Below are 115,343 nucleotides of genomic sequence, written 5' to 3'. Positions count from 1 at the left end.
ATTTCTAGCGTGAAGTACCATTCAAGCCACCAACGTTCCACACATTCAAGTGCTGACTTTTCTAAATGCTCAGTGCAAGAAATTGAACGTTTAATTAAGCTAAACACCTCATTTATAGGGTGTGGTTCTTGGCAAAAAGAAGGGTTTTTAAACTTAATCAGTTCGTAAAAAAGACGATAAGCCGATTGCTTAAATTCACTTGAGGGGTTATTTAGTAACTCACTAATAGGCTGATTAAATTGACAAGTGTAATATTCAACTAACGATTTAATTTTATTTATTTGTTCAACGTAGTTCATATATTCATTCCATTGATTATATTGGCCAGCTCACTAAATCGATATAACGAGGTTATATCCTAGGGCGTGTTGACCTTTGTAGATTGAAACTTGTTCAATCTAGGGGCGATTTAATCGCGGCGCGAGGTTTGTAACCTAGTGGGCTAAGTAAAAACCGAGCAACAAAGAGTTAATCGTCCCTAAAAAGAACTCAAAGGGCAGCGCATGTTTGGCATTTATGCTGCGTTATCGCCTATTTATGGGGGATAACCACACTACATAGGCTCTGCCTTGCCCAGATACCAAACAGTCTGCTGCAAAATCAATCACGAAAGGTCAACACGCCCTCGTGCGGGCGCAGTTTATATTTACTGCCGAATATTTGAAAGAAAATAATACTAAATCACTGAAAAAATATAACAAAATTTACTCATACTCATAACATAGTTAGCAATATAAAAACCTAATTAAAACAAAAGGATTGTTTTTTATACTTTCTAAGTTTCTTTTTCTATTTGTTATATAAATAAAATAGTGACTAATTCCTTCCTTTGCCCCTTTACTCTCTTTAAGGACAAACAAAATACATGCTATAATCGCGGCCTTTCCAAGTTAACAGCAATCTGTATAAGCGAAATTATTCATGAGCGAAAATAGTCACATTAAAGTCATTGTTGGCATGTCCGGCGGTGTTGATTCTTCTGTATCTGCATATTTATTACAACAACAGGGCTACCAAGTAGAAGGCCTGTTTATGAAGAACTGGGAAGAAGACGACAATGATGAATATTGTGCTGCCGCTGATGATTTAAAAGATGCACAAGCTGTGTGCGACAAATTAGGCATTGAGCTTCACACTGTTAACTTTGCAGCAGAGTATTGGGATAATGTATTTGAATACTTTTTAGCAGAGTACAAAGCCGGTCGTACTCCAAACCCAGATATAATGTGTAATAAAGAAATTAAATTTAAAGCCTTTTTAGAATTTGCGGCTCAAGCACTCGGTGCTGACTTTATTGCAACGGGTCACTATGTTCGCCGTGAGCTTCGCGATGACAAATACGTTATGTGTCGCGGACTTGATAACAATAAAGATCAAAGCTACTTCTTATATACCCTAAGCCATGAACATATCGGCCAAACCTTATTCCCGGTAGGCGATATCGAAAAACCAGAAGTACGCCGCATAGCAGAAGAGCAAGACCTAATCACGCACGATAAAAAAGACAGCACAGGTATCTGCTTTATTGGTGAGCGTAAATTTAAAGACTTTTTACAAAAGTTCTTACCAGCACAACCTGGCGTTATTGAAGACACTGACGGTAATAACGTAGGCGAGCACGAAGGCTTAATGTACCACACACTTGGACAACGCAAAGGCTTGTTAATTGGTGGTATGAAAGAAGGTTCTGGCGAACCATGGTACGTAGTTGATAAAGACTTAGAACGTAACGTACTTATTGTGGGCCAAGGTAAAGATAACCCTCGCCTATACAGTAATGGTCTTAATGCAAACCAATTGCATTGGGTTGATCGCATTGGTCCTAAAGGTACCACTCGCTGCACAGTAAAAACACGTTACCGCCAAGAAGACTTAAGCTGTACCCTACTTGTAGGTGAAGACGGCATGGCCCGCGTATTGTTCGACGAGCCACAAAAAGCAGTGACACCTGGTCAATCTGCCGTATTTTACGCAGAAGATGTGTGTTTAGGCGGTGGTATTATTGATTCGGTGATCAAGTAATGAATGAACACCAAGTCATGGCGCTTGCCGCCATGTGCCAAGTGGCTAAGCAAGTTCAAAAAATTGCCCAGTACGGCAGTAATAATGAGCACGACTTAGAAGTATTACTTTCAAGCATTATTCAAACATCACCGGCTTCGCCAGAAGATGTTTACCAAGGTACTGACAACTTACGTGATGGCTATAAAACATTAATGGCGCAGCTAACCGCAGGCGCTCAAAAAGATGTTGAAATAGTAAAATACGTAGGTGGTTTAATGCAGCTTGAGCGTGCGCTAAGTGCAAACGATAAAAGCTTAAACGAATTAGGCAAACGAATTGATGATATTCATCGTCGTTTAGATCATTTTGCTATTACCGACGAGAGCGTTGTTGCCGGTTTAGCAGATATATACTCGTCGGTGCTGAGCCCCCTAGGGCACCGAATACAGGTTTATGGTAAACCCGAGTTATTAAAACAGCAGCTCACTCAAAATAAAATCCGTGCGTTATTATTAGCCGGCATTAGAAGTGCAGTATTATGGCGACAAATGGGCGGTAAACGCCGTCACTTTTTCTTTGCAAAAAGAAAAATACTCGCCATTGCTAAAACAAAAATTTAACTATCGTTCAAACTAAAATTTAGGAGTTATTATGGAGCTTTCAGCGTTAACGGCTATCTCTCCAGTGGATGGTCGCTACGGCAGCAAAACCACTGAACTGCGCAGTATTTTCAGCGAATTTGGCTTAATCAAATACCGCGTAATTGTTGAAGTGCGTTGGTTGCAAGCGTTAGCTGCAGCAAGCGATATTAAAGAAGTGCCTGCATTTAGCGAAGAAGCTAATGCACTTCTAAACGCCATTGTAGATAACTTCAGTGAAGCTGATGCACAGCGCGTTAAAGACATTGAACGCACAACAAATCACGATGTTAAAGCGGTTGAATACCTACTAAAAGAAAAAGTCGCCGATAACAGTGAGCTTCACGCAATCAATGAATTTATTCACTTTGCTTGTACTTCAGAAGATATTAATAATCTATCTCATGGTTTAATGCTAAGCGAAGCGCGTAAAAACGTTTTACTTCCTTATTGCGATGAACTTTTAAGCGCAATTAAAGAAAAAGCAATCGAATACAAAACAATCCCAATGATGACTCGTACACACGGGCAACCTGCTACACCATCGACTATGGGTAAAGAGTTTGCTAACGTATACATGCGTTTAAAACGTCAACGCGGGCAAATTGCTCAAGTAGAAATGTTAGGTAAAGTTAACGGTGCTGTTGGTAACTACAACGCTCACCTTAGCGCATACCCAGATTACGACTGGCATACACACGCAGATAAGTTTGTATCAAGCTTAGGTTTAACACTAAATCCATTTACGACACAAATTGAACCGCATGACTATATTGCAGAGTTGTTTGACGCAATTGCACGTTTTAACACTATATTGCTCGATTTTGATCGTGACATGTGGGGCTACATTGCCCTTAATCACTTTAAGCAAAAAACAATTGCTGGCGAAATTGGCTCATCAACAATGCCGCATAAAGTTAACCCAATTGATTTTGAAAACTCAGAAGGTAACTTAGGCTTAGCAAACGCTATTTTTGCTCATCTTGCACAAAAATTACCAGTTTCTCGCTGGCAGCGTGACCTTACCGATTCAACGGTATTACGTAACTTAGGTGTAGGTATGGGTTATGCGATTATTGCATACCAATCAACACTTAAAGGTGTAAGCAAGCTTGAAGTAAACGAGCAACGTTTAGCTGACGAGCTTGATCAAAACTGGGAATTGCTAGCCGAGCCGATTCAAACCGTTATGCGTAAATATGGCATTGAAAAGCCATACGAAAAACTTAAAGATTTAACACGCGGTAAACGTGTAAATCAAGAAATAATGGCTGACTTTATCGATGGTCTTGACCTTCCAGAGCACGCTAAAGTAGAAATGAAAAAACTAACACCTGCTAATTACATTGGTCGTGCTGTTGAGTTTATTGATGATTTAGTTTAAAAACTAAATTGCTCTTTTAAAAAGCGAAAGGATCATCCTTTCGCTTTTTTTGTTTTACCCCATTGCACTAACTAGTAGGCATAATGTATGTATCAATTAAAAATAAATAATTTGTCTGAGCAAGAGTTTTTAAGCCATTTTTGGCAAAAAAAACCGCTTTTAATCAAACAAGGTTTTACTGATTTTCAAGACCCACTTGATGCTAATGAGCTTGCTGGTCTCGCAATGGAAGAAAGCATAGAGTCACGCATTATCACCAATCATAAAAATGATTGGCAAACGCACCAAGGTCCATTTGAAGACTTTGATCAGTTAACAGACGATCACTCTACATTGCTCGTGCAAGCAGTTGATCACTGGCATAGCGATGCTGCACAACTACTAGAACCATTTAGGTTTATTCCAAACTGGCGCATAGATGATTTAATGATCAGCTATTCAACGCCTAATGGTGGTGTTGGCCCACACTTAGATCAGTACGATGTATTTATTATTCAAGGCGAAGGCAAACGTCATTGGCGTGTAGGTCTGCCTGATCCGACACTTAAGCAGTTTGCTCAAAACAAAAAATTACTGCAAGTAGAAGCATTTGAAGCCGTAATAGATTGCATATTAGAGCCCGGCGATATTTTATATATTCCACCTGGGTGTCCTCACGAAGGTTACGCTGTAGAAAATGCACTCAATTACTCAGTTGGTTTTAGAGCCCCTAATCAACAAGATTTATTGTCGAGCTTCGCCGATCATATTATTGATACCGAAAGCGGTCAAAAACGCTACACCGATGGTAATCTCACACTCAGAGAATCTAAAGGTGAGCTTAATAATATTGAAGTCACTAAAGTTAAAACATTAATGCAAGGACTGCTTGAAAACGACACGTTATTCAAACAATGGCTAGGAACAACCTTAAGCCAACCTAAACATGAAATGGACTTAGCGCCTGCTGAAGAGCCATTTTCAGCTGAGCAAATAACGAATGCATTAACTAATAACACCATTGTGTTTGAACGCTTAGGTGGCACACGCGCTATTTATCAATTGCTTGAAGAAAACATTTTGTTAAGTGTAAACGGCGAAAATTACACTGTGTTATTAACTGACTTAGCTGCTGTGAAACTACTAACTGACGATATCGAGTTTGAAGCCTCGCAGTTAAAATTTTTAAAACCTAGCCTAGTATTTATTCAAACCTTTACTACACTCGTTAATGAGGGAATTTGGTTTAACTAGGAGTTTGCCATGGGCTATCAAGTTGATAAAGTAGAATGGGCTATACGTAAGGATATGCTTCAACTAATTCGTGAGCGTGTTTTTGTTTATGAATTACGCATACCTAAACGTATAGAATTTGATAGCCTAGATAAATTTGCGTTGCATGTACTTGTTACAGACGACACTCACTGCCCCGTTGCTACAGGCCGATTATGTACTGATGGCTTAATTGGTCGAATAGCTGTACTACCCGCACACCGAAACCGCAATGTATATAAATCGCTTCTCAATTTCATTATTGATTTAGCATCAAATCAGGGGATAGAAGCCGTCAGTATTAATTGTATTCTAGATGAAGTAGAACGTTTTAAGCGAAATGGCTTTATTCAGCAAGGAAATGTGTTTATGGAGGCGGGAATTCCTAGGCAACGTATGCAATGCTCTGTTTCGGCGTTTAATACAACGCCTTTCACACTTGTCCATTAGATAAAGAAAAGGGCAATAAATAAACCATCACCCTCTACTTTTTTACTTAACCCAAACTGTAGTTACTTTGGTTCATTTGCCCACAGAGGTTCATTTTCATACATTTCGTACAAGCCATGTGCTCTATTTATAAGTAAGTTAGCAAAATCTACCTGCGTTTTGTCACGGGCGCCTGTACTCGTAATTTGATCCGCTTTTAATTGCCACTGCAAAGAAAAGTAACGCATTGCATCGCGGGCATCTGTAGCCGCACTAACCTCAGCATGATCTGTAGGTAACCGCCCTGTTACCACCCAATATGTTTTACCATTTTGTGCTTTAAATTTCCACATTGCGCAAAGGGGCGCTAAAAATCGGCTATCTTTATCAACTACTGATTTTGGCATAATGCCCTTTTCAGCTAAGTGCTTTTGCGCTGCCTGAAAACATTCACGCTGCCATGCAACACCTTGTTGCTCTGCTAAAGCTTGCTCTTGTGCTGTTAACGGTTTTTTTTCTTGTTGCTGCATTTTTAATAACCTTTTACTTCTTTTTTTACACTCTAAGGGCTTAGTAAATAAGGTGCAAGTATAAAATGGCCGTTTACACCTTCAAGCGCTCTGTTTGCTGAATTTTCAGCCAAACTACTATTTTATATTGTGATCAAACGAACCGACATCACCCGGAAACACTACTGGCGACTCAACACCGTCTCTACTAACAGAGGCTACACCAAAGTAATAATTATCAATCACTACATTTTTAAGTGTGTACTGTGAAACCCTGCCAACGTACTTGCTAAACTGCCATTGCGGCTCGCTTGTATAGCGCCAATAAATTTTGTAACCCGCAATATTTTCATAACTGCTTTGTTGCCATGAAAACGACGTATCAGCTGTAACTGCTCCTGTTATTTTAACTTCTTTTGGCGGTGCAGGTGCCCAGGCCATTGATGCCATCGTTACCGCATTAAGTGAAGTTAACTTGGCCGTATAGTCAAAATCAACGCCTTCAATAGTATCGCCATACTCAACCCCATTTTCGGTGCGTAAATCTTGATGCTGGCGATCGTAATGCTCGTTAGTTTCCATAATACGCACTGCGGCAAAACCTGCATCGTTAAATGGACGATGATGTCCACCACGGCCAAACCTATCTAATCGATATACAAGCATTGTATCTAAATTAGGAATGTATCTATCCGCAATAGTATCTATGTAGCGCGCTAAATTACGACTAGCAGAATCAACTTCACCACCTGTAAAGCGCCGAGTATTAGCGTGCTCTTTTGTTTCTACAACACGGGTACCTTCTGAAAATATACGTGCAGTTGTATTATCGGTTACCCCATTAATACCGGTAATATTGCCAATCATATCGTTGTTTAAAACGCCATGAACTTGCCAGTCATGCTTTTGCGCGTAAGCCGTTAATATTTTCCCACCAAACAAACCTTGCTCTTCGCCCGAAAGCGCCGCGTAAACTACCGAGCCATTAAATTTGTATTTACTTAAAACACGAGCAGCTTCTATTACACCTGCCACGCCTGATGCGTTATCATTTGCCCCAGGTGAATCACTCGTAAAGTCCATAACATCACTTACACGAGAATCTATGTCACCCGACATCATCACCATGCGATTAGGCTCGCTCGACCCGCGTTGAATGGCCACTATATTAACCACTTCAACAGGATTAGGAATGCGTTTCTCGCCCGATATAGTGTCCTTTACTTCAATAATTTCTAGGCAACCGCCACACTGTGCGGATATTTTTTCAAATTCTTTTTTTATCCAGCGCCTAGCCGCACCAATGCCTCGAGTATCCGATTTAGTTTCTGAAAGCGTATGGCGAGTCAGGGCAAGATCACGAACTTTACCTTGACTTAAAAGTATGATCTTATACTCCTTTTTTAAGGAGCATCCCCATGTCTAACATTCAGCTATTTAAATATTTCGAATCAATCGACGACCCTCGCCAACAAGGTAAAGTTGTTCATAAACTATTTGATATCATATTCTTAGCTGTTAGCGCTGTTGTTTCAGGCTGTCAGGGCTGGGAAGAGATTGAAGATTTTGGTCATGATAGACTAGATTGGCTCAGAAAATATGTTCTTCTTGAACAAGGGATCCCTCGCCATGACACAATTGCTCGTGTAATGAGCCGTATTGACATGACGCAATTCCAAGATTCCTTTTCTTCTTGGATGAAAGCCTGCTCCAAATTAACTCAAGGCGGTGTAGTTGCTATTGACGGTAAACGATTGAAAGGTTCATTTAATCAGTCAGATAGACGCGATGCGCTTTATATGATCAGTGCATTTGCATGCGAAAATGGTGTTGTTTTGGCACAATGCCCTGTTGATAAAAAGTCGAATGAAATAAAAGCGTTGCCAGAGCTGCTTGAATTATTAGAGATAAAAGGCTGCTTAGTAACGATTGACGCTATGGGGTGTCAAAAATCAATTGCAAAAAAAATAGTTGGTAAAGAAGCCGATTACTTACTTGCGGTAAAAGCAAACCATAAAAGGCTACTGTCACAAATAGAAGATGTGTTATTACCTGAGGTAGCACGACAAGCATCTGATGGGCTCTTGTTTAACGAAGCCGATTATCAAAAAAATAGAGAAGAATTTAGGTGCTGTGCAGTGAGCCATAACGTGAGCGGTTTATCAGAAACGATACACTGGGAAGGTGTAAAAACAGTGGGTGTTATTGTTTCTTATAGAAAAGAAAAAGGTAAATTAAGCAATGAGTTATGCTATAGATACTATATTAGTTCAGCGAATTTAACAGCGGAAGAACTCGCGAGAGGAGCACGACAACATTGGCAAATAGAAAATGGATTACATTGGCGTTTAGATGTAGGATTTAAAGAAGATGAGTGTCGAATTAGGCGCGAAGGTGCAGCACCTGTATTTGCGGGGCTGAGACACATCGCATTTAATCAGCTAAAAGCAGAAAAAAGTTTTAGTAAAGGCATGCCCGCAAAACAGAAAAAAGCTATGCGCAGTACAGCCTACCTTGAAAAGGTACTGAACGCATAGACTTTTTTCATGCTCTTGCCCTGTATGGCGAGTACCGAAATCCACCAGCGTTTGAATGTCACTACCAATACGTTCGGCTGATACTTTAGCTGCTATATCATGTAACTTTTGTTGGTCGGTATATTGAAGTTGTGTTTTCCCATGTGCTGATAGTGCAAGTGTGCAGGCGCCTGCAATTGCAGTAAATTTAAGTAACGTTGTTGTGATTTTCAAAGGTGTTTTAAGCATTTATTAGCTCCTAATTATTATAGTGTAACCATTACTTAACTAAGATTTTATGGCAATACATTTGAGGTAGATGTAGAAAGGAGCACGCTAAAGCGCATTTACAAGAGGTTACGCGGATAGTAAAAGCTATTTAATTCCAATAGATACTGGGCCAAAACTGATTATGTATACTTTAATGAGTGGTTTTAATACCAAATTCTTTTAAAAACGCCTTATGTCCTCCTAAGCTTGCAAGCACACCAGCAGAAAACATAAATATTAATACAAATGCTAAACAGCTCAAAAAATCAGAATTATTTGCAGGATTAATATAGTAGTTAAGTAAAAAACCACTTAATACACCTATAAAAGCAATTTTGTTAAATAAAAAGTAACTTGGGATCTCAAATGCCCAAACAGAGGTATTATTTACAAACTGCCTATATCCATACGTAATAAAAGCCAGCATACCAATAATACTAATTACAAAAGTAGATACTGTCGTTAATACACTCATATTTTTATAAATAAACGCATGTCCTAATTGTAAAGAATAAATAAATACTGCAAACCATACTAAAACAGCTGGCCCTAAAATTAATCCCATTTTCAATCCTTGAATAATACTTAAGCAGTTAATTGCCAATACACTATTATAGTAATAAGTAAAATTACATATGTTCTGCACAATAATCTATTTAAAAATTTATTTTTCGTGGCACACTATGAACGTGTTTATAAAAAAGTTTAAGTTATGCGTCAGCTAAAAAACGATACCATTGAAGCAAACCAAATCAAATCAGAACAAACTGATTTTGGCCCTATAACTGTATTTCAAAATCAACAGTATCGTTGGCTAACACTTGCACAAAAAAAAGATGAAGATATTACTATTCAAGGTGTTATGTGCCTTGTGCATCCAGAACAAGTAATCGTCCCTGTAAATCAATGCATGTTGCTCTTTTTACTTAAACCTGTAAATACACTAAACATATTAAATTTAGGCTTAGGAACCGCAGGGTTTGAGCGAATCATGTATCACCTGCAAAACCATACGCCTTACATAAATATCATTAATACATTTAGTACAATCGAAATAAACCCAAATATAGCCTCTATTGCAACGCAATTATTTAACCTACCAAGTAACCACAATATCCACTTACAATGCGCTGAGCAGTATATTTCAAAATGCACAGCTAACTTTAACGTAATTACTATTGATCTTTTTAGTGGTGAACATCATCAGCCTTTTTTAACCAGTGACAGCTTTTGGCAAAACATAAATCGCTGTAGTGAGCCAAATACTCAAGTAATCGTTAATTTAAACCCGCAAACAGGTCAAGAATTACAAGCCCTTTTGGTACTGATAAGGCAACATTTTAAATGCTTGGCGCTAATAGAGTTTAATGAATATAAAAATATAGTATTGATATTGTGCCAACATACGTTGATGCATATTAACGTTGATGAAATACAAAACTCACCTGTGTTTAAAAATTTTGCGCCAAACCTTTATAAAAGTATTAACAGCATTTACCACATTGAATAAAACGTCTTACCGCCCAGGTTCATGTTTTTCATAGCACGGTAAGCTTGTTTCTAACAGCTCCCAGTTAGCCTTAGATGTAACAAAGTTATGCGACAATACTTGTTCAGTAATATCGCTATCAAATATACCTAGACGAATTCGTATTCTGCTTTTGTCATCTGCATTACTACTATAAACAGGAGAGCCACAACATTTACAAAAATAGCGCGTACGCCCTGCTTTAAAACTATATTCACTGAGTCGTTCTTGCCCTTTCGTTATTGTAAAGTCATCTGTATTTACAAAGCCATTAGTTGCAAATGCAGTCCCGCTATTTTTTCTACATAGTGAACAATGGCAATGAATAATGCTGGTTATACTACCCAATACTTCAACACTTACTTCACCGCACAAACACGAACCCGTATACATAAAACGTCCTAATAATTTAATTAATTTCAACTCAGCTAAAATTCGCTGAGCTGATTGAATACAATGACAATATTACATTTTTCAAGCTCTATCAAACCATAACTAATGTTTTAATGATTGACATAAAAAAGTTAAATTGGTTATATGACTTTCAATAAAAACTATAGCCAAAATTTAAATTGGTTAACCAAATATCAATAATATTACGAGAGCCAATTATGTCTTCTAAACACATTTTATTTCTTTGCTTATTCAGCACGCTATCAGCATGTTCAAACATTCAAGAAAACACATCGAGCGATTGGCTGCTTATTGATGACTTTGAACATTCACTTAGCAAGTGGCAAAGTGTTGATACTCAAAATGAAACCAAACCACAAGTTAAAAATCCACAAATAACAGTTATACAACCAGAACAAGCAAACTCATCAATAAATCATTATTTACTAAAAAAGCCTGCGGCAGAAGGCATTGTAGGAAATCGTAAAGCGCTTTCTTATACAAAGCTTCCACAAGCGGTTGAAGTTGGTCAAACCTACACATTTTATATACGTATAAACGTCGCTGCGTTTCCCAATAATCAGGCTTTTGGGCTGAGTAATCTTACTCCGGAGTTAATTAATAAACATGCGTACGATGCGTTTGAGCCAACACTTCGCGTAACCGATAAAACAGAATCAAACGGGTTTGTAAACGATGGTGCATTAATTGTTAAAACCGACAGCGGGTATAGCAATATTCAAAACTACACTAGTAAGCAATCAGCCAAGCCTCTGCAAACAAATACCTGATACGACGTATGGTACGTTGTTAATAATTCAGCAGTCTCAGAGCAAGGTCAACAATACGATGTTTATGTAAAAGGCGGTGAATTTAACAATCAAACACTGGTATATAAAAATGCACAATTTAGAATGAAGCGCGAACAACCGCTTATATACTTTTTAGCAAACTGTAATACAGGCCCAATTAAAAAGCCTTACGGAAATGGTGATCTCAGATATGACGATTTATACATGAGCGAAGGAATAAATCTAAGTAACCCAACGCAATAAATAAGAATAATACTCATAATTAATGACCTACAAACCTGCATTTAAAAATACTTAAATGGTATGATACTCGCCATTATTTGCCATTTAAGTTTTTAAAATGTATCGATTATTTGAAAAAATGACAAAAGCATTTCCTGAGGACCAATCCACTCAGCCGCCTTCTACTTTATTTGCTTTTTGTCGCCACTACACCAAAGGAATGGAGCTGTCGCTACTACTTATGTCAATCAGTGCGGCCATGCTTGCTATTTTAGAGGTTTCTTTATTTAGCTACATGGGCCAACTTGTCGATTGGTTAACGGCCTATACACCCGAGACTTTGTTTGTAGAGCAAAAGTCAGAACTTATAAAAATGGCCGTAATGCTGTTAGTTGTGCTGCCCGTTGTTGTATTTTTTCACTCTGCTATTTTGCACCAAGCCCTATTGGGTAATTATCCTATGTCAATTCGCTGGTTAGCACATCGTTATTTACTGCGCCAAAGTGTTAGCTTTTATCAAAATGAATTTGCAGGAAGAATAGCCACTAAAGTACTGCAAACTTCTTTAGCCATTCGCGAAACAGTGACTAAACTACTCGATGTATTAATGTATATCGTCGTTTATTTTGGCTCTATGGTATTTTTAGTTGCCGAAGCCGATTGGCGCTTAATGATCCCGTTACTGGTTTGGTTAGCTTTATACATCTGCGTGCAGCTTTATTTTGTACCGCGCCTTAAAAAAATTGCCAGCTCACAAGCCGATGCGCGCTCAGAAATGACTGGTCGTATTGTTGATAGCTACACTAATATTTCTACCATTAAATTGTTTTCGTATACCCAACGTGAAGAGCAATACGCAAAACAAAGCATGGATGTATTTTTACAGCCCGTGTACAAGCAAATGCGCTTAGTAACCAGCTTAAACTTTGTTATTCAAAGCTTAAATTACCTATTAGTATTTTCGGTTGCCGCTGTATCACTTTATTTATGGTCGCTTAGCGCAATTAGCGCCGGAGCTATTGCAGTTGCTGTTAGCTTAGCGCTTAGATTAAACGGTATGGCGCAGTGGATCATGTGGGAAATAAGCAGCTTATTTGAAAACATTGGCACCGTAGCCGATGGTATGAAAACACTGTCAAACCCTATCGAAGTTGCCGATAAAGCAAACGCCGATACACTTCACGTAAGCCAAGGCGCCATTGAGTTTAACAACGTACACTTTAACTACGGTAAAGCTGCAAACGAAACTAATCGAAGCCCAGTAATGGACGGTTTAAACTTAAACATTAAACCTGGCGAAAAAATTGGTTTAGTCGGTCGCTCTGGCGCAGGTAAATCAACGCTTGTTAACTTGTTGCTGCGCTTTTACGATACTGACTCAGGAACAATAAAAATTGATGGGCAAAACATCACAGACGTAAGCCAAGAAAGCCTACGCCGATATATAGCCATGGTAACGCAAGATACCTCCTTGCTACATCGCTCAGTAAAAGACAATATTTTGTACGGTCGCCCCGATGCAACCCACGATGAAATGCTCAACGCGACCAAACAAGCTAAGGCACTTGAGTTTATAAACGACTTAGTTGACAGCAAAGGCAATAAAGGCTTTGATGCACAAGTGGGCGAACGCGGTGTTACTCTTTCGGGCGGTCAGCGCCAGCGAATTGCTATTGCACGAGTGCTACTTAAAAATGCACCAATACTTATACTAGACGAAGCCACAAGCGCACTCGACTCAGAAGTAGAAGCCGCAATTCAGGCAAGTCTTGATGATTTAATGACAGGCAAAACAGTTATTGCCATAGCGCACAGGCTATCAACCATTGCACAAATGGATAGATTAATTGTACTCGATGATGGCGGCGTGGTTGAACAAGGCACTCACGAGGAACTAATCGCTAAAGGCGGAATTTACGCTGCACTTTGGACTCACCAAACTGGCGGATTTATAGGAGTAGATTGATCATATAAGACCCTAGATATTAGCCTTTATTTTGATGCAACTAAAAACATAAAAGCGAAGCTGCTTACAAGGCTCTTCGCTTTAAATGTAAATTTTTTGTTTCATGAAACATTTGTCTAAATATTAGTGTCGTTCACTGCTTTGTAAAACGTTCATTCACTTCATACTTCTAATTGTTAAAATATTAATAACTCAACGTCCCTAGCATAGCTCTTTACTATAGATTTAAATAAAAATTGTAAAAATAAAAACAAATTATTTTTCAATTTATACATCAAGTTATAAAAAAAATCCAACCTTGCTTCATTTAAAATATTTCTCTAGTTCCAATATTAGGTATTTATTAGCAGTAGTAATATCTCTATTTTGATAAAAGTTAAACTGATTGATACAGAGAAAAAACATCTCGCCCAAGCAAAAACACAATGTTAACAGGTGCGATTAAATTACTAACAAAATAAATATTTAATTATCTATTGTTAACAATGTGTAATTATGTAAACATTAAACAGTTGCTTTGGTGTTACTTTAAAATCAGTACAACAAAGTTACATTACACACTATTTCACTTTTATTAAAACGTATCCATGTCGGTGTGCTTATGCTGGTATTTTCATAAGCTTGAGTTTGAATATGGATACAAATAATAGAAGGTACACACAAAAGAGATTGTTTCATCTAGGGCCTGTTTATCTTTCGATGATTAAATTCACTAAAGTTACTCGCACTAGTTAAAGAAGCATATCTACATTAATTTGCATGGAGATTTTATATGAATATATTAAAACTACTATCCTGTTCTACTTGCGCAATACTCTGCACAGCAACACATTCTGCAGATTGGGACGCATATAGTATTCCGGCTTCTGCTGGATCAGGTAAAACATGGCAATTACAAACTGTTTCCGACCAATTTAACTACCAAGCCGGTACTTCAAATAAACCGGCAGCATTTACCAATCGTTGGAATGCTTCGTATATTAATGCTTGGCTTGGGCCTGGTGATACTGAATTCAGTTCAGGTCATTCCTACACTACTGGTGGTGCGTTAGGCCTTCAGGCAACTGAAAAAGCAGGAACAAATAAAGTGCTTTCGGGAATTGTTTCTTCAAAAGCAACTTTTACATACCCACTTTATCTTGAGGCAATGGTAAAACCGAGTAATAACACTATGGCTAATGCCGTATGGATGCTGAGCTCTGATTCAACTCAAGAAATTGATGCAATGGAGTCCTACGGCAGTGATCGTGTAGGGCAAGAGTGGTTTGACCAACGTATGCACGTAAGTCACCATGTTTTTATACGTGAGCCATTTCAAGATTACCAACCAAAAGACGCAGGCGCATGGGTATACAATAGCGGTGAAACATACCGAAATAAATTTCGTCGCTACGGTGTACATTGGAAGGACGCATGGAACCTAGATTACTATATTGATGGTGTATTAGTTCGCAGCGTTTCGGGTCCGAATATAATTGATCCTGAAGGCTATACAGGCGGCACAGGGCTAAATAAACCAATGCACATCATTTTAGATATGGAACATCAGCCTTGGCGTGATGTAAAACCGAATTCAACCGAGCTAGCTGATTCAAACAAAAGTATATTTTGGATTGATTGGGTACGTGTTTACAAAGCAAACTAAGTCATTCTAAAATATTTGTAATACTAGGTTTTATTACTTCTCGTTATACGACACGGAGTAATAAAATTTAAGCTCCCCAAAACTACTTAATGCGGCTATTAAAGCCGCATTGAGTATAATTAATCTGAACTCTGGATAGTAAATCTATCTCGAGCAGCTATTGACGCGTGAATTCGCCTTATTTTCACTGAAAACCTCAGGCTAGAGAAAATAAATTTAAATATCTTTATAATTCAATATATTAGTAAGTATCTTGACCAAAGTTCAGATTAATTAATCTCAAAAAATAAATACATCACCACCCCTCTATTTAATTAAAAATAAAAATCGGCATCTACTATTATCTTCATAAAAATAAATTTGTTCATAAATACTTTGTCGGCTTAATAATTAAGCTAACAAGCTTTATGTTGCTAGCAGCGCTTGCTGATCTTTGAGGATTAAATTTGTTCAACTCAGGGGGAATTTAATTGCAGCGCGAGATTTGTAATCTAGTGGGCTCGGTAACTGCTGCTGCGTCCTACTCACTCCTTACCTCCTACCTATAACAGGCAACGATGAAAGAAACCGTGGGCAGCGCGTGTGTTCTTTATGTATAGTAGTCACCTATTGGGGAATAGCCACACTACATAGGCTCTGCCTTGCCTAAATACCAAACGCACTGCTGTAAATTTAACCTCAAAAGATAAGCAGGCGCTAGGGCGTGTTGATCTTTGCGGTATAAAAAACAAACAGCATAAGGATAAGGTATAATTGAATTCGCTAAAAAACATTACACGAACCCTCATGCCAAGATTAATGTTAACAGACGCGACATGGAATGTCTTATCAAAAGTAATGCACTTAAGTGGTCGAATTTATAATAAGCCTGAGCATAGAAAAACGCTCGAAGGCATACTCTATAGGATGCGTACCGGTATTCCTTGGCGAGATTTACCGTCTTATTTCGGCTCGTGGAGTGCTATTTATAGACGATTTAATTTATGGTCCAAAAAAGATATTTTGAATGAATTATTTCGAGTGTTATCCCACTATGCTGATATGGATTGGATCTTTATTGATGGCAGTATTGTCAGGGCTCACCAGCATAGTTGCGGTGCAAGAACCGCTGACAATGAATCAATCGGTAAGAGTCGAGGTGGTAATTCGACTAAAATTCATCTTGCAGTAGATAGCGGAGGATTGCCTGTTTATTATGAATTATCCTGTGGAAATACGCATGATATCGTCCATGCAGAGTCACTTGTAGCCAATTGCCCAACGAGTAATGTTGTTGTCGCAGATAAAGGCTACGATAGTGAAAAACTAAGAGAGTTTATTCGTGACAATAGCGCTACACCCGTTATTCCACGCAAGGATAACAGTTTAGTGGGTAATGAAGATATTGACTGGTGCATGTACAAATATAGGCACTTAGTTGAGAATGCCTTTGGTCGGATCAAACAATATAGAGGGATAGCCACACGGTATGAAAAGCTTGAGCGGAATTATCATTCCATGCTCGCTTTAGCATTCACTATGATGTGGCTACCAATATGGGCTGATTAATATATATACTACAAAGATCAACAGCCCCTAGTGTTTATCAGCGTTATAAAATTTTATTTTCGCTTGATCTATTTCACTCGATGACAATCTTAATGTTTCGTATAATAATTCAAAATCAAAATCATCTTGTCCGTAAACAAATTTTAATATTGATTCTATTAATAACATTCGCTCATCTTGATCCGATATATCATTAGCAAGCTCTGTAGCAAAAGGTAAATCACGTTCAATAGATTTTTCGCCAACAATACGTTTTGCGTAACTAGCTTCATTACTCGGCATTAATGACTTCAGCCAATCACGTGCCATATCAGGATCATTTTCAATTAAACGAGAGCCAATATTGCTCATTACCCATTTTTTAGCAGAAACTGGCAGTGTGGGCGCTAAATCAATCAACATACCTAATTTATTAGTAACTATTCAGCCACATTTTCAATAAATATATCAGGTAACTGATTTTTGAAGAGTAATTCAAGGGCTAGGCTTGCTGATACACGCTGTTTTCTGCAAGTCGAGAGGTAGCTTCTGATTAAACAAAACATCTCTGCACCTTGCATGCTTCTGAAGCACCCAGATATCTTTTGATGAACCTTGGTCATCCTAATATCATTCTCACCTTGGTTGTTGCTAAAAGGCACCGCTGTTTCCGTCATGAACCGTAAGACATCATCTTGATAATCTCTTAACCGCTCTAACAACGCTCTAGACTTTGTTCGTTTCAATCTGCCTCGCTGGCCTTTTACTCGGCTGTTTCTATCCGGTGGAGGGCATTTAATGTCACCTTGAGCCAATATTTGTTGATATTTCTCTATATAGTGAGCTTTTGTGTCTGCATCTAGCTCGGGGTTATCTATTTGATGTTTATTGATTTCAGTCAGTAGGGTTTGCAAATCCTTTGCCCATTGCATACCGTCTTGCTCCCATGCCCTTTCTAACTCTCGGATATGATGTGCATTACACAAGGCATGTTGGCACTGTGTATATTGATAATACGGTTTCCAGTGGTCGTGGCATAGTACCCCAGTAAAGTGAGGTAAAATATCGGCGTCATCCATCGCTATTTTCCCTCTTTTCTCATGCGGGTAAAAATACGTCCACCACGTCGTTGATGCACCATGAAGCCATCGTCGTTTACCACCTATATTAATCCCCGTTTCATCAACGTGTAAGGCTTGATAAGTCGTTTTCAGGGCTTTCTTGAGCGCGGCTTCTGCGCCGGAGGACTTTACCAAGGCCGCTGCTTGTTCATTAAAGTTAAATAAACTACCCGCACTGATTGGAATACCGAGTTGATCACAAAAATATTCTTCAATGCGGTTGTAAGGGAGTAATTGATATTGGGATAGGTAAACTGCATGGGCTTTTACACCAACCCCATATTGAATAGGACTGTTAACGTCTTCTGGAAATTCACCAATAAAACGCTTACCTTGCTCATTTTCCAGAATTTGTGCTTGGTATTCAGTGACCACTTTCCTGATATCTATATCGACAACCTGTCGTTTTTGAAAGCCAATTTCACGGTAGTGACCTTTCGGTAAAAAATCACGTTCAACTAGGATGATTTTGATCTCATCAGGCGTCTGTGTTTGGGTTAGTGTTTTACCTGCACGGCCTTTTTGACCACCCGCTGACTTGGCTGATTTCTCTTTGTTTTGTTTTTTTCGGTTGATGTCTTTTGATGGCGGGATACTGCTATTGTTACTGTTAAGTCCTAATTTACTTGCTAACATAACAACGACAACCAGAATGAGTTCAATAGACATCTTCAGCGCAGGCGTGAGAGTTTTACCTTCTTGTAATTGAGCTTTGGTTTTCTCAACGATTTCGTCGATGTTGATGCTGTTTAAATTCATTGAAGCTAGGGCTATTAGGTCATAGCCCTAGCTTGGCATACTGGCGGGATCGGTCAATAGTTAAAAAAGATCCTTTGAAAATAATTTACCATGGTGAATAGTTACATTTATTATAAGGTATATCAATACTAAGGTTATTTAATAGCTTATCACGGAAAAAAGGATCTTCTTGCGCTAATGCCACGTCAAACGAACGACCTATATATTCCTCGTTAGTCGCCATATATTTCAGTAGTTGCACTATTCCTACATGCCTACATGCCTACTTGCTTCATCTTCAATACTATTAACCCAGTTCAAAGACTGTTCTAAATTTTCTGAAGCGAGTTTTTTTGTGTAAAATTTAATGGTCTCAAATTTTAATTGAGAGTTAGGCAATTCTGAAATTATATTTTCAGCATCATTTGGTTGCTGCTGTATTAATTGCATCAAAACAAAACCCATTAAATGCGCATACATATCTGGGCGTGGCTGTTGGCTAAACCACTCCATCACTGCGCCAGCATTTTTTCTACTCCATTGATTTAACAGTTTATCAATCACACCAGATTTAACGGCAGGGCTCAAAGAAAATCTTACGTCTTCAATGGCTGTAATGGGGCTCTCATCCATAAGCGAAGAGTATGCAACAGTGATTAAATCAACTTGAGTGCTATTATCAAATCCTTTATTTTGAATCCACTCAGACAAATTTTGTAGATCATATTGACCAATGACAGGAACAACACTATTTAGTAAGCGATTTCGCATTATGGTATCCAGCCCAAGCATATGCTCTAAGGCTGATGGCCAATTTACCTTAATCCATGCCAAATAAAGAGGTTGCGTTGTTGCAAGTTTAATCTCTACCGTTTCATCACGTAATTCAATAAGAAGTAGTTCAATACAAATAGAAAACTCATCATTGACTTTCATATCGCTTAATTTCGTATCACAGCTATCAAACACAACTCCCAAGTGCTGTTCCGCCTTAGTTGAAACAAAGCGTGTTGTCTCTAAAGTAACTTCACTTTCGGGTGAGTCATCAGTATCAGAGGCATCTGGACTTAGCAAAAAAAACTCGGCACGTAGATAAAAAACAAATAGTGCGGCAATCGACAAAGCTAAAACTATTTTAATTTTAATAAGTGCCTCCTTATACCAATTTTAATACCGTAAATAATACGTTTTATGCAGGCCCTGTTCAGCTCTTTGGATTAAATTTGCTCTATCTGAGACGATTTAACCACGTCGTAAGATTTGTAACCTCGCGGGCTAAGTAAAAACCAAACAGCAAAGAGTAAATTGCCTGGATAATACTTAAAGGTAGTGTAAATAATTTACTAAGATAGTTAGATATTGCCTCAGGGCAAGAGCATGAAAAAAGTCTATGCGTTCAGTACCTTTTCAAGGTAGGCTGTACTGCGCATAGCTTTTTTCTGTTTTGCGGGCATGCCTTTACTAAAGCTTTTTTCTGCTTTTAGCTGATTAAATGCGATGTGTCTCAGCCCCGCAAATACAGGTGCTGCACCTTCGCGCCTAATTCGACACTCATCTTCTTTAAATCCTACATCTAAACGCCAATGTAATCCATTTTCTATTTGCCAATGTTGTCGTGCTCCTCTCGCGAGTTCTTCCGCTGTTAAATTCGCTGAACTAATATAGTATCTATAGCATAACTCATTGCTTAATTTACCTTTTTCTTTCCTATAAGAAACAATAACACCCACTGTTTTTACACCCTCCCAGTGTATCGTTTCTGATAAACCGCTCACGTTATGGCTCACTGCACAGCACCTAAATTCTTCTCTATTTTTTTGATAATCGGCTTCGTTAAACAAGAGCCCATCAGATGCTTGTCGTGCTACCTCAGGTAATAACACATCTTCTATTTGTGACAGTAGCTTTTTATGGTTTGCTTTTACCGCAAGTAAGTAATCGGCTTCTTTACCAACTATTTTTTTTGCAATTGATTTTTGACACCCCATAGCGTCAATCGTTACTAAGCAGCCTTTTATCTCTAATAATTCAAGCAGCTCTGGCAACGCTTTTATTTCATTCGACTTTTTATCAACAGGGCATTGTGCCAAAACAACACCATTTTCGCATGCAAATGCACTGATCATATAAAGCGCATCGCGTCTATCTGACTGATTAAATGAACCTTTCAATCGTTTACCGTCAATAGCAACTACACCGCCTTGAGTTAATTTGGAGCAGGCTTTCATCCAAGAAGAAAAGGAATCTTGGAATTGCGTCATGTCAATACGGCTCATTACACGAGCAATTGTGTCATGGCGAGGGATCCCTTGTTCAAGAAGAACATATTTTCTGAGCCAATCTAGTCTATCATGACCAAAATCTTCAATCTCTTCCCAGCCCTGACAGCCTGAAACAACAGCGCTAACAGCTAAGAATATGATATCAAATAGTTTATGAACAACTTTACCTTGTTGGCGAGGGTCGTCGATTGATTCGAAATATTTAAATAGCTGAATGTTAGACATGGGGATGCTCCTTAAAAAAGGAGTATAAGATCATACTTTTAAGTCAAGGTAAAGTTCGTGATCTTGCCCTGGGTATAAACCACCAGCGCGTTATTAATATCAAGTTAAGTCCACAAAAATCACATTTAATGGGGGCTAATTATACTTTTAAATACTTAACCTTCCTCTTCAATAAGTGACTCTAGTAAGTCATGTATTTCAGCTTTAAGCTCTTTGTCTTCAATTTTATTAGCACTAACTTTAGCGTTTTGTAAGTTTTTAATCGCTTCGTCTTTTTGACCTATTTCTAACTGTAACGTAGCCATTGAAAAAGCAACCGATGACATATGATCTTTGTTATTAATTGCAATTGATTTCTCTAACGCTTTTTCATAAGTGGTGATCGCTTCTTCTAGCTCTTCGGTAAAATCAGCTAGGGTTTCCCATTGCACTGGGTGATCTTTAGACGTATTTTCGTTTTCCATACAAATAGCTTTTAATTGAGCAAATAAAGACTCAAACTTTTCACGATCATTTTTATTAGCAGCCGTCATTAGCTCTTCTGCTAAGTCGTGTACCGCTTTGTATACTTTTGTGTTCATCATTACGTGTTACCTTTTAATGCAGCTAAACTCAATTACTCACTCAATTTAGCCAAAATATAGCATTCAGCCATTACAAAACATGTTTTAACAACTGATTTATTTAATTTGGTCTATAGCGTAATAATACATTAATAATAAACATCGGGTAGGCGTTAAACACTTTGTGATTAAAATTTTACCGAAATTATTGCTTGTAACCTTAAATGCGAAATAAACTCGCAAGCCAATCGAAGGTAAAGATGGTTGTAAATACCTTAAGCGCAATAACAGCTATAAACAATAAGAGAATTAGCGCTTTAGCTTTGTTACTTTTAAGATTGTTCCAATACAATAACTTTGCATTAAATTCTGTTTTTAACTTTGTAACAGCTTCTTTCATGATAATTCCTGATCAAATATTTTTGTACAGTAATTGTAACAACTACAAGTTACTCAAACTGATTTCATAACATTTTTAACTACCTTTAGAGTAAACCATTAAATAATGTCTGCACTATATAAAATGTAACAAGGGATTTTGCATCTAGATTAATGCCGTAACTATTGTGTGCATACAAATTAAAGGGATGGTTTTTTAATTAAGCAAACAGCGAATAATAAATTCAGTGCTACACTCACAGCTAACTTAAACTCGTTGACAACCAATTCAATTAGCAAATTATGAAACAATGTAATCAATGCGGTAAGTGCTGTATTAAATACGGTGGTGGCGATTTAAGCGCATCAAAAGAAGAAATTGATTTATGGGAGCTTTTTAACCCCGAAATCTACGAATACGTGAAAAACGACGAAATTTGGTTTGACCCAAAAACAGGATTGAGACTAGACGCTTGCCCTTTTTTAGAAATTGCGCCTAAAAAAGATCCCTTGGCTAAAAACATGTACACCTGCAGTATTTATCTCGACCGCCCAGAGGACTGTCGCCACTACCCTAGCCTCATTCCTGAAATGATCAGAGACGAATGCGAGATGATTGAACCTATCGACATAAAGAATCAAACCAGAGCTCAACATAAACTCGATATACTTATGATTGATAGTCGATAATTCTCTTTTAAACTGCAACAGGTTATTGGTTAGTTTTTATTTTTAAAAAAGAGTAAATCTGTATACCAACAACCTATAGCAACAACGATAGAGCCAAAGCAAATTAAAAAAAGGGCCCTACCGACTCAACCCAACCTATTGAAATAATTACAATAAATGGGGTTACACTCGCTAAAAGAACCATAGGTAAATTAAAAACATTAAATTTTTTTAATAAAATTGATATTGGTACCTTATAAACAAGTAGTGCGGGATAGACATAACATAAGCTTCCGCCGACCATTAAAGCATCTGTTTTCTTTTCGGCCAATAGCACAAGTAAATATAATACACATAAAGATCAATCACTAATGCATACGAATTATGCCATCTATTTTTAAAATTGAATAAGACTTCTGTGACAACTAAGGCCACTAATAATTAGTGACCTTGCTTTTTATAACATAACAAATAGTTAGTTTTTTAAATTAAATATCATCACTGTACTCAAACGCTTGAAGCGTCACGCTACTAACAAATCCGCCATCATCTGGGTATGTAACTAATATCGTATTATTGGTTTTTAACAGCTCGTTTGGAACTTTGATTTCTAGCATGCTAAATACTTGTGGGCGAAATACTTGCTCATCATCGGCATAATCGGTTGGTACAGTAACTAAAGTGCCATTTACTTTAACGATAGATTGTTGAGCTAAATCATGCTCTCTACCAAAACTTAAACGCAATATACCTTTACCATATTCACTTGTTTTTACATCGTTAATGTTAAATTTAAGCGCTGTATTGGCTTTAATTGGCTGTTTGTAGGTTGTTGCATAGTATTTATGCTCGTCAGACTCAGCAGTAATTTTTATATTGTTGCTGAACGTATATTCAATAATTACTGTGGCTTCTGCGCCTATGTTAATGCTTTTTGGTAACTCATTTTTTACACCAATATTTTGTGATGTTGCTATAAGTGTTGGCTCACCATTAGCAAAGTGCAAGTGCTTAATTTTAATGTTATTAATCGTTGCGCGACTAAATTGCATGATGCAGTACATGCAAATGCAATTAAAAGTGAGCTAATGACTTTCATGTGTTATCTCCTTATTTTAATTGTGTGTGCGTTTTACTTTCTAATTGAGCAAAAAAGATCATAGTTTTAGCTACATGTTCGTGCTAATACTCCCAGCAATGGGTGCCTGCAAAAATATCGAACGTATGAGGAACATTTTCATCAACTAGCTTTTTTGCAAGCGCAGTATTAGCACTAAAAAGTACATCGTCTTTTCCGCAATCAAATCGCAGTGGCGGTAATGTCTTTTTATTCGCGATCAATGTTTTAAACACGTCGCCTTTGTACTTATCAGTGGTTTTTTTTAGTGGCTTTAAAGTATGTTCATCAACAAAGTGATTAAAGTCGTCAAGCTTAGTAATTGATGAATGCGCTGATATACCGCTAAAAATAGTTGGATGCTTTGCACCTAAACATAATGCTCCATACCCTCCCATTGAAAGGCCCGTAATATAAATATTTGATGAGCTAGAGCACATTGGTTGAGTTTGAATAACAGCGCTAATCACATCATCAACTATCCATGCTTCATAATCTGCATTTTTAAGTGGCAAATACCCGCAGCCCTCGGCGTGTGCGCCATCTGATGGCATCACTAATACAAACTTCGTTAAGGCCACTGCTACGAAGCTGCTGATACACTTTATGTACGCCCCCTAGCTGGCTCCACACCCAGTGGCTACCATACACACCATGCAGTAATACAATTATAGGTACATTTTTATTACTGGTTGCTTCTTGGTAAATGCTTATATCACCTCGCCCTTTTAAGTGACTGCTATACGCGGTTAGCGTTACAAAGTTATCAGCGGTGTAACAGTTATTTGATACCTCTAAACGATGAATTGCCATTTTATGCTCCTTTAATCATCAAACACGACGACACCTTTAGCGATACGCCCTGCTAGCATGTCGTCAAAGCCTGTTTGTAACTCATCTAACGAGTAAGTTTTTGTGACTAGCTCATCGAGCTTGAGCTTTTTTGCGTCATAAAGGTCTAGTATTTGAGCAAAGTCGCGCTTAGGATTACATTGCCCGTAGAGCGGATTTATATAAATTTTATCCCACTCAAATAGTTCGCAATCAAAATCTATTTTTTGCTCAATGCCACTCACTTGCACCGCAACGCCCGCGCTGCGTATTAATGCTAATGGCGCTGAACCAAGTGCCGGCACTGCTGTACACTCAAAGGCATAATCGGCTCCGCGACTATTTGTTAGCGCTTTAACTTCGTTTATCATATGAACTAAATCAGGGTCATACTTTTTAGCAAGTACAGTATGTGTAGCACCAAATGCTTTAGCTTGTGTTAATCGCTCCGGTGACAAATCAATTGCTATTATTTTAGCGGCGCCTGAAATTGCAGCCCCTTGTATTGCATTTAGTCCTACGCCTCCACAGCCTAATACGGCCACTGACGAACCTGCTTTTACTTTAGCGGCATTAACCACTGATCCGTAACCGGTCATTACACCGCAACCAACAATACTTGGAAAAGGAATGTCACTGTGTATTTTTATAACTGCAGCAGCCTTAACAACGGTGTATTCGCTCATCGTACCTAAATGAAATGAGCGCTCTAAGCTATTGCCATTATGCTCACATGCTTGTTTACCTGCGTGTCCGCATAAACCATTGCCAGTTACGGGGCTATTTACTTCACAAATGTGTAAATTACCCTCTTGGCACTGGAAACACTCACCACACGGAATTGCCCAATTTAGTATTACTTTATCGCCAATAGTAAATTCCGTTACACCTTCGCCCAACTCAACAACGGTTCCTGCGCCTTCATGACCAATGATAAATTTTTTATTCCACGTTTTAATTGAATCCCAATCGGTATGACAAATACCTGAGGCTTTTATTTTAATTTTTACTTCGCCAGTACTTGGTTTTCCGACATTAACGGTATCGAAGAAAAAACCGCCTTTTTCATCTGCAATTGCAGCTTTTGCCTTGTACATGTAGACTCCTAAGTCTCTAAATATAAGTATTATGTTATGAAGCAACCGACAATTTACTGTGAACCGTTTTGTATAAAAGACGGTTACGATTTCGAAATTCATCATGTAAGTTATCTTCAGCACGATAGCTATTCATGTTTTATGCACTTTCATCAGGTGCACGAATTTATATTTTTTGAACAAATTGATGGCACGTATTTTTACCATCAGGGTGAATCAACTCTGTCTGATTTTGAGGCCGTTTTTACGCCTGCAATGGAAACGCATCATTTTGCTTTAAACCCACGTCCTAAATCTTGGTATATTGTGCAGTTTATGCCTGAGCGCCTTAACGACCCAGCCCTACAAGAGTTTTTAGATCTATTGAAAACCGGTTTACATCTAACATTTAGCGTTGAACTACAAAAAAGAATCCATAAACTACTCGCATGGATGTTGAGCGAGTTTAACGAAAACCCAAAAAGTAAAACCTGCAAACAACTGTTTAATAGTTTAATAACCATGGTGTGCGAATACGGTAAAAGTAGTTTATCTAACCAGCAAAAACCGTTGAGTGGTTCAGCTAGCTTTAAAAAGTTAACACCCGTTGTTAATGAGCTAAAAACAAAAAATGGCCTCAATCTTTCGCTAGAGCAAGCCGCAGCACTTTGTTATTTATCACCTTCGTATTTTTCACGAGTATTTAAAAAGCATTTTAGAGTGCCATACTCCGACTACCTTATTCAGCACAAGCTATATAATGCCGCACGACTACTTGGGCAAAGTGATGCCTCGGTAACTGATATTTCTTACGACTTGAGTTTCTCCAGCCCGTCGTATTTTATTAAGCAGTTTAAGCACCATTTTAAAGTTACCCCTCACCAGTATCGCCAGCAGCTACATCTCAAGTAGGTGTTGCTTTGCAAGCGGTGTTGCTAAATCACTTAATATCCGCTTATTAACCTTTATATTTTGTTTTATAGCCTGTGTACCAAGTACGTAGGCTTTAGCATGATTAACCGCTTCTACACACAACAATGTGTCGTTAATAAAATACCAAAGCGAAAATTGATCCGGTGACTCTTCGCGTACGACAATTTCGTTATACCCTTGTGATAAACCCACTATCTGTAGTTTGTACTCGTATTGATCTGACCAAAACCAAGGTAATGCAGGAACAGATTCACTATTTTTTGATAAAAACTGTGCAGCTGTTTTGGCTTCTTCTACTGCATTTTGAACCGATTCAAGTCTTATCCATCTCTGATAAATTTTATTAAAATGTGAGGTACAGTCGCCGATAGAAAAAATATCAGGGTGTGATGTTTGGCACACTTCATTTACTTTGATACCTTGTTCGAGCGCTAACTCAGCAGTCACTGCAAGCTCGGTATTAAGCCTTACCCCAACGCCCACTAAAATAAAATCGGCGGGATATTGAGTGCCATCACTGCATACAACATAATGTTTATTAGCTGTGTGCTTTATTTGTACAACATCTTTTGCTGTTTGCAAATCTACCCCTTTGCTTATGTGCAATTGAGTTAAAAAGTCAGACATAACAGCTGATATAACACGCGAGAGTATGCTTTGTTGTTTTTCAATTACCGTTACTTTTACACCTAACGCTATAAACGATGACGCCGACTCAAGGCCAATGTAGCCGCCACCAATAATGACAACCTGTTTATCATTACTTTTATTGAGTGCTGTTTTTATTGCCACTGCATCTGCGTGTGTTCGCATCGCAAAATATTGTGCATTCCCTTTATCGTCAACGGTATCAATAAGCCCTTTAATAGGCGGAATAAAGGGCGAACATCCCGTCGCTATCACTAATTTATGAAAGGCTATTTGCTTTCCACATTTCAGCGTAATTGTTTTACTTTGTTTATTAATTGCAGTAACACGCTGGCCCAAGCATAAGTCTATATTGCTATCGGTATAAGCTTTTTCTACTTTTAATGGAGTCGATTTTACATCATCCGATTGCAACGTTTTTTTAGACAAAGGTGGCCGATGATATGGCAGCTCTGGATCGCTGTCGAGTAACGTAATTTTACCCAACCAACCTTGCTGGCGAAGGGGAAAAGCAAAGTTAACCCCGCCATGGCTTGCGCCAATAACCACCACGCTTTGCTCAAGTAGATTTGGTTCTGTATGTGTGTTTTGCATAATGCTGTACCCGCTTTTAATTGGCTACTCTGAAGGTCATGCCATCAATATTGTCAGACACCTCAATTTGGCAACATAAACGGCTGTATTGCGTTACGTTATCGTCCAGCTCTAGCATGTCGCTTTCTATCTCATCGGGTGTACCTACTTTTTTAAAGTCATCCGGTGTTAAGTAAATATGACACGTTGCACACGAACATACACCGCCACAATCACCATCAATACCAGCAACACCATTTGCTGATGCTAGTTCCATTAGCGAGCCACTGTCGCCCTCAACTTTAACTGCATCGTTTGTTTTGGTTATAAATATTACTTTCGCCATCGTATTAATCCTCTACTTTTACTTGTTACTGTATTTATTTAACTATTTTGTACGGTGTTTTTATTTTGATTTAAAGCTAACGTGCAGACTGTTAAAGCCTACCTTTCTTGAAAACTCACCTAGTTTTTCAATATTTTCATCTGCTTTTATTGTCTCTATTCGAGCAACTTTATTAGCAAGTGATAACACTAGTTGACGTAGAATTTGGCGAGCATGCGTTGCGCCCAAACAATTGTGATGACTAAAACCAAAACTAATATGCGGGTTAACTTTTCGGTCGAAGTTGACATTGTTGGGATCTTTGAATACCTTTTCATCGCGATTAGCCGACGCCCAACATAACGAAACTCGTGTGTCGGCTTTTATAGCGTGCTCACATACGCTTGTGTCTTGCGTAGCGACGCGGCCCATTTGCGTAAGCGGCGAAAAATAGCGAATGAGTTCTTCTACGGCCCTGTTTAATATTTCAGGCTCATCATCAATACGCTTTAACTCACTGATGTTTTCGCTAAAGTAGGCAATAGAGTTTGTGATCGCGTTTATAACGGTATCGCGCCCCCCTGCAAAGGTGAGGATCATCACACCTTTTACTTCTTCTTTACTCAGCTTTTTACCGTTCGCCTCTGAATTTAAAAGCACTGAATATAAATCATCACCCGGGATTGCAATGGCGTTTTCTATTTGCTCATCAATGTAATCGTATAGAATATTGGCTTTATCGCTATCAAGGTCACTATCTTCACTTCTAAATACGTGCGTACCCCAATCTATCCATGTTTGTGCTTTATCCATTGAGGTATTAAGTAACAGCGTTAACGCTTTAGATTGCAGCGGAAGTGAAAATTGTGACACCACATCTAACGACTCGGCTTTGAAGGCGTTGTCTATTGTTTCATCAATAATAGCTTGTAAGCGCGCTTGGTAACCCTCATCTAATGGACGCTTAAACCATGGATTTAATAGTTCACGAAAACCGCCGTGCTCAGGTGGGTCTACTTCAAATGGGATTTGACGTGTTTTACGTATTGCGACTTCTGATGGAATTACAATACGCCCTGGTTTAGCTCCTGATTGAAAAACAGCACAATTATGCGCCGCTTTACGTACATCTTTTAGACCTAATATCATATTGACGGGATCGTTTTGATCGTCCATTTGTCCCATGCTACTTGCTGTGCGTTTTGTTAAAAATGCATCAGGGAAATCGCTCACACCTATTATTTTTGACGTCATAATAAAACCTAACACTGTAATAAATGAATTTAGATACAACATATTAAGGGCAACTTTATGATCGAAATACACGCATTTTGCTTAAAAATGGTAGTTTCATGCTTTTTAATACAATTTAAAAGCATAAAAAAGCCAACAGTTTATGTTGGCTTTTAGTGGGGATGTGAGAGTTACTAACTAATTTAATTTGTATTGCTTATTCAGCAAAGAGTGCATTCCTTTATAGCAATCTAAAGCTTTACCACTTACTTTGCAATTTGGGTTGTGGTAAATGCCAATTCAGATAAATCTCTGAATAATTAAATATAAAATATTGCCTCTTTAGAAAACAATTTTTTAACGTTAAATACTCCTATTATAGTGGATTTAATATCAACAGCTTGCACTGTAAGTAATGTAACTATTTTTATAAAGGCGCCCACAAGAGCAATACACATAAGATTTAATTTATGGTGGATTATTCATCACTCCTTGTTAAATAATCACTTCACTGCTCTTGTGGCCGCACAACGACTCGTTTATTTTTTACTAGGAGTGCTTAACTAAATGTGGTTTAACGAGTTGTGGGTCAAACTCGACACCTGTACCTATTATATCTGGCGCGCACGCTTTGCCTTTTTCAAGTTTTAAAGGACGCGTTGTGTATTCATCAATAGGAAAAGAATGAACCTCTAAAAAACCAGCATGTGGCTGAGATGCCAGTAGTGATACATGCAGTTCATGCATACCATGACTGCAAATAGGTAAGTTATGGGTATATGCCATACTGGCTACATGTAACCACCCTGTTATACCACCAATATTTGATGCATCTGGTTGTAAAAACCCCAATTTAGCTTGGTCAATTGCATAGCCAAACTCATGCAGTGTGTGTAAATTTTCGCCCATGGCAAGCGGTATTGAGGTTGCTTGTGCTATGCGAGCAAAACCTTTGTAGTCATCTGGTATGGTGGGCTCTTCAAACCATGTAATATCATATTTTTCAATCGATTTTGCAAAGCGAATTGCTTGCTCCACACTCATCGAGTAATTAGCATCGACCATGAGTATTTTGTCATTACCAATTAAATTGCGTACTGCAGCTACACGTTCTATGTCTTCTTTAAAATCTGGTTTACCCACTTTAATTTTTACGGCGTTAAAACCACGATTTAAATAACCACCAATATTATCAAGTAGTTTTTGCTCACTAAAGTTTAAATCTATTCCACCTGCATAACATTTTGTGTTATCACTACTGCCCCCAGTAACTTGCCATAAGGGTGCATTTAAACGTTTACATTTAATGTCCCACAGCGCTATATCAACTGCTGAAATAGCAAAACTAAGTAAACCACCACGGCCTACATAATGTAGATCCCACTGTAACTTATCCCAGATTGCCATAATTGACGTTGAATCTTGGTTAATTAACCCCGGTTTAATTTCGTCATTAAGGAGTGAATAAATTGCACGTCCACCTTTTCCACCAGTATAGGTGTAACCCATACCTTCAAAGCCGTCATGGGTCATTATATGTAATGCAATAATTTCAAAGTGAGTGTGATCGCCATGTTTAGCATCACTTAATACTTCAGCTAGCGGAATTTGGTAATACTCTACTTTTACACTTTTTATTGTTTGTGATGATACTTTCATTAAACCACCGAATTAGTTCACATAACACCGCTTATTGTTAACAATTTACAACGCGATTGAATTATTGTAAAGGTCATGTCATTAATAAAATGAAATTAACTTGTGAGACTTTTTAAAGATAATTGTTTTAAACTGCAAAATGTCAAAAATAAATTTGCAGTTTACTGAAGGTATATTTACTTGAGCCGGATCTGTTTAACAGATATAAAAGTATCACCTTGTTGCCCCATATAAACAACCCAACAAACACTCATAGCTTAGTTCTTAAGGAACACAGACCGTGTGACTTCCTATCTTAAAACGGCAAATATCATTGTTTTTCTCAATGCTTTGCCGCTTACAATTTACCGCTAGTAGCTCAAATACACGATGTATCTTATGGCTGCACCGTGTTTGTTCTATGCAATCCAGAATATCATCCAACCAAAGATAACTGCACTTACTCGCTCTAAATGTCGAGATCGCACACTTAAACATACCCGCTGCACTATGGCAGATAAAACGCTTGATAAGTGTTTGCAGTATGCTCAGCCAAACCAATGATTCGGCAATATGAGGATCTCGTGTGATGAACCCTTTAAGGTTATTCCATGACTTTAGTTCTTTGAAAAACAACTCAATTTGCCAACGAGTTGCATATATATCGAGTAGTTCGTCAAAGCTAAACTGTGCCTCTTTTAAATTAGTAACAAGGAAAACGGGGCGCTTTTCATTCGGTAAATAGATAAGCCTGTACTCGGGCCCATTTTTCTTCCAACGTACTGTTAATTCAAGTGGTTGGCTTGCGAATTTATCGAGTAACGTTTTGATTTTAATGTTCTTTTCTTTAAGTTCTATACCCGCGCAATAAGCTGATGTAACGATTGGGTTAATGTTTTTATTTGCTCTGATCAAAAAATATCCGCCATCTTGAGCTACTTGCTCAAAGTAATCTAAGTCAAAATACCCAGCATCAGCAAGTAATAACGTATCTTCAAGTGTGTGGCTACCTGGTAAAAAGGCGCGCTCAGTTTCAACATCAGGACGAATATCTATTTCGCAGGGTTGTTCATTAAATAGGTCATAGGTAACGTGCAACTCAATTGCGGCAGGACTTACAGCAGTAAAACGACCAGCAAAAACCTGCGCTAATTCATCATGTAGAGCAAATGAAGAACCATCTTGCAATAACACTCGCTGTATTCCTCGCTGGGTAAAAAAGGTTTTATCCAGCGTGTTTACAGTCAATTTGCATATTCTCCCCAGCTTTGATCACCCAATGGCACTAACTTTGATCACTTATTCTCATTAAGCTTTGATCACGAAAATCACTCTATAATGATCACTTTTGTGTTCTTAATGATTTTGCCGATCAAAGCTTAATGCCACTCGTAACCGAGTTCACGTTTTATCATTTTTGTAGGTATGTTAAACCGTTATCTAAATCATTTGATGAGGATAACAATAATGTCAACAAGACCTATATCTATGAGTAAATTACATGCTATTTTACGGCTGAAATATTCAGCAAAATTATCCCATCGAGAGATTGCTAGAAGCTTAAATATCTCCCCTGGCACTGTGGCTAATTACGTTAAAAAGGCCAATGAGTTAGGGTTAAACCAATGGCCGTTACCTGAAGATAAACAACACGGTACTTTTCTTAATACAAAAATCAGGGACTTCTCAACCCGTCAAAAAAGATACCCAACACCTGACTGGCTCACCATCAATAAGGATTTAAAGCAGCACAAACATTTGACGTTGCAGTTAGTCTTCGATGAATTGTGTGAGAAAGTCGGTGAGCCTTATTACAGCTATAGCCACTTCTGCCGCGCCTACCGGCAATGGTTAGGAAAACAACGGTTGTCGATGCGTCAGCATCATAAAGGCGGTGAAAAGCTGTTTGTGGATTATTGTGGCCCTACGCTGACCATCACGTGCCCTACAACACAGGAAACACGACCTGCTCAAGTGTTTGTTGCCGTGCTCGGCGCATCAAATTATACCTATGCTGAGGCAACGTATAGTCAACAACTTGAAGATTGGGTGATGAGTCATGCCCGTTGCTTTGCATTTTTAGGCGGTGTTCCAGAGCTTGTTATTCCCGACAACTTAAAAAGCGCCGTTAGTAAACCCTGTCGCTACGAGCCTGATTTAAACCCCACGTATCATCAATTAGCCGAGTATTTTAATGTCGCTGTCATACCGGCTAGACCTTATAAACCCAAAGATAAATCGAAGGCTGAAGTCGGTGTACAAATTGTTGAGCGTTGGATCATGGCACGTCTACGCAAGCAAACCTTCTACAGCTTAGCGCATCTAAATCAAGAAATAGCAAAGCTACTTGATGTAATGAACAATAAGGTCATGAAGCAATATCAACAGTCACGTAAACAGCTATTTGAGATGGTGGATAAAAGCGCATTAAAGCCATTGCCTGAAAAGCCCTATCACTATACACAAATCAAAACGGTGCGAGTACACATTGATTATCATGTTGAAATAGAAAAACATTATTACAGTGTGCCGTATCAGTGGGTTAAGAAACAATTACGCGCACACATAACCAATCAGCTAGTACAGCTTTATCATGACGATACCTTAATCGCACAGCATCCGCGCTCACATCGTTTAGGAGGGCATACAACACAGTCTCATCATATGCCTCTGGCGCATCAAAAACAGCATGAGCAGTCACCGATAAATTTACGCTCATGGGCATTAAGTATCGGGGAGTATACTCACCAAGTTATTGAGTTACAGCTCAGTGGACGGCGTCACCCCGAGCACGCTTATCGCGCCTGTTTAGGGGTGTTAAGTTTAGCTAAAACTTATTCAAAAGAACGGCTTGATCAAGCGTGTTATCGCGCAATCATAATGAATACGACAACACTCAAATCAATAAAGCAGATGCTGAAGAAAGGGTTGGATCAACAACCGTTACCCACACAGCAAACAGAGCCAGAAAAGCCAATAAAGCATGACAACATACGCGGCACACAGTATTACCATTAAGGAAATGAATCATGATAGACACCATTAACCAACAACTTCAACTACTCAAGTTATCCGGTATAAAACACGCATTAAAGCAGCAGCTTGAGCAGCCTAACTTATACCAAGAGCAAAGCTTTATAGAGCGCATCAGTTTATTGCTAACACATGAAATTGACACGCGTGAGCAAAGAAAAATCGACCGGCTCGTGCGACACGCTAAATTCCGCTTACCGGCTCAGTTAAATCAGCTGATTTACTCACCGGCACGTAATATAGAAAAAGCACAGATACGTAACTTAAGCCAAAATAGCTGGCTGAACTTACATCAAAATATCTTAATCACCGGGGCAACAGGCTGTGGAAAAACATACCTCGCATGTGCCTTAGGGCATGAGCACTGCCTACAAGGAAAAAGCGTTTACTATATTCGATTAAAAGAACTACTTGAAAGCCTGTTTCTAGCACAAGCAGATGGTAGTTACCGGAAATTACTGGCGAAGTTAATAAAGTATGATCTACTGATCTTAGACGACTGGGGGCTTGAACCACTGAGTGCACAGCAACGAGGTGACTTACTCGAATTAATCGATGCGCGGTATGGGTATAAATCACACATAATTATAAGTCAGCTCCCGCAGGAAAACTGGCATGAGATGATTGGAGAATCAACCCATGCTGACGCCATTTTAGATAGGCTAATTCATGGTTCGATTAAGTTGAATTTAAAAGGAGAATCGATACGAAAACAGTTAAATAAATTGACTGATGATGATCAGTTAAGCTAATTTAAAAATGGCTCTACAAAATGATAAATCAGGTGATCAAAGCTGATGAGAATCGGTGATCAAAGTCATGAGAATACGCACAATTTAGACATCGCTTGAATAACGAGCTCACGGACAAGCTCAGTCAAGGCTGGTTTTCGAATTTGATTATGAAAGGGTTTATAACTTATCGTGCAATCAGCCTGCGTTCGCAAGTTTTGATGGATATCTGACAAGTTAGCGTCTTGCAGGCAAGATAAGCTTTTAAATACGGCTTTGAGCAGAGAAACGATCGACAGGCAACGGTGTCGAACTTGAAATCCAGAGGTTTTTGCAAGCTCAATGAGGTGTTTTTCTGAGATAAGGGCTTTTAATTGGTTTGAAACTTGGTTAATCTGCATGTGAACTCTGTTTTTAGTCATGTTTTTATTGGCGTAACTATTTGATCATTAACAGAGTTCAACTTCAAGCTTTCTTAAGATCCAACCTATGAACAAACACTAACAATTAACACTACAATTCAAAGGGCTTATGATTTATTTTCACTTTAAATCAAGCGCTAATAACTGTGTATGCGCGGTTATATAAACACGGTTCTGTTGAGTATTAAATGCCAAATTAGCACTCATATTTGGCGTGGTAATTTTAGCTAATAGTTCAGCCTTTTTATTAAATAGCCATAAACCATTGGGTCCTGTAGCAAAGATAATCCCGCTTTTATGTACTTTTAAACCATCAGGTAATCCTTTGCCGTGCTTTGCAATTGGTGGCAGCTGATAAAACAGTGATTTGCTAGTAACACCTCCATTGCTATTTAAATAATACTGGTACCAAGCGGGTTTATTTTCATTCGATGCAGCTACATACAAAATTTTGTTATCATTCGACAACGCAACACCATTAGGATAAATTAATTCGTCGTCTAATAACGTTATTTCTCCTGTATCTTTAACCGAATACACACCTTGAAAACTTAACTCTTTATTTTCGTCATTTAGCTGCTTAGGAAGTCCATAAGGTGGATCACTAAAATAAAGTGTGCCTTTGTTATTAAATGCACCATCATTTGGACTATTAAACTTTTGACCATTAAAGTGACTTACTATAGGTAAGTAATCAGATTTTGGGGCGCTCAAAGGCGCTTTCATTTTAGATACAACACGAGAGCGAGATTGCAAAAGAACAAGCTCGTTTTGTGCATTAACCAATAAGCCATTTGAGTAGCCGCTTTGCGCTAGATATAGGCTAACACCTTTACCTGGCGTGTATTTATATACTTGATGATTAGGTATATCAGAATATAACAAATACCCCCCTTGATTTACCCACACGGGTCCCTCTAGCCATTCATACCCAGAGGCAAGTATTTGCAATGGCATCTTTAAGTTGAGTACCTCAAGCGCTTGTTCATTAAATATTTGATACGTCCCCTGCTCATACAATGGTTTTTCGGTTGGTTCGGCTAATGCTATCCCCGTTAAACCAAAAGCACTTAAATACAAAGCAGTTAGAACGTTAATAATGTGTTTAATTTTTATCATTGCGGTACCTTCGCTCATATAAAGATTTATTCACATTTTTAGCTGCATTAACGAGTGGTTCGTAAGGAATATCAGCCACATTTACGAAACCCACATTGTAGTTTTCGCCATCGTATGCACGCCCTGTTAAAGGTGAGTCTATATATTGAAACCAATGTGCGCCGACAAAATAAGGGTTATCAATTACGCTATTCATATAATTTTGGTATTTTGATCCGCGCTCTTGCTGCGATTGAGTATGTATTAGTCCAGGGTTTAGCAGACCCGAATCAAGAGCTCCATTATGAAACTCGCCAATAATACTTGGCATATCTATATCCGACAAAAACTCCCAAAACTCTTGGTTTAAACCTTCTCGATAATAATTGTAACTCATTACATCAACGTGAGCTGCACTGGCGGCTCTAATTTCAGGAGTCATTCCCCAATCGGCAAAACGCGCTCCCATATTTAACTGACTTGGTAAGTGTTTGGTAATTGCTTCATCCACCACTGCAAAATACTGATTAGCATAATGGAACAACATCGCTGATAAATCGGTATTAACGTGATCGTTAAACTGCGTTAAAGTCACTCCCTCTGCAAACTCATCCCACGATGAGAGTGTTGTATTCCATGCTTTATTTAATTTACTTATTTTGCTGTATTTATTTTTCATTAAAAGTACAAATTCAGCTTTAGTTGGACTATTTTTGGCATTATTTTTAAGTGTATTAATGGCAATGCCGTAACGTGTGGTATCTGAATTCATCATGCCCCAGCTTTTTTCGTTATCAATAAACACTCCAACACACCATGGACTGTTTTTGACTTGCTGAGCTACTTTTGCAAGTGTTACATCGGCGCGCTCAACAAATAAAGGATCGAATGGATCTGGTAGTGGGCTCCAATAATCGTTACCGCTGCTTACTGTTTTAAAGTTACCAATGATCCATGCATTAGCAAAATAAGGTAATTTTTTAGTATGGTAATACTGCTCTTCTATCCAGTTACCAAACGATGTAAAACCCCACGACAACATACGATTAACGGTTGTTTTTTGCCATTGTTTCATTAATTCATTGTTGTTATGTGTCTGATACTTTCGCTCTAAGTTAGCGCGATAAAAGCTAAACGTTTCGCCTTTTTTAACTGCTCCACTGTGTACTTCGCGTCTGTAGCCATAATTATCGGCAAGGGGATCGTCCTGTTTTGGTAGCCAGTTAAACATCTCAGCTCTGAGCTTTGAGCTTTGATAACGTGTTGGCCAAGCAGCTACAGCCGCTGGGTTTAATCCAAGTGAGTCTTCGGGTGTTAAGTCGCCAGCTTCGCGTTGTTTAATATAACTTTGATCAAAATCGTAGCCAGTAATCGTTGAGGTGTTTGCCATGCGGACGTTATCGATACCGGTCGAAAAATACAGATAACCTTCTGGGTCAACTAAACTCCATTTACCTTTGTATTTTTCGGTTCTAAAATACCCTGTAGCCTTTAATTGTGGGCCATTTTTCCAGCCGCTAAACTTAGAGCGCCCTTGCAGTGGTTGTGCTTGCAGCTGAGCTTGTTCCTTTTGTGAGATAACTAATAGCTGCTCAGTTGACGTAACCTTGTTAATAAAGTTTAACTTTGCATTCTGTCCAAATTCATCCACCAACCCTTTGAGGTAACTTACATCAAAATTAGTTGGTTTTATCAAGCGTAAGTTATCAATTAAAAAACGTTTATCTTCAAGTAAGCCCTTTACACCAAGCGACACCTTTACAATGCTGCTTACATCTATATTTTTTTGCCCACCCCTATAAATAATAGGTGTATAACCGCTATGCCAACTGGGTGGATTTGAGCGAATGCCTGAGTTTATATTAAGGTTAGCGCCTTTAAGCTCGATGTAATAAGTGTTTTCTGAGTGCCCGGGTACAACGACACTGCGTGTTTGTGACTTGCCCAGGGCGCGAGCATACTTTGTTAAAAATGTTAACCAAAAAGAAGTTCTTCTCTAAAAGCATCATCATAACAAGCTCTTACACACTTACTTCTTATTGACCCCTTGCTTTTCGTATGCTGCTTTATCATGTTCCTAACGACGCGTCTAAATAGTGCCATATGTTGCGCACTTAATGGCTCATGTATTTGACAGGCATCTTCTTTAAATACGACATCCAGTATCCAGTGTTGCTGATTTTCTATCAGCCAATGTTGTCTTATTGCTTTACTTATCAATATATTGTCTGTCAACGATGTTAGGTAGTAATGTGTGTCAATACTCGTTCTATTACCCTTCGTTCGCTCTCGCTGCACCGCAACGATTGTTCTAACTGATGGCCAGCTCTCTTTAATTTCACTCGGTAATAAACGCGCATCAAGACAATCTATCGTGCGTACTTCTTTTCGCCCATGCCCTTCATCTTGTGTTACATGACTAAGTATCTCTGAGTTTTCAGATTCATACTGGTGTGTAAATGCATCTTGAATCGCGCTATAAAGTTTCTTTTGATTACCCTTTGCTTGCACTAGATAATCTGCATGTCTGCTAATTAGCTGTTTTAGCGTTTCTTTTTGGCAGTGCAAAGCATCAAGTGTAATGACGGTGTTATTGATATCGAGTATTTTCAATAAATCCCGAACTGCCGGTATTTCATTCGTCTTACTGCCAACTGTTTGGTGGAATAATGTGAGACCTGCTTCACAATCAAATGCTGAGACGAGATGTAATTTATCAGCAATGTGTTTACTTGCTCCGCGAATAGTTTTGCCATCGAAGGCAATGACAGGATGCGCTGACTTAACGCGGTTTTGATTGACCCAGCTATACATCGCGAGTAGTAATGAGTCAGTATCAACGGTTCTAAAAATCCGAGCAATACTATGTCGAGTGGGTATGTCATTTTTGAAAGAACGAAATCCTCTTAACCAATTAAGCTTACTTTCGCCATAGACTTCAATGTCTTGCCAGTTTTCACACCCTGATGTAACGGCAGTAATAATAAGAAAAAGCACATCAACTAAGTTATGGTGCTGATTTATATGTGAACGATTATCTTTGACGAGTTCTAAATGTGAGAAGAGTGACATAATAAGTTTAAGGTGATGAAATTTATGGTATTAGATCATAAAATTTGTTTATTTACAAAGTGTGATCCCGCCCTGGTGACTTGCCTGACTTATCGGTAGTTTTCACATAAATATGGGTGGATGCGCTATTAGGATTTTGAATATCAATCGCAAGGGCAAAGTTACCAATAGCTTGCCAATCCCAACCTTGTGGATTAACAAACTCAAAATCGCTTTCGGTGTGTGATTTAGAGTATAGATTTACTTGTAATTTATGATTTCCACTTTGCTCAACAAGTTTAGTAGAAGCATTAATGGTATTTATATTATCGCTGTAATTGTTTTTTTCGAAATCAAAAATAACAAGCTGTTTCTTAAAATCAACGACTGTATTGTTCGGTTTTTTTTCTGATATTTTTCCATTATTACACCCTGCAAGTCCTACTAAACAGCAAAGCATTAGTGTCAATCTTACGTCTTTAGGTATGTGATTCATGTTGAGCCTATTATTGTGTTGGTTTAATAGCGAGCTTTAAAGTAGCAAAGCTAAAACAGACATTGATCAGACCAATTTCAAAAATTTCGATTTAATTTAAACGCTTAATTCTCTTTAATTTGATAAAATAACATCTCAACTTTGAGGTGTATATGAATCTAAAAATCAAACGGTTAGACCATCACGGTATTGTTTCAGGTGTTATAGAAGACTTAAAAATTGTCAGCCTTTTAGATCAATACTTACCTCAAGACGATAAACAAGAAATCACCCCCGGTGAAGCTGTAAAAGGCATGATCATGAATGGACTCGGTTTTGCCAATCGATCTTTATCACTCAGCCCTCAATTTTTTACTAACTTGCCTCTTGAACATTTATTTCGTGAAGGGGTTCAAGCATCACATTTTAATCGTCACAAACTTGGTAGAACTCTCGATCAATGCTTCGAGTTTGGCTGTGAAAGCTTATTTTCATTAGTCTCCGGACAAGCATGTGAAATAGAACAAGTTGATAAAACCTTTGAATCACTTGATACAACGAGTCACTCTCTGACAGGTGAATATGCTTTTGATGATGGAGATAGTGATGAAAACGTCATTAAAATTACTCATGGCTATAGCAAGGCTCACCGTCCTGATTTAAAACAAGTCGTACAAGAAATCATTGTTAGCCAAGATGGTGGGATCCCGCTTGCATGTAAAAACTGGGATGGTAACAGCGCAGACACCGCTATTTTTAAAGCGCGAAGTAAGGCGCTTGTTGACGAGTTCAAAAAAAGCCAAGCTCCTAAATACCTTGTGGCAGACTGTAAACTTTATCATAAAAGTAATGCTGAGTTTTTAACCAAAATTCAATTTCTCACGCTAGTACCTTCAACAATTTCTCTTGAAAAATCCTCTATAAGTACAGCCATAGCAGCCAACCAATGGGTTAATATTGATGATAACTATCAATATGTTGTTGAAGAGATTGAGCATATGGGGATAAAGCAAAGATGGATGATTATTTATTCAAAAGCAGCTAATAGCCGAGCACAAAAAAGCATTGTTCGACAAGTTGAGCGAGCACACACAGGCATCAAAAAAGACCTCTTCCATTTACAAGCTCAACGTTTCGCTTGTCAAACTGACGCACAACGCGCATTAGATAAATTAGCGAAAAAGATGAAGCATCATCAAATAGCGACTCAGCAATTTATTAAGCATAAAGTCTATGAAGGTAAAGGGCGACCTAAAAAAGATGCGCCAGTAAAAAATATTGAATGGCAAATCACGGCAGAAATTGAAGAAAACGAAAGCGCAATAAAACAGATTGTAGAACAAAAGTCATGCTTCGTATTAGCAACGAATATTGATAAAGAAGCCCTTTCACCAGTAGGTTTACTTAAGCATTACAAAGCACAATCTGAAGTAGAAAAAGGGTTTAGGTTTTTAAAAGACCCCTTGTTTTTTGTTTCATCATTATTTATCAAAAAGCCAAGTAGAATAGATGCTCTGTTGATGGTGATGACACTTTCATTGTTAGTTTATTCAATCGCGCAAAGACGAATGAGAGCGAATATGAAAAAAGAAAAAGCCACGATAGCGAATCAAATCAATAAAGAAATATCTAACCCAACATTACGTTGGGTCTTTCAGTGTTTTGAGGGAATTAATCTACTCCAGCAAGGCGACAAAATCAGCTTGGATGGTTTTGATGAGTTCAGGGAAAAGATAATAAGGCTCATTGGTGGACATGCGTTGCATTTATATAAAATCCAAAAAGTTGCCTAGGGGTCTGATCAATGCCTGCTAAAAGCATTTAAAACTAGGCAGGATAATTACACAACACTGAAACAAAAACAATTAACTGTTAACAATGACGGAAAATCTAAAGGTACACTCTGATTATAAAAAGTTCGAAAATCACTTTACAAATGCTTAATAAACAATATCTTATTTATTTTTTATTGTTGAAATGAATTAGTTCATATGATTTAAATATAAATAATTTTAGGCGAATTAATTAAATGTACTGACTACATTTATAGATACTTGATTGTTCATAAAAATGTTTATCGGTGTTTTTAGCCTATTTAACGCAAAAATAAAAGTTATGGTATAACATTGTTGATTCGTTTATTTCTCGGTGTTATATTATATCACAACATAATAACCGCGAACCAATATATCCATGACAAAGCTAACATTAATCTCCTCCGCTATTTTTTCTGTTTTATGTTCTCATTCAGTACTTGCTGCCACAATTAATGGCAAAGTAACAGATAATAAAAATCAACCAATTCAAAATGCGACTATTCATATACATGGTAAGACACAAGGCGTAAAAAGTAATGAGCTTGGCGAATTCTCTATTGAAGTTGATACAGCAAGCCAACTGCATATAAGTAAAAATAATTACATTGATTCTCGAATAGATGTTACAGGTTTATCTAACAATGTAACCGTTTCTCTTAAACCAACCTCGGTAGAAACTGTTGTTGTGTATGCCTCAGCGCTTCATAAAAATAGTCTAGAAATGATTTCTCCAGTGAGTGTTTTATCTGGTGATGAGCTTAGAAATAAATCTAAACCTACACTTGGTGAAACGCTAAAGGGTTTGCCAGGTGTTAACGCCAGCTACTTTGGCCCTGTTTCTTCAAGCCCTATTATTCGTGGCTTAGGTGGCCCTCGCGTTAAAATCATGCAAAATGGTTTAGATAGCAGTGATGCGTCGCGTATTGGTCCAGACCACGCAACATCAAGCGATAGTTTAGCCGCAGAGCAGATAGAAGTATTACGCGGCCCAAGTACCCTACTTTATGGCTCGGGTGCGATTGGTGGTGTAGTAAATGTAGTAGATAACCGCATTCCTACTAGTAACATTGATGAACTAACGGGCGCGGCAGAATACAGTCACGACACTGTATCAAACGCTAATACATATGCTGCAAAATTAGAAAGCGGTTATAACAATTTTAATTTTCATTTTGATGGTACAAAACGTACAGGTGATGATTATCAAACGCCGACTTTTACTATCTCAGATGAAGATGGCGATGTAGAAATTGAAAACTCAGTAGAAAATACCTTTATCGATAGTGAAACAGTTAACTTTGGTACTAGCTATGTTGGGGAGCACTTAACGGTTGGTTTTTCATATGGCAATATAGAAACTGATTACGGTATTCCGGGGCATGAACATCATCACGAGCATGATCACGAAGACGAAACTGAAGAAGAGCACGCTGAGCATGAAGATGAAACGGCTGAAGACCCAGTTTATGCTCATTTAGAGCAAGACCGCTGGCAAGGACTTGTAAGTTACGCACTGCATAATAACTGGATTGAAACAATCAAATTACGTGTTGGCTACACTGATTATTCGCATAGCGAAATTGAAGACGGTGCAATTGGTACAACCTTTACAAATGAAACGACAGAAGCACGTTTAAATGTAGAGCATAAATTTGCTGATTGGCACGGTATGGTTGGTTATCATTACAGTGATTCTGATTACGATGCTATTGGTGAAGAAGCATTTACACCAGCGAGCGTAACAACAACTAACGCTGTGTATTTATTAGAAGAACGTGAATTTGGTGATGTGACAGTAGAGCTGGGCGCACGTGTTGAAGATTATAAAATAAAAAGCCAAATTTCAGAAGTTGAACACGGCCATGATCACGACGAAGTTGAAAATGACCATGACGATGAAGAAACAATCGGTTACAGCAAAAGTTTTACTAATGTAAGTGTATCTGCTGGCGCTATTTGGCAATACAAACCAGGCCATAGTATTGCGACGAGTATTTCTCATTCAGAACGTGCACCACTCTCTGCTGAATTATTATCCAATGGCTTACACATTGCCACTGGTACGTATGAGCTAGGTCTTGGGTATAACATTGAAGGTAATGAAGCACATTTCGAACCAGAAAATATTAAACAAGAAACCTCAACAAACTTAGATTTAAGTTTTAGACGTTTTAGTGGCGATTTTGGTTATACCGTTAACTTTTTCTATAACGATATTAAAAACTTTTACTTTCAAGAAAATACAGGATTAGTATTTGACGAAGAGGATGGTTTAGAATCAGCTATTGGTGCACATGACGATGCCGTTGCAGTTTATCAGTTCACAAGTAAAGACGCTGAGCTTTATGGAATTGAGTTTGATGCACATTATCAAATAACACCAAGCGCTATGGTAAAAGTATTTGGCGACTCGACTCGCGCTAAATTAAAAGACGATGAAGGTAATTTACCGCGTATTCCAGCTAATAAGTTAGGTTCTGAACTGCAATACACTTTAGGTGATTTACAGTTGACACTTACTGGCACGCATTACTTTGATCAAAGTGATATAACGGCCTTTGAAACTAAAACAGATGGTTATACATTATTCGATGCACAGGCTAACTACCAATTAGGATTAGGCGCAATAGATGCACAACTTTATCTAAATGTAGATAATATTACTGACGAGTTAGGCTTTGTGCATACCTCTTTTATTAAAGATACCGCCCCACTTCCAGGCAGAAACTTTCGCTTTGGTGTTCGTGGTTATTTTTAATAATTAAAAATCGTTTTAGCTTATATATTTATAAACCGCATTTTATTAATGCGGTTTTTTTATTGTTAGAATATATATCCCTAATAATAGTTAATCAATTTAAGGGATTAAATCTTACTCTAACTGTGTAAAAAATTCTGATATACGACTGCATGGATGTAGGAGGTAGAGCAATGCAGGAGCAATTAGTGATAACAATTAATTAAAGAAATTTTTGCCTTGTTATGGACACAATTTTCTTAGCGCAAAATAGACCACTTAATTAACCTGAGTTCTGCTTAAGCGATAACTAATGCGTTAAGCTCTACGTCAGTTAAATTAAGGTGTGGCTTCTTTTCTTTCAAGCCTAAATTCGGATAATAAGTGCAATTTCTCAGATTAGATGGCCAGCTGTTATAATTCGGCCATTCTCTCGCCAAAGGAAATTGCTTTAATGAAATATAAACAGCTGACACAAGCAGAAAGATACCAGATTTACGCGTTAATAAAAGCAGGAAATAACCAAAAACAGATAGCTGATGAACTCACTCGTTCACCGTCATCTATCTCTAGAGAGTTAAAACGCAATAAAGGGCTTAAAGGCTATCGACCTAACCAAGCCAATAATTTTGCAGAGCAAAGACGCAAGTCATCTTTCAAAGCAAGTAAGTTAACAGATGATGTTACTGACTGGATTAATAAATTGTTGGTTGACGGACTTTCGCCAGAGCAGGTGGCAGGCCGCTTAGCTTTAGAGAAAAAGGTCGTTTTGCATCATGAAACGATTTATCAATATATTTACAGAGACAAGGCTCGTGGTGGTGAACTACATAAGACACTCACTCGTGCATGTAAAAAGTATAAAAAACGCTATGGAAGCTACGATAAACGTGGACAGATAGTTAATCGAGTCAGTATTGATGAACGCCCAAGTATTGTGGATTCAAAGTCTAGGATTGGTGATTGGGAGGGCGATACAGTGATAGGCAAAGGGCGTAAAAATGCCCTTGTTACAATGGTTGAACGTAAAACGTTATATACAGTCGTTCACAGAATTGAAAGCAAGCATGCGAAAATAACAGCCGATGCGCTGATCAAGTGTATGACACCCTATAAAGGTAAGGTTATTACCGTGACTTTAGATAATGGAAAAGAGTTTGCTCACCATGAGCATATTGCACAAAAATTAGAAGCGGATGTGTATTTCGCTCACCCATATTCATCATGGGAGCGGGGCATAAATGAGAATACCAACGGCTTACTTAGACGCTTCTTCCCCAAGGGAACTGACTTTATGTCGCTAAGTGAAGCAGAAATACAGGCGGCAGTTGATAAGCTCAACCATCGGCCAAGAAAAACAAGAGGGTATAAAACCCCTCATGAGTTATTTACGGGGCAATCAGAAGTTCTGGTGGCTGCATAATGATTGCACTTAATACTTGAATTCAAGAAGCAATAAGCCACCAATCCAGCGACTAAATTCAACATAAAGCCGTTCATACTCCGATGTCTTGAATGTTCAATGAAGGATATGTTCTTGAGCTGGTCATTAATTGTTTCGATTATAAAGCGTTTTGAAAGCATTGCTCTATCCCATAATGACATCGCTTTTGCCTTCATATTTTTGCGAACCGTCGTAATGAGCTTTACCCCTTTATCGAGTAAATCGGCTTCTAAAGCTTTACTTAAATACCCTTTGTCACCATATAATTTATCCGTCAGGCAGCTCGCTAACTCACGCACTGGTTGAGTATCATGTACATTTCCTGTTGTCACTTTCGCAGCAACAATTTCACCATGGTGATTAACGATTAAATGTAGCTTGAAGCCATAAAACCATCCCATTGTTCCTTTGCCACGCTGGGCTATTCCATCAAAGGTTTTGTGTCTTGGAATACGAATATTATGGCACACTTTAATACATGTGGAGTCAATGAATTCAACGCCTGTGGGTTTACCTTTAAGTGAAGTAAAATAGGCACACATCGGCACAATTACCCTTGGCATAACGGCTAAAAATCGTGTGTAACTGAGCAAGTTGGGAAATTCACTTTTGTACATAAGTGATACATAGCCAAGGTAGTAATTTTTGAAATCTCGGTGATGTGACATATGAAAACTAATAACAATAGTCATAATTTCACTGGTCGTCATACGTCCTGAACGCTGACGTTTTTGGGTGCCATCTTCGAGTAATTGTTTTTCCCATTGGGGTATAAATACTTTGCAAAAATCATCGACATCGCAAAATAATTCAACTAATTTAATCATGCCTGTTCCTTGCTTATCCAATCGTTTTTGGTCGAAAGATCGGATCTCGGAACAGGCATTTAGTTCAATTTCTTAAACGAGATTCAGGTTAATTAATCGAATTGGTATAAAACGCTTAGATTACAGACACAAAAAAGCCGTATTCAGATCGAATACGGCTTTTTAAACTCTTAATTTTAAAATTTATTTAAATTAAGAAATGATTTCGTGTAGTTCAACGTCAAATACAAGCGTTGAGAAAGGTGCGATTGCAGCACCTGCGCCACGTTCACCATAAGCAAGCTCATGAGGAACGTAGATACGCCATTTAGTACCTACAGGCATCATTTGTAATGCTTCAGTCCAGCCTTTGATCACGCCACCAACTGGAAATTCAGCTGGTTCACCGCGCTCGTATGAGCTATCAAACACAGTACCGTTAATAAGTGTACCGTGGTAATCAACACGTACTGTAGACTCAGCTGTTGGCTTTTCGCCTTCGCCTTCGCCTTCGCCAGTTGCTAGTACTTCGTATTGAAGACCAGACTCAGTTACTGTGATTTCAGGACGTTTTGCGTTTTCTTCTAAGAATGAAATACCTTCTGCAGAAAGTACTTTAGACTCTTCTTCACGACGAGCTTGAATCTCTTCGTTGATTTTTTCAAATGCAGCTTGGATCTCAGGGATCTCAACTTGAAATGCGCTACCAGCGTACGCATCTTTCATGCCTTCAAATACTGAATTTAGGTTTAAGCCTTCAAAAGGATTAGACTTAAGTTGCTCACCCATTTGTAAGCCAATACCGTAACTTGCTTTTTCAGCATCTGTAGTAAAATTATCTGACATAATGTGTTTTTCACGTTTTTTTAGTTAAAAGACGCGACTATGCTATCACAAAATAAACCGCGTTTGGGGCTAGTTTTTGCTGAGTTTTAGCTTAATTAGGCCAACAATATAACTGCAAAGCGGCAAACTGAATAAAATTCCAACAAGTAGAGGCATTGTTAGTAATCCTGATTCGCCAAGCAGTAAAAATGGCACGACAAGCAGCCCTATACAACCGATAAAAACAGAGCCAATAACTGGCCAATGCTTATCGTATTTAGTAATAAGATGGGCAGCTAAAACATTAAAACCAACACCATAAATTAAAGCGGTAATTAATGGGTATTCTGGTTGAGCGTCTATAGCCATTTTTACTAATAAGCTAATAGCACTTTGATAGCAGTAACCAAATACCGTCCATAGTAAAGTATGTTTAATTAATAATTGTGGGATTGATTGAATTTGTTTTGTCATTTTTAGTTCCATATAGCAAAAAACCGCCAATAAGGCGGTTTTTTAAATAATGGTGGAGAGATAGGGATTTGAACCCTAGATGGGCTATAAACCCATGCCGGTTTTCAAGACCGGTGCATTCGACCACTCTGCCATCTCTCCGTACGGCGCGGATAATAGAGTGAAATGCATTGCTTGTAAAGAACTAATACACTCTAGTGAGTAAAAAATTAAATATATTTATTAATAATCTACTTGTTAGTAATACTGCTTTGGTCTTCGTGCAATAAACGAACAAATCAAACATGCTAACAAACTCAGTGCAAATAGCGTTATGCTTTGAAAAATCATATCAAATTGATTTAAATCACCACTGGGTATCACAACAAGGATAAGGGTGGGCAATAGACTTAACATTAATACATAGCAACATATTTTAAATGCCCGACCAAAATCAAATCGTTTAGATTGTTGCATCCACCAAGTTAATATTACTAATACACTAATAGCCGAACCTGCCGCACAATGCGCTATATTAGTACTCATAGCAACATAGAGTGTGACAAGAGATCCCAAAACACCCCAGATTGACCATGCTAACCAGTTTTCTTTTTCACGTAAAAATAAATTACCCATCGTTTTCGTCTTCTTTATCGTTATTTTTATTAAGACTTTCCATACATTATCAAAAAACAACCGATTAAAAAACAAACTGAAGAAGAATTATTATACTTTATGCTTCCAAGCACTTCTCACAGCCGAACCATTAATTTTTTCTCTAAGCAATATACAACATTAATGATTTAAGACTATTAAAATTAGGAAAAGTTCATACTATTTTACAAATAACTAAAATAATTTTCAGGTTTATGGCGAGCCGATTTTTTGCAATCTACAGTCGGCGTACCTATATATAAATAGCCCACTATTTCATCGTGCTCTTGCAAATTAAGTGCCTTTTTAACAGCCTGACTTTGTGCAAAATACCCCGTACGCCAAACGCCACCTAAACCTTGTGCAAATGCGGCTTGTTGCATTGCCAATACACTGCATCCTGCACTTTGTATTTGCTCTATTCGAGGGACTTTTGGGTGTTCTTGGTATTTTGCAATCGCAATAATAATCATAGGTGCACGCAATGGAAGCTCTTTAGCACGATTAATTACTTTTTCTTCTTGTAGCTCTGTCACTGCACTTTGATGATAAATTTCGCCTAATTTATGGCGCGCATCACCCTGGGCAATAATAAACTGCCAAGGGGCTATACAGCCATGATCAGGAACACGTAATGCTGCTTGCTGAATAATTGCAAGTTGCTCCTCATTTGGCGCGGGATCAGTTAATTTTGGATCAGATTGACGGGTAAGTAGAAGCTCGATTGCGTTCACAGCTATTTCCTTAAAATTAAAAACGTTAGGGTAACATTTTAATGCTGAAAAAATAAATATTGAAAGTCTAAAACGCAAAACGGCTACATAAATAATAATTTAAGTAGCCGTTAGTAATACATGTTAAGTCGTTATTCTTTTAGAGCAACTCGCTTTAGCCAATAATCAATACTGACAAAACGTCCGCCGCCCATAAAAAATAAGCTAAATAGCATAGCAAAGTAGATTGCTGAAAACTCAATGCCATTGTTTAAAATCGATGGTTTACCTTTTTCGTATAAGTAATCGGAAGAACCATGTTCTTCGACTAATCCACGAATTATCCCGATTCGGTTTTGTACTTCTAAAGAGTTATCGAGGCTTTCTTTAGCACCTGGAACAGATAGCCAATCAAGTACTTGTGCTGCACTGGTATCAGGGTTTGTAGGTGCTATTGCAAACCAACCATTATGCCAATGCACTGATGTTGCCGCTACAACCATCGTGAACATCAGCGGAATGCTAACTAAGCGAGTGAGCAAACCAAGCAGTAAAAACCAGCCGCCTAAGAACTCACTCCACCCCGCTAAAAAAGCAAGTAAATCGGGAAAAGGTAATCCTAATCCCCATTCACTATTGCCAAACCATTGAACAACGTCGGGAGAGGCTAAAAAGTTATCAAAAAAACTTTCGGTTTCACCGCTTATCGCAAGTTTATTGTAACCTGCAATAATCATTACTGGCGCTAAAATCAAACGAAATAGTAAAGCGGGTAAACCATCTAAAAATGATAATTTACCCAAAATTGTATCGTAAATACCAATTATTTTATTTTTCATGTGTGTCCTGTTCGTTCATTGTTTATTTAGTTATAGACTATAAACAACCAAGACCGCACTAAAACAAAAAGTATTTCATTGCACAAATATAGCATTATGTTCGTCAAATACTGCGGGCAATTTGCAATGCTTCAAATATCGCGCGCTTAGCGTCAATTGCTGAAGCGAGTTTAGCACCGCCTATGACATGTACTTTAGCATTATCAAGTTGATTTTTGAGCACTTCATTATTTGATACCTGCCCGATACAGGCAATAACAGTATCAACTGGTAAGGTTTGTGTCTCACCTGCAACAGTTATGGATAAACCATTTTTATCAAAACTGTTATATTGGCAATCAGCAATTTGCTTAACACCATGTTGTTTTGCGACTTGGCGATGTATCCAGCCTGTTGTTTTGCCTAACTCACTACCAAAGCGCCCTGCACTTCGCTTTAACATGTATAATTGGCGTTCATCTTTATGTGGTTGTGGCTCACATTCAATGCCCCATTGCGTTTTAAAATCGCTAATAGTTTGTGATTTGTGCTCACTTAAAAATGCGACCATATCAAAACCTATGCCACCTGCGCCTAAAATTGCAATTGATTTACCCAGTTCTACTTCGCCACGAATAACTTCGTCGTAGGCAAAAACACGTTTACCATCATTACACTTAATCGTTGCTTCACGTGGTCTTACACCTGTAGCGAAAACAATATCATCATAGCTTTCAAGCATACTGTCATTATAAGCTTTACCCAATTCAACACTCACATTTAAACGTGCTAACTCATTAGTGTAATAATTTAAAGTGTGGTTAAAGTCTTCTTTACCGGGTATTTGCATAGCTAAATTAAATTGGCCACCCATCTGCTCTTTTTGATCAATTAACGTGACGTGATGGCCTTTTTGCGCTAAATAGCAACTTGCCGATAAACCAGCAGGACCGGCCCCCACTACCAATACATTTTTAGCTTTAGTCGCTTGCTCTAATGGGTAATCTAGCTCAAATGCAGCTTGTGGATTAACTAAACAGGTAGCACGTTTATTCTTAAACACGTGATCTAAACAACCTTGATTACACCCAATACAGATATTGATTTGCTTAGATTGCTTATTTACATACTTATTAAAAAACTCAGGGTCAGCCAATAACGGACGAGCCATTGAAATTAAGTCTGCTTCCCCGGCAGTTAAAATATCATTAGCAATTTCAGGTGTATTAATTCGGTTAACAGCAATTACTGGGACACTAACTACATCTTTTAAGCGTTTTGAAGCTTCTTTAAATGCACCAGGTGGCACCATACTCGCAATAGTCGGTACACGCGCTTCGTGCCAGCCAATGCCTGTATTAAAAATATCAACGCCCGCTTTTTCAAGTTCAATAGCTTGAATTGTCACTTCATCGGGTGTTGAGCCATTTGGGATTAAATCTATTACTGATAATCTAAAAATGATTAAAAACTTTTCAGATACTTTTGCTCTCACTGCTTTAACTATTTCAAGCGCAAGTCGCATTCTGTTTTCTAGGTTACCACCAAACTCATCTTCGCGTTTATTAGTATGAGGCGCCATAAATTCATTAATTAAATAACCCTCAGAACCCATCACTTCTACGCCATCGTACCCTGCTTTTTCAGCCATATAGGCAGAGTGCGCAAAGTCTTTAATTGTTTTTTTAATAGACCCTAATGACATAGCTTTAGGTTTATAAGGATTAATAGGTGCTTGTATGGCACTTGGCGCTTGATTGAATGGATGATATGCATAGCGTCCAGCATGTAATAGTTGCAGGCAAATTTTCCCGCCATGTTTATGCACAGCATCTGTATATGCGCGATGCTTAAATACGTCATAATAACTATTAAATGAGGAAGAAATAGGTGTCAATTTACCGCGTAAATTAGGGCTGTACCCGCCCGTAATTAACATTGCGGTACCGCCCTTGGCACGTGCTTCATAAAAAGCACGTAGGCGTTTTCGGTTATGCCAGCCTTCTTCTAAGCCCGTATGCATTGAGCCCATCACTAAGCGGTTACGTAATCGTGTGTGTTTTAATTGTAGTTGTTGTTCTAACATCCTCTGCCCCGTTAACTGGTCTAACCTGTATACATTAGCTAATTCTGCTTCAATGGCAAGTAATAAGCAATATTTGACTGCATTTAATTGTGAACCTCTTTACATAATTAACTAATTTTTAATGCGCATTAATTTGATGCAAAAAATTATTAAATACTTCAAAAATACTGTATTTATGGGCACTTAAACACATTCATAAACACTTCGTTACGATTTAGCAGTTAAATTTTTTTTTATTCTAGGATAAGATGGAACAAACGTATTAGCTGTACCAAATTAAGGAGCTATTTTGATAGCAAAAATATTTAAAGGTATTTGGGCTGGGATTAACTTTTCTCGTCGATTAGTACTTAACATTTTGTTTTTATTACTTGTAATTGTTTTTATTGCGGGTATATCAAGCGATGACGATAAGATAATTATTGAAGATGGTTCTGTCCTAAGATTAAATCTTAATGGTCCTATCGTAGAAGAAAAAACATACATTGATCCAATTGAAGCAGCTATCAGCGATGTGACATCAGGTTCAGAAGTACCAAGTGAGATTTTACTAGATGATATCGTTGAAGTAATTAATGAAGCGGCTAAAGATGAACGCATTACTGTGTTACTTCTTGATTTACAAGAAATGCCTAAAGCACATTTGAATAAGCTTAAGCAAATTTCAAGTGCCATTGACCGCTTTAAAGAAACAGGTAAAAAAGTTATAGCATCAGGCTATTACTATACGCAAGCGCAATACTATATAGCATCGCATGCTGATGAAATTGCTATGCACCCATACGGTAGCGTTGCAATTGAGGGGTATGGCATGTACCCACTTTACTTCAAAGATGCACTTGAAAAACTTGAAGTAACGCAGCATATTTTCCGTGTTGGTACTTTCAAGTCGGCAGTAGAACCTTTTATCCGTAATGACATGTCTGATGCAGCGAAAGAAGCTAACCGTGTTTGGCTAGGCGCTCTTTGGAGCGAATACAAACAAGATGTTGCTGCAGTACGCCCTTTTGATGAATCAAACTTTGACGAAACAATGGATGTGTATTTAGCAAAAATGCAAGCCGCAAATGGTGACGCTGGTAAATATGCACTAGATCATCAATGGGTTGATTCGTTAAAAACAAGTCAACAGATCCGCCAACAACTTATCGACTTAGTGGGCATACAAGAAGATGGTAAAACATTTAAGCAAGTATCATTTCGTGAATACTTAAGCTTAGTTAAACCACCTATTGCATTTGATAATCCACTAACTGAAAAAGTAGCCGTTGTTGTTGCAAAGGGCACAATTGTTGACGGTGAACGTAAAGCTGGCGAAATTGGTGGCGACTCTACTGCAGCCCTTCTTCGTAAAGCACGCCTTGATGATAAAGTTAAAGCAGTTGTACTTCGTATCGACTCTGGTGGTGGTAGCATGTTCGCCTCTGAAGTTATTCGTGCAGAAGTATTAGCGCTTAAAGCTGCTGGTAAGCCTGTTATTGCCTCTATGAGCTCTGTAGCAGCATCGGGCGGTTATTGGATTGCCTCTGCAGCAAACGAAATTTGGGCAGCGCCGAGTACAATAACAGGTTCTATTGGTGTGTTTGGTACGTTTATGACATTTGAAAAAACCTTGTCTAAAATTGGTGTTTATTCAGATGGTGTTGCAACAACTGAAATGGCAGGTTTTTCCATCACTCGCCCACTAAACGAAAAAATGGGTCAAATAATTCAAATGAGTGTTGAAGAAGCATACGGCCGCTTTTTAAATGTTGTGGCCGAAGCACGTAATATGACCCCAGAGCAAGTTGATAAAATAGCACAAGGGCGCGTATGGATTGCTTCGCAAGCTCTAGAGTTAGGCTTGGTAGATAAGCTTGGTAATAAACAAGATGCAATTGATGCTGCAGCTGCTCTTGCAAAACTAAATCACTACGAAGTTAAAACAATGACGCGTGATTTAAGCCCGCAAGAAAAAATGATGCAAGATATCTTTGGAAATGCGTCGATTAAATCAATGTTAGGCCTACAATCACAAAAAACATCAGTGCTCGCTACGCAAGCTAACTTGCAAAGCGTTATTAACCAATTAAGTACTGAAGTTGAAAACCTTAAAGATTACAACGATCCACAAGGTGTATATGCACGCTGTCTAGTGTGTGAAGTTGCACAATAAAAGTGCATCGCTTCGTCTAATCAGCTGTATTTGAAGCTGCTTAACGTTATACTAAGCCCAGTTTTTTTACTGGGCTTTTTTTATGAAACGCAAACGCATTTATATCGCTTACACTGGCGGTACTATAGGGATGAAAAAATCGAGCCGTGGTTACATTCCGGCCGAAGGCTTTTTAACTGAGACAGTGGTCAACAACGCTGAATTTAATCGTGATGAAATGCCTTTATTTGATATTCACGAATACTGTCCTCTTATTGATTCGTCTGATATGTCGCCTGCTCATTGGCAACTTATTGCTGATGATATTAAAAGTAAGTATCAACAATACGATGGTTTTGTTGTTCTGCACGGCACTGACACAATGGCGTACACCGCCTCTGCACTTTCGTTCATGTTTGAAAATCTGACTAAGCCTGTGATTGTAACCGGCTCGCAAATTCCGCTTTCACAATTGCGCTCAGACGGACAAGTCAACTTGCTTAACGCAATGTATTTAGCCGCAAACTATCCGATTGCTGAAGTAAGCTTGTTTTTCAATAACCAGCTATTTAGAGGAAATAGAGCAACAAAAGCCCATGCTGACGGTTTTAATGCATTTGCATCGCCTAACCTTGAACCTTTAGCGCTATCTGGTATTAGTATTCAACTTATTAAAGGTCAGCTTAGCCCTTACGTTGAAAACGAGCTGCAAGTAACGCCTATAACGCCTCAACCTATCGGGGTGCTATATTTATACCCAGGTATTAGCCGAGACGTAGTTAAAAGCTTAGTAAACGACAATATTAAAGCCTTAGTCTTACTTAGTTTTGGAGTGGGTAATGCACCTCAAGATCCAGAATTTTTATCGGTGCTAAGTGAAGCAAGTAAGCGCGGAATGGTCATCGTTAATTTAACCCAATGTTTAAAAGGTCATGTAAACATGGGGGGGTATGCAACAGGTAACGCATTATTAAATATTGGTGTTATTAGTGGATATGATATGACGTTAGAAGCCTGCTTAACTAAGTTGCATTACTTATTTAGCCAAAAGCTTGAAATTGAGACTATTCGCCATTTAATGCAAGACAATTTACGTGGTGAATTAAGCAGATAATAACGCACAACTAAAAACAAAAAGGCACGCTAATAAGCGTGCCTTTAAACTTTTAAACAACTGCTTATTATCTAACTTTAGCGTCTATCTCTACTAAATCTGTTAAATGGCACATTTCACCACTGTGGGTTTTAATACCGTGTTCACCAAAGTAATCACGCTGGGCTTGTACTAAATGCCCATTACTTGGTGTAGTTAACGTCGCTAAATAAGTTTGCGATGAGCTAAGCACTGGAAACGCTAAGCCAGACATAATTGCTTGGCCTGTTACCTTACGAAGTGCCGCAGCTTCTTTATCAAGAGAATCAATAAATTCAACGCCTTGCGCTACGCTATCTAAATAATCGGCGCGAATAATACAACCTGCGCGCCAAGTTTGTAATGTTTTAGATAAATCAACTTTCCATTGATGTGTACGCGATGCCCCCTTTATAAGCGCTAAGCCTTGGCGATAAGCCAATAAGCTTGCAAGCGTAAATGCATCTTTTAGCTCTTCTAAATCAATATCAACGTTGTTGGTTGATTTAGTTGCATATGTCATCTCTTGTGCGGCAGTTGTATCGCATGCATTGGTTAAATGACGAGCTTGCACAGCAGCAACAAGTGAAGGGACAGCAATACCAAGTTCGAGTGCATTTTGCGCAGTCCAGAGACCGGTCCCTTTGGCGCCAACTTTATTATCAATTAAGTCCGCAAGCGGAACATTTTTTTGATTTTCAAGGGATAAGATATGGCTAGAAATCGAAAGCAGGTAACTATTTAATTGACCTTTTGACCAATCATCAAAAATAGCAGCCACTTCTTTGGGTGAACGGCCTGTGCCTAAACGAAGCAATTGGTACACTTCAGCGATTAATTGCATCAGTGCATATTCAATACCGTTGTGAACCATTTTTACAAAATGACCACTCGCAGACTGGCCTACACGCGCAAAGCATGAGTTGCCATTATAGCTTGCAGCTACTTTTTCAAACCAAGGTTCAATACGTTCCCAACCACCCTCAGAACCACTTGCCATCATTGCAGGGCCATGACGAGCGCCTTCTGCACCACCAGAAATACCCATAGTGGCAAATTCAAATTTATTTTGGTACTTAAGTTTACGCGTTATACCGTCTTTATAATTACTGTTACCACAATCAACAATCATGTCATTGCAATCAACGCCCGCGTCCACCAGTTCATTACAAACTGTATCAACTAGCTCACCAGCAGGAACAAGCAGTAAGATTGAACGAGGTACTTCTAAACGCTTTACCATGTCTCTTAAATCAGAAACAATATGCAGTCTATCGGCCATACCTTGCGATTTAGCACAACTTAATAACTCTTCACCCGCATGCGGATTTTTGTCATAAGCGACTAGCGTAATCCCTTTTTCAATCAAGTTTAAAGCAAGATTTTTCCCCATAACGCCTAACCCGACTAATGCAACTTGCATTTAGTGTCCTCCTCGGTAACAACTATTTGGTTAGTGAATGTAAATAATACCGTGTGCATTATACTGATACAGTCATAAAAGACTAATCACATAACTAATACAACATGCTTTTTTAATATAGATAAATAAGCTACGCGATTATATCAAACATCAGTGCTCTCAGGGTGACAAAAAGCAATGCTATTTAAAATTTAAGAACATTGACGCATTCTGACACCGGTGTCATAATGATGACACAATAGTTTTGTATAAAATAGTGGCAATAATACAAACATTGTCCATAACTAAAAATATTTTTACCTTTTTGTATTTGTATTTTAAATAACAAAACAACCGTTAACCCGCTTACATCTTAAGCACACAGGAGAATTTGATGCTAAGACGCACAAAAATAGTCGCTACCCTTGGGCCTGCTACCGATAGAGATAACAATTTAGAAAAAATTATTCGCGCCGGCACCAACGTTGTACGTTTAAACTTCTCACATGGTATTGCACAAGATCATAAAGACCGTGCACAAGCTGTACGCGACATTGCAAAAAGGTTAGGCAAACACATTGCTATTCTTGCTGACCTTCAAGGTCCTAAAATTCGTGTTTCTACTTTTAAAGAAGGTAAAGTAATACTTGCAGTAGGTGCTAAATTTACCCTAGATGCAAAAATGGAAAAAGGCGAAGGCGATGTTAATTCAGTAGGTATCGATTATAAAGAGTTACCTAACGATGTAAGCCCTAACGATTTATTGCTTTTAAACGATGGCCTTATCCAGTTAAGCGTTGATGAAGTAGTTGGTCATTTAGTGCATTGTACCGTGACTGTTGGTGGTGTTTTATCTAACAATAAAGGTATTAACCGTTTGGGTGGTGGCTTAACTGCTCCAGCATTTACTGAAAAAGATAAAGAAGATTTAATCACGGCAGCTGAAATCGACGTAGATTATATTGCAGTTTCATTCCCTCGTAGTGGCGATGATATGCGCTACGTTCGCTCTCTAGCTGAAGCGGCTGGTTCAAAAGCACAATTACTTGCTAAAATTGAACGTGCAGAAGCAGTAGAAACACAAGAAGCCGTTGATGACATCATTTTGGCGTCTGACGCAGTAATGGTTGCACGTGGTGATTTAGGTGTGGAAATTGGTGATGCTGCACTAATGGGCAAGCAAAAACTAATTATTCGTCGTGCTCGTTCATTAAACCGTACTGTAGTAACAGCAACGCAAATGATGGAATCGATGATCGATAACCCGATGCCTACTCGTGCAGAAGTTATGGATGTTGCAAATGCTGTTCTTGATGGAACAGATGCTGTAATGCTTTCTGCTGAAACAGCGGCTGGTGATTACCCTGAAGAAACAGTTGCTACAATGGCACGTGTTTGTTTAGGTGCTGAATCTCAAAAAGAAACACACGTTTCTAAACATCGTTTAGATAGTCGCTTTTCTAATAATGCTGAATCAATTGCCCTTTCTGCTATGTATGCAGCAAACCATTTAGATTCTGTTAAAGCAATCATCACACTAACTGAATCTGGCAGTACGGCTAAACTGATGTCGCGTATTAGCTCTGGTTTACCAATCTACTCGCTTTCACGTCATGCAAGTACGTTAGGTCAAACGGCACTTTATCGTGGTGTTTACCCAGTATTTTTTGATTCTACAAAAACTGAAAAAGACGGTATGGTAAAAGCAGCACTTGATACTTTAGTTGCTCAAGGCTCTTTAGAATCTGGCGATACAGTGATCATTACTCACGGTGACTCAATGGAAACCGTGGGCGCAACTAACACAATGAAAATCGTAACTGTTGTATAATTACTAAATATAAAAAATGCGAGCTTAGCTCGCATTTTTTTTGCCTGTAATAAAAGCGTTGGCTTTAACTTGCTAATGCCGCTTTTACTTTATCTCGGTAGCTTCGGCTTACTTTTAGTTCTTGTCCATTTTCAAGCACCAACAAGTACTCACCACTAACTTGTGTAACCAATTTACTAATTTGTTTTGTGTTAACAATGGCACTTCGGTGAACGCGGACAAACAAATGAGGATCTAGCTCTTGCTCTAGCTCTTTCATTGTTTTACGTAAAATATGTGTTTGTCCATCTTGGCAATGTAGGCACATATAATCGCCAGCTGCATCTACCCATTGGATTGTTGCTGCCGGAACGCGAATAATTTCCCCCTGCTCTTTTACGGCTAACGACTCTGGGTAGCGTCTGTCTGTCAATGTATCGCCAGTGGCTAACTTCTTAAGTATTTCTTCGCAATTATTACCTGTAATACCGGCTACAAAACTCGCTAGTTTTTTCTTATGGGCGTTGTCTTGCTGCGTTTTTAAATAGGTATGCACTTTCTCTACCGCCTGTTTTAGTCTGTTATCGTCAACGGGTTTTAAAATGTAATCTAATGCATGAATCTCAAACGCTTTCACTGCAAATTGGTCAAATGCAGTTACAAACACAATCGCAGGTAATACTTTCGTACTTTCGCTAAGTGCTCGTGCGACTTCAAACCCATTCATGCCTGGCATTTGAATATCTAAAAATACCAAATCTATTTTTTCGTTTTTACATGTTTCAATTGCATCAGCACCAGAGCTACATAACTTAATTACTTCAATGTCTGTAAATTCTGCAAGCCTTACATCTAAACCTTTACGTGCTAATGGTTCGTCATCAACAATAAGTGTTTTTATTTTTATCATTTCTTCACAGCCTTCTCAAACGGTACTCGCAGATTAACTTTTAATCCACTTGGCGTATTATGTGATAATACAAACGAATAATTATTTTCGTAGAGCGTTTTTAATCTATCTTTTGTGTTTGCGACACCAACCCCTTGGGCATTGACGAGTTGACCATCTTTTATTTCTGTTCCAGGACCATTATCGCCAACCTCTAACAGTAACTCATTAGCAAACACTTGCGCTTTAATATCAATCACACCGCCTTCTGTTAAGTGTGCAATAGCGTACTTAATTGAATTTTCTATAATAGGTTGCAAAATTAAGCTCGGTAATAATGCTTGCTTAGCTTCTTCGCTTACTTCAACGTTTACTTTTAATCGTTCGTCAAATCGCACACGTTCAATTTCAAGGTATAACATAAGCGCATGAAGTTCTTGCTCTAGCGGAACTTTTTTAATGGGATCAGTATTCAATGTATAACGCAAAAAGTCACTAAGTTTAGAGACCATTAAATTAGCATCTTTATTTTCTTTCACCAAAATCAATGTAGAAATTGCGTTAAGCGTGTTAAACAAAAAATGAGGATTTAGTTGATATCTTAGCATTTTCAATTGCGCTTCATGTGCCATGGTAGTCGCTTTTAACGCCTTTTGCCGTTCACCTTGTAGCAATTGATAATACTTAACGCCAAAGTATAAACCACTCCAACACAGTATAATATAAACTGAATCTAAACCCTGTTGTAAGTAATAAAACCACTCTTCAGGCCTATATCCGTGTCGGTAAATTTCCCATAGATTGAACTTTTGAACCACCGCCCACAAAGTACCGGTTATGTAAGAGGCACCAAATACCACCAACATAAGCACCCAAGGGGAGGCGTTCCATATTGTGCGATAGATATAACGAAGTGGCACTGTCATTAAACAGCCGGCATAAGCATTGAGTAAAATAACAAACACGTAAATATCACGCATTTCAAATACTTTGGAGCCGATGTAATTTACCAGTGCATAACCAATCCAGCCTGCAATTTGCAAAAGCCAAAAAAAGCGTTGTCGGTTATCAACTAACGATTGCCAGTTCAAAATTTACTTTTACTCCACAGTGTTAAAGCCTAATTATATAAAATCAACTTTTCGCTTGGCCTGATATTTTCTTATTTTGATAATAAAAAACAGCGTAAAATTAACTTTTAATAATAATTATATTTACACATTATATCGATTTATAAGAATGTTTAGCACTGCCAACTGTCTTAGTTTTTAAGAGCCTTAACGCAAAGTTCAGCACCGCTGATAATAAAAAAGCGAAAGGCCGTAACCTTTCGCTTTTTTAATGCTATTTATTGAATAAGTAATTATGCAAGCTTGTCTGAAGCAACTTTATAAGTTGGATCTTCAATCACATTCACTTCAACCAAATCGCGAGCTTTATGTAATAACTGAGTACAGTCTTTACTTAAGTGACGCAAGTGAAGTTGTTTACCGGCTTTTGTATATTTTTCAGCAAGCGTATCAATTGCTTCTATTGCACTGTGATCCGATACTCGGCTATGTTTAAATTCAACAATCACATTTTTAGGATCATTTTTTACGTCAAACAACTCAGAAAAGTTTTTAACCGAACCAAAGAATAACGGACCATGTAGCTCGTAGACTTTAGCGCCTTCTTCATCAATGTAGTTAGTTGTATATATTTGTTTAGCATGTTGCCAAGCAAATACAAGTGCTGAGACGATAACACCTACACACACCGCAATTGCTAAATCGGTAATAACCGTGACACCTGATACAAGCACAATTACAAACGCATCCGATAATGGTACACGCTTCATCATTTTAAAGCTTGCCCATTCAAATGTACCCAGTACAACCATAAACATTACACCAACAAGTGCAGCTAATGGGATCATTTCAATTAGGCTTGAGGCAAAAATAATAAAACCAAGTAACATAAGCGCAGCACTTATCCCTGATAAACGAGAGCGCCCACCTGAATTTATATTTATCATAGACTGGCCAATCATTGCACAGCCCCCCATTGCACCAAACATACCACAGGTAATATTTGCAGCGCCTTGACCTATACATTCTTTGTTGCTGTGGCCGCGTGTTTCTGTTATTTCGTCAATTAAACTAAGCGTTAATAACGATTCAATTAACCCAATAGCTGCTAAAATAAGTGCATACGGAAAAATAATTTGCAGTGTTTCAAAGTTAAAAGGCACCATAGGAATATGAAATTCTGGTAAACCGCCGGCTATTGTTGCCGCTTCGTCGCCCGTCATTCCTTTTAAGAAATCAAGCACGGTATGCGCTTCTAAATCAAAACCAATCACTAATCCTGTCACTGTTACTATGGCAACTAATGACGAAGGAACCGCTGTAGTTAGTTTTGGTAAAAAGTGAATTATTGCCATTGTCAATGCCACTAATCCCAGCATGATAAACAATGGACTGCCTGTCATCCACTCTTGCCCGCCCATACCGTCAGGCACTTTAAATTGCCCTAGCTGGGCTAAAAATATAACAATTGCTAAACCATTTACAAAACCCAGCATTACCGGATGAGGCACCATACGGATAAACTTTCCGAGCTTAAATATCCCCGCTAGTATTTGCAATATCCCCATTAGGAGTACGGTAGCAAATAGGTACTCTACACCATGATCAAGTACTAAACTTACCATAACAACAGCTAAGGCACCGGTTGCACCTGAAATCATACCAGGACGGCCACCAAATATTGCCGTAATTAAACCAACGATAAACGCGGCATATAGACCAACTAAAGGTTCTACATTTGCTACAAAGGCAAACGCAACAGCTTCTGGAACTAAGGCTAACGCCACAGTCAATCCAGACAGTATATCGTTTTTAGCAGAGCTTGGCGCCCTACTGAGTAAGTTAAACATTGAGTTCCTCAAATGGTATAATGGGTATAAAAAAAGCGCTAAATTCTATCAAATCAGCGCTCAGTTAACAATTGTCATTGTGTGGTTAAGCTAAACTAAAGCAGTTTAGCTTTAAAAAGAAAGTGCTTTTATAAAGGAAGAGAAGTACTACGTTTTACACATGTCATTGTTACATTAGAATGTACTTCTTGTACGTATTCTAAGCTTAATAAATTATCACGGACAAAGTGCTCATAGCCTTCAATGCCTTGTGAAATAATACGTAGCATGAAGTCCATTGTTCCAGCCATAGTGTAACACTCAGTCACTTGGTCGTAGCTCATAATCAGCTTTTCAAACTCAGCAAGGTTTTTCTTACCATGATTTGATAACCGCACATGTGCATATACAAGCATATCAAAGCCTAGTTTTTTCTCATCTAAAAGAGCTACTTTGCTTTTTATGTATCCATCTTGCTCAAGTTTAGCGATGCGTCGCCAGCAAGGTGATTGTGACAAGCCGACTTTATCAGCAATTTCAGCTGTTGATAAACTGGCATCTTGTTGTAAAAGTGCCAAAATTTGGCGATCTACGTGATTTAGAGACATTTTATTTCTTATTTATCAAATAAACTGGTTAAATTATACAGCTATTTTAAAAAACAGTCTGCTTATTTTTATCTTTTATACTTATATGTTATTTCAATCATCAAAGTAAAAGGTCAACCATACTAGCCAATTATAAATGAGCTAGTATTTTCATAACACACCTATTATGCCCTACAAGTATTTGTGTATTGCACGCCCTAGGGCGTATTATATTTCTTTATTCTTTTGATCCGGTATAGCAACCTTCTCTTCAAACGACATGAGTATCGGATATTTTAAATAAGCTTGGTCGTAAAACGGACTTTGCTCATATAGCCAATTCAAACGCGCATCCGCATCTTGAGCAAACGTCTTATCGTCATTGATTTTTTTATCAAACGCGAGTGCAAGTTTCGGATTATCTTTTAGCATTTGACGAGCATATGGGATGAGCGCATAATTTTCCATGTATTCTGTTCGCTGAAAAATTGTATTAAATTCCCCCCAAGCAAAAAATGAGTCTGGCGCTTCAGGATGTAATAAATGCACTGCAAGCTCACCTGCTTTTTGTTGAGTTGTTACTTGGTACCAACCATCTAAATCAACATTAATTGCAGTGATATAATCAAAGCTCGCTGATACTCTAAAACGACCTTCAAATGGCGCTTTGTCAAACGTATACTCTGCCACCTTTGCTACTTTTAAAGGCTGTGTATTTTCACCTTCCAGCTTATTAATAGAGACACCGTGTAGTTTCAACTTTTCTATAATATCAATGTATACAGGCGGAATAAAGAACGCTTTGGGTACTTCAACTGTATGCTGTACATCTTTTTGCCAATAAATAGGTAAGTCAGTATATGTATGTGCTTTACCTAAATACTTAACTTCATTTTGGCCCGAGAGCGCATTCATGCTTGATGAATATTCAATACCTTTAAATTGTGCAATCGTATCAGCCTGCTTGGCATAGCCACGCTTGACTATTAACTGTTTAGGAACAAATTCTTGTTCTTTTTTAACTGCATTAGCTAACTCATGACCATGTTTAGATAGTGCATTAATAGCACCATCTAAAAATACGTAAGTTCCTAAAACACGTTGTTTGTATGGCTTTAATGAATGATTTTCTACTAAAATAGTCGGTAATGACTTTAAATCACCCCAACCATTTGAAAAACGCGGCGTAGCAACCCACCCCGCTAACCCTTTTTTAAAATCTCGCTTATCCATAACAAAAACAAGTGGCCCTGGCGTATGTCCTTGTTTAGCTAGCGTCTCATCTATTAGGGGTTTAAAAAATTGATTTAAAGCATCAGATACCGCAGGCGATTCGCTCGAAAATACTGGATTGTAACCATAAGTCACATCGTACTGGTAATCTGCGCCATCGGTTACGTGTACATCAATGTATAAATTTGGGTTGTAGTCGTTAATAACCTTTAAAACGCATCTAACTTCAGGGGTATCTAATTTAGTGAAATCACGATTTAAATTAAGGTTATTAGCATTTGTTCTAAAGCCCATTTTTGTAGGGCCTCGCTGATTGATACGATTGAATGCACTGCTACGTTCGTGTCCATCTACATTTAAAATAGGAATAAATAATATATTTACCTTTTTTAAAATGTCACGACGCTTACCCGTGGCTATGTCTCTGAGCAGCATAAACATGGCATCTTTACCGTCTATCTCTCCAGAATGTATTCCCGCTTGAATAAAAATAGTCGGCTTAGTGCTATTAGCCATTTGTCCTGATTCAAAAAAACCTTGCTCGCTCGCTATCAACATCTTAATTGCACGTTTGCTGTTACTGTAGCCAATAGTTTGAGATTGAAACTGAGTAGGGTTTGCTGCAACGAGCCTATCAACAAATGCCATAGTATCTGAATAATTAGGCGATATCTCACCGTTAGACAACTCAAAATCGGTTGTTAATGGGCCCTGTTTTTGTAAAAGCTCTACACTTTTTCCCTGCCACTCAATGAGTGGAGGTAAATGTGCGTCATACGCCACACTTGCAGATAAAACGAGTAAACTTGCAAACATAAAATTCTCTAACAAACGCCTTAATTATATAAATTATATCAACTTAATTTTTTATAATGAGAAAACTGCGGTGATTCAACAAAAAAAAGCAGCCAATAGCATATGACTCACTTATGTTTGAAATTTAAGGCTTTATTACGCTAACGAACAATCGGTATAAAGTTTTAAAAAAAACAACTGGTTCAAACTCTTCTTCATTGTTGAACTGAATCAGAATTTTTAGCGCCGTTAACGCTAGGTTTAATAACAATCTGCTCATATATAGGTCTATATAACATTAAGAAAATTACGCTAGAGCTAGGCAAAAATTTCGTTATACAGTTGTTCTATATAAGAAATATTTTAACGCAGTTAACGTAAAATTTAATCCCTTAAACTGATTAGGTATTATTGCGGATTGGTATAATTAGTTAAATTACTCAAAGATTTATGCAGGCTGGTTTAATCTCCCAACTTGAGCAAATATTATTACGGATAGGTATTTGTAATTGAAATTGAAATAAAACTACTAAATAGCAGGCACAAAAAAAGGAGCCATAGGCTCCTCTTTAATACTTATACAAAAAAGCTTAAGCGGCTAGGCCTTCTTTTGCTTTTTCTACAAGCGCTGCGAATGCAACTTGGTCGTAAACAGCGATATCTGCAAGGATCTTACGATCGATTTCTACAGAAGTCTTTTTAAGACCATTGATAAAACGGCTGTAAGACAGACCATTTTGACGTGAAGCAGCATTGATACGTGCAATCCATAATTGACGGAAAGTACGTTTCTTCGCACGACGGTCACGGTAAGCGTATTGACCCGCTTTAGTAACAGCCTGGAAAGCTACGCGGTAAACACGTGAACGTGCTCCGTAGTAACCTTTTGCTTGTTTTAAAACTTTTTTGTGACGTGCACGTGCGACAACGCCGCGTTTAACTCTTGCCATTTCTAAAAACCCCTATTAAGCGAACGGTAACATACGTGAAACTAGACCATGGTCATTTTTATGAACCATCATCTTAGGACGTAGGTGTAACTTACGCTTAGAAGTTTTCTTAGTCAGAATATGACGAAGATGCGCTTGTTTACGCTTGAAACCGCCAGAAGCAGTCTTTTTGAAACGCTTAGCAGCGCCACTGTGACTTTTTAGCTTATAAGCCATTGCAATAACTCCAAATTGTATTGCTTTTAAATTAGTAAGCAGGCGTGAGATATATTTCTATAGCTCCACTTTTAGGCCTAACTTACTGCCATGTTCCGGTGAAGACCCAGCATAAATGCCGCAATCTTACTTTAATACCGGTTAACTCAGGTGAATATTCGCATATTACTTGCAGACCTGAGCTAATTTCGGTGCGTATTATCGCTTAAAAATTATTTTTTAGCAACAGGCGCCATCATCATAACCATTTGGCGACCTTCAACACGATTTGGGAAAGACTCAACTACTGCAAGTTCTTCTAAATCGGCTTTGATACGGTTTAATAATTCTATACCAATTTCTTGGTGAGCCATTTCACGACCACGGAAGCGGATAGTAATCTTAGCTTTATCGCCAGCTTCTAAGAACTTACGTAAGTTGCGAAGCTTAACCTGATAATCACCTTCATCCGTACCAGGACGGAATTTGATTTCTTTTATCTGGATTTGCTTTTGCTTCTTCTTCTGCTCTTTTAGTTCTTTGCTTTTTTCAAAGATGAACTTACCGTAATCCATGATTCTACAAACAGGCGGCTCAGCGTTTGGACTGATCTCAACAAGATCAACACCCGCTGCATCGGCCATAGTTTGCGCGTCTTGTAATGACTGAATTCCAGCTTGTTCGCCTTCAATGTCAATTAAACGAACTTCTTGCGCTGTAATTTCTTCGTTAATACGATTTTTTTGAGCTGTTTGTTGCCCTTTCTTGCCGCCTCTAATAGTACGTTCCTCCAAGAATATCAATAATATAAGCGTGTAATTGGCTGTTTGTTAATGCCTTACACGCTCGATTTTTACTGTCGATTTTTAATTTCTTCGCTAATTTTAGCTACAAAATCATCGACATTAAATTTGCCTAGGTCTTCACCTGTGCGAGTACGCACTGCTACTTCTTGTTGTTCAACTTCTTTATCGCCAACAACAAGCAAGTATGGAATACGCTTCAGTGTATGCTCACGGATTTTAAAGCCAATCTTCTCATTTCTCAAGTCAGCAGCGGCTCTAATTCCAAGTTTATTTAATTTTTGTACAACTTCTTTAACATAAGGAGCCTGTTTATCGGTAATATTCATAATTACCACTTGCTTTGGCGCAAGCCACGTCGGGAATAAACCAGCGTACTCTTCAGTTAAAATGCCAATAAAGCGTTCAATAGAACCTAAAATAGCACGATGTATCATTACAGGTGTACGACGTTCGTTATTTTCTGCTACATAAGTAGCGCCTAAACGACCCGGTAATGCAAAGTCTAATTGCACTGTACCACACTGCCACGCTCTGTCTAAACAATCGTATAAAGTAAATTCAATCTTTGGACCATAAAACGCGCCTTCACCCGGAAGATAATCAAATTCAATATCGTTTAGCTTAAGTGCTTCGGCTAAAGCAAGCTCTGCTTTATCCCACATATGGTCTTCACCAATGCGTTGTTCTGGGCGAGTAGATAGCTTAACGACAATCTTCTCAAATCCGAATGTTTCATATGTATCATAAACCATCTTAATACACGCTGAAACTTCGTCCATTATCTGCTCTTCGGTACAGAAAATGTGAGCATCATCTTGTGTAAAGCCACGTACACGCATTAAACCGTGTAGTGCACCTGATGGTTCATTACGATGACAACAACCAAATTCAGCCATACGAAGTGGTAAATCACGGTACGATTTTAAACCTTGGTTAAAGATCTGCACATGTCCTGGGCAGTTCATTGGTTTAATCGCGTATTCACGCTTTTCAGACTCAGTGGTAAACATTGCTTCTGAATATTTTTCCCAGTGACCTGATTTTTCCCAAAGTGAACGGTCCATCATCATTGGACCTTTTACTTCTTCGTACTCATATTCGCGTAACTTTTCACGTACAAATTCTTCAAGCTCGCGGTAAATGCTCCAACCATCGTTGTGCCAAAATACCATGCCTGGCGCTTCTTCTTGCCAATGCCATAAATCAAGCGCTTTACCAATACGGCGGTGATCGCGTTTTTCAGCTTCTTCAAGGCGTTTTAAATACGCTTTAAGTTGCTTTTTATCGCCCCACGCTGTGCCGTAAATGCGTTGTAGCATTTTGTTTTCTGAATCACCACGCCAATATGCACCCGCCACTTTCATTATTTTGAAGTTTTGGCAAAATTTCATGTTAGGAACGTGAGGTCCACGACACATGTCTACATATTCTTCGTGATGATATAATCCTGGGCGGTCATCTTTAGCGATGTTTTCGTCCAGAATTTCTATTTTGTATGTTTCGCCACGCGCTTCAAATGTATCGCGTGCTTCTTGCCAGCTTACTGTTTTTTTCACTACGTCGTAGTTGGTTTTTGCAAGTTGCAACATACGCTTTTCAATTGCTTCAAGATCATCTTGTGATAATGAATGTTCCATATCGATATCGTAGTAAAAGCCATTATCAATGGTAGGACCAATTGCCATTTTTGCGTCTGGGAAAAGTTGCTTAACTGCATGACCAATTAAGTGAGCACAAGAGTGACGAATGATTTCAAGGCCATCATCGTCTTTAGCGGTAATGATCTCAAGGCGAGAGTCTTCACTAATTAGGTCACATGCATCAACACGATCGCCATTAACACGACCTGCAATGGTTGCCTTAGCAAGACCAGGACCAATGTCGTTTGCTACATCAAGTGTGCTTACAGGGTTTTCAAAACTACGTTGACTTCCGTCTGGAAGAGTAATAACTGGCATTATAAATCCTTGCTACAGTGGTGACACCTACAATGTATCACGTGTATTTTTAATAAATTAAATGAGAATGACTCGACAACGCTTTTACGAATAAGCATTGACTAATATATGTAGATGAGGAGTCTATTCAACTACAAAGATATATTGTCGCGTGCCGCGCATTTAATTACAAGTTTAAAGGGGTGAAATCCACCCGTTTTATCCACAAAATGTAGCTTTTAAAGCAAAAAAATCATTTTATTAAAATATAAAAGCATCAATGCATTAATTACGCGCCTACAACTATACCCGCACTCGCATTTTAATGTGCGTTGCGTATAATACTGCGTAATTAAGTTATTTTAGAGAATAGACATGAGAACATGTGGTGTAGAAATTACCGGTAGTGATGTACTACTTTGTATTTTAAGTAAAGATAATGACGTATTTGATATTCGCGATGTGCGCCAAACACGCTTTACCTTAGGTAACGGTAACGACACTGAAGTAATGCGTAAATTTCAATTCGATTTTGCAAAACTAATGCAAGATTACCAAATTGATTCTGTTGCAATTCGTGAGCGTCAGCCTAAAGGTAAGTTTGCTGGCAGTGCAAAAGGCTTTAAAATGGAAACTGCAATTCAATTAATCGACAACTTAGATGTACGTTTATTTACTACAACTGAAGTTAAAGAGCAGTTAAAACGCAACCCTATTCCTATTGATTTTGAAGAAACAGGCCTTAAAAAGTACCAAGAAAATGCTTTTGTAAATGCTTACGTTTACATCATGAAAAAAACATACCGCAGCGACGAAATGTAAACTCATTACTCGTTTAAAAACGCGTACTTACTTTGTAAGACGCGTTTTTTTATGCCCAAAAAGCGGGTTTGGTTTTTATAAAAATACTAAGACATTAGTCTAACCACACTTCACTTTGTTGACAATATGTGTTTATTTTAACTTTGTAGTTTACATAACTCACACACATTTTCATGGAGAGAGCAATGCACACACACACTATTGCGGTAAAAGAAGTAGAAAAAATAAATCACTTACCGTTAACCCAAAGCTACTTTAAAGGTATACAAAGCACACCTTTAACAAATTCAACTATCGGCGAGTACTTTGACTTTATTGTCAACAAAAACCCAAGAGCATTAGCTGTTGTAGTCCATCACCAGGGTATTCGATTAACGTATAAAGAATTTCAAAAAGAAGTTAATCAGCTTGCTATGGGGTTACTTGCCCTTGGCGTAAAACCAGGTGAGCGTGTTGGTATTTGGTCTCCTAATAATATTGAGTGGTGCTTAACCCAATTTGCAACGGCGAAAATTGGCGCAATAATGGTGTGCATCAACCCAGCATATCGCCCTAACGAATTACAATATGCTTTAAATAGTGTTGAATGCTCTACTCTAATCACAGCATCAAACTTTAAAGGCAGTGATTATTTAGAAATGCTCAATGGTTTGGCGCCAGAACTTGCAACTTGCGATAAAGACACACTTAATTTAAAAGCACTGCCCACTCTTAAAAATATAATTCGCATTGGCGATGAAGCATCTCCTGGTATGTACTCTTTTAATGATGTTATTAACTTGCCCACAGCAGCTCATGAGCTTGAATTAAAGGCAATAGGTGCAAACTTAAATGCTGATCAAGACATCAATATACAATTTACATCAGGCACAACTGGCAACCCAAAAGGCGCAACGCTCACGCATAAAAATATTTTAAATAATGCGTTGTTCGTCGCCGAATCTATGCACTTTACGAGCGATGACAAGTTATGTATCCCTATCCCGTTATATCATTGCTTTGCAATGGTATTGGGTAGCTTATTGTGTGTTAGTAAAGGTGCAGCAGCCATTTACCCAGGTGATTCGTTTGATGCAAAAACAACACTTGATGTAGTTCAACAAGAAGGATGCACAGCGCTGCACGGTGTACCTACTATGTTTATTAGTGAGCTTGAATTAAGTAACTTTAACGATTACGACCTAAGTACTTTACGAACGGGTGTAATGGCAGGCTCTACATGCCCAGAGCAAGTAATGCGAAAAGTACAAACGCTGATGAACATGCATCAAGTACTGATTGCTTACGGGCAAACGGAGTGCAGCCCCATAAACAACATTACCGAAACAGACTCTTCAATAGAGCGGCAAGTAACGACCGTTGGCCGTGCACTTGCCCATACAGAGGTTAAAATTATTGATGAGCAGGGTAACGTTAAAAAAATTGGTCAACCTGGTGAAGTGTGTAGTAAAGGTGCTGGCATAATGCGCTGCTATTGGAATGACGAAACTAAAACAAAAGCCACAATAGATGAGGAAGGTTGGCTGCACTCTGGCGATTTAGGTGTCATGGATACAGAAGGGTTTGTCACGATTGTTGGCCGCATTAAAGATATGATTATTCGGGGCGGCGAAAACATTTACCCTCGAGAAATAGAAGAAGTACTTTACACCTACCCGGGCATTCAAGATGCTGCCATATTTGGTATAACTGATGAAAAGTATGGCGAGGAAGTATGCGCTTGGATCCAGCCAAAAGAAGATGCTGTGCTTGATGAGCAAGCAATTCGTGAGTTTTTAAAAGACAAACTAGCCTATTTTAAAATGCCACGACATATCCGTTTTGTAGAAAATTACCCAATGACGGTAACAGGTAAACTGCAAAAATTTAAAATGCGAAAACAAATGCAAGGAGAGCTAAGCGACAAGGCCTTCTCTTAATTTTTCCTCTATAGAAAGCCTGAACTCTGAATAATAAATCTATCTCAAGCAACGATTAAAAAGCACAGCCAATTGGCTGTGCTTTTTATGTACTGAATTTATTATAAATTCAACATTCTCTTTTTTAAACGTTCTAAGTCAATCGCACTTGAGCGCACTGTTAATTTAATATGGCTGTATTCATATTCTTCTTTAACAACACTCATACTTGAGCGAATTTCGCCCACGATACCTTTGGCTGTATACGGTATAACAATCTCTTCTTCAATCATGTCCTCTTGAGCAATACCAATAATATATTTGTGCAATTTACTAATATCATCTGGATTACGCGTAGAGGTCATCATCGCATCAGGAAATTCATCCATTAGCGACTGCTGCTGCTCAGTACTTAATTGGTCTGACTTATTCAGTACTAATAATTTTTTGCTACCTTCTACCCCAACCTCTGCCAGTACTTTATGTACTACTTCAAGCTGTGAGCGAAAAGAAGGATCTGAAGCATCTACAACATATAACAATAACGACGCATCATGTGCCTCAGCGAGCGTTGAATGAAATGAAGCAACCAAATCGTGAGGTAACTTTTTAATAAAACCAACTGTATCTGATACGAGTATACGAGGCTGTGTAATCGGATACAACGCGCGAACAGTGGTATCTAGAGTAGCAAAAAGTTTGTTTTCGCCCTCTACATCACTGCCTGTAATTGCGCGCATCATTGATGACTTGCCTGCATTGGTATAACCAATTAAAGCCACTGAAAATAGCTCAGAGCGCTGCGTACGTCTGTCCATCATTACATCTTGAACACTAACAAGCTCACGCTTTAACTCTGCTAATTGATCGCGCACCTTACGGCGATTTAGCTCAAGTGTGGTTTCACCCGCACCTTTACCCATTTGGCGTTCTTTATCACCTGTTGATGTTTCACGCAGTCGTGGCGCGACATAATTAAGGCGAGCAATTTCAACTTGTAATTTTGCAGTTTTAGTACGCGCATGACGGCTAAATATTTCAATGATAATACCGGTGCGATCAAATACTTCCACACCCAGCTGGTTCTCAACATTACGTAGTTGAGAAGGCGTTAAATCACAGTCAAATACCACTACATCAGCACATGCAAAATCTAAATCGTTTGATGGAATTTCTGAGGATATTTCGGTTAAAGGGTCTTCATCAAGTAAATCATCTTCTTGCTCGTTTTCAACCATCCCTTTATTACCAGTAAGGTGAGCTATTTCAGCTAGTTTACCTGAGCCCAGTACATTAACTTTTTGAGTTGAGCTTTGCTTTTGCGATTGCGTACCTACTACTTTAAATCCTAACGTGGTCACCAAACGAGCAAGCTCTGCAAGCGACTCTGTTGCTTCGTCACCTTTAAATTGTGGTGTGCTAATAGAAATAAGTAACGCATTAGGAAGTGATGGTTTTGCAGTTAGTTGCATAATTTTTTATATGTTAATGCACCTAAAGTGCAAACCTAATTTTCATTCGAAAGTAAGCTGATCCTACGCTGTTATGGCCGAGCTTTACAGCGTTATAGCTTACGAATGCAATTATTATCTTCATTTTGCCAAAATTAGCGTAAATCTATGAACTATTTATACGGGGGCATTATAATTTTTACACGCAAGTAAACCAATAAGTAACTTGGTGTTGTTATAAATGTATTTAATTATTAAGTGTTGGGGTTTACCATTGATAATAGGCTTTATGTAGCATTGCGCATACACAAGCCCATTAACTAAAAGCCCATTAACTAAAAGCTAATTAGTTAAAAACTAATTAGCTAAAATCAATTACTCAGCAGACTCTTCTGGACGATGCTGCTTTTGTACACCGGTTAAAAACAAGCGTAATATTTGATCGTTACAAACACGGTAATGTTTGTTATCTACTTTTCGAGAAAATGCACTTAACTCATGTTTACTTAAGTCAAAATCAACAAGTGCAAGTGTTGCTATAACATCTTCTGCTTTCATATTTAAAGCAATACGTAGCTTCATAAAGATAATATTGTTGTTTAGCTTTTTCTCAGGCTCTGGTTGCTCACCTTCGCGTTTGCCACGTTGGGTATTAATGAACCCATTTAAAAAGCTAGCAAACTCAGTATCACTTATTGGGGTAAAAGCCTCTTCACCTTCTTTAGTTAACCATGCAATTACTTGCTCTTTGGTGACCGTATGTTCTGCTGATGCAAAAACATTGACCATAGCAGTATCAGTTAAGTTAAAAGTGTAGCGAATGCGGCGTAAAATATCGTTATTAGTCAAAGTAAATCCCAAAGTGAGGTATAGCAACCAAGCAGTTATTGCTTAATTTTAAATAAGCGCCTAGTTTAACAGGTTTACTAATACCACCCTATTAATTTTTATCTGAGCTTCTTATACCTAGTTACCAAGCACCTTGGCAGGATCTACGCGCGTTGCTTGCCATGCAGGATAAATAGTGGCAAGTATCGCAAGCACAAACGTAACAATCACTGTAATACCAATGTCTTCGAGTACTAATTTACTTGGTAAAAACTCTATAAAATAAACGCCCTCAAGTGGATTGGCTCCAAATAATTGGCTTATCCACGTAAAAAGCTCACTTATATTAAGCGCTAATACCACACCAATTAGTGTTCCTAGTGCCACGCCTACAAATGCTTGCATTAAGCCTTGCATTACAAAGGTGGCTAAAATAGTACTGTCTTTCGCGCCCATGGTTTTTAAAATCGCGATATTGCCTTGTTTTTCGCGTACTTCCATCACTAAGGACGATACAATATTAAAACTGGCTACCGCTATAATTAAAAACACCACAATATAAACAATGGTACGTACCATTTGAATATCTTGATAAAGGCTGCCTTGGGTTCTAAACCAACTAGAAACATACACATAGTCGTCAATAGTTTGGCCCACTTTTAGCGCTATTTGGTGCGCCGAAAACACATCATCAACACTTAAGCGCAGCCCTGTTACTTGAGTTTCATCGTAACCCAATGTTTGCTGCGCTTTGTTAAGATGTATAAACGCAGCGGTGCTATCAATCGGGCCGCCCATTTCTATAACACCTGCAAGGTTAAGTGTTACGCGTTTAGGCGCTAATAATGATTGACTTTTTTGGCCTATTTGCGGAATAAGTAACGTAATGTTGTCGCCTACTTTTGCATCTAACTGTTTTACTATTTGCTTACCTAAAATTACATCGTCAAGGCCTAACTGACTCACTAATTTACCACTGGTAAACTGGTTTACCGCCGATACATTACTCTCGAGCGATGGCTCAACACCCCGAATTTCTATCGCTTTTAGCTGGCTTTTATATTGCGCCATCCCATTCACTGCAATAAATGGCGCAGCCCCTGTTACATGCGGTTGTGTTTGTAAATCCTCAACCTTTTGCGGCCAATTTGCAATGGGTCTACTTGGTGCTACATATTCCACCTGCGGCACAACACTTAGCAATCTATGTACTAGTTGCTGCTCAAAACCATTAATTACCGACAGCGCCACAATTAAAACCGCGACACCTAATAAAATACCAATAGTCAACGCTTTAGCGATAAAACTAACAAAGCCGTTTTTTTCATCTTTGTGGCCTGAATAGGCTCTAAAACGTTTACTTAAAAATGCACTAAGCAACATGCTGCGACTCTTTAATAGCTAGTTTTCCATCGTCTAAATAAGCTATTTTGCCTAGCTTATCGGCAAGTTCTAAATCGTGTGTAACTACCACAAAACTGGTGTTTAAGCTTTGGTTAAGCTCATTAATTAAATCGTAAATTTTAATCGCATTTTGTTTATCTAAATTACCGGTTGGTTCATCAGCAAGCACAAGCGCAGGTTTAGTAACCAGTGCGCGGGCAATAGCCACGCGTTGGCGCTCTCCACCAGAAAGCGCAGACGGTTTATGCGAGCTGCGATGTGCAAGGCCTACTTTTTCGAGCATATCGAGCGCTTGAGCTTTGGCTTCTTTTGCACTCAAGCCTTTAATTAATAATGGCATAGCCACGTTTTCAACTGCGCTAAACTCCATTAATAAGTGATGAAATTGATAGATGAAGCCCAAATTTTGGTTTCTAAATGCGGCTTGCTCTGTTCGCGAAAGTTTTGCAACTTCTTGGTTTTTAATTTTAGCGCTACCTGTGCTTGCGGTATCTAATGTGCCAAGTATGTGTAAAAGCGTACTTTTACCAGAGCCAGAACTCCCCACAATAGCGAGCATTTCACCTTGCTGCAGCGCTAAATCAACACCTTTTAATACTTCAACTTGGTTGCTGCCATCTTGATAAACCTTACTTAAATTTTCACAACTAATTACTAAATCATTCATAACGTAATACCTCTGCTGGTTTTACTTTTGCGGCTTTACGCGCAGGATATAAGGTAGCTAAAAAGCTCATAGCAATACTGGCAAACGCTATTATTACTAAACTCAAAATATCAAATTTTACCGGAAGCTCTATACCCGCCAATAAGTTTAAGCCCACTAATGCAAGTAGCTCATTTATATATAAACTAAATATTACACCTAAAAATGCGCCTATTACGGTACCAATTACGCCGTTATATAAGCCTTGCACCATAAACACTTTTTGCACTTGCGAAGGTGTTAAACCTAACGTTTGTAGTATGGCTACTTCACCTTGTTTTTCGCTTACCATCATGGTTAATGCCGATACAATATTAAATACAGCCACCAATACAATGAGGGCAAGCAGCATAGACATAATGCGCTTTTCCATAGCAACGGCTGCAAATAGAGTACCTTGGGTACTGCGCCAATCACTGTAATTATGATCTTGTAAAATACGTTGGCTTGCTTCAATAAATTCATCTAGTTCGAAAGGTTCGTGCAATGAAACACTTAAATTTGGTGCAGTGTTTTTATCCAGCTTTAATACCCGCTGTAATGAAGCGCCACTCGTAAACGCAAGCGCCATATCTATCTCAGACCCGGTTTCGTATATTGCGGCAACTTTAAATAAACGCTGGCTGGGTACTCGCCCAAGAGGTGTATATGTTGAAGCATTAGGCATAATAACGCGAAGCTTATCACCCACGCTAACGCCTAATTTACGACTCAAATAACGGCTTATAGCAATGTTGTAATTTTTGTTTAATACAGTTTTCCAATCGCCTTGCACTATTTTATCGGTAATTCTATACAAAGAACCACTATCGTTATAAAGGCCTTGTAATAAAACGCCGTGCAAGTCTTTATTCGTTTGCAAAATAGCTTCACCGTGGCGATATAAGCTTACATGATCAACATAAGGAGATTGTTCGAGGTCGGTTTTTAGGGTGTTCATTTGGGTGGCAGTGTTTTTACCTGCGCTAACTTCAACATGCGGAATAAGTCCAAGCATATTGGTTTTTAGGCTATTTTCAAACCCGCTCATTACACTGCTTACCGTAAATAATGCCATTAAACCAATAGCGATACCGGCAATAGAAAAAAACGAAATAAACGATATAAACGCATTTCCTTTAGATGAGCGACTATATCTAAGCCCTATAAATAAGCTAACCGGTTGAAACATATTATTTTTAACACTTATCGTAAAAGTATTGAGCAATAGTAGCACGAAAAAAGTGCCTTTGGGTATGGCGTAAAATGTAAGAAATAATTTAAAAATCTGATACTTGGCTATATTTACAGCAATATGTATTTAACCATTAATTCGCGGTTAAGCTTTAAGCCCTTTAACTAAATAATCGAGCAATACCCGTACATTAGTGGCCACAAACTGCCTTGGTGGATATACGCCCCATACCCCTTCTTGCTGTGGTTGATAGGGTGTTAAAATAGGCACCAATTGCCCTGAGTTAATTTCGTTTTCAATGTAGTAGTCTGGGAGCTGTACAATACCGAGCCCCTTTTTTGCGCCATCCACCAGCGCCCAACCACTATTACACTGTAGCCGCCCCGCTATTTTAATGTGTTTATCGCGCCCATTTTCGTTTACGCGCCAGTAACTACTATTCCCAATTAGACATTCATGGCTGTTTAGCTCGCCTAAAGTATGCGGCTCACCAAATCGCGTTAAATACTGTGGTGCCGCGCACATTATAAAGCGCCGCGCACTTAACCTACGCGCTTTTAAGCTCGAATCTTTTAAATGCCCTAGCCTTATGGCTAAATCAAATCCGCCCTCTAATAAGTTTTCTTGCTCGTTACTTAGTGTGGCAACAACTTCGACCTCGGGATGATCCTTCATAAAATTATGCACTATGGGCATAATAAAGCTCTCTCCGTACATAACTGGTGCTGTGAGCTTTATTTTACCTTTAGGCGTACTTTGTTGCTGAGCAAGGCCTTGAGTTGCCTCATCCATAGCATGTTGTAAGTGCTTTATTTGATGTAAGTACACTTCGCCTTCTTTGGTTAAAACCACTTTACGGGTTGTACGAGTTAAAAGCTGGGTATTTAAACGTTGCTCAAGCGCTGTGACATGGCGGCTAATATGCGCAACCGAAAGCCCAAGCATTTTTGCAGCCGCAGTAAAGCTGCCCTCTTCACCAACCGCTATAAACTCATCAATTCCATCCCAACGTTCCATTATTACCATACTGTAAAAGTGTTTTAATAAAATTGAGATTATCATTATTTGAGAAACAAATACAATAAGCCCATCACCCAAGCAAATTGGGTCTACAATTATTTTTTAATAGCCAGTTAAAGGAAATAAAACACATGTCTGAATTTATTAAATCAAAAGCTGCCATTGCTTGGGGTCCTAATCAACCACTTAGTGTTGAAGAAGTTGATGTGATGATGCCTAAAAAAGGCGAAGTAATGGTAAAAATTACCGCTACAGGAGTGTGTCATACTGATGCATTTACATTATCAGGCCAAGATCCTGAAGGCATATTTCCTGCTATTTTAGGTCACGAAGGCGCTGGTGTTGTCTATGCTGTTGGCGAAGGCGTAACGAGTGTTGAAGTGGGGGATCATGTTATTCCTTTATACACTGCAGAATGTGGCGTATGTAAAATGTGTACTTCAGGTAAAACTAACCTGTGTTCAGCCGTGCGCGAAACACAAGGTAAAGGCCTAATGCCAGACGGCACTACACGCTTTTTTAAAGATGGCCAACCAATTTATCACTACATGGGGACATCAACGTTCTCTGAGTACACTGTATTGCCAGAAATCTCACTAGCTAAAGTAAATAAAGAAGCATCACTAGAAGAGATTTGCTTACTCGGCTGTGGTGTAACAACAGGCATGGGCGCAGTTACCAACACAGCTAAAGTAAAGCCTGGCGACACGGTTGCTATATTTGGCTTAGGCGGTATTGGTTTGTCTGCGATTATTGGCGCAAAAATGGCCGGTGCTGGTCGTATTATTGGTGTTGATATAAACACCACTAAATTCGATTTAGCTACAAAACTAGGTGCAACTGATTTAATTAACCCAAAAGATTTCGACAAGCCAATTCAAGAAGTTATTGTTGAAATGACAGACGGCGGCGTTGACTACTCGTTTGAATGTATCGGTAATGTTGACGTTATGCGCTCAGCGCTTGAGTGTTGCCACAAAGGTTGGGGAGAGTCAGTAATTATTGGGGTGGCGGGTGCAGGCCAAGAAATATCAACCCGCCCGTTTCAACTAGTAACTGGGCGTGTATGGCGTGGTAGTGCATTTGGTGGCGTTAAAGGCCGTTCACAACTTCCTGAAATTGTTGAGCGTTACATGGCGGGTGAATTTGCTCTTAGCGACTTTATTACTCACACAATGGGCCTTGCAGATATTAATGAAGCATTTGATTTAATGCACGAAGGCAAAAGTATTCGTACAGTCATTCATTACTAATAAACTGCATTCGTAAAATAGCTTATTAATAAGCCGTAATACTTTTAAGTTTACGGCTTTTAAGGATTAAGTATGTTAGAAAATATCTCAAGTGTAAAAGTGTCTGGCGGTTGGCATAAACAATATACTCACAGCTCGCAAAGTACACATTGCACTATGCGCTTTGCCGTATTTTTACCACCTGGCGCAAGTGAAGCAAATAAAGTACCGGTACTTTATTGGTTATCAGGTTTAACCTGTACCGACGAAAACTTTATGCAAAAAGCAGGCGCATTTAAAAAAGCCGCCGAGCTAGGTATTGCTATTGTAGCGCCAGACACCAGCCCGCGCGGCGAAAACGTACCTAATGAAGACAGCTACGACTTTGCACAAGGCGCAGGCTTTTACGTAAATGCCACGCAAGCCCCTTACAACACTCATTTTAATATGTACGATTATATTGTTAGTGAGTTACCAGCACTTATTGAACAACATTTTCCGATAACAAGCACAAAAGCAATTAGTGGTCACTCTATGGGCGGGCACGGTGCATTAATGGTTGCACTTAAAAACCCGACTGCGTTTGTAAGTGCCTCGGCTTTTAGCCCTATTGTAAATCCGATTGAATGCCCTTGGGGTGTAAAAGCATTTACTGGCTATTTAGGAAATGATAAGGCGCTTTGGGCACAATATGATAGCTGCGAGTTGATGAAAAACGCAGAGCAAGCTCATTACTTACCCATGTTAGTGAGTCAAGGTGATGCTGATGGCTTTTTACAAGAGCAACTTAAGCCAGAAAACTTAGTCGCTATTGCTGATAAAAAAGGCTACCCGCTTACACTTGAAATGCAAGCAGGCTACGATCATAGCTACTTTTTTATAAGCAGCTTTATTGACCAACACTTATTATTTCATCATCAGTTTTTAACAGCTTAGAGTGAGATTCGTTAGTGTGTAGATTAGATTCCTCAACATCTACACACTCTTTTAAACTCTTTGTTACTTGCCTACATGTTTGTTTTGGATTGCTCTCATCTTTTACAAATTCCACTATAGCGGAGTCAACTGCGTATCCCATTTTTGAGAAACTCAAACCGTCTTTGTCTTTTACAAAAGTACCGGAACTTGTAGAGCTACTACCCGAGCGCGCTGAATTATCAAGCAATACACCTACAGCGGTACAACCGAGTAAACTTTGTAAAAAAACAACAATAACTAAAATTCGCATAATTCATCCTGAATGCTAACTACTGACTAAACCTTAATTTTAGCCTTTTTTAAAAATAACTCTGTAAAAATGTGTTAAGAGTAATGGCATATTTAAATGAATACTTATTCTTCATTGATTCTTGAATTCAAGTATTAAGTGCAATCATTATGCAGCCACCAGAACTTCTGATTGCCCCGTAAATAACTCATGAGGGGTTTTATACCCTCTTGTTTTTCTTGGCCGATGGTTGAGCTTATCAACTGCCGCCTGTATTTCTGCTTCACTTAGCGACATAAAGTCAGTTCCCTTGGGGAAGAAGCGTCTAAGTAAGCCGTTGGTATTCTCATTTATGCCCCGCTCCCATGATGAATATGGGTGAGCGAAATACACATCCGCTTCTAATTTTTGTGCAATATGCTCATGGTGAGCAAACTCTTTTCCATTATCTAAAGTCACGGTAATAACCTTACCTTTATAGGGTGTCATACACTTGATCAGCGCATCGGCTGTTATTTTCGCATGCTTGCTTTCAATTCTGTGAACGACTGTATATAACGTTTTACGTTCAACCATTGTAACAAGGGCATTTTTACGCCCTTTGCCTATCACTGTATCGCCCTCCCAATCACCAATCCTAGACTTTGAATCCACAATACTTGGGCGTTCATCAATACTGACTCGATTAACTATCTGTCCACGTTTATCGTAGCTTCCATAGCGTTTTTTATACTTTTTACATGCACGAGTGAGTGTCTTATGTAGTTCACCACCACGAGCCTTGTCTCTGTAAATATATTGATAAATCGTTTCATGATGCAAAACGACCTTTTTCTCTAAAGCTAAGCGGCCTGCCACCTGCTCTGGCGAAAGTCCGTCAACCAACAATTTATTAATCCAGTCAGTAACATCATCTGTTAACTTACTTGCTTTGAAAGATGACTTGCGTCTTTGCTCTGCAAAATTATTGGCTTGGTTAGGTCGATAGCCTTTAAGCCCTTTATTGCGTTTTAACTCTCTAGAGATAGATGACGGTGAACGAGTGAGTTCATCAGCTATCTGTTTTTGGTTATTTCCTGCTTTTATTAACGCGTAAATCTGGTATCTTTCTGCTTGTGTCAGCTGTTTATATTTCATTAAAGCAATTTCCTTTGGCGAGAGAATGGCCGAATTATAACAGCTGGCCATCTAATCTGAGAAATTGCACTTATTATCCGAATTTAGGTTTATTTAATGAGCTTCACTTATAAAAAAACTTAATGGATAAATATATTTGAGGCACTAAAAAAGGCGCTTAAAAAGCGCCTTGCTAACAAGTATGTGTGCTTAAAACATATCTTGATAGGAATTTGTTGTGCTAAACGTAATTGCTTTTTCAAAGCCAGGTAACTGAATACTTTGCTCGTCTATTACAATGTCGTTGTCGTCAATAAGTCCGTCGCCAAAGCGGTAAATAAGCTCATATTGGCCTAAATCAGCTTGAGCTTGATACGTTTGTTGCGCGGCTTTAATTGCCATGTTTTTCTGCGCGTAACTAGTCATAACTTCATCGCCATGGCGCTTAGTGAGCATTTGCATTGTTACTTTTGGTGAAAGTACAGTCGCTGTTGCATTGTTTCCGCCAAAGCCTTTTGAATTTATAAAAGCAATATCCATATCAGCGCACTCGTAATGGCTATTACGAATATCAAGATGGTCGCTATAAACATCATCAGCCACTTTATCAATTGTGGTAATACCCGGTATAATATTATGACTAAATATGCCTAACGCAATCGCTAACTGGTCACCACTTGCAGGTGCAATAGTATGGCCAACATACGCTTTTGGCGCTGTTACTTTCCAGTTATCAATAGCAAACGTTTGCGCTACTTTATGATAAATCAAAGACTCTGTTACACGGTTTTGCGGTGTACTAGAACCATGAGCTAAAATAAAGCTACGTTCTTGTAGTGCTTCTTTACCTAATAAGCTGCTAGCAAGTGCGGCTGATTTTGCCATTGTAATATAGTTACCAGGTCCAGGTGATGTAATCGACTTTTTAACGCCATCTGCATTTACAAACACATCCGGTACGCTGCCCATAATATCAGCGCCCAACTCAAGGGCTAAAGCATCATCCATTAAAATAGCAACTTGCGCGCCTTCACCTAATGTAAAGCCACAGTTATCGCCAAATGGGCGGCTGCTATTACGGTAATCTGGTTCTTCATCATTTGATAAGTTATCTAAACGACGCAGCCCTTCAACGTTTGCAAGTGCGCTCATGTTACCAAAGCCTTCTACAACTTCTGGTGTAATAGCACACTCAACACTTGCGACAACCGCAACGCGTGTACGCCCTGCTTGTATGTCATTAACCGCTGCACGTAAATTATATAAAAACGTTGCACATGCGCCCGAGGTCGAAAACGTAGTACCTACATTGCCCGTAACATAGGCGTTTATAAAATCGGTCGACATTGTATTTAAGCCCAGTGCTAACTGCTTAGTGCTAACACGGTCGCCTTGTTGGCGCGCCTTTACTAAACCACCTAGGCCTTTGTCGTCCATTTGGCCAATTACCGATGCTGAATAGGTACCAATTTTATCTGGCTCTACGCTATTCATAATATGCTGCCAATCAAGCCCTGTTGATTTAATAGCATCGGTAGCTGCAAAAATAGTGGCTTGCAAACCACGAGGCTGATAGCGGCTGTTATACATAACTGATGGATCAAACCCAGTCGGAAATTGCCCTGCTGATTTAATCGGGTTATCACGTGTTGAGTCGTGCTTAACATCTATATCTGCGGCAATAGTTACTTTTACTTTTTTGCCTTCAAGCTCTTCAACTTGCCAGCTAGCAGGAACCGGTGTAGGTAAGTCGCGAGCACGCGTTTCAAACACAATTGCGTTATCGCTTGATGCGGTCAGTGTCATTTTTTGCTGCCACGGTGTGGCATCGGCATCAAAGTGTTCTTTTTCAATTTTACGAATAAGTGTACCAGCAATAATTTGCTCACCAAAGCGTGCTTCTATGTCGCTTTGCTCAACATTATTACCTTGTGTATCTTGTAATTGGCCGTTTACAACGCTTACTAGATTCATCAGTGTGGCGAGGCCTAAAAATGTTTCACTGCGATCTTGAGCATTTAAACTATCTAACACGATACGGCGATAACTTTGATGAAAAGAAGTACGGCCAGCGGCGTTAATACCACCCATGCCTACTATAACGGGTAATGCTGTCATAATTTACCTTTAAAAAGCGTGTTATTAGGAGAAGAGGCAGTTTAAATGGATTATGTACCACGCATTGTGCTTTAATAGCCAAATATCCAGTATAAAAGGCCAAAAGGTACTGGTCGGAGCATTTATATGACTGATAAACACACTAATCCACCACTAAACATTGCTATAGCGGTATATCCGCATTTATTAGTGACTAGTTTAACGCTGCCTATAGAAATGCTAAGAGCCGGCGAGGCCTTTGCTAAAGGGCATCTTGATAAGCAAAGCTTTAGGCCACTTGCTATAAATTTAGTGGCTAAAAATGCAGAATCTATAGCTACTCGCGCAGGCCTTGCGATAATTCCTGATTGCATAACAACTAATGCGCCCTACAGCGATTTAATTATAGTGCCTGGTATTTGGCGAAATCCGCGCCCTGTGGTACGTACAAATCAAGAGGTAGTTGATTGGCTAAGCGAGAGCTTTAGCGCAGGCAGCCATGTAATTGGTGTAGGTACTGGCAACTGTTTATTAGCTGAGGCAGGCTTACTTGATGGCCACCCTGCTACCACCCATTGGCATTACGCCAAACAATTTAGCCATGACTACCCGCAGGTGCACCTAAAGCCCGACTTTTTTATAACCCAGTCAGAGCGAATGTATACCGTAGCAAGCCTTAATGCGCTTGCCGATGTGATCGTGCATATTATTAGCCAGTACTACACAAAAGCCGCCGCGCAGCATGTAGAGCGTAATTTTTCGCACGAAATACGCAAACCCTATGAAGATCAACGCTACTTAGAAGGTGCAGTAGATCGCCACCCCGATGAGCTAATTGCGCAAATTCAATTTTGGCTAAAAACTAATTTAGCCACCGAGCTAAACTTGCAAGAAGTTGCTGCCCAATTTAGCTTAAGCTATCGTACTTTTACCCGCCGTTTTAGAGCCGCTACTAATCAAAGCCCTATTGAGTATTGGCAGCAATTACGTGTAGAAAGTGCGAAGGAGTTATTAGCATCATCAAATTTATCAATTCAAGAAGTGGCTTTAGAAGTAGGATATAACGACCAAGGGCATTTAACCCGCGTGTTTAAAAAAGTATTAAGCCAAACACCCAGTGGTTACAGAAAAGTAGTTAGGAGAAAGTTATTTGGCTAATTATAGTGCTTGTTCGAATAGTACTAATTTCAATAGCACTAAAAAACGCCACTTTTAGTGGCGTTCTGATTCGTTAAATTCTTTTCGATAGTAACGTTTTTGATAGTTTTTTACTTTAGTGTGTACGCCTTTGCTTAAGCTTTTAAATTTAGCTTCGAGTACGTCTACACCGTATAAAATACCGACCACCAGCACCGAGAGTTTTATTGCAGCGCCAAGGTTTTCGGTCGCTATCATAACGCCTATTGATGCAAGCACCCAGATGGTTGCAGCTGATGTAACGCCAACTACCGCACCATCTTTTGCGAGCATAACGCCTGCCCCTAAAAAGCCAATACCTGTAATTATTTGCCCAACTACACGAGAATGATCTATTACATCCCCTTGTAAATTAAACGCAGTGGATAAAAACAAATACGTACCCAAAGTTATTAACGCAGAGGTACGAATACCGACAGGTTTGCCGCGCAACTGGCGCTCTATACCAATAATAGCACCACAAAAAGCCGCAGTACCAATAGCTGCCCATGAATACGGGGCTACATCAATTAAATCTAAAAAAGTCACTGTAAACCTTATATTTTATTAGCTATAGCCACCGCCGTTCTTAAACGTTGGCTACCAAACGCTGACATTTTACTAAAATCACTTCGTGCAATAGGTACATATTGGCAATCTATTGCGAGCTGTTTATCGTTACCAGGCTCACAAAATGGATCGTGAACATACACGCAGTGCTCATCAAGGTACGTAACACACACCCAGTGTGGCGATTTTTTACCATCAAAACTGTATGTACTAATTAATAACAGCACACTAAAGCCTTTACTTAACCACTGCTCAATATGCTCAAGCTCTACATCTTTATACGTAAGCGGTATATTTGCCTGTGCAATACCATCTACAAATTGCTGATGCACTGTGGCAAGTACCACTTTTTTGTTTTCGTTGCGTACGCCATCTAAAAACAAAGGCTCGGTGGTATTAACCATTACCTCGCTTTTAAAGCCCCGCTTATTAGCCCCAAGTGCCAAACCAAACGGATGGCAACCACCATGACCCGAGGTCATAAAAATGGTGGTACCTTCACGCCAAAGTGCCAGCTCATGCGATTGGGTAAGCTCAGTTGTTGGCTCAAGTGCACCCATTGCCATTAATAGCGCAGCAGGCCCACAAGTAAACTCGGTAGTTTGCTGATACCACGGCGTTAAACGCGCCACTTTTAACTCACTTGTTTGTCGAATGTTTTTTTGCATTCGTAGGGCATCACTGTGGTCATCGTAATAATCGCTGTATTGACCAAACACTCTGTAACCCAAGCTTTTATAAAGCCCTATCGCACCTTCGTTATTTACAGCCACCTCTAAACGAAGGTAAATACGCCCACGCTCACACGTTTCTTTTTCAAGGCTAGTAAGTAGTGCTTTTGCAACGCCCTTACCTTGCATTGTGGGTAAAACAGCAAGCGAATATAAACGCGCTAAACGCGTGCCTTTATGGCACCACACTAACCCGTAACCGCATAGTTGCTCGCCACTTTGGGCAACGATTAAAATGCCGTGCTTAGCACTAAGCCAGCGTTTTAGACTACGCGGACTTAATTTATCGTTATTAAAGCAGGCATTTTCAACGTCAATCAATGCGTTTAAATCACTGCTAAGCGCCTTTCGAATAACAAGGTTGCTCATGTTATTACCCACGGCCTCGTGCTTCTAAGCGTTGTTTAAACTCATCCATAATGATCATGTATAGCTCGTCGCCTAAATAGCCGTCTTCTACTTTGTGATCAATACTTGGGTTGTCGTTTACTTCAAGTACATATGCTTTGCCTTGATGCTCTTTAACATCTACGCCATATAAACCCCTACCCACTGTTTTACAGGCTTTTAATGCTGCATCTAACACCGCTTTTGGTAACTCAAAGGTTGGTAGAGTTTCAAAGTCACCAGAGAAAAACCGTTTAGCGTCGTGGTTATAAATTTGCCAATGGTTACGCGCCATTAAATAGCGGCATGCATAAATTGCACGGCCATTTAACACACCCACTCGCCAATCGTATTCGGTATACATGTACTCTTGTGCAAGCACTAATGCGCTATATTCAAACAGCTCTGTAAGCTTAGCGGCAAGCTCATCACGGTTTGAAACTTTAAACACACCTTTTGAGAACGACCCTCAGGCATTTTTAAAACAAGCGGATACGTAAACGCTTCTTCTAATTGCTCAAGCGTTTCATTTGCTTGATCAGCCACTACAACCGTTTTTAAACTTGGCACTTTTTGATAATTAAATGCATCGTGTAAATACACTTTATTACAACAACGTAAAATAGACTCAGCATCGTCAATAACCACTAAACCCAGGCTTTGCGCTTTGCTCGCAAGGCGATACGTTGGATGGTCAATCGCTGTAGTTTGGCGAATAAATAACGCATCAAACTGGGCAATATTGTCAATTTCGTCAAAGCTTAATGCTTGTGCATAAATACCGTGTTTAGCCGCAGCTTTAATAAAGCGTGCGATGGCATCTTTATCACTCGGTGGTACTTTTTCGTTATGATCAACAAGTATTGCCATGTCCCATCTAAAACGACGTTGCACCGCACCAATTCGCCACTGCGTTTTAGTAAAGTTATCTAGCTTGGCGACAAATTCGCTGTACTGTTGCTCGCTTAAAGACGACAAAGACCCTTGTTGCAATAAGCCTTGCTCATCAACAAATAAAATAGGCGCCGGGTATTGGTTAAATACCGACTTTGCCGCTTTTGATTGTAAATCGTTTTGGGCATTACCAAAGTAAAGTGTGCCATCTATTTGGCCCACATTTAACATAGGAGCTTGGCCACTACGAAGTGCATTAATGGTTTTTACACTGGGTAAAACTTGGTGCTTGCGCGCCTCTGCAAGTAATGAACAATAGTAACCTTTGCTCAAGTATTGGCTTGAGTCGCACAGATTAATAATGCGTGTTTTTGGCTCATTTTGTTTTGGGTAATCACGTAAATAAGTATTAAACGTAATTACATTTTCGAACGATTGAGCAAGCGTTTGCTCGTTGTTATCAAGAGCTATAGTCGTTTCTGGTGTATGAGAAAAAGTCATTGCGATGTAATCTGTTAATTGATCTTGACCAGATCAACAATTAACCAGAGAGACATCGCAATGACTGAAAATGATAATGTTATTTCCATTGAAAAACCAGACAATCCGTTAGAGCAGTTGCTTAAAAGCGGGGCGCAGCAGTTGTTAGCTCAAGCGATTGAGGCTGAGTTGGCTGTTTTATTGGCTCAATACCAGCATGAGACCGTCGAGGGACTTCAGCGGATCGTCAAAAATGGTCACCAGCCTGAGCGTACGATCCAAACAGGCCTTGGTGATATTGAGGTCAAAATACCTAAAGTCAGGGATCGAAAAAAGGAAGGCATTAAATTCAATAGTGCCTTGATCCCGCCTTATCTGAAACGGACAAAAAATATCGAAGAGCTGATCCCATGGCTCTATTTACGAGGAATTTCGACGGGTGATATGCAGCCCGCTTTAGTGTCTCTTTTAGGCGAGCAAGCCAAAGGTTTGTCGGCCAATAGTGTCTCTCGGTTGAAATCCACCTGGGAAACGGAGTATCAGCAGTGGTCTAAACGTTCCTTGGCTAAACGTCGATATGTGTATATCTGGGCCGATGGGATTTACAGTAAAATTCGAATGGATGATAAGCTGTGCTTACTGGTAATTATGGGGGTAGATGAAACGGGCAGAAAGGAGCTATTGGCGGTGGTTGACGGGGTTCGTGAGTCTGAGCAGAGCTGGACTGAAGTGTTAAATCAACTGCGCTCACAGGGTCTAACAATACCACCAAAATTGGCCATAGGGGATGGTGCGCTGGGGTTTTGGAATGCCCTCACCAAAGTATGGCCAACAACCCAACATCAACGTTGCTGGGTGCATAAAATCGCGAATGTGCTAAACAAAGTGCCGAAATCAATGCAACCTAAAATCAAAGCGAATTTACAAGATATCTGGATGGCAGAGAGTCGAGCTTCTGCTTATAAAGCGTATGATTTATTTGTTAAAAATTACTCAGTCAAATACCCAAAAGCGACGGATTGCTTGATGAAGGATAAAGATGAAATGCTGGCATTTTATGATTATCCTGCTGAGCATTGGATGCACATAAGAACGAGTAATCCGATAGAGTCAACGTTTGCGACGGTAAGGCTGAGAACGCATAAAGTGAAGAGTTGTGGCAGCCGGACAACCACCTTAATGATGGTTTTTAAACTCGCGCAGTCGGCAGAGAAAAAATGGTACCGCTTGCGAGGGTTTAAGCTACTGGCTGAAGTAATTACAGGGGTAAAATTTAAAGACGGCGAAAGAATAACTCAAGATCAAACAGAGCATCAAGATGAGCTCATACACCAGATTTGACAATAACTCTCCAATCAGTGCGGGTAGTTTATTTAACTTTAATGAACAAGCAGCGGCCTTGGTAAAGTCCTCCGGCGCAGAAGCCGCGCTCAAGAAAGCCCTGAAAACGACTTATCAAGCCTTACACGTTGATGAAACGGGGATTAATATAGGTGGTAAACGACGATGGCTTCATGGTGCATCAACGACGTGGTGGACGTATTTTTACCCGCATGAGAAAAGAGGGAAAATAGCGATGGATGACGCCGATATTTTACCTCACTTTACTGGGGTACTATGCCACGACCACTGGAAACCGTATTATCAATATACACAGTGCCAACATGCCTTGTGTAATGCACATCATATCCGAGAGTTAGAAAGGGCATGGGAGCAAGACGGTATGCAATGGGCAAAGGATTTGCAAACCCTACTGACTGAAATCAATAAACATCAAATAGATAACCCCGAGCTAGATGCAGACACAAAAGCTCACTATATAGAGAAATATCAACAAATATTGGCTCAAGGTGACATTAAATGCCCTCCACCGGATAGAAACAGCCGAGTAAAAGGCCAGCGAGGCAGATTGAAACGAACAAAGTCTAGAGCGTTGTTAGAGCGGTTAAGAGATTATCAAGATGATGTCTTACGGTTCATGACGGAAACAGCGGTGCCTTTTAGCAACAACCAAGGTGAGAATGATATTAGGATGACCAAGGTTCATCAAAAGATATCTGGGTGCTTCAGAAGCATGCAAGGTGCAGAGATGTTTTGTTTAATCAGAAGCTACCTCTCGACTTGCAGAAAACAGCATGTATCAGCAAGCCTAGCCCTTGAATTACTCTTCAAAAATCAGTTACCTGATATATTTATTGAAAATGTGGCTGAATAGTTACAAATTTTTTATTGTTAAACTTCATGAGATTTGTAACGCAATAAATCAACTGAGAATAAAACAAAAAAGGAATTTTGTGCCCAATCTCGTGCCCATGTGCCTTTAAGCCAAATTCACATTTTTTTGCACATATTTTTTTGACCACTACCCAAACCAAACGGTGCCCTCCTTACCGATTGAAAGTTAGAAAATAGATGTCAAAAACAATGACAATCTGGACTTCCCAGCTTTCACTAGACAGTTTTTAACTCAGAATAGTACGCTTCCTCAAACAACGCCTGTGTGTGAATGGCGCTTTTTTGGATTGTAAAACATTTCTATAAAATTAAATATCTCAGCTTTCGCATCTTCGCGTGTTGAGTATATCTTACGCTTAATTATTCGCTTTTTAATCGTAATGGTGCACAGTGATCAAGGTAGTCAATACGGTAGTGCTGACTATCTCGCATTTATGAAAGAACATAATCTTGTGCCTTCGATGAGCCGCGCCGGGAACTGTCATGATAATGCGGTTGCTGAAAGCTTTTTTATTACCTCTGCCTTCGGTTGACGTTGATATACAGCCATCAATAGTGCGTTTATAACAAGGTACTTATCCATGTTTTTATCCATCGACCAACCCAAAATACGCCTAGAGAATAAATCCATCACTGTTGCCACATATAAAAAACCTTCATAGGTTCTTATGTAAGTTATGTCGCTCACCCACGATTTGTTTGGCGCTGGCGGGTTAAATTGACGTGCTAATAAGTTATCTGCAATTCGCGATGTCTTACCACCTTTAATATTGCGACACTTATACCCAATTTGCGCTTTAAACTTATGTTGTCGCATAATCTAAGCAACACGATTTACGCTGCATTGCTCACCAGCTTCACGTAAGTCTGCATGTAACCAAGGGCTACCATACGTACCGCCACTGGCTACATAAAACGGTTAAATGAGCTTCAACAAGCGATTATCTTCAATCGCTCTATCGCTTATAGGCTTTTTTAACCACGCATAAAAACCACTACGATGCAGCTTGAAAAGGGGGGACATCGCAGTGATGGAAAACTCATCTTGGTCATCACAAATGAAGTCGTACTTTACTCGGGGTTGCTGGCAAAGTACCTTGCGGCCTTTTTTAAAATGTCCTGTTCCTCCATGACACATTTCAATTGTGCCTCTAATTTAGCGATCTTAAGTTTTTCATCGGATGATTAAACGACTTTAGGTTTATCTGATAACTGGCTCCGCCAGTGGTATAGTGTTTTGGTACAAATATCTAATCGTTCAGCGACTTCTGCAACTGAATATCCACACTCAGTAATTTGTTTAACAGCCGCTTCTTTAAACTCTTGGGTATAAGGTTTACCTTTGCTCATAAAACACCTCTTATTAGAAGTTACAATGTAACTCATTAGGTGTCTAGCAAACTATGTGAAGTCAAAAGCATGGAATCAGTTCATTTCAATAAACATCCCCGGGGCAAAGCCCTTCTGCTAACGCAGAACTCACTTCGTGAGCGGGGTATTTGGTTAGAACATAGCTAATTGATGATCCGAATGAAGTTGGTCATAATTATTTCCTTGGTTTTTCACATACTTTCTTATCATTGATTCGTCACCATGTTTTCCTACCGTACTTGCAAAATAACCATCAGACCAAAACTCTCCACCCCATAACTGCTTTTTAACATGAGGGCACTTTTTAAAAACCTCTCTTGCCGTTAAACTTTTAATCATCGTTACCAACTTTGTAATGCTGTAGGTTGGAACTGACTGAACTAAAAAATGAATATGCTCTTCATCCGTCCCAATTTCTAAAAATTTGATTTCGTAACGTTTTTCTATTTCGACACAAATTTCTGTGATTGCCCTATCAACTCCCGCATCAAGAACTACTCTTCTCTATTTTGCTGGGAAAACTAAGTGATAAAGTAAAACTGTCACATTATGGCTTTTATGTATAAATTCACTCAATACTACGCCGCAAGCGGCGGGGAATAAACCCGATGAGATTTAATCTTTATGCGGAATGGTATTAATCATTATATTTTTGTGATTCAATAATATAATACTTAACCAGCTGAACTTTCTCATCTTGCCTGTTGTGTTGCAGTGAACAGCTTTGCGGACTTCCTATTGTTATAACTAGTTTTCTAAGCTGCCTGTATGACTGGTACATATTCACACCAATCGACGTCATTACTAGGTGCGCAGTCATATTTAAAGTGAGTTTAAATAATATGAACACTTGGCTTTTGAATAAAAATATCAAGAAAACACAGCTGCCTACTTGACCGGAACTCTCTAATAGGTGGGCCCCTTACTTGCCCATAGGTTAATTCGACGAAAAACCTTACTCCAGCATCCAAACTCTTTTGGTAAATCACGCAATGGCAAACCTGCTCGCATTCGATAGAGTATTCCTTCCATGGTTATTCGGTGCACAGGCTTATCATAAATTCTTCCAGAACTTAGCATTGCTTTGTAAAGGATTCCCTAACGCCCACTACAACATTAGCCTTAGCACATAGCTTAGTTCTTAAGGAACACAGACCGTGTGACTTCCTATCTTAAAACGGCAAATATCATTGTTTTTCTCAATGCTTTGCCGCTTACAATTTACCGCTAGTAGCTCAAATACACGATGTATCTTATGGCTGCACCGTGTTTGTTCTATGCAATCCAGAATATCATCCAACCAAAGATAACTGCACTTACTCGCTCTAAATGTCGAGATCGCACACTTAAACATACCCGCTGCACTATGGCAGATAAAACGCTTGATAAGTGTTTGCAGTATGCTCAGCCAAACCAATGATTCGGCAATATGAGGATCTCGTGTGATGAACCCTTTAAGGTTATTCCATGACTTTAGTTCTTTGAAAAACAACTCAATTTGCCAACGAGTTGCATATATATCGAGTAGCTCGTCAAAGCTAAACTGTGCCTCTTTTAAATTAGTAACAAGGAAAACGGGGCGCTTTTCATTCGGTAAATAGATAAGCCTGTACTCGGGCCCATTTTTCTTCCAACGTACTGTTAATTCAAGTGGTTGGCTTACGAATTTATTGAGTAACGTTTTGAGTTTAATGTTCTTTTCTTTAAGTTCTATACCCGCGCAATAGGCTGATGTAACGATTGGGTTAATGTTTTTATTTGCTCTGATCAAAAAATATCCGCCATCTAAGTCAAACTTGAGCTACTTGCTCAAAGTAATATACCCAGCATCAGCAAGTAATAACGTATCTTCAAGTGTGTGGCTACCTGGTAAAAAGGCGCGCTCAGTTTCAACATCAGGACGAATATCTATTTCGCAGGGTTGTTCATTAAATAGGTCATAGGTAACGTGCAACTCAATTGCGGCAGGACTTACAGCAGTAAAACGACCAGCAAAAACCTGCGCTAATTCATCATGTAGAGCAAATGAAGAACCATCTTGCAATAACACTCGCTGTACTCCTCGCTGGGTAAAAAAGGTTTTATACCAATCTGCTTATGTATGGGGTCTATTTAACGTTAAGAAAATCACGCTAGAACTAGGCTAAAGTTTTTGTATCTAGTTGTTCTAAATAAAAAATTTTTAACGACGTTATAGTGCAATTTAATTCGTTAAATTGATCAAAGATTTATGCAGGTTGGTATTATCCAGCGTGTTTACAGTCAATTTAGACATCGCTTGAATAACGAGCACACGGACTCGCTCAGTTAAGGCTGGTTTTCGAATTTGATTATGAAAGGGTTTATAACTTATTGTGCAATCAGCCTGCGTTCGCAAGTTTTGATGCATATCTGACAAGTTAGCGTCTTGCAGGCAAGATAAGCTTTTGAACACGGCTTTGAGCAGAGAAACGCTCGACAGGCAACGTGTCGAACTTGAAATCCAGAGGTTTTTGCAAGCTCAATGAGATGTTTTTCTTAGATAAGGGCTTTTAATTGATTTGAAACTTAGTTAATCTGCATGTGAACTCTATTTTTGGTTATGTTTTTATTGACGTAACTATTTGATCATTAACAGAGTTCAACTTCAAGTTTTCTTAAGATCCAACCTATGTGTGCTTTATAGGTCTAATTCAGAGAGCGTTGGAAAATCATCTGGTCGAACAGCGCCTTCCCAAGTAAATAATCGTTGCGTTTCATCTATCGCTAAATCGTTAATACATGCGTAACGTTTTATCATTAGCCCTAGTTCATCAAATTCCCAATTTTCATTACCGTAAGCTCGGAACCATTGATTATCTGCATTTCTATATTCATAAGCAAATCGCACAGCAATACGATTTCCACTAAATGCCCAAAGTTCTTTAATCAGTTTGTAATCTAGCTCTTTTTGCCATTTGTTACTTAAAAAGTTGACTATTTCTGCCCTTCCATGAATAAAACTCGATCTGTTTCTCCACTCGCTATCAGGGCTATATGCTAATGAAACAGCTTGTGGGTTTTTGTTATTCCAACCATTTTCAGCAGCTCTTACTTTTATTTTTGCACTTTCTTTGTTAAAGGGTGGTAAAGGTGGACGTGGGCTTTCCATATACTTCTCCAAATGTTAAGGGTTAAAATCAACAAGCTAGACAGGTTTGTCTACCACTCAATGGTAGACAAAACTGTATACTTATGCAAGTTTATTTCTTTGATGACTGAGATGTTTCTAGGAGCTGTTGATCTTTGCTGTATATAAATTGTTCATGTATTGGCAGCCACATCATCAAAAAACTAAGCGTAATCATACTTGAATAATTACGCGATAATTTATCGTATCTTGTTGCTATTGCTCGATAATTTTTAATTCTACCGAATGCATTCTCAACCAAATGTCTGTATCTATATAAGCACCAATCAACATCCTTATTACCTTTCTTCTGGTTCTTCCTTCTTGGGATTGTTGAATCTGCTCCTATTTTTTACTTATTCACGAAAAGAGTCGCTATATAGCCCTTATCTGCGACAACATGTTCAGCTGTAGGCGAGTTTTCTACCAAACTTTTTACATGAACGATATCGTTTACTTGCCCTTGTGAAAGCTCAAAGTATACAGGTAAGCCGCCGCTATCTACCACTAAATGGCTCTTGGTTGAATTACTTCCTCGGCTCTTCCCTATTATATCTTCGGTCGCTGAAGAAGCAGCCCCCGTTCCATGTTGATGAGCACTGACAATACTCCCATTGATAAAGAGCCATTCGAAGTCTCCATAATCAGCTAACACATTGAAAGCATGAGATAAGACCCTCTTACTTGACCATAGGTTAAATCGACGAAAAACCTTACTCCAGCGCATCCAAATTCTTTTGGTAAATCACGCTATGGTAAACCTGTTCGCATTCGATAGAGTATTCCTTCCACGGTTATTCGATGCGCAGGCTTATCATAAATTCTCCCCGAACTTAGCATTGCTTTGTAAAGGATTTCCCAACGTTCATCTGTTAACATTAGTCTTAGCATAGTGAATCGCTATTTTTTGTTTTTGGCGAAGTAAATTATACCCGCTCACGATGCTGTTTAAAAAGTATACTTGAAAGATCAACAGCCCTTAGGAGGCTAAAATGCCCGTAAAAAAAGATAAACGTAATCAATTGATTGACACCGCTTTAGCACTGTTTTACACACAAGGCATACACGTAATAGGTATTAATGAAATATTGGCAACTTCAGGTATTGCCAAAAAAACTCTTTATAATCATTTCTCAAGTAAAGAAGCCTTAATACAGGCCTGTGTAATTGAACGTGAGATTCGCTTTATGGCGTGGTTTGAAAGTCAGACTAATAATGCCAATTCTGTAAATGAATTTATTGAGAAAATATTCAATGCATTAGGTGATTGGATAAATAATAGAGTTAAAGAAATAGGTGATTTTGACGGCTGTTTTTTTGTAAATACTGCCGCTGAATATGGAGATTATAATAATTATATTTATCAGTTGTGTATGCAACATAAACTAAATATTAAAGCGTTTGTATTAGCCCAGTTAACTTCAATAATTCAAGATCAGCAACGAGCCCTTCACTTAACTGACGTTATCATTTTATTAAAAGAAGGAGTTATTAATTGCGCTTACGTGATGAATGATAAAAATGCAGCGATGAAAGCAAAAGCCCTCGCTTTAACATTTATAGCTACCGATTAAAGTTAGCAGGTTTCGCCATGTCTTATATGAAAAGGTATCGTTAACCTAAATCTCGTTTAAGAAATTGAATTTAATGCCTGTTCCGAACTCTGAACTTTCGACCAAGACCGATTGGATAAACAAGGAATTGGCGTCATTAAATTAGTTGAATTTTTTGCTATATCGATGATTTTTCAAACATATTTATCCCTTAATGGAATAAACAACGACTAGGGCCTGTTGATCTTTCAAGGTTAAATTTACAGCAGTATTTTGGTAAGACAGAGCCTATGTAGTGTGGTTATTCCCTCTTTGTTGCTCGGTTTTTACTTATACCAATCTGCTTATATATGGGGTCTATTTAACGTTAAGAAAATTACGCTAGAACTAGGAAAAAATTTTAACGACGTGATAGTGCAATTTAATTCGTTAAACTGATCAAAGATTTATGCAGGTTGGTATTAGCCCACTAGATTACACCTCGCGCCGCGATTAAATAGCCCCTAGTTTGAACGAACTTTGCTGTATATAAATCATTCATGCATTGGCTGCCACATCATCAAAAAACTAAACGTAATCATACTTGAATAATTACGCGATAATTTATCGTATCTTGTTGCTATTGCTCGATAATTTTTAATTCTACCGAATGCATTCTCAACCAAATGTCTGTATCTATATAAGCAGCAATCAACATCCTTATTACCTTTCTTCTGGTTCTTCCTTCTTGGGATTGTTGAATCTGTTCCCTTTTTTCTATTTTTTCTATTTTTTCTATTTTTTCTATTTTTTCTATTTTTTCACGAAAAGTGTCGCTATGATAGCCCTTATCTGCGACAACATGTTCAGCTTTCTGCGGTAATCCCCCCGAAAAATAATAGATGCCAAACGTAGAATTTTCTCTTATTGTAAACACAGGAGAAAATTATGAAAAAAGCACATTTTACAGACAGTCAGATCCTTGCCATTTTAAAACAAGCAGAAAGCGGCGTGCCTATTCCTGAGCTATGCCGTGAACATGGTATGGGCAACTCAACCTTTTATAAATGGCGCGCTAAATACGGCGGCATGGATGCGTCTTTAATGACACGAATGAAAGAGCTTGAAGATGAAAATCGCCGTTTAAAGAAAATGTATGCAGAAGAGCGGCTAAAATCTGAGGTCATTCAGGAGGCAATGGCAAAAAAGTGGTAAAGGCTTCTGAGCGCAAAGTCTTGGCTCATGAAGTCGTTAGCACAAATAAAATGAGTATTGCCTTAGCCTGTCGTACTTTCATGATAAGTGAAACATGCTATCGCTATACGCCAAAACTGTCTGATGAAAATGAGAAAATTGCAGCGTTGCTATTGGATTTAAGCCAATGTCAGCGTAATTGGGGATTCGGTTTATGTTTTTTATATTTACGCAATGTTAAAGGCTACACATGGAATCATAAGCGCGTTTATCGTATTTACCGTGAGCTTGAGTTGAATCTGCGAATAAAGCCTAGAAAACGTCTAACAAGGGAGAAGCCTGAACCATTGACTGTCCCTGAGGCCATTAACGAATGTTGGTCAATGGATTTTATGCACGACCAATTATCGGATGGCAGAGCGTGTCGCTTGTTCAATGTGATTGATGATTTCAATCGCGAAGGACTCACAATAGATGCTGACTTATCACTCCCCGCTGAGCGTGTTATCCGCTCACTCAATCAAATTATAGAATGGCGTGGTAAGCCAAAAGCTATCAGGTGTGACAATGGGCCTGAATATATTAGCCATAAATTAGCAGAGTGGGCGTTAAATAATAATATTGAATTACGATTTATTCAACCAGGTAACCCGCAACAAAATGCTTATGTAGAGCGGTTTAATCGCACGGTTAGGTATGACTGGCTAAGTCATTATATTTACAGTGATATTAGTGAGTTACAAGATAAAGCAACCGATTGGTTATGGACTTATAATAATGAACGCCCTAACATGGGCATAGGTGGCATAACACCCATACAAAAACTGGAAAAGTTAAACAACGAAAATTCTACAGATAGCCTCCATTAAAAATGGGGGGATTACCCTGCGAGTTTTTTACCAAACTTTTTGCATGAACGATATCGTTTACTTGCCCTTGTGAAAGCTCAAAGTAAACAGGTAAGCCGCCGCTAAATGGCTCTTGGTTGAGTTACCTCCTCGGCTCTTCCCTATATCTTCGGTCGCTGAAGAAGCATCCCCCGTTCCATGTTGATGAGCACTGACAATACTCCCATCGATAAAGAGCCATTCGACGTCTCCATAATCAGCTAACACATTGAAAGTATGAGATAAGACCCCTTACTTGACCATAGGTTAAATCGACGAAAAACCTTACTCCAGCATCCAAACTCTTTTGGTAAATCACGCCATGGCAAACCTGTTCGCATTCGATAGAGTATTCCTTCCATGATTATTCGATGCACAGGCTTATCATAAATTCTCCCCGAACTTAGCATTGCTTTGTAAAGGATTCCCCAACGTTCATCTGTTAACATAAGTCTTAGCATAGTGAGTTGCAAAATAAAAGCAGATCTCGTGTGTGATGCGTTAAAAATGGCTATTTTCCGTAGAGGCCGACCTAAAGGTGTTATCGTTCACAGTCAATATTGCTCTGGAGACTTCTGTAGTCTTACTACAAAATTATGAATTACAACAAAGCATGAGCAAAAAAGGAAATTGCTGGGACAACGTCTGCGCTTCGACTCATTGAAAGTCGATGCTATTCATGGGGAGCCAATTATGGATAGGAAAACAATGCGCCAAGCAGTATTTGAATACATTGAAGTTGATTACAACAAAACAAGAAGGCATAGTGCTAATGGCTATCCTCAGCCCAGAAGCATTTGAACTAAAGAATATTGCTTAGTATTGTGTCCAGTTTTAGTGCTGGGGATCAATCTTAGAAAACTAACTAAGAGTGTACTTACACACGATGAAAATAAAAATAGTATTCTTGAACACTATTTTTATTTATGACTTAGGGATGGAGTTAAAAACGAGCCCTTAACGATAGCGCATAACGCGAGTCACTATAATGATAAGCACTGTAGTGATTACCTGACGCATTTTGCTCCATAATATTACGACTCACTTCATTGGTTATGTTGTTTGCTTCTAAAGAGACAGTGAAATTTTCGTTAATATCATAAGATACAGAAGCATCTAAAAAGCCTGCGGCTTCGTTATAAACCGGCAGTTTCCAATCAATGCCTGCGTTACTACCATTAGAGCCATTAGCACCAATCGATGTTAAGTATTTACTACGCCAGTTATAAGCTAAACGCACATGAACATTGCCTAATTCATACATGGCGACTATATTGTATGAGTTTTTAGAAATACCAAAATAAGGCATTTCACCGTAGCTTGAACCATCGGTGTCAACCGGCTGTGTATCAAGCTCTGTATCGGTAGAGCTATCAATGTAAGTATAGTTGGCTGATACACCTAACCCATTAAACGGGGCTGGTAACGAGGTGAAAAAGTGGTTAATACTAAATTCTGCACCAGAGAGTGTTGCACTGCCAGTATTAACAGGTCGTGTTACCTTGTAATCGTAGCTTTCAAGCCCTTCTGCGCCATAGGTTTCTGTTACTTCCTGCTTTGATTGATAACCATCAATGTCTTTAGTGAATATAGCAACGTACGCTGAGTTTCCTTCTGCATAGTACCATTCAAGAGACGCATCGAACTGAGTTGATTCCATCGGTTCTAAGTAAGGATTTTGATCTGAACTTGACTTTAATAAATAGTCTTGCGGGGTTGCAACAAGCGTTGGATCCACTTTTAAGGCTTCACTAAACTCGTTGGTGTAGCTAGCACTAAGCACTTGATTTGCAGCCATTTGAGAATAATCTGGACGTGCCATTACTTTTGCAGCAGCAAAGCGTAATAGCAAGCTTTCAGTCAATTCTACTTTCATGTTAAAGCTTGGTAAGACATTACTGTAGCTATTTTTAGCATCTGTTGGGGTAAACGCATTCGCACCAAAAAAATCAACATTCGGGTATGTTAAATAACCTTGCGCACTATTGTCTGTACGTACATAACGTACCCCAAAGTTACCACCAATTGGATAAGTAAGGTCGTCAAACGCATAATTAACCATAACATAGGCTGCAACGGTTTCTTCTGATTGATTATTTTGGTATTGAGGATCCGTTAATTTACGCTGATTCCAATAAGCCCATTGACTATTTTCATCGTATACAAACTTGTCATTCAATTGTGCATAACTTGCTGGATAATCAAGCGCATAACGTGCATTAGGTGCATAAACACTTGATGGTGAAGGCACATCCCCCCCAAAAAAGTTGTTAAATGAGTTTAAAGTAAGATCGGCGCTGTCTGGAACTGCATTCCCTTCAATAAGATTCAACCAAGAAGGGGCAAGCGGGCTCCAGTTATAACCAGTATCAGCATTATCTGATGAAGAGTCGGTGTACCGTACGCCAAATTTAATCGCTTGGAATGTATCATTATCTAAATAGAGTTTAGTATCCGCTTGCAGCGCTAACATGTCACCTTGACGATCGTAGAGTTGATCTTGCGAAAAGTTCCAAGTGTAGTTAGCGGTATTCGATAAATAACTATTATCTGATGATATATTTGGTAAATCACCCGATAGATCAATATCAATGTAAGGTACAAGAACTTCTGTAGCCACTGTGGAATCAAACCCTGATGAGTCAGATTTTACATATTGCGCAGATGCCGAAAACTCAAGCATGTCGTTGTAGTATTTATATTCAAGTGAAAAGTCTTGTGTTTGAGAGTCTTGCGTTGATACTCGTACATCCGACCCCATAGAAATACCACTGCCTGGTTGATATAAACGCCCTGTTTCAATGACACCATTTGAATTAAAAGTCGCACCAGGTTCAACTTGAATAGCCAACGCGTCATTCCCTACGAATATGGCATCTTCATTCCATGTCATATCGTAGTTACTTTTAAAGTAAGTAAAGGTAAACTCGTGGTTATCTTTTGGCGCAAATTGAAACGCGACATATTGACCTTGACGCTCTCTATCAAAATTCATGCTGCGCCAATCGGCACCGCGAGGTATGTAAACCTCTTCCTCTTCATGCCCAGTGATATCTGTACGGCTAAAGAAAGGCCTAACGTACATAGAGTCATTACGGGTTGTTAGCTCTGAGTAAGCATAATCTAATAGTAAACCAAAACGCCCTAAATCTGTGTCCCAGTTATTACTATACAACGCTGAGTAAGATGGTTTGGTTTCTTTTACTAAATCACCATAATTAGCAGATAAATCAAATGCAAAGGTCTGCCCATCTTGCTGAAAAGGTTTACGTGTTTCTAGATCAATACTTCCGCCTATCCCGCCTTCAATTTGATCCGCCGTAGGACTTTTATAAACCATAACACCTGACATTAACTCAGGTGGAATATCACCAAAGCTTAGCGTTCTTCCACCTGTTGCACTAAACGTACTACGGCCGTTTAGCTGGCTACTCACTTGTGTTAGTCCACGTACTGCTACACCGTTTCCTTCAACAGAAAAATGCTCTGGGTCGTCTTGCGACATATAACGGTCAATAGCAACACCGACAACGCGTTGAAGTGTTTCAGTAATACTGTTGTCTGGTAATGCGCTCATATCTTCTGAGGTAATACCATCCATAATTTTATCAGAATCAAGCTTTCGCGCTTGCGAGGCAATAACTGATGAACGTAATCCTGTAACTGCAATAACTTCCATATCGTCTTCTACTTTAGCCTCAGCATCTTTATTTTGTTTTGTTTGCGTCTGTGGCTCTTCTTGCGCATAAGAGAATGTCGGTAAAAGTACTCCTAATGTCGTCAGTACAAGCAATGACGTTGGTGTTAATTTGAATTTTTTTTGAAAATCATTTTGTGTGTGTTCAGTACAGTGTTTCATAATTACCCTCTGACTTTTAAGACATTTACATGTCTTATCTGTGCCATTGTTATCTGTTTTTATTTAAAGCTTAGCAGTATAATTAATACGCCAGCCACTGTTTATTATTCAGAAATAATTCGATAGTTATTCCCTCCAGTTGCTGTAAACATTAACCCTCCATTGAAGAAGTGGCTGTCTACTTTAATACCTAATTGGTCAATTACTTGCGTATTCTTATTAAACGAATTAGCACGAATGTAAAGTTGCTGTTGTACTGCCGGCTTTATTGTTGCATGTGTTATTTGACCATGCTTCCAACGTATACCCACCTCCACATTACCTCGCGCTTTTAAGCCAGATATATAACCATCGGGCCAATCGGTAGGGAGTGCAGGCAAAAGATGTATTTCGTTGTGTCGGCTTTGCAAAAGCATTTCTGTTATTCCTGCTGTTGCGCCAAAATTACCATCAATTTGAAAAGGGGGATGGTTATCCCATAGATTAGCTAAAGTTGAGTGGTTTAATTGTTCGGTCAGCAATGTGTGTGCATGGTTGCCATCAAATAAGCGAGCCCAAAAATTTATTTTCCATGCTTTGCTCCACCCTGTGCCAGCGTTTCCACGAGCACGTAATGATACTTCTGCAGCGTGCGCAAGTTCAGGTGTTGAAATAGGCGAAATAGTATTGCCTGGGTGTAATGCAAATAAATGCGAAAGATGGCGGTGCTGAGATTCAGGGTCGTCTAAATCTTGTTGCCACTCTTGTAACTGCCCCCACGAACCAATTTTTAAGCCTTTGTTTAGTTTTAAAAGTACCGGCTTAATTCTTTTTTGCATTGCTATGTCGTTAACAATAATGGCGGCCGATAATGTATTGCTTAATAATGATGCAACAATTTGCTGAGACATAGCAGCCCCTTTGGTGAACGAGCCATGCTCAGGAGAATAACTCGGTGAAACAAAATAACTGTCGCTGCTTTTTTCATAGACTAGCGTGTTTAACCAAAAGTCGCTGGCTTTTGCTAATAATGGGTAGGCACGTTGTTGCAAAAAGTCTCTATTTTGGTTAAATAAGTAATGGTCATAATAATGCAGTGCAATCCATGCTCCCCCTTCTGGTTGCCAAAAGGCCGTTGGCCATTTAATTAAACCACTAAATCCCCAAATGTTAGTATTCAAAAAGAGTGTCCAACCAGTGGTGCCAAAGAAACGTTTTACTGATAGCTCACCAGAGGCGACTAATGAGTCAATAAAATCAAATAAGGGGTCGTTTAGTTCTGATAAATTAGTGGCATCAGCAAGCCAATAGTTCATTTGTAAATTAATATTAACGTGGTAATCACTATTCCAAGGAGCCGACTCATAATTGTTCCAAGCACCTTGCAAATTAGCCGGTAAAGAGCCTTTTCGGGAAGAAGCAATTAGTAAATAACGGCCAAATTGATAATATAAAACTTCCAACGAACGTCGCTCAGCGGGGGCTAATTTATTACTTTTATAACGCTGTAATAAATCGTTGATAGGTAAGTGTGTGACTTGCTGTTGAAGGTTCAGTGACACGCGTTTGAATAATGACTGGTAGTCATCAACATGACGCTGTTTTAAATTAGAAAACCCCAAGTTAAGTGCATGATTAACCCTGCCGGTCACTTTGGGCTCTGGCATTTCACCACGATAATGAGGGTATTTAGGTGCATAACTAGTGGCAGCACTTAATACTAACCACACAGAACTAGCTGATTTAATATTAATTTTATTGTTACTCAGTGAGACATGGCCTTGCTCAGTAACCACTGCCATACTCGAAAAATAATCCAGTTTGTTATCATGCAACTGCCCTTTTACTGTCATCTTTGCAATTGATTGTTCATTATTTTGACTAATAAAACGAGTGGTTTTGGTTTGTGTCCGGTTGCTTGGCAATGCTAAGTCAACCGACAAATTTAACTTATTTGCTATATCACTGGATAGTTTTATCGCAATAACTTGATCAGGATAACTAACAAAGTACTCACGTTTATAATGAACTTTATTATAATTATATTGAACTGATGCCATTGCATTATCTAAATTAAGTTTACGTTTATAATCTGTAACTTGATTCAATGTATGATCAAAGCTTAAAACTATATTCGCAAAACTTTGAAAGCTGCCATAGCCGGTATAATTTCGGCCTAATTTTTCAGCAACAAACTCAGGGTCAAGTTGTGTTCCTTTTTGAAGTGCGTTTTGTATTTCTTTAATTCGTGTAGGATAATTTTCTGATTTTTTTGCAATACCAAAATCATAACCTTGAATAGAGCCAGGCCCGCCAGTCCAAAGTGTTTTTTCACTAAACTGTACACTATCTTTCGCAACACCACCTAACACGCTTGCACCAATAGCCCCATTACCGATAGGTAATGTTTCTGATTCCCAATCTTGCCCTGGTTGACTAAATTGGATAGTTAAGCTATCTGGCTCTTGTTTTATATCTGTATGTGTTTTAGCTGCGTAGCTAAAAAACGATAACACACACCCACATAAACACGCGCATAATGCCTTAATGATAAGATCTATTTTATGAATCACACTTACTGCCATAGTTATCTACATCACTCAAACTAAGAACTCTGCTGGCACATGCTGTAAGCTTTAAATAAAGTATCAATTTATTTAAAAACGTTACCTGATGCCAGCCCTATAAAGTTAACCTCACCTATTATATTAACTTTATTAAAAAGTTAATAAATTATCTTATTTTGTAGTTTCATTGCTTTATTTTTCTAAACAAAAAATGTTTCCCTATTACGGGGATACATTTTTATTTAGAGTCTGATTATTTTTCGAGGTTAAACATGTAGATCGGGGGGTTGTTTTTTAGGTTGGGCAGCGTAGTTACCATCTAAAAAGACGATAACAACACATGAATATCAAACTCACGCTGCGATTAAATTGCCACTAAAATGAATAAACCTTAATCCTGAAAAGGTAATAATGCCTTTACTACCAGTGCATTTTTTCTTTAATAAATGCGGTTAAAATTTTTGCATTTTTTTGATGATGGATAAGCCGCGGGTGCTGACCAAAACCTTCAAATGGAAAAATAAGGGTTGCAATTTTTTGATCATCATATGTTTGTTTAAATTGCGTCACAGCCGCTGCGATATAATTTGGCCAAGGTGAACCTTGTTTTGTTGCATCCATACTCCCCAATGCAGCCACTATATAAGCGTTAGGATAAACAGCGCGAATTTTTGCAATAAAGTCTATATATGCTTTAATAATCTGCTGTTTTGTCGGCGTGGGTTGCATTCGCTTTTCCCGATCAATAAGCCAACTATCGTTTTGAAATAAGTTAACCACAACCACATCAGGTTGCCACTGTTTGAAATCCCATCCAGTGTCATTATCGCCTACAGCATCAAGTTGGTTATAAAAATCAGGCATTGTGAAATCAAACCAGCTTATCATCACCCCAATGCCACTTTGTGAAATATCAACATATTGGGCGTTTAGATTCCGAGCGGTAATGGCACCATAGGCAAGGTAATTATTTTTTTGCGATATAATATGATCTGCTTCCCCTATTTTTGCTTCATTTCCCATGCCACTTGTGATTGAATCACCATAAAATTCAATTTTACGCGTTGGCTTTTCAGGCTTTGCTAATAGTTTGCTCCCATCACTTAGCTTAATTCTCTGAAAGTGTGTACGTCCTTCTTCACCTTCAGTTCGTTTAAATAAAGTAAAAGTATGGGTTTGCGTTTCACTTAAATTATCTGCAATTAAATAAGTGTGCTCACCTTGCTTACATGCAATTATTTTAGTTGGTTCATTAGCGCCATCAATAAACACATTAAAATAATTTTTGCCTAATTGGTCATCCAAAACAATACTTAGCTTGGTACCCGTAAAAGCACCTTTAACGCTAGTACCTGGCCAAGATATGCTAGGCGCTTGTCCGTTACTAAAATCAATACGTCCGGTATACTGAAAATTAAGTTTGGTTGCCACCACTTGTTCATCGGCTAGTACGCCATATGATAACAGGCAGCCTAGCGCAACGATAAAACGTAGTGCATATTTTGTTATTATTTTACTGACTTTCATAATTAAGCCTTTTTATATTAGGGTCTGTTGAGCGTTCAGAATTAAAAGGTGTGTAATCTAGTGGGCTAAGTAAGAACAGAGTAAAGCTTCCGCGTCTTGCTCACGCCCCTTACTTACATCCACGCAGGCAGGCAACAAAACGCACCCTTCGGGCACCGTGTGTTTGGCATTTAGCTGCATTATCGCCTATTTATGGGGAATAACCACACATCATAGGCGCTGCCTTGCCTAAAAACCAAACGCACTGCTGAAAATTTAACCTCGATAGATAAACAGACCTTAAATACGATCCAACTGGTCATCTAACATATTTATTAATATAGGGCGTAAGTTGCTTTGCCCATATTTTGTAGCCTTCGGCATTCGGGTGCAAGTGATCAGGCATAATCTGCTCACTTAACTTACCCGTTTTAGTTATAAAAGACTCATTAGCGTTAGTGAATAATATATTTTGCTTTAAGGCTATTTTTTCAAGCTCTTTATTTACCTGTTGGTTATTAAGCCTTAATTTATCATCCGGATGCTCACCCCGAGGGAAAATAGCGGTTAATAAAATCTGTGTTTTAGGTAACTGTTGTTTAAGTTCGTTAATAATTTCATTAACACCTTTTGCTATATACGCAGGTTGGTCCATTCGATGACCTGTATTATTAGTACCAATCATGACCACCGCCAATTTAGGTGAAATCCCACTCACTTCGCCGTGTTCTAATCGCCATAAAACATTTTCTGTTCGGTCGCCACCAAATCCAATGTTGAGCGTATTTATATCAGCAAAGTTCTCTTGCCAAACTGGCTGTCCCGCTTCATTTTCCCAATTGTGGGTAATAGAATCTCCTACCATAAGTAAGTCTATATTGCCCTTTTTGGCTAAGGCGACTTTTTCTTTATGTCGGGCGGGCCACCAATCTTGCGACCAGTATTCATTTAACGGAGTGGCCATTGTAGAAAGTTCAGCAATATCAGGGCAGGTGAAATTGCCCTTCGTGTTTAGCTCAAACTTAATATTAGCCACTGCTAGTTGCCCTTTCCCACCAGCTTCTAAAGAGAATGGTTTATCAACTTGGCTAAAATCAGCACCCGTTTGCATAAAACATTGCATAGGAATCGCTAAATGTTGCCATCCTTTACCTTCGTGAGCAATTGCCCACTCTCTTAAACGTAATTTAGACTGGCAATCCTCACCACATCCAATCACCAGATCCAATGCTGAGTTTTTAATATCATCAATACGCACATCAAAAGTAACAACCCCTTGTTTTACAAACGGTTGTAAATTAAGTGCATGACCATGAGAGAGATATAAACTACTAAACCAAGTGCCTTTATAAGAAAACGTTAATGCATCTTCTTGTACATCTTTATCTGACGTTGTTACTTTAACTTTACCATCGGTTAATTCAGCAAATGCACCACTTAGAAGCTGATCACTGTCAGGACTTTTGATCACGACATGCCAAGGCTGTAAAGGTCTACCAACATATAAATTAATATTCTGCGGTTTGCCGTTTGATACACCGGGTACGTCTTCATCTAATTTCCCAAGTGTCTTGCCATCTTGGTAGGTTAATCCATAACCGTATGCAAATAATGGGTCATAATGCTTATTACCTATATTTAATTCATCTTGAGTGGGTAATTTAGGCCAAGAAAATGACAATTTCCCCATAAAATCAGCATTAGGTTTCCCTTGTTTATTACTTAGTAACACTTCGGCAACACCACGCCCTTCTGAGCCTGGTAACCATGCTGCAACGAACGCATCTGATGCGTTAATTTCAGGGTTAACCCACAGCGGACGTCCCGATATAAACACAGACACAACTGGTATACCTTGATTTTTTAAGTGTTTTAAAAGTACTAATGATTTTTTATTTCCGGCTTCAAATTCTAAAGTATTAATATCCCCTTGGCCTTCTGCATAAGGGGTTTCACCAAAGACTACGATTGCAACATCTGGTTTTTTATCAAAATGACCATCAACTGATAAAAAAGCGTTGCTACCGTTTTTAGCCGCTTGCTCTTTAATTCCCTGAAAAATGCTCGTTGCGCCAGGGAAACGACTATTTTCAAGGTCTGCACCTTGCCACGTTACGCTCCAGCCGCCCGCTTGTTTTGCTATATCATCAGCGTGTGTACCTGCAACTAAAATGGTTTGATTTGGCTTAAGCGGTAACAGATTTTTGTTATTTTTTAATAAGACTAAGCTTTCTCTGACGCTTTGACGTGCAATGTCGCGGTGTGATTTAGTGCCGATAAGATCATTGTTCGCCCCTAACTTACGCTCAGAAGGCTTAACACCATCAAATAAGCCTAATCGCTTCTTCACAAGTAAAATTTGCTTCACTGCGTTATTGAGTCGTTGTTGACTAATTTCACCCGAATGTACTTGTGCTAATGTATTTTCATACAGTTTCAGCCAATCATAAGGAGCCATTAATAAATCTATACCCGCGTTCACTGATTTCGCGCACGAATCGTTAGTACAATTAGGAACTTGTCCGTGACCATTCCAATCACCAACAACAAAACCATCAAGGTTCATTCGTGATTTTAATACATCTGTTAATAGGTATTTATTACCATGCATTTTTACCCCGTTAAAGGATGAAAAGCTTGCCATAACCGACTGAACGCCGGCTTCAATGGCTTTCGGATAACCGGCATTATGAATAGTCACTAACTGCTTTTCACTCATCACAGCGTTACCCTGATCATCGCCGCCTTGTGTTCCACCATCAGCTAAAAAATGTTTTGCTGTTGCCGCAACATGACGTTCATCTAAAAAAGAGGGGCTATTAGGCTCACCTTGCAAACCTAACACCATTGCTTGAGCAAATTGTGCAACTAAAGCGGGATTTTCTGAATAGCTTTCGTAAGTACGCCCCCATCGATCATTTCTTGCCACAGCTAAGGTTGGCGCAAAAACCCACTCAATACCCGATGCTCTCACTTCTTGTCCAGTTGCCTCACCTATTGCTTTAATAAGCTCAAGATTACGCGTTGCGCCTAAACCTATGTTATGAGGAAACAAAGTTGCACCAACTAAGTTACCATGGCCATGCACCGCATCAGTACCCCAAATAATAGGAATACCCGCGCGTCCGCCCGTTTTATCTATTGAGCTTAAATAAAATTTATCTGCAAATTCAGCCCAATCTTTTGCGGATGCATTTTCAGAACGGTTAGGTACTGAGCCTCCTCCATTTAAAATAGATCCTATATGGTATTTCTTGGCTTGTTCTGGCGTAATAACTTGAATTTCTGCTTGAATAATTTGACCAACTTTTTCTTCATCAGTCATTTTGCTAATTAAATCATTAACAAATTTCGTGTTATTTTTATTATATAAAATTGGAGATTGAACTTTTGGCCATAAATCAATGTTGTTTACAGCGAGGGGGTTAGCGTTGTTTTCACTGCTATTTGGGGTTGATGAGCTACATGCAACCATTAATACTACAATTGCAGACATTGCAGGTAATTTATAAAACTTGTGTGGATTAAAAAATGCCATCATTTTTAACCTTCGTTAGAATGAATAAAAATGCTATTTAGTAAAATAAACTTTACTAAATAGCAGCCATCGTGATGAAATTAACGTTTAATAACAACCTCTTGACCGTTATACATAACCGATTTATCTGGTTTTGCGTCAAAGTTTGCTGCGTCGTTACTCATTCCTGAAATAAAGCGAATATTAAATGTGCGATTTTTTACCATGGATGCAAATTGGCCTTTTCTTGGCCCAATTGTCACTGTTCCTGAAGCATCATCGTAGCTAATATCAATATTAGTAAACTGCCCTTTTTCATAATCATAGCTTTTGCCATCATCATTATATAAGGTGTATTGGCCATCAGCTCCGGTATAAATATTAAGTGTGATTGGTGCATCTAAGTTATCAAATACAAACTGTTTTTCACCGCCAGTTGGTACAATTGAGCCCGCTTTAACGAACAATGGCATGTGTTCCAGAGGCGCATTAGCTTCAATGGTTTGTCCTCCTCGGTATGGTTTACCTGTGTAAAAATCAAACCATTGAGTGCCTTTTGGTAAATACACACTGCGAGTTCTAGCATTGAATTCGTATACAGGGCTTACTAAGAATGCAGGACCAAACATATACTCATCATTTAAGCTAATTGCAGTTTCATCATCAGCAAAATCCATCACTAATCCACGCATTAACGTACTATCGTTTTGATACATTTTACCCGCTTCGCTGTAAATATAAGGCATTAAGCGATAACGTAACTTAGTATAATAAACTAAAGAGTTATAAACGGGTGTTCCTTCATCAGCAAGGTTGTATATTTCACGGTATGGATTTTGTCCATGTGAACGGAAGATTGGTACAAATGCACCAAATTGGAACCAACGCAAGTTAAGCTCTTGCCAATTTGCAACGTCTTTGTCTTCAAGGTTTGAAAAATTACCAACAAATCCTTTACTTGTATTACGGTATTTATCTTCTGGCGTAAACCCGCCAATATCAAATGTCCAGTTTGGCATACCCGATAAGCCAACGCTGATACCTGCGCCAATTTGTTCCTTAAGGTTTGACCAGCGAGGTACTGTATCACCACTCCAAATCGCAGAGCCTGTGCGTTGGATACCTGCAAAGCCAGAACGAGTAAGAATGAAAGAGCGTTTGTCACCGTCCGTTTCACGCTCACCGTTATAAACGCCTTCGGCATGAGGAATTGCATACGAGTTGAAATATTCAGCACCCGACCCCACTGAAAGCGGACTCATAATTTCTTTGCGTTTTTTAAATGATAAGTTTGAATGTATATCAGGCTCCGCCGCATCTAACCACCATGCATCAAACCCATACACATTTATTTTTTCATTTAACTGACGCCAAAAGATCTCTTGCGACTCTTTTGGGTACGGGTCATAGAAACCATTTAAGTACCCTTTACCAATCCAGTCTAAATTCGCTTCTGGATCTACATTTTTGGTTAGCATGTATCCTTTAGCATCAAGCTCTTTATAATTAGCTGTTGTAGGGTAAAACTTAGGCCATACAGAAATCATAATGTTGGTATTCAATGCATGAACTTCATCAACCATTTTTTGCGGATCAGGAAAGTTCTTTTTATCAAAATCATGACTTCCCCAAGCATCTTGTGGCCAGTAAGACCAATCAAGTACGATATTATCGATAGGGATTTTACGCTCACGGTATCCTTTGACAACGTTGACTAATTCTTCTTGATTCATGTAACGTTCGCGCGACTGCCAAAAACCATAAGCCCATTTAGGTAGCATAACTGACTTACCTGTTAATTCTCGGTAGCCTGCAATAATTTCATCACTCGTGTTACCAGCAATGAAATAGTAATCAATTGCTTTTCCTGTTTCTGAAGCGAACGATAGTGAATATTGGTCTTCTTTTGGAAGAGGATCGTTATGCACAAGATTAAAATATCCGCCTTGAGAATCCCAATCAATCTCGATAGACGCTTTTTTACCCGCTTTTAATTCTGTTTGGGTATTGTGATACCACGGATTCCAATTCATGCGCCAGCGATCAAGTAACTGTTCACCATTTATTTTTAATTTAGCATAACCACTTGAGTACATTCTAAACTTATGCATGCCTGATGTTTTTGGTTCAATATAACCTTTCCACACTACACGCGGTGCATTTACGTCTGCGAGCTCTTTAGGAAAAGCATGCTCACGCACTGAGTTATTTGCTAAATACTGGTAATCCACGTCTGTTTCAACACGTGTTAAAACTAGCTTATCACCATCATAATACTCTGCGGTTAATCCGCCTTTATTGCCTTGTGCATCATATAAAGTAAAATCATGATTTAAGGCATTTGAGTTTTCAGGGTCGCCAAAGTTCGTTACGGAGTTATTATCCCACAGCACGCCATAATTACGTGTAGAAACAACAAAAGGAATGGTGATTTCTAAGTTATATGTTGTAAGTTCTACATTTTCACCCGCATAATTAACTTGGTTATTCTGATGTTGACCTAATCCGAAGAAACCTTCATCAGTCCCTTTATTCCATTGTTGGCGAACAGCGTATGAATCTGCATCTGGGGTGATAGGATCTTCTGTCACTTTACCAAAGCTTCGCTTTGCTTCAGAAAGTACAGTTTCACCTTTATCATTAATAAAGGAAACATCACCGTCAACTAAAGACACCACAGCGACCACTTTTGCTGTTTTAACCAGCAATTTATTACCTTGCCTTTGAGTCGTAAATTTTGCTGTATTCTTTAATGCACCGTCAGCAATCATAATACTTTTGGATAATGCAGAAAAATTACTGTGTGGAAGAGTCGTTACTCGAATTATTTCGTCATTTATAACTTGTAGACGCACACTTTTAGCCTGCGTTGAGTCTTTTTGTTCTAGGCTAACAATAACGCCGTTGTTTAGTTGCTTTACACTTGCTAAGGTTTGCTCCGCTTTAACTGGTTTGTTGCTTTCTTGTGCTTCTTGTCCGCAACCCTGTAGTAAAACAAGTGGCACTAAACCCATTGCCAATCGTTGTCCGAGGTTATCTGTCAATTTCATTGTGTTTGTTCTCCAAGTTGTCAAAGTTTTTCTGGTACATTGGTTTAAGAGTTTAAACCAATGTACTTAAAATAGTTTTATGGGTGGTAACTCGCCATTTTCACTTTTAGTAATGTAGGCTTAGAAGTAAAGTTCAGTCCCCAATCAGTTTGATCACCATTCCAAACGCGCTCAAATACCCATTTTCCATTCTCGTAATGCCCCTCTTCAACTCTTTCTACCATATGATAAGGGTCTGTAATTTCATCGGAAGGCGTAAACGTCACTCGTGCTCGGTAAGCTGTTACTAAATATTCGTTATCGGATAATTTGGCTATTAGTGCACCACCAGATGCAGGGTCATTTCCCGTTGGCGGAGATATCCAAAACATTGGACGACCGTAAGTAATTTCAGCATTCCATAAACCTAAATCTAGATTTTGAGTATAGAAATGTGCATTCTCTTTTACTGATTTGTCTTCAAATGCATCTTTTTCTGCTTGAGTTGCATTGGCATTCCACACCTTTGACTTTGCGACTACTGTATCTAAAGGTTCAGAGACCCCCCATACTTCGCCCTCAAAACTTAATTTAGCCCATACATCAGCAAATGGTTTAAGTAAATTATAGTTTTCAGCAAAAGGCGCAATTACGACTTTATCTACATGTTCAGAACCAAGTGGATAATTGGTATACTTACTGTAATCTAAGCCAAATGGAGAAAAGCCAATAGCTTGATGCCCTAGTGCTGAAAAGAAATAACGAGAATAGGGTTGGTCATTTCCTATTTCAGAAACAAATAAGGGGTTATCGTTTCGTGCATATAGATCGAGTACCTTGGTTACTGTTTTATGATCGCGAAAGTATATATCTGGTGAAATAAGGTCGATATCAGGTGCAGCAATTTTATATAAGTCAATGACATTATCAGTTGGTCCACCCATAGAATAATACTCACCAGGGTTAAAAGGGTTACGTAACGCGACATTTAAATTCATGGGCAAATCTTTAACTGCCTTACCCGCAACAGCAATTTCTTGACAAAAACGCGCTATATGCCACGCATGAAAAAATTCATCTGCATCTTTTCCAAATACACTTGCCCAGTTCCCCTGTTTTTTAATACCTAACCCATCAAGTAACGTGTGCGGGACATTTTGTTGGAAAACAGTCTGCGCCATTGGAGAAAAATCACGTTTACTTCCATAAGTACCCACTTCATTTTCAACCTGAACCATGATTACCGTATTCTTAGGATCATGCTCTTTTAAATAACCCATCAACTTAACGAACGCCACCTTATCAGCTCGCAATGTCGAATCACCTAATGGCGACATTGAATTAAGTAACGTACCATCTTTTTTCATCACGCGAGGAAAACGCTGATTATTTAATTTCACCCAGCTAGGCGCATAATGAGGTGCGTTGTTCTTCCATGTTGCAAACCAAAGAAGTGTTAACTTAACATCATTCTCTTGTGCTTCTTTAATAAGCACATCAAGAAAACTAAAATCAAATTTCCCCTCTTCTGGCTCTATCTGTTCCCAAGCCACAGGAATACTTAACGTGTTAGCATTTATTTCTTTAACTGCCGGCCAAACATACTTTAATGCTTTAGGGTAATTTACTGAATTATTCGTCTGCGTACCTAAAATGATGTAAGGTTTACCGTCAACAAAAAGTGCATGTTTCCCATTACGGCTAATAATAACTGGGAGTGGTGTCTGCTCATTTGTTGAGGAATAACTCGATGTGTTAGTTGAGATGTGTGTGGATTGTGACGGTGTTAATGTTGAGCATGCGCTCAAACTCACCATTAAGCCGCAATAGAGCCACTTTAAATAACCTTTATATTTCATTGTAATGATCCGCAATTGCTTTTATGTAAACAAAACATTATCTTTTATTCTTTTTTTTGTATACAACAGTACGCCGACAAAAAAAATATCA

Annotated in this window: 93 protein-coding genes, 1 tRNA gene and 13 pseudogenes (1 of these 107 running past the window's edge); 32 read left to right on the top strand and 75 right to left on the bottom strand. The window is 38.8% G+C overall.

Translation table 11 applies throughout. The features are described 5' to 3' along the window. Positions 1 to 299: the beginning of a sensor domain-containing diguanylate cyclase gene (locus tag AC0VZ4_RS08980; RefSeq protein WP_475441506.1), read on the bottom strand. 976 nt of this gene lie to the left of the window's left edge; only the first 299 of its 1,275 coding nucleotides appear in the window; its start codon is at positions 297 to 299; its stop codon lies beyond the left edge, outside the window. A 622-nt stretch (positions 300 to 921) separates the two neighbouring features. On the opposite strand from AC0VZ4_RS08980, the gene mnmA reads away from it, so the two are divergent. The 5 genes from mnmA to AC0VZ4_RS08955 all read left to right on the top strand — a co-directional run bounded on the left by mnmA (position 922) and on the right by AC0VZ4_RS08955 (position 5,727). Continuing rightward, on the top strand, positions 922 to 2,022 hold the full coding sequence (mnmA, locus tag AC0VZ4_RS08975) for a tRNA 2-thiouridine(34) synthase MnmA (RefSeq protein ID WP_475441505.1): 1,101 nt from the start codon (positions 922 to 924) through the stop codon (positions 2,020 to 2,022). Beyond that, positions 2,022 to 2,624 (top strand): high frequency lysogenization protein HflD, encoded by a 603-nt coding sequence (hflD, locus tag AC0VZ4_RS08970; RefSeq protein WP_007375707.1) that lies wholly within the window; start codon positions 2,022 to 2,024, stop codon positions 2,622 to 2,624. The genes mnmA and hflD overlap by 1 nt, the downstream gene beginning before the upstream one ends. Before the next feature lie 31 nt (positions 2,625 to 2,655). Next, the gene (purB, locus tag AC0VZ4_RS08965; protein ID WP_342866025.1) at positions 2,656 to 4,026 is read left to right on the top strand and encodes an adenylosuccinate lyase; all 1,371 of its coding nucleotides are present in this window, start codon (positions 2,656 to 2,658) and stop codon (positions 4,024 to 4,026) included. 87 nt (positions 4,027 to 4,113) lie between these two features. Then, positions 4,114 to 5,259, top strand: a complete 1,146-nt coding sequence (locus tag AC0VZ4_RS08960) for a ribosomal protein uL16 3-hydroxylase (RefSeq protein WP_475441502.1) — start codon at positions 4,114 to 4,116, stop codon at positions 5,257 to 5,259. Between the two features lie 9 nt (positions 5,260 to 5,268). Next, positions 5,269 to 5,727: a GNAT family N-acetyltransferase gene (locus AC0VZ4_RS08955; protein WP_475441501.1), complete on the top strand. Its 459-nt coding sequence runs from the start codon at positions 5,269 to 5,271 to the stop codon at positions 5,725 to 5,727. 62 nt (positions 5,728 to 5,789) lie between these two features. On the opposite strand, the gene AC0VZ4_RS08950 is transcribed toward AC0VZ4_RS08955, so the two are convergent. Then, on the bottom strand, positions 5,790 to 6,236 hold the full coding sequence (locus AC0VZ4_RS08950) for a DUF4826 family protein (RefSeq protein ID WP_475441500.1): 447 nt from the start codon (positions 6,234 to 6,236) through the stop codon (positions 5,790 to 5,792). 117 nt (positions 6,237 to 6,353) lie between these two features. Then, positions 6,354 to 7,562, bottom strand: a pseudogene (locus AC0VZ4_RS08945) (M28 family peptidase); the annotation flags it as partial. A 71-nt stretch (positions 7,563 to 7,633) separates the two neighbouring features. On the opposite strand from AC0VZ4_RS08945, the gene AC0VZ4_RS08940 reads away from it, so the two are divergent. Beyond that, entirely contained in the window at positions 7,634 to 8,752 is a 1,119-nt protein-coding gene (locus tag AC0VZ4_RS08940) for an ISAs1 family transposase (RefSeq protein ID WP_007378406.1), read from the top strand. Positions 8,753 to 8,764: 12 nt separating this feature from the next. Here the strand turns inward: AC0VZ4_RS08940 and AC0VZ4_RS08935 are convergent. Both AC0VZ4_RS08935 and AC0VZ4_RS08930 read right to left on the bottom strand, forming a co-directional pair. Further along, a pseudogene (locus tag AC0VZ4_RS08935) lies at positions 8,765 to 8,980 on the bottom strand (peptidase M28); the annotation flags it as partial. 172 nt (positions 8,981 to 9,152) lie between these two features. Beyond that, positions 9,153 to 9,566, bottom strand: coding sequence for a hypothetical protein (locus tag AC0VZ4_RS08930; RefSeq protein WP_475441499.1), 414 nt, complete (start codon positions 9,564 to 9,566; stop codon positions 9,153 to 9,155). Positions 9,567 to 9,713: 147 nt separating this feature from the next. On the opposite strand from AC0VZ4_RS08930, the gene AC0VZ4_RS08925 reads away from it, so the two are divergent. Continuing rightward, positions 9,714 to 10,511 carry a class I SAM-dependent methyltransferase gene (locus tag AC0VZ4_RS08925; RefSeq protein ID WP_475441498.1) on the top strand — a complete coding sequence of 266 codons (798 nt, stop codon included), beginning with the start codon at positions 9,714 to 9,716 and terminating at the stop codon, positions 10,509 to 10,511. 6 nt (positions 10,512 to 10,517) lie between these two features. Here the strand turns inward: AC0VZ4_RS08925 and AC0VZ4_RS08920 are convergent, their stop codons facing one another. Beyond that, positions 10,518 to 10,922: a GFA family protein gene (locus AC0VZ4_RS08920; protein WP_007375699.1), complete on the bottom strand. Its 405-nt coding sequence runs from the start codon at positions 10,920 to 10,922 to the stop codon at positions 10,518 to 10,520. 218 nt (positions 10,923 to 11,140) lie between these two features. On the opposite strand from AC0VZ4_RS08920, the pseudogene AC0VZ4_RS08915 reads away from it, so the two are divergent. From AC0VZ4_RS08915 to AC0VZ4_RS08900, 4 genes and pseudogenes are all read left to right on the top strand, one after another. Further along, positions 11,141 to 11,977, top strand: a pseudogene (locus AC0VZ4_RS08915) (hypothetical protein). A gap of 97 nt (positions 11,978 to 12,074) precedes the next feature. After that, the gene (locus tag AC0VZ4_RS08910; protein WP_475441497.1) at positions 12,075 to 13,922 is read left to right on the top strand and encodes an ABC transporter ATP-binding protein; all 1,848 of its coding nucleotides are present in this window, start codon (positions 12,075 to 12,077) and stop codon (positions 13,920 to 13,922) included. Between the two features lie 772 nt (positions 13,923 to 14,694). Continuing rightward, positions 14,695 to 15,567, top strand: coding sequence for a LamG domain-containing protein (locus AC0VZ4_RS08905; RefSeq protein WP_198402992.1), 873 nt, complete (start codon positions 14,695 to 14,697; stop codon positions 15,565 to 15,567). Positions 15,568 to 16,353: 786 nt separating this feature from the next. Further along, complete coding sequence (locus AC0VZ4_RS08900) at positions 16,354 to 17,115, top strand: IS5 family transposase (RefSeq protein ID WP_475439680.1); 762 nt, start codon at positions 16,354 to 16,356, stop codon at positions 17,113 to 17,115. Positions 17,116 to 17,142: 27 nt separating this feature from the next. On the opposite strand, the gene AC0VZ4_RS08895 is transcribed toward AC0VZ4_RS08900, so the two are convergent. The 7 genes from AC0VZ4_RS08895 to AC0VZ4_RS08865 all read right to left on the bottom strand — a co-directional run bounded on the left by AC0VZ4_RS08895 (position 17,143) and on the right by AC0VZ4_RS08865 (position 22,423). Further along, positions 17,143 to 17,517, bottom strand: coding sequence for a hypothetical protein (locus tag AC0VZ4_RS08895; protein WP_475441496.1), 375 nt, complete (start codon positions 17,515 to 17,517; stop codon positions 17,143 to 17,145). A gap of 17 nt (positions 17,518 to 17,534) precedes the next feature. Then, on the bottom strand, positions 17,535 to 18,974 hold the full coding sequence (gene tnpC / locus AC0VZ4_RS08890; protein WP_475440309.1) for an IS66 family transposase: 1,440 nt from the start codon (positions 18,972 to 18,974) through the stop codon (positions 17,535 to 17,537). Between the two features lie 85 nt (positions 18,975 to 19,059). Then, the gene (locus AC0VZ4_RS08885) at positions 19,060 to 19,197 is read right to left on the bottom strand and encodes a hypothetical protein (protein WP_475441495.1); all 138 of its coding nucleotides are present in this window, start codon (positions 19,195 to 19,197) and stop codon (positions 19,060 to 19,062) included. Positions 19,198 to 19,220: 23 nt separating this feature from the next. Further along, positions 19,221 to 20,075 carry a hypothetical protein gene (locus tag AC0VZ4_RS08880; protein WP_475441494.1) on the bottom strand — a complete coding sequence of 285 codons (855 nt, stop codon included), beginning with the start codon at positions 20,073 to 20,075 and terminating at the stop codon, positions 19,221 to 19,223. 266 nt (positions 20,076 to 20,341) lie between these two features. After that, positions 20,342 to 21,460: an ISAs1 family transposase gene (locus AC0VZ4_RS08875; RefSeq protein WP_337119902.1), complete on the bottom strand. Its 1,119-nt coding sequence runs from the start codon at positions 21,458 to 21,460 to the stop codon at positions 20,342 to 20,344. Between the two features lie 155 nt (positions 21,461 to 21,615). Next, complete coding sequence (locus AC0VZ4_RS08870) at positions 21,616 to 22,044, bottom strand: hypothetical protein (protein WP_007378076.1); 429 nt, start codon at positions 22,042 to 22,044, stop codon at positions 21,616 to 21,618. A gap of 199 nt (positions 22,045 to 22,243) precedes the next feature. Further along, positions 22,244 to 22,423: a hypothetical protein gene (locus AC0VZ4_RS08865; RefSeq protein ID WP_475441493.1), complete on the bottom strand. Its 180-nt coding sequence runs from the start codon at positions 22,421 to 22,423 to the stop codon at positions 22,244 to 22,246. Positions 22,424 to 22,704: 281 nt separating this feature from the next. Between AC0VZ4_RS08865 and AC0VZ4_RS08860 the strand changes: the two genes are divergently transcribed. Beyond that, positions 22,705 to 23,091 (top strand): YkgJ family cysteine cluster protein, encoded by a 387-nt coding sequence (locus AC0VZ4_RS08860; RefSeq protein ID WP_033029369.1) that lies wholly within the window; start codon positions 22,705 to 22,707, stop codon positions 23,089 to 23,091. Positions 23,092 to 23,558: 467 nt separating this feature from the next. Here AC0VZ4_RS08860 and AC0VZ4_RS08855 read toward each other — a convergent pair whose 3' ends face one another. The 4 genes from AC0VZ4_RS08855 to AC0VZ4_RS08840 form a co-directional block, all read right to left on the bottom strand. Next, on the bottom strand, positions 23,559 to 24,122 hold the full coding sequence (locus AC0VZ4_RS08855; RefSeq protein WP_475441492.1) for a hypothetical protein: 564 nt from the start codon (positions 24,120 to 24,122) through the stop codon (positions 23,559 to 23,561). A gap of 130 nt (positions 24,123 to 24,252) precedes the next feature. Then, positions 24,253 to 24,768 (bottom strand): alpha/beta hydrolase, encoded by a 516-nt coding sequence (locus tag AC0VZ4_RS08850; RefSeq protein WP_475441491.1) that lies wholly within the window; start codon positions 24,766 to 24,768, stop codon positions 24,253 to 24,255. Next, entirely contained in the window at positions 24,692 to 25,000 is a 309-nt protein-coding gene (locus AC0VZ4_RS08845) for a hypothetical protein (protein ID WP_475441490.1), read from the bottom strand. The genes AC0VZ4_RS08850 and AC0VZ4_RS08845 overlap by 77 nt, the downstream gene beginning before the upstream one ends. 11 nt (positions 25,001 to 25,011) lie before the next feature. Continuing rightward, on the bottom strand, positions 25,012 to 26,115 hold the full coding sequence (locus AC0VZ4_RS08840) for a Zn-dependent alcohol dehydrogenase (protein WP_475441489.1): 1,104 nt from the start codon (positions 26,113 to 26,115) through the stop codon (positions 25,012 to 25,014). 36 nt (positions 26,116 to 26,151) lie between these two features. Between AC0VZ4_RS08840 and AC0VZ4_RS08835 the strand changes: the two genes are divergently transcribed. Then, the gene (locus tag AC0VZ4_RS08835) at positions 26,152 to 27,006 is read left to right on the top strand and encodes a helix-turn-helix domain-containing protein (protein ID WP_475441488.1); all 855 of its coding nucleotides are present in this window, start codon (positions 26,152 to 26,154) and stop codon (positions 27,004 to 27,006) included. Here AC0VZ4_RS08835 and AC0VZ4_RS08830 read toward each other — a convergent pair. The 5 genes from AC0VZ4_RS08830 to AC0VZ4_RS08810 all read right to left on the bottom strand — a co-directional run bounded on the left by AC0VZ4_RS08830 (position 26,992) and on the right by AC0VZ4_RS08810 (position 32,692). Continuing rightward, entirely contained in the window at positions 26,992 to 28,269 is a 1,278-nt protein-coding gene (locus tag AC0VZ4_RS08830; RefSeq protein WP_475441487.1) for an NAD(P)/FAD-dependent oxidoreductase, read from the bottom strand. The two genes, AC0VZ4_RS08835 and AC0VZ4_RS08830, sit on opposite strands and share 15 nt — an antisense overlap. Before the next feature lie 16 nt (positions 28,270 to 28,285). Beyond that, positions 28,286 to 28,594 carry a 2Fe-2S iron-sulfur cluster-binding protein gene (locus tag AC0VZ4_RS08825; protein WP_475441486.1) on the bottom strand — a complete coding sequence of 103 codons (309 nt, stop codon included), beginning with the start codon at positions 28,592 to 28,594 and terminating at the stop codon, positions 28,286 to 28,288. A gap of 60 nt (positions 28,595 to 28,654) precedes the next feature. Next, on the bottom strand, positions 28,655 to 29,827 hold the full coding sequence (locus AC0VZ4_RS08820; protein WP_475441485.1) for a cytochrome P450: 1,173 nt from the start codon (positions 29,825 to 29,827) through the stop codon (positions 28,655 to 28,657). Between the two features lie 528 nt (positions 29,828 to 30,355). After that, the gene (locus tag AC0VZ4_RS08815) at positions 30,356 to 31,465 is read right to left on the bottom strand and encodes a mandelate racemase/muconate lactonizing enzyme family protein (RefSeq protein ID WP_475441484.1); all 1,110 of its coding nucleotides are present in this window, start codon (positions 31,463 to 31,465) and stop codon (positions 30,356 to 30,358) included. A 264-nt stretch (positions 31,466 to 31,729) separates the two neighbouring features. Then, positions 31,730 to 32,692 (bottom strand): IS4 family transposase, encoded by a 963-nt coding sequence (locus AC0VZ4_RS08810; protein ID WP_475441483.1) that lies wholly within the window; start codon positions 32,690 to 32,692, stop codon positions 31,730 to 31,732. Between the two features lie 219 nt (positions 32,693 to 32,911). Here AC0VZ4_RS08810 and istA point away from each other — a divergent pair, with 219 nt between their 5' ends. Next, entirely contained in the window at positions 32,912 to 34,462 is a 1,551-nt protein-coding gene (gene istA, locus AC0VZ4_RS08805) for an IS21 family transposase (RefSeq protein ID WP_475439695.1), read from the top strand. Positions 34,463 to 34,473: 11 nt separating this feature from the next. After that, positions 34,474 to 35,229: an IS21-like element helper ATPase IstB gene (gene istB / locus AC0VZ4_RS08800; protein WP_290210805.1), complete on the top strand. Its 756-nt coding sequence runs from the start codon at positions 34,474 to 34,476 to the stop codon at positions 35,227 to 35,229. A gap of 65 nt (positions 35,230 to 35,294) precedes the next feature. On the opposite strand, the gene AC0VZ4_RS08795 is transcribed toward istB, so the two are convergent. The 5 genes and pseudogenes from AC0VZ4_RS08795 to AC0VZ4_RS08775 all read right to left on the bottom strand — a co-directional run bounded on the left by AC0VZ4_RS08795 (position 35,295) and on the right by AC0VZ4_RS08775 (position 40,275). Then, positions 35,295 to 35,609: a hypothetical protein gene (locus AC0VZ4_RS08795; protein ID WP_475441482.1), complete on the bottom strand. Its 315-nt coding sequence runs from the start codon at positions 35,607 to 35,609 to the stop codon at positions 35,295 to 35,297. Positions 35,610 to 35,750: 141 nt separating this feature from the next. After that, positions 35,751 to 36,749: an SMP-30/gluconolactonase/LRE family protein gene (locus AC0VZ4_RS08790; RefSeq protein WP_475441481.1), complete on the bottom strand. Its 999-nt coding sequence runs from the start codon at positions 36,747 to 36,749 to the stop codon at positions 35,751 to 35,753. After that, positions 36,736 to 38,673, bottom strand: a pseudogene (locus tag AC0VZ4_RS08785) (agarase); the annotation flags it as partial. The pseudogene AC0VZ4_RS08785 and the gene AC0VZ4_RS08790, both read right to left, overlap by 14 nt. A 29-nt stretch (positions 38,674 to 38,702) precedes the next feature. After that, positions 38,703 to 39,800 carry an ISAs1-like element ISPsesp1 family transposase gene (locus tag AC0VZ4_RS08780; protein ID WP_475441480.1) on the bottom strand — a complete coding sequence of 366 codons (1,098 nt, stop codon included), beginning with the start codon at positions 39,798 to 39,800 and terminating at the stop codon, positions 38,703 to 38,705. Between the two features lie 52 nt (positions 39,801 to 39,852). Then, positions 39,853 to 40,275: a hypothetical protein gene (locus AC0VZ4_RS08775; protein ID WP_475441479.1), complete on the bottom strand. Its 423-nt coding sequence runs from the start codon at positions 40,273 to 40,275 to the stop codon at positions 39,853 to 39,855. A gap of 152 nt (positions 40,276 to 40,427) precedes the next feature. Here AC0VZ4_RS08775 and AC0VZ4_RS08770 point away from each other — a divergent pair, with 152 nt between their 5' ends. The 3 genes from AC0VZ4_RS08770 (at position 40,428) to AC0VZ4_RS08760 (ending at position 46,231) form a co-directional block, all read left to right on the top strand. Beyond that, entirely contained in the window at positions 40,428 to 42,047 is a 1,620-nt protein-coding gene (locus tag AC0VZ4_RS08770; protein ID WP_475439646.1) for an IS1634 family transposase, read from the top strand. 400 nt (positions 42,048 to 42,447) lie between these two features. After that, positions 42,448 to 44,829 carry a TonB-dependent receptor gene (locus AC0VZ4_RS08765; RefSeq protein ID WP_475441478.1) on the top strand — a complete coding sequence of 794 codons (2,382 nt, stop codon included), beginning with the start codon at positions 42,448 to 42,450 and terminating at the stop codon, positions 44,827 to 44,829. 433 nt (positions 44,830 to 45,262) lie between these two features. Beyond that, positions 45,263 to 46,231: an IS30 family transposase gene (locus AC0VZ4_RS08760; protein ID WP_475441477.1), complete on the top strand. Its 969-nt coding sequence runs from the start codon at positions 45,263 to 45,265 to the stop codon at positions 46,229 to 46,231. On the opposite strand, the gene AC0VZ4_RS08755 is transcribed toward AC0VZ4_RS08760, so the two are convergent. From AC0VZ4_RS08755 to AC0VZ4_RS08720, 8 genes are all read right to left on the bottom strand, one after another. Further along, entirely contained in the window at positions 46,186 to 47,079 is an 894-nt protein-coding gene (locus AC0VZ4_RS08755; protein ID WP_475441634.1) for an IS982 family transposase, read from the bottom strand. The two genes, AC0VZ4_RS08760 and AC0VZ4_RS08755, sit on opposite strands and share 46 nt — an antisense overlap. Before the next feature lie 192 nt (positions 47,080 to 47,271). After that, a complete protein-coding gene (locus tag AC0VZ4_RS08750; protein WP_475441476.1) occupies positions 47,272 to 47,904 on the bottom strand; it encodes an FKBP-type peptidyl-prolyl cis-trans isomerase in 633 nt (210 codons plus the stop codon). A gap of 69 nt (positions 47,905 to 47,973) precedes the next feature. Then, a complete protein-coding gene (locus tag AC0VZ4_RS08745) occupies positions 47,974 to 48,357 on the bottom strand; it encodes a hypothetical protein (protein WP_007378059.1) in 384 nt (127 codons plus the stop codon). Positions 48,358 to 48,407: 50 nt separating this feature from the next. Further along, positions 48,408 to 48,498, bottom strand: a tRNA-Ser gene (locus tag AC0VZ4_RS08740). A gap of 96 nt (positions 48,499 to 48,594) precedes the next feature. Continuing rightward, positions 48,595 to 48,972, bottom strand: coding sequence for a hypothetical protein (locus AC0VZ4_RS08735; RefSeq protein ID WP_475441475.1), 378 nt, complete (start codon positions 48,970 to 48,972; stop codon positions 48,595 to 48,597). 203 nt (positions 48,973 to 49,175) lie between these two features. Then, complete coding sequence (locus tag AC0VZ4_RS08730; RefSeq protein ID WP_008136700.1) at positions 49,176 to 49,724, bottom strand: NAD(P)H nitroreductase; 549 nt, start codon at positions 49,722 to 49,724, stop codon at positions 49,176 to 49,178. Between the two features lie 131 nt (positions 49,725 to 49,855). Further along, positions 49,856 to 50,542 (bottom strand): HvfX family Cu-binding RiPP maturation protein, encoded by a 687-nt coding sequence (locus AC0VZ4_RS08725; RefSeq protein ID WP_033029392.1) that lies wholly within the window; start codon positions 50,540 to 50,542, stop codon positions 49,856 to 49,858. Between the two features lie 103 nt (positions 50,543 to 50,645). Next, a complete protein-coding gene (locus AC0VZ4_RS08720; protein WP_475441474.1) occupies positions 50,646 to 52,607 on the bottom strand; it encodes an oxidoreductase in 1,962 nt (653 codons plus the stop codon). A gap of 289 nt (positions 52,608 to 52,896) precedes the next feature. Here AC0VZ4_RS08720 and sppA point away from each other — a divergent pair, with 289 nt between their 5' ends. Together sppA and ansA are read left to right on the top strand one after the other, a co-directional pair. Continuing rightward, entirely contained in the window at positions 52,897 to 54,762 is a 1,866-nt protein-coding gene (sppA, locus tag AC0VZ4_RS08715; protein ID WP_475441473.1) for a signal peptide peptidase SppA, read from the top strand. A gap of 82 nt (positions 54,763 to 54,844) precedes the next feature. Next, positions 54,845 to 55,855 carry an asparaginase gene (ansA, locus tag AC0VZ4_RS08710; RefSeq protein WP_007378053.1) on the top strand — a complete coding sequence of 337 codons (1,011 nt, stop codon included), beginning with the start codon at positions 54,845 to 54,847 and terminating at the stop codon, positions 55,853 to 55,855. 67 nt (positions 55,856 to 55,922) lie between these two features. On the opposite strand, the gene gndA is transcribed toward ansA, so the two are convergent. Further along, complete coding sequence (gndA, locus tag AC0VZ4_RS08705; protein WP_475441472.1) at positions 55,923 to 57,296, bottom strand: NADP-dependent phosphogluconate dehydrogenase; 1,374 nt, start codon at positions 57,294 to 57,296, stop codon at positions 55,923 to 55,925. Positions 57,297 to 57,669: 373 nt separating this feature from the next. On the opposite strand from gndA, the gene pyk reads away from it, so the two are divergent. After that, complete coding sequence (gene pyk, locus AC0VZ4_RS08700) at positions 57,670 to 59,106, top strand: pyruvate kinase (protein ID WP_475441471.1); 1,437 nt, start codon at positions 57,670 to 57,672, stop codon at positions 59,104 to 59,106. Between the two features lie 64 nt (positions 59,107 to 59,170). Here pyk and AC0VZ4_RS08695 read toward each other — a convergent pair whose 3' ends face one another. The 9 genes from AC0VZ4_RS08695 to thrS form a co-directional block, all read right to left on the bottom strand. Next, complete coding sequence (locus tag AC0VZ4_RS08695; RefSeq protein WP_007379105.1) at positions 59,171 to 59,995, bottom strand: LytR/AlgR family response regulator transcription factor; 825 nt, start codon at positions 59,993 to 59,995, stop codon at positions 59,171 to 59,173. Further along, the gene (locus AC0VZ4_RS08690; RefSeq protein WP_007379106.1) at positions 59,992 to 61,065 is read right to left on the bottom strand and encodes a sensor histidine kinase; all 1,074 of its coding nucleotides are present in this window, start codon (positions 61,063 to 61,065) and stop codon (positions 59,992 to 59,994) included. The genes AC0VZ4_RS08695 and AC0VZ4_RS08690 overlap by 4 nt, the downstream gene beginning before the upstream one ends. Before the next feature lie 272 nt (positions 61,066 to 61,337). Next, the gene (locus AC0VZ4_RS08685; protein ID WP_008133998.1) at positions 61,338 to 62,894 is read right to left on the bottom strand and encodes a SulP family inorganic anion transporter; all 1,557 of its coding nucleotides are present in this window, start codon (positions 62,892 to 62,894) and stop codon (positions 61,338 to 61,340) included. Between the two features lie 128 nt (positions 62,895 to 63,022). Further along, positions 63,023 to 63,481, bottom strand: coding sequence for an Lrp/AsnC family transcriptional regulator (locus tag AC0VZ4_RS08680; RefSeq protein ID WP_007375323.1), 459 nt, complete (start codon positions 63,479 to 63,481; stop codon positions 63,023 to 63,025). 207 nt (positions 63,482 to 63,688) lie between these two features. Continuing rightward, positions 63,689 to 65,509 (bottom strand): M14 family metallopeptidase, encoded by a 1,821-nt coding sequence (locus AC0VZ4_RS08675; RefSeq protein ID WP_475441470.1) that lies wholly within the window; start codon positions 65,507 to 65,509, stop codon positions 63,689 to 63,691. A 569-nt stretch (positions 65,510 to 66,078) separates the two neighbouring features. Beyond that, positions 66,079 to 66,438 (bottom strand): 50S ribosomal protein L20, encoded by a 360-nt coding sequence (gene rplT / locus AC0VZ4_RS08670; protein ID WP_002960711.1) that lies wholly within the window; start codon positions 66,436 to 66,438, stop codon positions 66,079 to 66,081. Positions 66,439 to 66,453: 15 nt separating this feature from the next. Beyond that, the gene (gene rpmI / locus AC0VZ4_RS08665; protein WP_002960713.1) at positions 66,454 to 66,654 is read right to left on the bottom strand and encodes a 50S ribosomal protein L35; all 201 of its coding nucleotides are present in this window, start codon (positions 66,652 to 66,654) and stop codon (positions 66,454 to 66,456) included. 212 nt (positions 66,655 to 66,866) lie between these two features. Continuing rightward, positions 66,867 to 67,427 carry a translation initiation factor IF-3 gene (gene infC, locus AC0VZ4_RS08660; RefSeq protein WP_002960714.1) on the bottom strand — a complete coding sequence of 187 codons (561 nt, stop codon included), beginning with the start codon at positions 67,425 to 67,427 and terminating at the stop codon, positions 66,867 to 66,869. Positions 67,428 to 67,486: 59 nt separating this feature from the next. Continuing rightward, positions 67,487 to 69,397 carry a threonine--tRNA ligase gene (thrS, locus tag AC0VZ4_RS08655; RefSeq protein ID WP_007582683.1) on the bottom strand — a complete coding sequence of 637 codons (1,911 nt, stop codon included), beginning with the start codon at positions 69,395 to 69,397 and terminating at the stop codon, positions 67,487 to 67,489. 354 nt (positions 69,398 to 69,751) lie between these two features. Here thrS and AC0VZ4_RS08650 point away from each other — a divergent pair, with 354 nt between their 5' ends. Further along, entirely contained in the window at positions 69,752 to 70,198 is a 447-nt protein-coding gene (locus AC0VZ4_RS08650) for a DUF3010 family protein (RefSeq protein ID WP_002960715.1), read from the top strand. Between the two features lie 185 nt (positions 70,199 to 70,383). Next, a complete protein-coding gene (locus tag AC0VZ4_RS08645; protein ID WP_475441469.1) occupies positions 70,384 to 72,117 on the top strand; it encodes an AMP-binding protein in 1,734 nt (577 codons plus the stop codon). 101 nt (positions 72,118 to 72,218) lie between these two features. Here AC0VZ4_RS08645 and hflX read toward each other — a convergent pair whose 3' ends face one another. The 6 genes from hflX to AC0VZ4_RS08615 all read right to left on the bottom strand — a co-directional run bounded on the left by hflX (position 72,219) and on the right by AC0VZ4_RS08615 (position 78,676). Next, entirely contained in the window at positions 72,219 to 73,568 is a 1,350-nt protein-coding gene (gene hflX, locus AC0VZ4_RS08640; RefSeq protein ID WP_002960718.1) for a GTPase HflX, read from the bottom strand. A gap of 354 nt (positions 73,569 to 73,922) precedes the next feature. Then, positions 73,923 to 74,396, bottom strand: coding sequence for a YehS family protein (locus tag AC0VZ4_RS08635; RefSeq protein ID WP_002960721.1), 474 nt, complete (start codon positions 74,394 to 74,396; stop codon positions 73,923 to 73,925). A 117-nt stretch (positions 74,397 to 74,513) separates the two neighbouring features. Further along, positions 74,514 to 75,758 carry a lipoprotein-releasing ABC transporter permease subunit gene (locus AC0VZ4_RS08630; RefSeq protein ID WP_475441468.1) on the bottom strand — a complete coding sequence of 415 codons (1,245 nt, stop codon included), beginning with the start codon at positions 75,756 to 75,758 and terminating at the stop codon, positions 74,514 to 74,516. Next, positions 75,748 to 76,446, bottom strand: coding sequence for a lipoprotein-releasing ABC transporter ATP-binding protein LolD (gene lolD / locus AC0VZ4_RS08625; protein ID WP_475441467.1), 699 nt, complete (start codon positions 76,444 to 76,446; stop codon positions 75,748 to 75,750). Before lolD ends, AC0VZ4_RS08630 begins: the two co-directional genes overlap by 11 nt. Then, positions 76,439 to 77,656, bottom strand: a complete 1,218-nt coding sequence (locus AC0VZ4_RS08620; protein ID WP_475441466.1) for a lipoprotein-releasing ABC transporter permease subunit — start codon at positions 77,654 to 77,656, stop codon at positions 76,439 to 76,441. The genes lolD and AC0VZ4_RS08620 overlap by 8 nt, the downstream gene beginning before the upstream one ends. Before the next feature lie 147 nt (positions 77,657 to 77,803). Further along, positions 77,804 to 78,676, bottom strand: a complete 873-nt coding sequence (locus tag AC0VZ4_RS08615; RefSeq protein WP_475441465.1) for a LysR family transcriptional regulator — start codon at positions 78,674 to 78,676, stop codon at positions 77,804 to 77,806. A 134-nt stretch (positions 78,677 to 78,810) separates the two neighbouring features. Here AC0VZ4_RS08615 and AC0VZ4_RS08610 point away from each other — a divergent pair, with 134 nt between their 5' ends. Further along, entirely contained in the window at positions 78,811 to 79,932 is a 1,122-nt protein-coding gene (locus AC0VZ4_RS08610; protein WP_475441464.1) for an S-(hydroxymethyl)glutathione dehydrogenase/class III alcohol dehydrogenase, read from the top strand. 72 nt (positions 79,933 to 80,004) lie between these two features. Beyond that, the gene (gene fghA / locus AC0VZ4_RS08605; RefSeq protein ID WP_007375334.1) at positions 80,005 to 80,847 is read left to right on the top strand and encodes an S-formylglutathione hydrolase; all 843 of its coding nucleotides are present in this window, start codon (positions 80,005 to 80,007) and stop codon (positions 80,845 to 80,847) included. Here fghA and AC0VZ4_RS08600 read toward each other — a convergent pair. The 3 genes from AC0VZ4_RS08600 to AC0VZ4_RS08590 form a co-directional block, all read right to left on the bottom strand. Continuing rightward, on the bottom strand, positions 80,801 to 81,139 hold the full coding sequence (locus AC0VZ4_RS08600) for a hypothetical protein (RefSeq protein WP_475441463.1): 339 nt from the start codon (positions 81,137 to 81,139) through the stop codon (positions 80,801 to 80,803). The genes fghA and AC0VZ4_RS08600 overlap by 47 nt on opposite strands. 147 nt (positions 81,140 to 81,286) lie before the next feature. Continuing rightward, entirely contained in the window at positions 81,287 to 82,255 is a 969-nt protein-coding gene (locus AC0VZ4_RS08595; protein WP_475441477.1) for an IS30 family transposase, read from the bottom strand. 189 nt (positions 82,256 to 82,444) lie between these two features. Further along, complete coding sequence (locus AC0VZ4_RS08590) at positions 82,445 to 84,352, bottom strand: beta-ketoacyl synthase (protein ID WP_475441461.1); 1,908 nt, start codon at positions 84,350 to 84,352, stop codon at positions 82,445 to 82,447. A gap of 126 nt (positions 84,353 to 84,478) precedes the next feature. On the opposite strand from AC0VZ4_RS08590, the gene AC0VZ4_RS08585 reads away from it, so the two are divergent. Next, on the top strand, positions 84,479 to 85,489 hold the full coding sequence (locus AC0VZ4_RS08585; RefSeq protein WP_475441460.1) for a GlxA family transcriptional regulator: 1,011 nt from the start codon (positions 84,479 to 84,481) through the stop codon (positions 85,487 to 85,489). Positions 85,490 to 85,543: 54 nt separating this feature from the next. Here the strand turns inward: AC0VZ4_RS08585 and AC0VZ4_RS08580 are convergent, their stop codons facing one another. The 3 genes and pseudogenes from AC0VZ4_RS08580 to AC0VZ4_RS08570 all read right to left on the bottom strand — a co-directional run bounded on the left by AC0VZ4_RS08580 (position 85,544) and on the right by AC0VZ4_RS08570 (position 88,590). Then, on the bottom strand, positions 85,544 to 86,056 hold the full coding sequence (locus tag AC0VZ4_RS08580) for an MgtC/SapB family protein (protein ID WP_002960746.1): 513 nt from the start codon (positions 86,054 to 86,056) through the stop codon (positions 85,544 to 85,546). 8 nt (positions 86,057 to 86,064) lie between these two features. Further along, positions 86,065 to 87,177, bottom strand: coding sequence for a GNAT family N-acetyltransferase/peptidase C39 family protein (locus AC0VZ4_RS08575; protein ID WP_475441459.1), 1,113 nt, complete (start codon positions 87,175 to 87,177; stop codon positions 86,065 to 86,067). A 4-nt stretch (positions 87,178 to 87,181) separates the two neighbouring features. After that, positions 87,182 to 88,590, bottom strand: a pseudogene (locus AC0VZ4_RS08570) (RimK family protein). 60 nt (positions 88,591 to 88,650) lie between these two features. On the opposite strand from AC0VZ4_RS08570, the gene AC0VZ4_RS08565 reads away from it, so the two are divergent. Together AC0VZ4_RS08565 and tnpC (AC0VZ4_RS08560) are read left to right on the top strand one after the other, a co-directional pair. Further along, positions 88,651 to 89,910 carry an IS256 family transposase gene (locus AC0VZ4_RS08565; RefSeq protein ID WP_475439694.1) on the top strand — a complete coding sequence of 420 codons (1,260 nt, stop codon included), beginning with the start codon at positions 88,651 to 88,653 and terminating at the stop codon, positions 89,908 to 89,910. Between the two features lie 10 nt (positions 89,911 to 89,920). Further along, positions 89,921 to 90,784 (top strand): annotated as a pseudogene (gene tnpC, locus AC0VZ4_RS08560) (IS66 family transposase); the annotation flags it as partial. Between the two features lie 270 nt (positions 90,785 to 91,054). Here the strand turns inward: tnpC (AC0VZ4_RS08560) and AC0VZ4_RS08555 are convergent. After that, positions 91,055 to 91,168 carry an IS3 family transposase gene (locus AC0VZ4_RS08555; protein ID WP_475441633.1) on the bottom strand — a complete coding sequence of 38 codons (114 nt, stop codon included), beginning with the start codon at positions 91,166 to 91,168 and terminating at the stop codon, positions 91,055 to 91,057. 13 nt (positions 91,169 to 91,181) lie between these two features. On the opposite strand from AC0VZ4_RS08555, the pseudogene AC0VZ4_RS08550 reads away from it, so the two are divergent. After that, positions 91,182 to 91,316, top strand: a pseudogene (locus AC0VZ4_RS08550) (IS3 family transposase); the annotation flags it as partial. Here AC0VZ4_RS08550 and AC0VZ4_RS08545 read toward each other — a convergent pair. From AC0VZ4_RS08545 to AC0VZ4_RS08505, 9 genes and pseudogenes are all read right to left on the bottom strand, one after another. Beyond that, positions 91,286 to 91,621, bottom strand: a complete 336-nt coding sequence (locus AC0VZ4_RS08545) for a DDE-type integrase/transposase/recombinase (RefSeq protein WP_475441458.1) — start codon at positions 91,619 to 91,621, stop codon at positions 91,286 to 91,288. The pseudogene AC0VZ4_RS08550 and the gene AC0VZ4_RS08545 overlap by 31 nt on opposite strands. A gap of 368 nt (positions 91,622 to 91,989) precedes the next feature. Then, positions 91,990 to 92,154 (bottom strand): transposase, encoded by a 165-nt coding sequence (locus tag AC0VZ4_RS08540; protein WP_475441457.1) that lies wholly within the window; start codon positions 92,152 to 92,154, stop codon positions 91,990 to 91,992. Positions 92,155 to 92,307: 153 nt separating this feature from the next. Continuing rightward, positions 92,308 to 92,751: pseudogene (gene tnpA / locus AC0VZ4_RS08535) on the bottom strand (IS200/IS605 family transposase). 342 nt (positions 92,752 to 93,093) lie between these two features. Then, positions 93,094 to 93,255 (bottom strand): annotated as a pseudogene (locus AC0VZ4_RS08530) (transposase); the annotation flags it as partial. A gap of 61 nt (positions 93,256 to 93,316) precedes the next feature. After that, a complete protein-coding gene (locus tag AC0VZ4_RS08525) occupies positions 93,317 to 93,946 on the bottom strand; it encodes a transposase (RefSeq protein WP_475441456.1) in 630 nt (209 codons plus the stop codon). A 30-nt stretch (positions 93,947 to 93,976) separates the two neighbouring features. Further along, positions 93,977 to 94,225 (bottom strand): hypothetical protein, encoded by a 249-nt coding sequence (locus tag AC0VZ4_RS08520; RefSeq protein WP_475441455.1) that lies wholly within the window; start codon positions 94,223 to 94,225, stop codon positions 93,977 to 93,979. 153 nt (positions 94,226 to 94,378) lie between these two features. Further along, entirely contained in the window at positions 94,379 to 94,609 is a 231-nt protein-coding gene (locus AC0VZ4_RS08515; RefSeq protein WP_475441454.1) for a hypothetical protein, read from the bottom strand. Positions 94,610 to 94,834: 225 nt separating this feature from the next. Next, the gene (locus AC0VZ4_RS08510; protein ID WP_475441453.1) at positions 94,835 to 95,305 is read right to left on the bottom strand and encodes a nuclear transport factor 2 family protein; all 471 of its coding nucleotides are present in this window, start codon (positions 95,303 to 95,305) and stop codon (positions 94,835 to 94,837) included. 91 nt (positions 95,306 to 95,396) lie between these two features. Then, positions 95,397 to 96,214: pseudogene (locus AC0VZ4_RS08505) on the bottom strand (IS5 family transposase). A 101-nt stretch (positions 96,215 to 96,315) separates the two neighbouring features. On the opposite strand from AC0VZ4_RS08505, the gene AC0VZ4_RS08500 reads away from it, so the two are divergent. Then, positions 96,316 to 96,897, top strand: a complete 582-nt coding sequence (locus tag AC0VZ4_RS08500; protein WP_475441452.1) for a TetR/AcrR family transcriptional regulator — start codon at positions 96,316 to 96,318, stop codon at positions 96,895 to 96,897. A gap of 512 nt (positions 96,898 to 97,409) precedes the next feature. On the opposite strand, the pseudogene AC0VZ4_RS08495 reads toward AC0VZ4_RS08500, so the two are convergent. Next, positions 97,410 to 97,732: pseudogene (locus AC0VZ4_RS08495) on the bottom strand (transposase); the annotation flags it as partial. Between the two features lie 71 nt (positions 97,733 to 97,803). On the opposite strand from AC0VZ4_RS08495, the gene AC0VZ4_RS08490 reads away from it, so the two are divergent. Then, positions 97,804 to 98,918 (top strand): IS3 family transposase gene (locus AC0VZ4_RS08490; protein WP_475440334.1). Its coding sequence is split into 2 segments (ribosomal slippage): positions 97,804 to 98,056 and positions 98,056 to 98,918, totalling 1,116 coding nucleotides; the frame shifts between segments, so codons are not numbered across the junction. Here the strand turns inward: AC0VZ4_RS08490 and AC0VZ4_RS08485 are convergent. Then, positions 98,905 to 99,397 (bottom strand): annotated as a pseudogene (locus tag AC0VZ4_RS08485) (IS5 family transposase); the annotation flags it as partial. The gene AC0VZ4_RS08490 and the pseudogene AC0VZ4_RS08485 overlap by 14 nt on opposite strands. Positions 99,398 to 99,407: 10 nt before the next feature. Between AC0VZ4_RS08485 and AC0VZ4_RS08480 the strand changes: the two are divergent. Further along, positions 99,408 to 99,756: pseudogene (locus tag AC0VZ4_RS08480) on the top strand (IS3 family transposase); the annotation flags it as partial. 123 nt (positions 99,757 to 99,879) lie between these two features. On the opposite strand, the gene AC0VZ4_RS08475 reads toward AC0VZ4_RS08480, so the two are convergent. The 6 genes from AC0VZ4_RS08475 to AC0VZ4_RS08450 form a co-directional block, all read right to left on the bottom strand. Beyond that, the gene (locus AC0VZ4_RS08475; protein WP_475441451.1) at positions 99,880 to 102,795 is read right to left on the bottom strand and encodes a TonB-dependent receptor; all 2,916 of its coding nucleotides are present in this window, start codon (positions 102,793 to 102,795) and stop codon (positions 99,880 to 99,882) included. 104 nt (positions 102,796 to 102,899) lie between these two features. Beyond that, positions 102,900 to 105,347 carry a glycoside hydrolase family 95 protein gene (locus AC0VZ4_RS08470; protein WP_475441450.1) on the bottom strand — a complete coding sequence of 816 codons (2,448 nt, stop codon included), beginning with the start codon at positions 105,345 to 105,347 and terminating at the stop codon, positions 102,900 to 102,902. Between the two features lie 414 nt (positions 105,348 to 105,761). Next, on the bottom strand, positions 105,762 to 106,868 hold the full coding sequence (locus AC0VZ4_RS08465; protein ID WP_475441449.1) for an SGNH/GDSL hydrolase family protein: 1,107 nt from the start codon (positions 106,866 to 106,868) through the stop codon (positions 105,762 to 105,764). 298 nt (positions 106,869 to 107,166) lie between these two features. Then, entirely contained in the window at positions 107,167 to 110,388 is a 3,222-nt protein-coding gene (locus AC0VZ4_RS08460) for a glycoside hydrolase family 3 N-terminal domain-containing protein (protein WP_475441448.1), read from the bottom strand. A 77-nt stretch (positions 110,389 to 110,465) separates the two neighbouring features. Next, positions 110,466 to 113,414, bottom strand: a complete 2,949-nt coding sequence (locus tag AC0VZ4_RS08455; protein WP_475441447.1) for a TIM-barrel domain-containing protein — start codon at positions 113,412 to 113,414, stop codon at positions 110,466 to 110,468. A 77-nt stretch (positions 113,415 to 113,491) separates the two neighbouring features. Continuing rightward, positions 113,492 to 115,252, bottom strand: coding sequence for a DUF5597 domain-containing protein (locus AC0VZ4_RS08450; protein ID WP_475441445.1), 1,761 nt, complete (start codon positions 115,250 to 115,252; stop codon positions 113,492 to 113,494). Between the last annotated feature and the right edge of the window lie 91 nt (positions 115,253 to 115,343).

It is taken from the genome of Pseudoalteromonas sp. QJM3NY_22, from assembly GCF_056173065.1.
The sequence above is the reverse complement of the archived record's forward strand: the minus strand, read 5'-3'. Positions and strand labels throughout refer to the sequence as shown.

Excerpts from the sequence above, each read along its gene's own strand:
- AC0VZ4_RS08925 (WP_475441498.1), top strand. The coding sequence starts at position 9,714 with ATGCGTCAGCTAAAAAACGATACCATTGAAGCAAACCAAATCAAATCA.
- AC0VZ4_RS08465 (WP_475441449.1), bottom strand. The coding sequence starts at position 106,868 with ATGAAAGTCAGTAAAATAATAACAAAATATGCACTACGTTTTATCGTT.
- hflX (WP_002960718.1), bottom strand. The coding sequence starts at position 73,568 with ATGCAACTAACTGCAAAACCATCACTTCCTAATGCGTTACTTATTTCT.
- AC0VZ4_RS08745 (WP_007378059.1), bottom strand. The coding sequence starts at position 48,357 with ATGACAAAACAAATTCAATCAATCCCACAATTATTAATTAAACATACT.
- AC0VZ4_RS08875 (WP_337119902.1), bottom strand. The coding sequence starts at position 21,460 with ATGTCTAACATTCAGCTATTTAAATATTTCGAATCAATCGACGACCCT.
- AC0VZ4_RS08675 (WP_475441470.1), bottom strand. The coding sequence starts at position 65,509 with ATGTTTGCAAGTTTACTCGTTTTATCTGCAAGTGTGGCGTATGACGCA.
- AC0VZ4_RS08795 (WP_475441482.1), bottom strand. The coding sequence starts at position 35,609 with ATGCAGATTAACCAAGTTTCAAACCAATTAAAAGCCCTTATCTCAGAA.
- AC0VZ4_RS08750 (WP_475441476.1), bottom strand. The coding sequence starts at position 47,904 with ATGTCAGATAATTTTACTACAGATGCTGAAAAAGCAAGTTACGGTATT.
- AC0VZ4_RS08500 (WP_475441452.1), top strand. The coding sequence starts at position 96,316 with ATGCCCGTAAAAAAAGATAAACGTAATCAATTGATTGACACCGCTTTA.
- AC0VZ4_RS08870 (WP_007378076.1), bottom strand. The coding sequence starts at position 22,044 with ATGATGAACACAAAAGTATACAAAGCGGTACACGACTTAGCAGAAGAG.
- AC0VZ4_RS08590 (WP_475441461.1), bottom strand. The coding sequence starts at position 84,352 with ATGACAGCATTACCCGTTATAGTAGGCATGGGTGGTATTAACGCCGCT.
- AC0VZ4_RS08910 (WP_475441497.1), top strand. The coding sequence starts at position 12,075 with ATGTATCGATTATTTGAAAAAATGACAAAAGCATTTCCTGAGGACCAA.
- AC0VZ4_RS08680 (WP_007375323.1), bottom strand. The coding sequence starts at position 63,481 with ATGTCTCTAAATCACGTAGATCGCCAAATTTTGGCACTTTTACAACAA.
- AC0VZ4_RS08830 (WP_475441487.1), bottom strand. The coding sequence starts at position 28,269 with ATGCAAAACACACATACAGAACCAAATCTACTTGAGCAAAGCGTGGTG.
- AC0VZ4_RS08860 (WP_033029369.1), top strand. The coding sequence starts at position 22,705 with ATGAAACAATGTAATCAATGCGGTAAGTGCTGTATTAAATACGGTGGT.
- AC0VZ4_RS08630 (WP_475441468.1), bottom strand. The coding sequence starts at position 75,758 with ATGTTGCTTAGTGCATTTTTAAGTAAACGTTTTAGAGCCTATTCAGGC.
- AC0VZ4_RS08510 (WP_475441453.1), bottom strand. The coding sequence starts at position 95,305 with ATGGAAAGCCCACGTCCACCTTTACCACCCTTTAACAAAGAAAGTGCA.
- AC0VZ4_RS08950 (WP_475441500.1), bottom strand. The coding sequence starts at position 6,236 with ATGCAGCAACAAGAAAAAAAACCGTTAACAGCACAAGAGCAAGCTTTA.
- AC0VZ4_RS08775 (WP_475441479.1), bottom strand. The coding sequence starts at position 40,275 with ATGAATCACATACCTAAAGACGTAAGATTGACACTAATGCTTTGCTGT.
- AC0VZ4_RS08685 (WP_008133998.1), bottom strand. The coding sequence starts at position 62,894 with ATGTTTAACTTACTCAGTAGGGCGCCAAGCTCTGCTAAAAACGATATA.
- AC0VZ4_RS08695 (WP_007379105.1), bottom strand. The coding sequence starts at position 59,995 with ATGATAAAAATAAAAACACTTATTGTTGATGACGAACCATTAGCACGT.
- AC0VZ4_RS08565 (WP_475439694.1), top strand. The coding sequence starts at position 88,651 with ATGACTGAAAATGATAATGTTATTTCCATTGAAAAACCAGACAATCCG.
- gndA (WP_475441472.1), bottom strand. The coding sequence starts at position 57,296 with ATGCAAGTTGCATTAGTCGGGTTAGGCGTTATGGGGAAAAATCTTGCT.
- AC0VZ4_RS08770 (WP_475439646.1), top strand. The coding sequence starts at position 40,428 with ATGAATCTAAAAATCAAACGGTTAGACCATCACGGTATTGTTTCAGGT.
- AC0VZ4_RS08845 (WP_475441490.1), bottom strand. The coding sequence starts at position 25,000 with ATGGCAATTCATCGTTTAGAGGTATCAAATAACTGTTACACCGCTGAT.
- AC0VZ4_RS08645 (WP_475441469.1), top strand. The coding sequence starts at position 70,384 with ATGCACACACACACTATTGCGGTAAAAGAAGTAGAAAAAATAAATCAC.
- AC0VZ4_RS08855 (WP_475441492.1), bottom strand. The coding sequence starts at position 24,122 with ATGCAATTTAGTCGCGCAACGATTAATAACATTAAAATTAAGCACTTG.
- AC0VZ4_RS08940 (WP_007378406.1), top strand. The coding sequence starts at position 7,634 with ATGTCTAACATTCAGCTATTTAAATATTTCGAATCAATCGACGACCCT.
- AC0VZ4_RS08540 (WP_475441457.1), bottom strand. The coding sequence starts at position 92,154 with ATGAGCAAAGGTAAACCTTATACCCAAGAGTTTAAAGAAGCGGCTGTT.
- rpmI (WP_002960713.1), bottom strand. The coding sequence starts at position 66,654 with ATGGCTTATAAGCTAAAAAGTCACAGTGGCGCTGCTAAGCGTTTCAAA.
- AC0VZ4_RS08840 (WP_475441489.1), bottom strand. The coding sequence starts at position 26,115 with ATGTACAAGGCAAAAGCTGCAATTGCAGATGAAAAAGGCGGTTTTTTC.
- AC0VZ4_RS08595 (WP_475441477.1), bottom strand. The coding sequence starts at position 82,255 with ATGAAATATAAACAGCTGACACAAGCAGAAAGATACCAGATTTACGCG.
- AC0VZ4_RS08650 (WP_002960715.1), top strand. The coding sequence starts at position 69,752 with ATGAGAACATGTGGTGTAGAAATTACCGGTAGTGATGTACTACTTTGT.
- AC0VZ4_RS08900 (WP_475439680.1), top strand. The coding sequence starts at position 16,354 with ATGCCAAGATTAATGTTAACAGACGCGACATGGAATGTCTTATCAAAA.
- AC0VZ4_RS08815 (WP_475441484.1), bottom strand. The coding sequence starts at position 31,465 with ATGAAAGTATCATCACAAACAATAAAAAGTGTAAAAGTAGAGTATTAC.
- ansA (WP_007378053.1), top strand. The coding sequence starts at position 54,845 with ATGAAACGCAAACGCATTTATATCGCTTACACTGGCGGTACTATAGGG.
- AC0VZ4_RS08615 (WP_475441465.1), bottom strand. The coding sequence starts at position 78,676 with ATGGAACGTTGGGATGGAATTGATGAGTTTATAGCGGTTGGTGAAGAG.
- istA (WP_475439695.1), top strand. The coding sequence starts at position 32,912 with ATGTCAACAAGACCTATATCTATGAGTAAATTACATGCTATTTTACGG.
- purB (WP_342866025.1), top strand. The coding sequence starts at position 2,656 with ATGGAGCTTTCAGCGTTAACGGCTATCTCTCCAGTGGATGGTCGCTAC.
- AC0VZ4_RS08835 (WP_475441488.1), top strand. The coding sequence starts at position 26,152 with ATGAAGCAACCGACAATTTACTGTGAACCGTTTTGTATAAAAGACGGT.
- AC0VZ4_RS08460 (WP_475441448.1), bottom strand. The coding sequence starts at position 110,388 with ATGATGGCATTTTTTAATCCACACAAGTTTTATAAATTACCTGCAATG.
- AC0VZ4_RS08790 (WP_475441481.1), bottom strand. The coding sequence starts at position 36,749 with ATGATAAAAATTAAACACATTATTAACGTTCTAACTGCTTTGTATTTA.
- AC0VZ4_RS08455 (WP_475441447.1), bottom strand. The coding sequence starts at position 113,414 with ATGAAATTGACAGATAACCTCGGACAACGATTGGCAATGGGTTTAGTG.
- AC0VZ4_RS08610 (WP_475441464.1), top strand. The coding sequence starts at position 78,811 with ATGTCTGAATTTATTAAATCAAAAGCTGCCATTGCTTGGGGTCCTAAT.
- AC0VZ4_RS08825 (WP_475441486.1), bottom strand. The coding sequence starts at position 28,594 with ATGGCGAAAGTAATATTTATAACCAAAACAAACGATGCAGTTAAAGTT.
- thrS (WP_007582683.1), bottom strand. The coding sequence starts at position 69,397 with ATGCCAGTTATTACTCTTCCAGACGGAAGTCAACGTAGTTTTGAAAAC.
- lolD (WP_475441467.1), bottom strand. The coding sequence starts at position 76,446 with ATGAATGATTTAGTAATTAGTTGTGAAAATTTAAGTAAGGTTTATCAA.
- mnmA (WP_475441505.1), top strand. The coding sequence starts at position 922 with ATGAGCGAAAATAGTCACATTAAAGTCATTGTTGGCATGTCCGGCGGT.
- AC0VZ4_RS08885 (WP_475441495.1), bottom strand. The coding sequence starts at position 19,197 with ATGGCGACTAACGAGGAATATATAGGTCGTTCGTTTGACGTGGCATTA.
- AC0VZ4_RS08575 (WP_475441459.1), bottom strand. The coding sequence starts at position 87,177 with ATGAGCAACCTTGTTATTCGAAAGGCGCTTAGCAGTGATTTAAACGCA.
- AC0VZ4_RS08720 (WP_475441474.1), bottom strand. The coding sequence starts at position 52,607 with ATGTTAGAACAACAACTACAATTAAAACACACACGATTACGTAACCGC.
- fghA (WP_007375334.1), top strand. The coding sequence starts at position 80,005 with ATGTTAGAAAATATCTCAAGTGTAAAAGTGTCTGGCGGTTGGCATAAA.
- AC0VZ4_RS08450 (WP_475441445.1), bottom strand. The coding sequence starts at position 115,252 with ATGAAATATAAAGGTTATTTAAAGTGGCTCTATTGCGGCTTAATGGTG.
- AC0VZ4_RS08930 (WP_475441499.1), bottom strand. The coding sequence starts at position 9,566 with ATGGGATTAATTTTAGGGCCAGCTGTTTTAGTATGGTTTGCAGTATTT.
- AC0VZ4_RS08960 (WP_475441502.1), top strand. The coding sequence starts at position 4,114 with ATGTATCAATTAAAAATAAATAATTTGTCTGAGCAAGAGTTTTTAAGC.
- AC0VZ4_RS08905 (WP_198402992.1), top strand. The coding sequence starts at position 14,695 with ATGAATATATTAAAACTACTATCCTGTTCTACTTGCGCAATACTCTGC.
- AC0VZ4_RS08820 (WP_475441485.1), bottom strand. The coding sequence starts at position 29,827 with ATGACGTCAAAAATAATAGGTGTGAGCGATTTCCCTGATGCATTTTTA.
- istB (WP_290210805.1), top strand. The coding sequence starts at position 34,474 with ATGATAGACACCATTAACCAACAACTTCAACTACTCAAGTTATCCGGT.
- AC0VZ4_RS08865 (WP_475441493.1), bottom strand. The coding sequence starts at position 22,423 with ATGAAAGAAGCTGTTACAAAGTTAAAAACAGAATTTAATGCAAAGTTA.
- AC0VZ4_RS08920 (WP_007375699.1), bottom strand. The coding sequence starts at position 10,922 with ATGTATACGGGTTCGTGTTTGTGCGGTGAAGTAAGTGTTGAAGTATTG.
- AC0VZ4_RS08895 (WP_475441496.1), bottom strand. The coding sequence starts at position 17,517 with ATGTTGATTGATTTAGCGCCCACACTGCCAGTTTCTGCTAAAAAATGG.
- AC0VZ4_RS08585 (WP_475441460.1), top strand. The coding sequence starts at position 84,479 with ATGACTGATAAACACACTAATCCACCACTAAACATTGCTATAGCGGTA.
- pyk (WP_475441471.1), top strand. The coding sequence starts at position 57,670 with ATGCTAAGACGCACAAAAATAGTCGCTACCCTTGGGCCTGCTACCGAT.
- AC0VZ4_RS08600 (WP_475441463.1), bottom strand. The coding sequence starts at position 81,139 with ATGCGAATTTTAGTTATTGTTGTTTTTTTACAAAGTTTACTCGGTTGT.
- AC0VZ4_RS08475 (WP_475441451.1), bottom strand. The coding sequence starts at position 102,795 with ATGAAACACTGTACTGAACACACACAAAATGATTTTCAAAAAAAATTC.
- AC0VZ4_RS08620 (WP_475441466.1), bottom strand. The coding sequence starts at position 77,656 with ATGTTTCAACCGGTTAGCTTATTTATAGGGCTTAGATATAGTCGCTCA.
- AC0VZ4_RS08780 (WP_475441480.1), bottom strand. The coding sequence starts at position 39,800 with ATGTCACTCTTCTCACATTTAGAACTCGTCAAAGATAATCGTTCACAT.
- tnpC (WP_475440309.1), bottom strand. The coding sequence starts at position 18,974 with ATGAATTTAAACAGCATCAACATCGACGAAATCGTTGAGAAAACCAAA.
- rplT (WP_002960711.1), bottom strand. The coding sequence starts at position 66,438 with ATGGCAAGAGTTAAACGCGGCGTTGTCGCACGTGCACGTCACAAAAAA.
- AC0VZ4_RS08760 (WP_475441477.1), top strand. The coding sequence starts at position 45,263 with ATGAAATATAAACAGCTGACACAAGCAGAAAGATACCAGATTTACGCG.
- hflD (WP_007375707.1), top strand. The coding sequence starts at position 2,022 with ATGAATGAACACCAAGTCATGGCGCTTGCCGCCATGTGCCAAGTGGCT.
- AC0VZ4_RS08755 (WP_475441634.1), bottom strand. The coding sequence starts at position 47,079 with ATGATTAAATTAGTTGAATTATTTTGCGATGTCGATGATTTTTGCAAA.
- AC0VZ4_RS08545 (WP_475441458.1), bottom strand. The coding sequence starts at position 91,621 with ATGCGACAACATAAGTTTAAAGCGCAAATTGGGTATAAGTGTCGCAAT.
- AC0VZ4_RS08955 (WP_475441501.1), top strand. The coding sequence starts at position 5,269 with ATGGGCTATCAAGTTGATAAAGTAGAATGGGCTATACGTAAGGATATG.
- AC0VZ4_RS08765 (WP_475441478.1), top strand. The coding sequence starts at position 42,448 with ATGACAAAGCTAACATTAATCTCCTCCGCTATTTTTTCTGTTTTATGT.
- AC0VZ4_RS08735 (WP_475441475.1), bottom strand. The coding sequence starts at position 48,972 with ATGGGTAATTTATTTTTACGTGAAAAAGAAAACTGGTTAGCATGGTCA.
- AC0VZ4_RS08725 (WP_033029392.1), bottom strand. The coding sequence starts at position 50,542 with ATGAAAAATAAAATAATTGGTATTTACGATACAATTTTGGGTAAATTA.